Raw genomic sequence first — 106,199 nt, 5'->3', positions numbered from 1 at the left:
GCACCCGCGGCCGCCCAGGCCCGAGGGCATGCCGGCAACCAACGCCTGCACGACCGCTGGACCCGGCTCGCCGCGCACCACAAGAAGCACACCGTTGCCTGCGTGGCCATCGCCCGCGAACTGGCCGGCTGGTGCTGGTCCCTGGCCACCCTGCCCGACACCTGACCACCGGAGGCACCGGAGCTTGCTCCCGCCCCGCCAGATGCCTGGCGCCGTCCTCGCCGAAGTCAAGGCCAAGCCCTTCGGGTGGCCTGCGGCCAGCCTTGACCCCGGCTGCGGGCGACGCCGCAGGGCAGCGGAGCGGAAGCAACCCGACCGAACACCATCCACCACAGACCTGGCTCGAGTAGGCCACCGACGGGCAGCAGCGCGAGGGGCCTGACCGGCGATTCGGCTGTGAGCCACGCCGTCGACCCACCACACGGATCGACGACGTGACGCTCGACCTCAGACACGCCGAAGCGCCCCTGCCGAACGCCGTCCTGCGGTGACCAACCCGCGCATATCAGCATCGACCGCGCGTCGCACCGACACGCCCACCCCGTCACCACGCCGACTCAAGCCAGCACAAAAACGAGGCGCCGCCAGAGCACCCAGCCCCGGCGGCGCCCCGCCACGCCCTCTTGACAGGCGACCTCACATATCAGCCGAAGCGGACGGCGATCAGCGCGACGTCGTCCCGGTGGTCCAGGGCCCCGCTCACGGCGGCTTCGCACAGCTCCCGGGGCCCTGCCTCGACGGGCGCTGCGGCGACCCGCGCGCACAACTCGTTGATGCCCTGGTCCATGTCCGCGCCGGGCCGCTCGATCAGCCCGTCGGTGTAGGCGATGAGCGTCGAGCCCGGTGGCACCTCGAGGACGACGGTGTCGCGCTGCGTCCCGGCGTCCACGCCGACGAGCATGCCGGTGATCCCCTCCAGGACCCGCACCGCGCCGTCGGGGGAACGGAGCAGCATCGGCGGATGACCGGCGTTGGCCACGTGGAGGCGCCACGGCAGCCCCGGTGCCGTGGGACGCAGCCCCCGCGCGTAGACCATCGTGGCCAGCGAGGCGACCCGCAGGCCCTGGACCGTCCGGTCGACGCGGGCCAGCACGTGCCCCGGCCCGGCGTCCTCGGCGTCCCAGATGCAGGCGCGCAGGACGCCGCGCAGGTGTCCCATCGTGGCGGCGGCGGCGACGTCGTGGCCGACGACGTCACCCACGACGATGCCCACCGAGCCGTCCGGCAGCTCCAGCAGGTCGTAGAAGTCGCCGCCGACGTCGGCCGCCGACGAGGCGCTGACGTAGTGGGCGGCCGACTCGATGCCCGGCACCTCCGGGAGGACCGGCAGCAGTGAGCGCTGGAGCGTGTCGGCGACCGCGTGCTCACGCTGGTAGAGCCGCACGTTGTCCACCGCCAGAGCGGCCCGCCCGGCGAGATCCTCGATGAGCTCGACGTCGTCGCGGGTGAAGGCCCGCTCGCCGGGGCCGCGGACCAGTGCGATGGCGCCCAGGGTGCGCCGGCGGGCGACCATCGGGACCGTCAGCACCGAGCTGCCGCCCAGCCGGTGGAAGGCCTCCCGGGCGCCCGTGGACGTGATCGCCTCGGCGATGATCTCCGGCGTCAGCTCGGCCAGGAGCACCGGCTGTGACGTCGTGATGCTCCGCCGGCTCGGGGAATGCGGCGGCAGGTGCATGACGTGCAGAGCGGTGAACTCCCGCAGGTCGGCCTCCCGCCCATCCCTGTGGCGCGCGACGGCGTCACGGATCCCGCCGTACTCGTCGAGGAGGGTGAGGTAGACCCAGTCTGCCAGCAGGGGGACGCACAGCCCGGCGAGCCGTTCCAGCAGCTCCGACATGTCCAGGGTCGCGATGAGCGTGCTGGTCGCCTCGGCCATGAGGGCCAGCCGTTCCTGGGCGCGCTCGGCCTGGACCTGCGCCTGCTCGGCGTCCCGGCGCGCCTGCTCCGCCACCGAGCGGGCCAGCTCGGCCTCCTGCCGGGCGGAGTGCTCGGCCGCGAACGCCGCCTCACGTTCGTGCTCCACCCGCACCCGCTCGGTGACGTCGGTCTGCACGCCCACGAAGCTGACCAGCTCGCCGTCACCGTCGAAGACCGGGCTCACCGACAGCTGGTTCCAGAAGGCGGTGCCGTCCTTGCGGTAGTTCAGCAGCGTCGTCGTGACGGTCTCCCTGGTCTCCAGCGCGCTGCGGATCGTCGCCACGGAGCCGGCGTCGGTCGCCGGGCCCTGCAGGAAGCGGCAGTTGCGGCCGATCGCCTCCTCGGCCGCGTACCCGGTGAGCCGCGTGAACGAGGGGTTCACCCAGATCAGCGGGTTGTCCGGCCGGCGTGGGTCGGTGATGGTGAACGTGATGTCGGTGGCGGTGACCGCCCGCTCGCGCAGCGCCTGGAGGTAGGCCTCGGGGTCGGCGACCTCCTCCGGCGGGTCCAGGTGCAGGAAGACGACCAGGGCGAGCTGCTGGTGGCTGTCGACCTGCGACAAGGGGAAGCCCGTCACCCAGAGCAGCTGGTCGGCCGACCCGTCGGCGGTGTCGGCGCGCTCCGGCACGCTGCTCGTGCGGGGAGCCAGCCGCACCGCCTCGCCGGCGACCGGGCGGCCCTGGGCCACCGTGGAGAGGGGGCCGCTGCTGCTGGCCAGGGGTGCACCGGAGAGATCGGTCAACCCGACCGCCGCACCCCAGGTGTCGACGTCCACCGGCAGGCCCACGTTGCCGGCCAGTTGCACGGCCGCGCTGTTGGCGTATACGACCGAACTGGCCTTCTGGTCGATCACCAGGACGGCGACGGGCACGTCGGCCAGCACGCCGGGCAGGCTGGCCTGGGCACCCGCGGTCCCGGCATGGTCCGACACCGCGGCGCTGGCGGCGGTGACGATGCCCGCCTGCTGACCGAAGCCGGGAGTGGCGTCGGGCGGCGCCCCGGATCCGAGCGCGCCCACGGCCTGCTCGGCCGCCGTCCCGGGCACGGGGGTGGGCGCGGTCGACGTCCCGGGACGATCGCGCTCGGAGGGCACGGAGTCATCTAACCGTGTCCCAGCCACGTGCTCGATGACGGCGTCCGTGTCCACCTGTCCAGGGGACAGGCGGCCGGGTGTGGGCCGGCCGCACCGGGGGAACCGCTGGACCGGCCCCTTCGTCACCGCGGTCACCCCGTCCGCGGCCACCCCGAGAGGAACCACCATGGGACTGCTCGACCAACTCCTCGGCCGTCGGACGCGTGCGTCGGAGTACGGCCACCAGCAGTACGGCCCCTCACCCGAGCATCGGGCGCCCGCGCAGGCCGGCCGTCAGGAGCAGCTGCCCGGCGACCAGGCGATCGCCCGCTACCGGTACCTCCTGCGCACCGCTCCGCCCGAGCAGATCGAGCAGGCCCACGCGGAGGCCTTCGCCCAGCTCACGGTTGACCAGCGGCAGCAGGTCCTGGCCCAGCTCGCCGCCGCCGTCCCCGCGGGGGAGCGCCCGCGCACCGACGACCCCGAGACGCTGGCCCGGGTGGCCACCCGGGCGGAGATGCGCCAGCCGGGCACCCTGGAACGGGCGCTGGGCGGGTACGGGCCGGGTCATGGCGGCGGGTACGGCGGTGGGTACGGCCGCGGCGGTTACGGGCCGGGTTACGGGCCGGGTTACGGCGGCGGGTACGGCGGTGGCTACGGCGGCCCCGGCATGGGCGGCATGATCGGCGGGAGCCTGCTGGGCACCATCGGTGGGCTCGTCATCGGCACGGCGGTCGCGGACGCGCTGTTCGACACCGGGCTGGGGGACGGCGGGCTGTTCGGCGGCGGGGACGAGGAGGCCTACGCGCAGGGCTACGGGGACGGCTACGGCGACCAGGGCGGTGACTACGGGGGCGACCCGAACGCGGACTTCGCCGGGGGCGCCGACAACGGCGGGGACTACGGCGGTGGTGACTTCGGCGGTGGTGACTTCGGGGGCGGTGACTTCTGAGCCGGTTCCCGGCCTGACCTGCGCAGGAGGAGGAGTCCGAGCACCGGAAGGACCAGCGGCACGAAGTAGTAGCCGCGGCCGTAGGCCGACCAGACCGTCTCGTCCGGGAACGCGGCCGGATCGACCAGGGAGAGCGTCCCGATGACGAGGACCCCGACCAGTTCCACGGTGATGGCGGCCAGCGCGGTCCGGCGTCCGCGTCGACCGCGCGCGAGGCCGACGGTGGCGACGACGTACACCGCGGCGGCCAGGGCAGACAGCAGGTAGGCGACCGGCGCCTCGCTGAACCGGGTGGCGATCTGCACGGCGGCCCGCGCGCCGGCGGCCAGGGCGAAGGTGCCGTACACGGCCACGAGAACCCGCCCCGGCCCCGACGTCCCGGATCCAGCGCTCTCGGCGGGCCCACCCAGCGCACGCTCCTCACGCACCGGTGGTTCCCCAGAGCTGCAGCAGCCGCCAGACCATGACCCCGACGACCGCACCCGACACGGCCAGGACGGTGCCCGCCCAGCGCGTCCGCTCGGCCCGCGCCCACAGCACGCCGGCCACCGGGACGAGGAGAATTCCCAGCAGGTAGCCGACGAACGTCGGGGTGTCCTCGGGCCGGTCGCCACCGGCCATCGCCGCCGCCGCCAGGCCCGCCTGCAGGACCAGGAGGCCTTCCAGGAGCGCGGCCACCGCCAGGTGGACCAGACCGATCCGCCGGCCGGCGACGGTGGAGAGCACCCCGAGGAGCACCACCAGCACCGCGACCACCGTGACCGTGCCGACGAGGAACGGCGTCACCGGCGTCGATCCGCGGGGAGGGGGCCGGTCAGCACCCCGCCATCCTCTCGCGGGGGCGGCCCCTCGGTCGCCGTGGGGTCGGCGGTGGACGTGACCGGATGCTGGTCGACGGCATGGACGTCGGGGACACACCCGGCCCTGTCCCGGCCCGCCGGCCGGCGTGCACGCCTGGCGGTGCGCCGGCTCTCCCTTCGGGCGTGGACCGGCGTTCAATGGCGGGCGTGCCGAGGGCAGCCGTGGCGGATCACGAGTCGGCCGCCCCCGGTGGGCACCGACCCCGGCTTCGGGACCGGCTCGTCGTCAGCCTGCTCGCGGGCCTGCTCGCCGCTCTCGCGGTCACCGCGGCCACCGGCCTCCTCTCGGGGCGGCCGATCGGCGCGGCGGACAACGGCGACGGCGTGCGCCTCTACTGCGGTGCGGGACTGGTGCCCGCCACGCCGACCGGCAGCGCCAACTGGGTCGGCGGCGTGGTGCTGGATTTCGTCGCCGGAGGCGCTCCCTGCCCGCTGGCGGCGCCGTCGTCGGCGCGCGCGGCACTCGAGCTCGCTCTCGGGGGTGCTACCGGACCCTGGTCGCTCACCGAGCTGGGCTGGCTCTATGCGGTCGCCGTCGCGCTGGTGTCCGCGCTCGCAGCCTGGGCGGCGACCGCGGGCCAGTTGGTCCGGGTGCTGGTGCTCGTCCCTGCCGTGCTGCCTCTGGCGAACGCCGACTTCGCCCGTTTCTTCCTGTCCACGTACGGAGAGCCGGCGGGCCTCGTCGGCGCCTTCGCGGTGTGCGCAGGGACGGCCGCGGTGGCGGTCACCCGGCCGCGGCACCGCAGCGCCCGCTGGGCGGCGCTGCTGCTGACCGCGGGAGGCGGCCTCGTGGCAGGGACGGCCAAGCCCGGTTACCTGCCGCTGCTCCTCCTCGCCGTGGCGGTCTGCGCGGTGACCGCCGTGGCGATGCCCGGGCGCCGGAGATGGTTGGCGCGGGTACCGGGGCCCGTGGTCGCGGGGGCCCTCGTGGCGGCATCAGTGGTGCCGATCTCGGCCGCACTCCAGTGGCAGGACCGGGCCTATCCCGGGGTGAACGCCCACAACCTCGTCTTCACCCTCGTGCTCCCGGAGGTCGGTCGCGCCGCGGTGGACGATCTCGGACTGCCGGAGGACGCCACGTCCTTCGCGGGCCGGTCCTACTACCCAGACGGTCCCAGCGGAGTTCCCGGGGCAGACCGGATCGCCGCGGACCCCGACGGCATCCGCGCCGCGGCGTGGCAGCAACTGGTGAGCCACCCCGCCGCGCTGGCCCTGGCCGTGGGAATCGCTCTGCAGGCCACCCACGGGCGAGGGCTGGCCTACCTGACCGCGCGGCCGTGGTCGCCGGACCGCCCGCTCCCCGAACCCGAGTCGCCGGTCGGCGAGCAGGGCGCCACGGCGGACGCGTTGCACCGGTGGCTCGACGGGATGGGCCTGCCGTGGCTCCCCAGCGTCCTGGCCACGATCGGCATCGCCGTCGGTGCCGCGGCCGGGCTGCTCCGCCCGCCGCTCGCCCGCGGACTGGCCCGGATGTCGGGGGTGACGGCGGCCGGCGCCCTGGGGCTGGCCGTCGTGGCGGTGCTCGGCGACGGCTACTTCGAGATCGCCAAGCACGTCTGGCTCAGCGCGTACCTGCTCGACGTGGTGACCGGGGCGCTGACCATGTGCGTCGTCTCGCTCGTCGGTGTGGTCGCGCGGCGGCCGGCCGGTGCGCGGAGGGCGCTCGCGCGTGTCGCTGAGCGGGCGGGGAGCGCCGGGTAACCAGACGGCCGGTCCGTCGTTGAGGCAGCGCACAGTCGCCGTCACCCAGCGAGGAGTCACATGAACCGGTCACTGCGTCGAGTCCTTGCGGTGGGGGGCCTGTCCGTCGTCACGGCAGGCCTGCTCGCGGCGCCCGCCCAGGCGGCCCCGTCCGCCGCCCCGGTGCAGGACTTCCTGGCCGACCAGCTGAGCACGCTGACCGGTGACACCACGGTCCTGGTCCACGGCACCGACATCGCCGCCGCGCGGGCCGCGGTCGACGCCACGGGGATGCGGGTGGTCACCGAGTTCGAGCGCATCGGTGTCGTCGTCGCCTCCGGCACGGCCGCCCAGATCGAGGCCGCCGGCGCCGAGCCCGGCGTCACCTACCTCGAGGGCAACACCCCGATCGAGTTCACGCAGGAGACCTCCAACACCGCCACCCGCGGTGCCGAGGCTGCGGCCACGCTCACCGGCGCGAACGGGCAGGCGCTGGACGGCAGTGGGGTCTCGGTGGCGGTCATCGACTCCGGCATCGACCCGACGCACCCCTACTTCCGAAACCCCGACGGCAGCAGCGCGGTCGTGGCGAACCTCAAGAGCGTCTGCCTGATCGAGTCCGGTGCGGGCCCCGACTGCGTGCTCCGCGTGCCGGGCTCCCTGGACACCGACACGACCTCCGCGGGAGGGCACGGCACGCACGTGAGCGGCATCGTCGGCGGCCGGCCGACGACGCTCACCGACGGCGGCGAGCTCACCGGTGCGGCGCCCGGCGCCAGCATCGTCTCGATCTCCACCGGGGCGGTGCTGCTGATCGTCGGCGCGGACTCCGCGCTCAACTGGGTGCTGGAAAACCACGATGCGCCGTGCGGCGCCGGGGTCTCCGCGGCGGTCTGCCCGCCGATCAAGGTCACGAACAACTCGTACGGTCCGTCCGGCGGCGGCGAGTTCGATCCGAAGTCCGCCACCGTCAAGCTGCAGCGGGCGCTGGCTGCCGAAGGAATCGTCACCGTGTGGGCGGCCGGGAACGACGGGGGCGACGGGTCGGAGTCGCTGACCAACTCGCCCGGGCAGGACCCCACCGGCGGCATCCTCTCCGTCGCCTCGTACTACGACCAGGACACCGGCACCCGGGACGGCGTGGTCAGCGACTACTCCTCGCGCGGCGCCGAGTCCGACCCCTCCACCTGGCCGGACCTCTCCGCACCCGGCGAGAACATCACCTCGTCCTGCCGACTGACCATGCCGATCTGCTCCACCGGCCTGGACCCCCGCAACGGTCCGGGGCTCACCGACCTCGGCACCTTCAACACCATCAGCGGGACGTCGATGGCCGCACCGCACATCGCCGGCATCGTCGCTCAGCTCTTCCAGGCCGACCCGACGGCCACCCCGGCCGAGATCGAGGCGGCCCTGAAGGGCACGACGCACCGGTACACCGACGGAGCGGCGTACACGACCGTCGGTGGGTACGCGACGTCCTTCGACAAGGGCACCGGTCTGGTGGACGTCGTGGCCGCGGTGGAGAAGCTCCGCGGCGGCACGACTGCCAAGCTCACGCGACCCAAGCCGGGGAAGGACAAGCCCAGGGGCTGACCCGGGTACGGGCACGACGGCGAGGGCGGTCCCGGCAGGGGCCGCCCTCGCTGCTGTTCCACGTGGAACCTCTGCAACGCGGGCGTGAACTGACTCACGCTGCGCCGCTCTCGCGTCGCGGGGCTCGGACCCCAGGGGTTGGATTGAGCGCATGTGCGGCCTCTGCGGCGAGATCACGTTCGACGGGTCACTGGCCGACACGACCGCGGTCGCCCGCATGGTCGAGTCGCTCGTCCCGCGCGGCCCCGACGGCCAGGGTTCCTGGAGCAACGGCCGGGTGGCCTTCGGTCACCGCCGGCTCTCGGTCATCGACCTCTCCACCTGCGGTTCGCAACCGATGGTGGACAACGAGCTCGGTCTGACCGCGGTCTTCAACGGCTGCATCTACGACTACCGGGAACTCCGGGCCGAACTCGAGGGCCACGGCTACCGCTTCTTCTCCCACAGTGACACCGAGGTGATCCTCAAGGGCTACCACCACTGGGGCACCGACGTCGTCTCGCACCTGCACGGGATGTTCGCGTTCGTCATCCACGAGCGGGACACCGGCCGGGTGGTCATGGCCCGCGACCGGCTCGGCATCAAGCCGCTCTACCTGGCCGAGACCCCGAAGCGGCTCCGCTTCGCCTCGACCCTGCCGGCACTGTTGACGGCGGGCGAGGTCGACACCTCCATCGACCCGGTCGCGCTGCACCACTACCTGACCTGGCACGCCGTCGTCCCGGCGCCGCGGACGATCCTGAACGGCGTCCGCAAGCTGCCGCCCGCGACCGTACGGGTGATCGAGGCCGACGGCTCGAGCACCGAGCACCGCTATTGGGAACCGCGGTACGAGCGCCGTCCCGAGCACGCGAACTGGTCGACCCGGGACTGGGAGGACGCCGTCGAGGAGGCCCTGCGGGTCGCCGTCCGCCGGCGGCTCGTGGCGGACATCCCGGTCGGGGTGCTGCTGTCCGGCGGGCTGGACTCCAGCCTGATCGTCGGCCTGCTGGCCCAGGAGGGGCAGCAGGACCTGGCCACGTACAGCATCGGCTTCGAGGCCGTGGGTGGGCGTGTGGGGGACGAGTTCGCGTACTCCGACGTCATCGCGGAGCACTTCGCCACCGATCATCACCGGATCCGGGTGACCTCCGACGAGCTGTCGGCTGCCCTCGGCCACGCGATCGGGGCGATGGCCGAGCCGATGGTCAGCCACGACGTCGTCGCCTTCGACCTGCTCAGCGAGCGGGTGAGCGAGACGATCCGCGTCGTCCAGTCCGGACAGGGCGCTGATGAGGTCTTCGCGGGCTACCACTGGTACCCGCCGCTGGCCGGGGTCGGCCGCGAGGAGGCCGTCGAGAGGTACGCGCGAGCGTTCTTCGACCGCGACCACGCGCAGCTGCGTTCGGTCGTCTCCGACCGGTACGCCCTCGACGAGGATCCGAGCCTGGCCTTCGTCCGGACGCACATGTCGCGGCCCGGCGCCGAGACCGCCGTCGACGCCGCCCTGCGCCTGGACAGCGAGGTCATGCTGGTCGACGACCCGGTCAAGCGGGTGGACAACATGTCCATGGCGTGGGGCCTGGAGGCCCGCGTGCCGTTCCTGGACCACGACCTGGTCGAGCTGGCCGCGCTCTGCCCGCCCGATCTGAAGCTGGCCGACGGCGGCAAGGGAATCCTCAAGGCGATCGGCCGGCGGATCATCCCCCCGGAGGTCATCGACCGGCCCAAGGGCTACTTCCCGGTGCCCGCGATCACCCACCTCGAGGGCAAGGTGCTCGGGATGGTGCGGGACGCCCTGACCGGTGACGCCGCCCGCGACCGCGGTCTCTTCCGTCCCGAGTACGTCGACGAGCTCCTCGCCGACCCCAACGGCGAGCTCACGCCGCTCCGGGGGAACAAGCTGTGGCAGCTCGGGCTGCTGGAGCTCTGGCTCCAGGGGCACGGGGTCTGACGCGGTGACCGGAAGACCCCGGCTCGCCGGCCACCGCCGCCGGACGCCCGTGGCCGCCACCCCCGACCTCACCAGCCGGTCGTGGAAGGAGCCCTCGGAGCACCAGCTGCAGGGCATGGAGACCGACGTCGTCCTCGACCTCGGGTGGGGCCGCCTGGTGTTCGGCCAGACGTTCTCCGACCTGGGCGGCATCGTGGACGCGCTGCGGGCGGAGGAGACCGGCCGGCGCGACATCTGCATCTACCCGCGTGACCCGCACGTGCTCGTGGGTCTGGCGCCGGACGAGCTGTTCATCGATCCCAGCTACACCTACCGGCTCGACCTCTACCGGTACCGGCCGCGAGCCGAGCTGATCCGGGACGTCTTCGTGCGGACGGTGACGTCCGAGGCCGAGATGGACCGGATCAACGAGATCTACGCGATCAACGGGATGGTGGTCGGCGACACCGCCACCATGTGGCGCAACCACCGCACGCGCTCCTTCACCTACCTCGTGGCGGAGGACCAGCGCACCGGAGCGATCATCGGCACTGTCACGGGCGTGGACCACCAGCTGGCTTTCGGTGACCCGGAGGGCGGCACCAGCCTGTGGTGCCTGGCCGTCCACGCCCAGGACGCCCCGCCCGGCACCGGCGAGGCGCTGGTCCGGGTGCTCGCCGAGCGCTACGTGGGTCGCGGCCGCGCCTACCTCGACCTCTCGGTTCTGCACGACAACTCCGGCGCGATCCAGCTGTACCGGAAGCTCGGCTTCACGCGCGTCGCGGCGGTCTGCGTGAAGCGCAAGAACCCGATCAACACCCCGCTGTTCGCCGCCCGTCCGGCCGGTCTCGCGGACCTCAATCCGTACGCCCGGATCATCGCGGACGAGGCGGTGCGCCGCGGGGTCCGCGTCGAGGTGACCGATGCCGAGTGGGGCGAGATGCGACTGACGGTCGGCGGCCGGACGGTGCTCACCCGGGAGTCGCTCTCGGAGTTCACCAGCGCGGTGGCGATGAGCCGGTGCGACGACAAGCGCGTCACCCGCCGGATCATGGAGCGGGCGGGGGTTCGCGTCGCCCGGGGAGCGCTCGCCGGTGAGGGTGAGCTCCAGGAGGCGGCCGCCCTGCTGCGGGAGGTCGGCGCGGTCGTCGTGAAGCCCGCCCGCGGCGAGCAGGGGCGCGGGATCACCGTGGGCGTGAAGGACACCGCCGGGTTGGAGCGGGCGGTCGCGCACGCCCTCCATTTCTGCCCCGACGTGCTCGTCGAGGAGCTCGTCGAGGGTGACGACCTGCGGGTGATCGTGATCGACCGAGAGGTGGTGGCCGCCGCCGTCCGCCGTCCGGCCGAGGTGGTGGGAGACGGTCGTCGTCCGGTCACCGAGCTGATCCGCTCGACCAGCCGCCGCCGCGAGAGGGCCACGGGCGGTGAGTCGCGGATCCCGCTGGACGACACCACGACCGACGTCGTCGCGGAGGCCGGCTGGTCGATGGACGACGTCCCGCCCAGCGGCGAGCGCATCCAGGTCCGGAAGACGGCGAACCTGCACACCGGCGGAACCATCGTGGACGTCACCGACCGGCTGCATCCCGAGATCGCCGAGGCGTCGGTCCGGGCGGCGGCGGCGCTGGGCATCCCGGTCACCGGGCTGGACTTCCTGGTGCCCGCCGTCGACGGGCCCGACTACGTGTTCATCGAGGCCAACGAGCGGCCGGGGCTGGCCAACCACGAGCCGCAGCCTGTCGTCGAGCGGTTCGTCGACCTGCTCTTCCCGGAGACCCGCCGCCCCTGACCCCAGTTCTCGGTACAGAAGGCGGGTCTCCGCCGGAGCTCTCGGTACAGGAAGCTGCGGGTCACTGCGGCCGCAGCAGCGCCAGGAGGCCGTCGATCTCGTACTGCGCGGAAGTGCTGGTGCGGCCGGATGTCGTAGTGGTTGCGGCGCCCGCGGCGCGTGCGCGTCAGGTACCCCGCCTCCTCGAGGTCGCGGAGGATGCCGAGCGCGGCCCGTTCGGTGATGCCCACACCGCGGGCGCTGCGGCTCTTCCGCCGGTACGTCCCGATGACCGACGCGTACTACGGCCAGCGGTTTCGTCGTCCGCCGCGCCGGGGTGCTCCTGGCCACCCCGCTGCTGGCCGTCCTCGTGCTCGTCGAGGTCACCGACATCGTGTTCGCGGTGGACTCCATCCCGGCGATCTTCGCGGTCACCGACGAGCCGGTCCTCGTGTTCACCGCGAACGCCTTCGCCATCCTGGGCCTGCGGGCGATGTACTTCCTGCTCGCCGACCTGATCCACCGGTTCGTCCACCTCACGACCGGCCTGGCGCTGGTCCTCGTGTGGGTGGGCATCAAGATGCTGCTGAAGGTCGACATCTTCTACGTGCCCACGACCGTGAGTCTGGCGGTGATCACGGTTCTCATCGGCGGCTCGATCGCCCTCAGTCTCCGTGCCACGCGCGGGCAGGGCCGCTCGGCCCTCCAGCCGCCGGCCGACCCGCCGTTCCGGGTGGCCACGGCCGAGGAGGAGGCCGACCTCGAGCCGGTCCGGTCCTCCCGCCGCCCCGCACCTGTCGACGCCGCTGCCGCGCCCGCCGACGAGGAGGCGCGCCGGTGACCGACGACCTGCCTGCCGATCGACGCCGCGTCAGGCCAGGCCGAGCTCGGCGCGGATCTCCGCGTCGTGCTGGCCCGGCGCGGGGACGGAGCCGACGGCGCCGGGGGTGACCGAGAAGCGGGGCGCGACGTCGGGTTGCACCACGCCGTCCACCTCGACGAACACGCCCCGCTCGCGGTTGTGCTCGTCGCGGGTCGCCTCCAGCAGCGACCACACCGGCGCGACGCACGCGTCGGTGCCCGCGAACACCGCCCACCACTCGTCGCGGGTCCGGGAGGCGAACAGCTCGGTGAAGCGGTCGCGCAGGGCCGGCCACTGCCGCGGGTCGTTGCGGTCGGGCAGCGACTCGTCGCCCGCCAGGCCCAGGCCGTCCAGCAGTGCCGCGTAGAACTGTTCCTCCAGCGCGCCGACGGCGAGGAACTGCCCATCGCGGCAGCGGTAGACGTCGTAGAACGGCGCACCGGTGTCGAGCAGGTTGACCCCCCGCCGATCGCGCCAGGCGCCGGCGTCCAGCATGCCGTGGATCATCGTGGTGAGGACGGCGGTGCCGTCGACGATCGCGGCGTCCACGACCTGGCCCTCCCCCGTCGCACGGGCGTGCACCAGGGCCGCCACGACGCCCAGCGCGAGGAACACTCCCCCGCCGCCGAAATCGCCGAGCAGGTTCATCGGTGGCGCGGGCCGATCGTCGGGCCGGCCGGTGGCGCCTAGTGCCCCGGTCAGCGCGATGTAGCCGATGTCGTGGCCCGCGGTGGTCGCCAGCGGCCCGGTCTGACCCCATCCGGTCATCCGGCCGTAGACCAGCGGCGGGTGCGAGGCCAGCAGCTCGTCGGGCCCGAGGCCCAGGCGCTCCATGACGCCGGGCCGGAAGCCCTCCAGCAGGACGTCGGACCGCGCCACCAGCGCCCGGACGACGGCGAGGTCGGCATCGTCCTTGAGGTCGAGCGCGATGGAGCGCTTCCCACGGTCCAGCAGGGACGTCGCGCCCAGAGTGCCGATCAGACCGCCCCGGCCCCCACGGCGGTCGATCCGCACGACATCGGCCCCGAGGTCGGCCAGGAGCATGCCACAGAAGGGACCCGGTCCGAGCCCGGCGAACTCGACGACCCGTACGCCCTGCAGCGGTCCCACGGCCACACCCTCCCCGGCACGGGGCCGCCGTCGTGCGACCCTCCTCGGGCATGCTGCCCGACGCGGCCCGAGAGCGGAGAGGGAGGTCCGGCGCCGATGGCGTACGTGCTGGCGGCTCTCGGCGGAGCGCTCGGAGCCCTCGCCCGATGGGGTCTGACAGAGGTGCTCCCCTCCCCCGGCGGCTGGCCCGTGGCCACCCTGCTGGTCAACCTCACCGGCTGCTTCCTGCTCGGTGCTCTGCTCGCCGGTCTCGCCACCCGCTCGTCCGAGCCGTCCTGGGCCCGACCCTTCCTCGGTGTCGGCGTCCTCGGTGGCTACACGACGTACTCCGCCTTTGCCGTCGAGGTGGTGCGCCTGGCCGACGGCGGAGCACTCACCCTGGCGGTCGGCTACATGCTGCTGTCTCTCGTCGGCGGGATCGCGGCGGTCGGGCTGGGCGCGGTGGCGGTGCGGCGGGCGGTTCGGTGACGCCGCTGCTGGTGGCGGTCGGTGCGCTGGTCGGTGCGCCCGTGCGGTTGCTCGTCACTCGCCTGGCGGCCCGCGGGGGCCGGGACCCGGCCCTCGGCACTCTTGCCGTCAACGTGGCCGGCAGCGCGCTCCTCGGCGTCCTGCTCGGGCGGGCGGACGTGCCGGCCTGGGCGGTGGTCCTGGTCGGCACCGGGTTCTGCGGCACACTCACGACGTTCTCGACGTTCGGCGCCGACGTCGTCCGCATGCTGGAAGAACGCGTCCTGGGCCATGCCCTGGCCTACCTTGTCGCCACGGTGGCGCTCTGTATCGGTGCTGGGGCAGCCGGGTTCGCGCTGTCCGGATAGGGTCATGAGCGGTATGACGAACAACACGGGGCAGGACGTGGGGGCGGACAGCCCGGTGGTCGTGGTGGCCAACCGGCTGCCGGTCGATCAGGTCACCGATCCAGACGGCAGCACGCGCTGGCAGCGCAGCCCGGGCGGGCTGGTCACCGCGCTCGAGCCGTTCGTCGCCGGCCGGGGCGGCGCCTGGGTGGGCTGGTCGGGGTCGGCCGGGGAGGCGCCGGAGCCTTTCGAGTCCGGGGGCATGTCGCTGATCCCGGTGTCACTCACCGAGGACGAGGTGGACCGCTACTACGAGGGCATGTCCAACGCCTCGTTGTGGCCGCTCTACCACGACGTCGTGGAGAAGCCGGAGTACCACCGTGCCTGGTGGGACACCTACGTCCAGGTCAACAAGCGCTTCGCCGACCGCACCGCGGCCGTCGCCGCGGAGAACGCGATCGTGTGGGTCCACGACTACCAGCTCCAGCTGGTCCCCGCCCTGCTGCGGCAGCAGCGGCCCGACCTGACGATCGGCTTCTTCCTGCACATCCCGTTCCCGCCCTACGAGCTGTTCACCCAGCTCCCCTGGCGCTCGGCGATCGTCGAGGGGCTGCTGGGCGCGGACCTGGTGGGCTTCCAGCGGCCTGCCGCGGCGCAGAACTTCGTCCAGCTGGCCCGACGACTGCACGACCTGCCGGCCCGGGGGCCGGTCGTCGAGTACGACGGCCGCACCGTGGCCGCCCGCGCGTTCCCGATCTCCATCGACGTCGCCGCCTTCGACGAGCTGGCCCGCTCCCCCGAGGTGCTGGCCCGAGCCAAGGAGATCCGCGCCGAGCTGGGTGACCCGTCGAAGATCATCCTGGGTGTCGATCGGCTGGACTACACCAAGGGCATCGGCGTCCGGCTCGAGGCGTTCGAGGAGCTGCTGGAGGACGGCGCTGTGGAGACGCCCGACACCGTGCTGGTCCAGGTCGCCACGCCGAGCCGCGAACGCGTGGAGCACTACGTGCACATGCGCGAGACGATCGAGCAGAAGGTCGGCCACATCAACGGCGTCTTCGGCTCCATCGCCGGCCCCGCCGTGCACTACTTCAACCAGTCCATGCGGCGCGAGGAGCTCGCGGCGCTCTACCGGGCTGCCGACGTCATGCTGGTCACTCCGTACCGCGACGGGATGAACCTCGTGGCCAAGGAGTACGTCGCGGCCCGCGGTGACCTCGGGGGCGCCCTCGTGCTCTCGGAGTTCGCCGGGGCGGCCGCTGAACTGAAGCAGGCGTTCCTGGTCAACCCGCACGACATCGCCGGCGTGAAGAACCAGCTCCTGCGGGCGCTGCGCATGGAGCCGGCGGAGGCCGCCAAGCGCATGCGTGCCATGCGCCGCCATCTGGCCAAGAACGACCTGGACCACTGGGCCGGCTCCTTCTTCGAGGCGCTGCGCGGTCAGGCGGTCGGACAGCCGACCGGCAGGGAGGTCGGCCGTTCCTCGGCACCGCTGTCGATGAACCGGGGCGGCGCTCAGGGATGATCGACCTCCCTGCCGATCTGGACGCCGCGCTCGCCGACCTGGCGCGGCGGCGGCCGGTGCTGGTCGCCAGCGACTACGACGGCGTGCTGGCGCCGCTGGTGGGCGACCCGTCGGCTGCGGTGCTGCTGCCGGGCATGGCCGACGTGCTGGCCCGGCTCGCACGGTGCGACGGGGTGACGGTGGCCCTGGTCAGCGGCCGGGGGATGGCCGACCTGCAGACCGTCAGCGGGCTCTCGGGCGACTACCGCTGGGTCGGCAGCCACGGTGCAGAGTTCGACGGTCCGCTGTCCGACGAGCTCGCCGGGCGGCGCGACGCCCTGGCGGACGTGCTCGCTCCGGTGGTCGAGGGCACCCCGGGCGCCCTGCTGGAGATCAAGCCCGCCAGCGTGGCGGTACACGTCCGCAAGGTCGCCGACCGCGCCCTGGCGTCCGCGCTGCTGGACCAGGCCCGCACGCTCGTCGATTCGTCACTGACGCTGAAGCCCGGCAAGGAAGTGCTCGAGGTGGCGGTGACCGACGCCGACAAGGGCACCGCCCTGCGCCGGCTCATCGCGGAGGTCGCGCCCGCCTCGACCATCTACCTCGGGGACGACGTCACGGACGAGGACGGGTTCCGTGCCCTGGGCCCGTCGGATGTGACGGTCAAGGTCGGGGACGGCGAGACCGACGCCCGGCACCGGGTCCCCGATCCCGCGGGCGCCCTCGCGGTGCTGGAGCGCCTCGCCGACCTGCTGGCCTGAGACACAGCACTCCCGGTTTCGTGTCGGGAGCGGCCGGAACGTGACCGTGGTCGCCGATGACGCTCGTCGCCCCTCCCGTGTCACACCCGTGCGAGCGAGCTGAAGATCGCCAGCAACATCACCGGGGTGTCCACCGCGGCGGACTCCACCACCCAGGCGCTGACCCAGACCCGGACCGCCGTCGACGAGCTGTTCTGGATGGCGGCGGACCTGCGCACCACCGTCGGGCGGTTCACCTACTGAGCCGGCATCGACCGCACCGGCGCTGGCCGGATGACGAGGAGCGCATGACCGACCCGGTCATGCGCTCCTCTGCATACGGTGGGCTGCCATTCGCGCTCAGCCGGGAGCGAATGCCTCGGGCGGCCCGTAGCGCCAAGTAGACGATTCCGGAGCGGTTACCAAAAAATCTTGCGGCTCGTTTTTCGACACGTCCGCCACGGGCCCATTCATGAGAAGCGATCGCCTAGTTTTCGGTTCTGCAACGCCCGCGACTCTCGAGACTCGTCTCCTGCAGACCACGGTGGCCTCACGCCTCCACGCCGGCGTCGTTCGCCCCGAATCCCGACCCGCTACGGCAGAAGAAGAGAGACCACCGGTCACATGACTACGAGCATCACCCCCAGTCGCAGGAGTCGGCGTCTCGGCGTCCGCGGCCAGATCCTCGCCGTCGGCGCCGCCGGCATGACAGCCGCCATCGCAGTGGGCGCGTTCGCCATCGACGGGCTCGGCAGCGCCGGCGCGAGCTTGGACGAGGTGTCGGCGCTCGAGGCGGCCGCGAGCTCCGTGCAGAGCATCCAGACCTACAACGCCGACGTCAGTGGCTGGCAGGTCGCCTACGCGTGGGACGCGCGCAGGATCGGTCCCGCCGCGGCGGTGCAGCCGACCCCGGGTGGCAACCGCGCCGGCTTCCTCGACATCAGCGAGCGGCTGCGCGCCGAGCTGACGAAGGCGCCCACCGAGGTGTACACCGAGGACGAGGTCGCGCTCGCGGACGAGATCGACGCGAAGTGGGACACCTTCTTCACGCTGGACGAGCAGGCCGCTGCGCTCTATGCCCAGAACACCGCCGCGACCACGGATGCGGCTGACACGCTCATCCTGAACGAGGGCTTCGGTGTCTACTACGAGCTCATCGACCTCACGAACGCCCTCCATGAGTCGCTCGAGAACCGGGTCGAGGTGGCCCGCCTGGCGGCGGAGGACCGGCAGGCGCAGACCACGCAGATCATGATCGCGGTCATCGTCCTGGGAGTCTTCGTCGTCCTCGGGGTCGCCTTCGCCGTGGCGCGGCGCATCACGCGGCCGCTCGGTGCGGTGATGGACGTGGCCACCGCCCTGGCGGCCGGTGACCTGACGCGGACGAGTGGCGTCACCCAGTCCGACGAGGTCGGCCGAACCGCGGCCGCCCTTGACGAGGCCATCGGCAGCCTGCGCGGCGTGATGTCGTCGGTCGTGTCGTCCGCGGATGCGGTGGCGGCGTCGTCGGAGGAGCTGAGCGCGTCGTCGGCGCAGATCTCGGCGTCGGCGGAGGAGACCTCCGCGCAGTCGGGGGTGGTGTCCTCGGCGGCGGAGGAGGTGTCTCGCAGCGTGCAGACCGTGGCCGCGGGTGCCGAGGAGATGGGCGCGTCGATCCGGGAGATCGCGTCCAACGCCGCGGAGGCCAGTGAGGTCGCGGCTCGGGCGGTGACCGCGGCGGAGACGACGACGGCGACGGTGGCCAAGCTGGGGGAGTCCTCGGCCGAGATCGGCAACGTGGTGAAGGTGATCACCAGCATCGCCGAGCAGACCAACCTGCTGGCACTGAACGCGACGATCGAGGCGGCGCGGGCCGGCGAGGCCGGCAAGGGCTTCGCCGTCGTCGCCAACGAGGTCAAGGAGCTGGCCCAGGAGACGGCGAAGGCGACCGAGGACATCGCGCGGCGGGTGCAGTCGATCCAGGGCGACACCACCGCCGCGGTGGCCGCGATCGAGGAGATCTCCTCGATCGTCGCGCAGATCTCCGACCGGCAGACCACGATCGCCAGCGCGGTGGAGGAGCAGACCGCGACCACGAACGAGATGTCGCGGTCGGTGCAGGAGGCCGCGGACGGCACGACCGAGATCGCCAGCAACATCACCGGGGTTTCCACCGCCGCGGAGTCCACCACGCAGGCCCTGGGCCAGACCCGCACCGCCGTCGACGAGCTGTCCCGGATGGCGGCGGACCTGCGCACCACCGTCGGGCGGTTCACCTACTGAGCCGGCACCGACCGCGCCGGCCCTGACCGGAATGCATCAGGAGAAGCGCACGGCCCTCGGGCCGTGCGCTTCTCGTTCTTCATTCCCCTGCACCTCGGTGCATCAGCTTCGCGCCATTCCGAGTCGACAACTGGTCGGCGAAAGAACGGTCACCGGACAATCTTCGGCCGACTCGCGACGCACATGTCTCAGCGCTAAGCAATCTCCGTCCGTAGCCGCACCATTCATGCGGACGTAGCACGCGCCACAGCGGCCGCAGCGGCCGCGGTCTCCCGGCACACACTCGAGCGAACGGGGAAAGAGCACATGTCAAAGGCACGAGGGTCACAGTTCCGGGAGGGCGGCCCCGGCCGTCACTGGTACCGCGACCGTGGCATCGCCACCCGGATCTTCGCCGTCAGCACCGCCCTTCTCCTGGGCACCGTGGCCGCCACCGTGTCGGGGGTCGTCGGCACGCAGCGGGTCGGCGACCTGCACGTCGAGGCGAGCGAGGCGGTGGCCGCGCAGCGGACCGTGGAGACCGCCCGGTACGACCTGCTGTGGGCGGCCAACTGGCAGAACATCACCGCCTGGAACGCCCGCGTGATCGGGGGCCAGACGGCGGCCGCGCCCGACGGCGACAACCTGGCCAACTACCGCGACGGCGCCGAGGGCTTCGAGCGGCTGTTCGAGATCGACCGCAGCCAGCTCGACGCCGAGGCGGAAGCAAGCCTCGCGGTCATCCAGGAGAACTGGACGGCCATGAGCGATTACAACGACCAGATCTTCGCCCTGTGGGCGCAGGGCCGCCTCGACGAGGGCGACGCGCTGTCCAACGGGGACAAGTGGGACGTCTTCTACGTCCTCGACCAGGCGATGGTCGAGCTGGTCGAGTCCGTCGACGCCCGAGTCGCGCAGACCGAGGCCGACGTCGCCGACGCGAAGACCGACACCGTCATCACCTCGCTGATCGTGTCGGCGCTGGCCTTCCTGCTCGGCGGCTCGCTGGCGTGGGTTGTCTCCCGCGGCATCGTCCGCGGCGTGCGACAGGTCCAGGCCGGCCTGGAGCGGCTGGCCGCCCGTGACCTCACCGTCCGGATGCCGGTGCGCGGGCGGGACGAGCTGGGCCAGATGGCCGAGGCGCTGAACACCGCCGCCGAGGCCATGACGACGACGATCGGCGAGATCGTCTCCTCGGCCGCCGCGGTCGCCTCCTCCTCGGAGGAGCTGTCGGCCACGTCGGCGCAGATCTCGGCGTCGGCGGAGGAGACCGCTGCGCAGTCCGGCGTGGTCGCCGGTGCCGCCGAGGAGGTGTCCCGGAGCGTGGAGACCGTGGCGGCCGGCGCGGAGCAGATGGGTGCCTCCATCCGGGAGATCTCGCAGAGCGCCGCCGAGGCGAGCGAGGTGGCGTCCCGGGCGGTGAGCGCCGCGGAGTCGACGACGGCGACGATCGCGAAGCTCGGCGAGTCGTCGACGGAGATCGGCAACGTGGTCAAGGTGATCACCAGCATCGCCGAGCAGACCAACCTGCTGGCGCTCAACGCCACCATCGAGGCGGCGCGCGCGGGGGAGGCGGGCAAGGGCTTCGCGGTGGTGGCCAACGAGGTCAAGGAGCTGGCCCAGGAGACGGCGAAGGCCACCGAGGACATCGCCAAGCGCGTCCTGGCGATCCAGGGCGACACCACCGCCGCGGTGGCCGCGATCGAGGAGATCAGCTCGATAGTCGCGCAGATCTCCGACCGGCAGACCACCATCGCCAGCGCGGTGGAGGAGCAGACCGCCACCACCAGCGAGATGTCACGGTCGGTGCAGGAGGCGGCCAGCAGCACCGGCGAGATCGCCACGAACATCACCGGCGTCTCCACTGCGGCGGAGTCGACGACCCAGGCGCTCACCCAGACCCGTACCGCGGTCGACGAGCTCTCCCGCATGGCCGCGGACCTGCGCACCAGCGTCGGACGCTTCATCTACTAATCCATCCCCGCGAACGGGCGGCAATCGGGCGACCGGTTGCCGCCCCGTTCTGATTCCGCGGGCGAGAGAGTGGCGTCATGTCGACACGCGGAATGCGGTCGCCGATCAATCTTCGCGAATGTATCGGGACACGTTTGAAAACTGAAAGGATGCGGCCGGATGTCTCCTACATTCCCATTCGTCACCTCCGCACCACTCGATGGACCGACTCGTTCGATCCGTCCCGGCGCGACGAAGCCCCGCCCGCCTCGCACGGCCTTCCCACAGGAGTTCCACCATGACCGCCGTTCCCCCTGCCCAGACGTCTCGCGGCGCACGGCTCGCTCCGACCGGCAGGTCCGCCGGGTCACCCCTCTCGTGGTGGGGGGATCGCGGCGTCAGTACGAAGGTCGTGACCGCCGTCGGCCTCGCCGGCGTCGTGGCCACCGGAATCGGCGTCATGGGTATCTCGGCCCTCGGCGCGTCGGCGGACCGCACGCAGGTGATGTACGAGAGCAACATCGCGGGGCTCACGGCGGCCGCCGACATGAAGGACGCCATCTCGCAGGTGCGCATCGCCACCCGCAATGCTCTCCTGACGCCGGAGGACGCCGACAGCCAGCGGATCACGAGCACCACCATCCCGGCGCTGGCCGACCAGTTCCACGCTGCCGCCGATGCCTACGCGCGGTCGTTCCCGACCCCGGAGAAGCAGGCCCTGGTGGACGGGGCGGTCGAGGACTTCGACGCGTACGTGAGCGCAGGGACGACCGTCCTCGGCCCGCTGGCCCTGACTCTGGACTACGCCGGCTGGTGGGCGCAGAACGAGGCCCAGGTGGCGCCCCTGGCCAGCGACGTGGACAAGGTCCTCGACGAGGTCCGGGAGATAGAGGCCGCCGAGGCGAAGGACGCCGCCGCGGCAGCACAGGACGCCTACGAACGCCAGCGGACCCTGTCCATCGTGGTGCTGATCGTGGGGATCGCAGCGGCGCTCGCCGTCGGTTTCCTGATCGCGCGGGGCATCCGGCTCGCGGTCGGCAAGGTCCAGCGAGTGTCGGATGCGCTCGCGGCGGGAGACCTCACGCGGTCTGCCGGCCTCACCACGCGGGACGAGCTGGGTCGGATGGGCGAGGCGCTGGATACCGCCGTCGGAAACCTCCGGTCGGTGCTGGGTGGTGTCGCGGCGTCGGCCGACGCCGTCGCGGCGTCGTCGGAGGAGCTGTCGGCGTCCTCGGCGCAGATCTCCGCCTCGGCGGAGGAGACCGCCGCGCAGTCCGGCGTCGTCTCCAGCGCTGCCGAGGAGGTCAGCCGGAGCGTGCAGACCGTCGCCGCCGGTGCCGAGCAGATGGGCGCGTCGATCCGGGAGATCGCATCCAACGCCGCCGAGGCCAGCGAGGTGGCCGCCCGCGCCGTTACCGCGGCCGAGACCACCACGGCCACCGTGGCCAAGCTGGGCGAGTCGTCGGCCGAGATCGGCAACGTCGTCAAGGTCATCACGAGTATCGCCGAGCAGACCAACCTGCTGGCGCTGAACGCCACCATCGAGGCCGCCCGCGCCGGCGAGGCCGGCAAGGGCTTCGCCGTCGTGGCCAACGAGGTCAAGGAGCTGGCGCAGGAGACCGCCAAGGCCACCGAGGACATCGCCCGCCGGGTGCAGTCGATCCAGGGCGACACCACCGCGGCGGTCGCGGCGATCGAGGAGATCAGCGCGATCGTGGCGCAGATCTCCGACCGGCAGACCACCATCGCCAGCGCGGTGGAGGAGCAGACCGCGACCACGAACGAGATGTCGCGGTCGGTGCAGGAGGCCGCGGACGGGACGACGGAGATCGCCGGCAACATCACCGGGGTGTCCACCGCGGCGGACTCCACCACCCAGGCGCTGACCCAGACCCGCACCGCCGTCGACGAGCTGTCCCGGATGGCCGCCGACCTGCGCGCCACCGTCGGCACGTTCACCTACTGAGGCACCACCCCGCGGAAGCGGGTGCCGGACCCGCACCGCGGGTGCCGATAACACGCAGGACGGCCGGGTCCGCCGACGGATTCACCGTGACTCCGCCGGCGGCCCGCCGATGACCCAGCCGGGCGGGCCCCCCCGAGCCCGTTCGCGACGCGAGAGAGAAGGCACACACGGTGGACGGTCTGGACGACATCGTCGAAGAGTTCCTGGTGGAGAGCCACGAGAACCTCGACCAGCTGGACACCGACCTGGTCGCCCTCGAGCAGGAGCCCGGTTCCCGCGAGCGGCTCTCCAGCATCTTCCGGACGATCCACACCATCAAGGGCACCAGCGGCTTCCTGGCCTTCAACCGCCTGGAGGAGGTGACCCACGTCGGGGAGAACATGCTCTCCCGGCTGCGTGACGGCGAGCTGGACCTGACCCCGGCGCGCACCAGCGTGCTGCTCCAGATGGTCGACACCGTCCGAGCGCTGCTCGCCTCGATCGAGGCCGGTGGTGGTGAGGGTTCCGTCGAGGTCACCGGAGTGGTCGCCGCGATCACCGCGGCCATGGACGACACCACGGCCGCACCCGCACCGGTCGTCCCGGCCCCGCGGGCTGCGACGCCGGCAGAGAAGGCGCCGGCGAAGGCGGCGACCGCCAAGGCCCCGACCGCCAAGGCGCCCGCGAAGGCCCCGACCGCCAAGGCGCCCGCCAAGGCCGCCGCTACCAAGAAGACGACCGCGCGCAAGGCACCGGCCTCGCGCGCGACGACGACCCCGGTGGCGCCCGCCGCCCGGTCCGTGGAGGAGACCCCGGTCGCCGTCCGCACCGATGAGCTGCGCGAGGGAGCACACGCAGTCATGCCCGAGCGCACTGTGGAGGAGCCGGCCGCGCCGGCCCCCGCCGCCGAGCAGGCCGATACCGAGGCCGCGTCGGCCGGTGGCGACGGTCAGGCCCGGCGCGGCGTCGCCGACAGCACCATCCGCGTGGACGTCGACCTGCTCGACGAGCTCATGCTGCTCGTGGGCGAGCTGGTCCTCACCCGCAACCAGATCGTGCAGAACGTCGCCCGGCAGACCGACACCGACCTGATCCGCGCCTCCCAGCGGCTCAACCTGATCGCCAGTGAGCTGCAGGAGGGCGTCATGAAGACGCGCATGCAGCCCATCGACCACATCTGGTCCAAGCTCCCCCGCGTCGTCCGGGACCTCGGTCTGCAGTTGGAGAAGTCTATCCGCCTGGAGATGGAGGGCCGGGAGACCGAGCTCGACAAGACACTGCTCGAGGCCGTGAAGGACCCGTTGACCCACCTGGTGCGCAACTCGGTGGACCACGGCATCGAGGCCCCCGAGGACCGCAAGAAGGCCGGCAAGCCGGCGGAGGGCGTCCTGACCCTGCGTGCGCGGCACGAGAGCGGGCAGGTCGTCGTCGAGGTCGCCGACGACGGCGCCGGCATCGACCCGGCGAAGCTCGGCGCCAAGGCCGTGCAGCGCGGGCTGCTGACCGCCGACGCCCTGTCGCGGATGAGCCCGGCCGACATCCTGCAGCTGATCTTCCTGCCCGGCTTCTCCACGGCCTCCGCGGTCACGAACGTCTCGGGCCGGGGCGTCGGCATGGACGTCGTCAAGACCAACATCGAGTCCATCGGCGGCACCATCGAGGTCGAGTCCGAGACCGGCCGCGGCACCGTCTGCCGGCTGCGGATCCCACTGACCCTCGCCATCGTCCCGGCGCTGACCGTCGAATGCGCCGGCGATCGCTACGCCATCCCGCAGATCAGCCTCCAGGAGCTGGTCAGCCTGGACGCCGAGAAGGCCGCCAACGCGGTCGAGGAGGTCGGGGGCGCGCAGGTCTACCGGCTCCGCGGCGAGCTGCTGCCGCTCGTACGGCTCACCGACGTGCTGGGCCTGACCTCCGAGCGGCACGACGGCCACGTGGTCATCGCCGTGCTGCGCTCGGAAGGACGGCGCTTCGGCCTCGTCGTCGACCGGGTCATCAACACCGAGGAGATCGTCGTCAAGGCGGTGGGCGGTCAGATGAAGGCGATCGGCCTCTACTCCGGTGCGACCGTCCTCGGCGACGGCACGGTGGCCCTCATCCTCGACGTGCAGGCGCTGGCCCGCCGCGCCCTGCGCACCGAGACCACCGAGCGCCAGGATTCACAGAAGGCCGCCTTGAAGGCTGCCGCCGCCAGCGAGACCGAGCGACAGCGGATGCTGCTGGCGGCCATCGGCGGCGGCCGGCGGGTGGCCATCCCGCTGGACACCGTGACGCGCCTCGAGCAGGTCCGTGCCGACGCGGTGGAGAAGGTCGGCAACCGCGAGGTCGTCCAGTACCGGGGGGCGATCCTGCCGATCGTCCGCCTCGACCGGCACCTGGGTGCCTACGGCGAGACCGACCGCGAGGTCCTCGAGGTCATCGTCTACGCCGACCACGGGCGCAGCGTCGCCATCGTCGTGGAGGAGATCCTCGACATCGTGGACGGCGAGGCCGCCGTGCGCAGCGACATCGACGACCTGGGCCTGCTCGGCTCCGCCGTCCTCGGCGACAAGGTGACCGAGCTGCTCGACGTCCGGGCCGCGATCCTGGCCGCCGACCCGGCCTTCTACTCCGCTTCCCCCGCCACGACGCCGGCCGGCGTCCCCGCCTCTCTGCTGGAGGTCTGACGTGACCGCCCCCATCCGTACCACCGCTCCCGCCACCAGCGGGCAGCTGGCCACCTTCTGGCTGGACGGCGACCTCTACGGCATCGAGGTCGAGCACGTGCAGGAGGTGCTGCGCAGCCAGCAGCTCACCCGCGTGCCGCTCGCCCCGACCGCCGTCGCCGGGCTGATCAACCTGCGCGGCCAGGTGGTGACCGCGATCGAGCTGCGCGAGCGCCTCGGCCGGCCGCCGCGCCCCGAGGGCACCGACGCCGTCATCATCGTCGTCCGGCTGCACGGCGAGGCCGTCAGCCTGCTGGTGGACTCCATCGCCGACGTCGTCGACGTCGATGCCGCGGACTTCGAGGCCCCGCCGGACACCCTCGAGGGACAGGCCCGTGACCTGATCCGCGGCGCCTACAAGCTGCACGGCCAGCTGCTGCTGGCCCTGGACGTGCAGAGGGCCGTCTCCGCCTGACGACGGCCGGGGGAGCATCGCAGCGAGGAACGAGCGAGGAGAGATCGCCACCAACATCGGGGCGTCTCGCTTCAGCTACTGAGAGCAACCTTCACTACACGGACAAGTACCGAACACGCGACCGTCACCCCGTCGTCCTCCCGCGAAGGGGTGACGGTCGCATGGCGCTACCGGAGGTTCACCGTCAGCATGGTCTGACCCACTCTGGAGATCGCCGGTTGGAGGCGCTGCCGTGCCCTACTCACTGGTCAGTGCCGCGACGCTCGGCTTCGACCTGGTGCGGCTGCCTGCCGGCCGGGCGGTCGCCGGGGTGCTCCTGACCGGCCTGGGCGCCGACGGCCCGACGCTCTCCCGCGCGGCCGCGACGCATCCCGGCCGGGGCCTCACCCGCGAGGAGCGAGGCGTGCGCGCCGTCCGGGGCCGCCGCGCCCGCGAGATGGCCGCGTCCGTTCCGCACGTGCGCGACGCCGCCGCGGCGGGGGGCCGTGCGGCCGTGCTGGTCACCCAGCTGGAGCAGGGCACGATCGGCGACGCCCCCACGCTGGAGCGGCTGCTCCGTGACGACGTCCTGGGACCCGAGCACGCGGCCGCCGCCGGGCTGCCGGAGGAGGAGCGGGGCGAGGCCGTCGACGTCCTGGCCGACGCCGCCCTCGGGTACTGGGCCGCCGGAGTGCTCCCGCCCCTGGTCCGCCGCGAGCTCACCGGGCCCTACGACAGCGCCGTGGAGCGTGGTGACCTGGCCGTTCCGGTGATCGGCTCGGACCTCGGCCCCGCCGCCGGTGAGCTGGCCGGCCTCCTGCAGGCGGTCCGCGGTCTCGACGAGGCCGGCCGGGGTGCCTGGCGTGCTGCCGTCGACGAGGGGCGCGCCGGGCACCGCCCCTGGGCCGCGGCCATGCACGAGGCGTCCTGGGCGGCGCACGTCTCCGGGCGGACCCGGGCGCTGGCGACGGCGCAGCTGCACGCCGTCCAGGCGTTCCTGGACGGCGGCTTCGACCTGCACGACGGCGCCGCCGGTGTCTGGAACGCCGTCGCGGGCTGCGTCCAGGGGACGGCCATGGCCGACCTGCTCGACGAGGGCTCCCTCGCCGTGCTGCGCGCACCATCGGAGCGGGTCGCTCGCGGCTGAGGGGCGCCGATCGCGTCCGCGCGCGCTCGGCCCGCCCGGGCGTGGATCGGGCGACCCGAGCACTGTCGTCGTCACCGCAGTCGTAGAGCGCTGGGGGCGCGGGGACGACGCGGGGGTCGGTCGACGCGCGTTCGTCGATGACCGACCCGAGGCGGGGCCCCACTGCTCCGGCCATGTCGACAAATGGCTGAAATGCTAATTCGACGACGCCGTAACGGTCACCGATGAATTGTGTAACGAGTTCGGCCGGGAGCTTTCTTTTTGTTCGCCCGCACCTGAAGCTCTTGGTGACGGCAATGTCAGCGGCGCTCCCCCGGCCGCCGCGAATGGGATGTCCGGCCCCGCTCAAGGGTTGCGATCCGGTGCCGATACAGAAATGAACAGCCTGTCGGGCTGAGCCCGACAGGGAAGCAGGAGGACACGCGTGAACCCGATCCGGGTGATGGTCGTCGACGATTCCGTCGTCGTCCGGAAGATCGTGACCGACGTGCTCTCCGCCGATCCGGACATCGAGGTCGTCGGCACCGCCGTCAACGGCCGGATCGCCCTGGGCAAGCTCGAGCAGCTCGAACCCGACCTGGTCACGATGGACATCGAGATGCCGGAGATGAACGGCATCGAGGCGGTGCGTGCCATCCGCGCCACCCGCAACCGGGTGCCGATCGTCATGTTCAGCACCCTCACCGAGCGCGGCGCCTCGGCCACCTTGGACGCCCTCTCGGCCGGGGCCAACGAGTACGTCACCAAGCCGGCCAACGTCGGCAGTGTCGGGCAGTCGATGGAGAGCGTCCGCGAACAGCTGATCCCGAAGATCAAGGCGCTCACCGGCCGCCCGGTCGGCCCCGCCCGTGTGGCGGCTCCGGTGCCGCCGCCTCCCCCGCCGGCACCCCGCACCGGCCCCGGCAAGAAGCCGGCCGTCCTGGTGATCGGCTCGTCCACGGGCGGACCGGAGGCACTGGCCCGGGTGCTCCCCCAGCTGCCCGCGTCCCTCCCGGTGCCCGTCCTGCTCGTGCAGCACATGCCGCCGGTCTTCACCCGCCAGTTCGCCCAGCGCCTCGACCGGCTCTGCCCGCTCCGCGTCGTCGAGGCCTCGGACGGGACGCCGCTCGTCCCGGGCACCGTCCACCTGGCGCCGGGCGATCACCACCTCGTCGTCCGCCCCGCCGGATCCCGCAGCGGGCGGCAGGGACTGCACACCGGCCTGAACCAGGGCCCGTCCGAGAACTTCTGCCGTCCGGCGGTCGACCCGCTCTTCCGCTCGGCGGTGGCCGCGTTCGACGGCGCCGTGCTGGCCGTCGTCCTGACCGGCATGGGAGCCGACGGTCGCAACGGCGCGGGCGAGATCCGCGCCGCTGGAGGCACCGTGCTCGTCCAGGACCAGGGCACGTCTGTCGTGTGGGGCATGCCCGGCGCCGTCTGCCAGGCCGGCTACGCCGACGAGGTGCTACCGCTGGACCGCATCCCGGAGGCAATCAACCGCCACCTCGCCGGTGTCGCCGCCCCGCGTCCCACCGCGGCCGTGGCGGGCGGTGCCCGATGACCCTGACCGCGACCAGCTTCGACTGGGTCCGCGCGCTCGTGCACAAGGAGAGCGCGATCGTCCTCCAGCCGGGGAAGGAGTACCTCGTCGAGGCCCGGCTCCTGCCCATGGCGCGGGAGAGGGGGCTGCCCGACGTCTCCCACTTCGTGGAGACCGTCCGCCACCGGCCTGACCCCGACAGCACCCGCCGCATCGTCGAGGCGCTCACGACCAACGAGACGTCGTGGTTCCGTGACGGTGACCCGTTCACCGCGCTCACCTCCACGGTGATGCCGGCCCTGCTGGCAGCCCGGGGACCGAACGAGCGACTGCAGATCTGGTCGGCCGCCTGCTCCAGCGGGCAGGAGCCGTACACGATCGCGATGCTGCTCCAGGACTCGCTGCCCAACGCCACCAGCCGCGTCTCCATCACCGCGACCGACCTCTCCCGCGAGATGGTGGCCCGGACCCGCGCCGGCCGGTTCAGCCAGCTCGAGATCAACCGGGGTCTGCCCGCGCCGATGCTCGTGCGGCACTTCACGCGGGCCGGCAACGAGTGGGAGGTGGCCGCGCCGTTGCGCCGGATGGTGACCGCCAGCGAGTGCAATCTCGCCGCGCCGCTGCCGCGGATGGGCCCGTTCGACGTGGTCTACCTCCGCAACGTCCTCATCTACTTCGACCTGCCGACGAAGCAGACGATCCTTCGCCGCGTGCGCGAGCTGATGCGCCCCGACTCATGGCTCTTCCTCGGCGCGGCGGAGACGACGCTCGGAGTGGACGACTCCTGGGAGCGGGTCGTCGTCGGCCGCAGCTCCGCCTACCGCCCGCTGAAGGGAAAGTGAACGTGCGCGCTCTGGTGATCGACGACTCCAAGGTCATGCGGCGCATCGTGGCCGGGATCCTCGAAGGGCTCGGGTACGAGGTGCAACAGGCCGGTCACGGCCGGGAGGGGCTCGACGTCCTCGCCGGTGGCTGGGTTCCCGAACTCGTCTGTGTCGACTGGAACATGCCGGTGATGGACGGCCTGCAGTTCGTCTCCGCCGTCCGGTCGAACCCGACCTGGCGGCACGTGACGATCATGATGGTCACCTCGGAGAGCGAGCACGGCCAGATCGTGCGGGCCCTGGCGGCCGGCGCCCACGAGTACGTCATCAAGCCGTTCACCGCCGATGCCATCCGCGACAAGCTCGCGCTGCTCGGCCTGCTTCCCCAGGACGTGGTCCGGTGAGCCGGCCGGCGAGCTCACGCACGACACGGCGACCGCGGACGCGGGGGACCAGCGCCGGCGAGGAGACCACGTGAACGAGTTCCACGACACCGGTGAGCGCCGCCGCAGCAGCGACACGCCTCTGCTGATCACCGACCTGATCGACGAGGAGACGGTCCGGAGCATCGCCCAGGAGGCATGGTCCGCCCTGATCGGCGATGACGAGTTCCTCGTCCCGCTGCCCGGTGGCCCGCCCGACGACGCCGTCAGCTCCTGGGTGGACGTCGTGGGGCCCTGGACGGGCACGGTCGTCCTGACCTGCTCCCGCGCGACCGCCGAGGAGCTGGCCCGCTGCCTCCTGGCCGAGCACGCGCCGCCGGTGCTCGACGCCGAGGACGTCCACGACGCCCTCGGCGAGCTCGCCAACGTCGTGGGCGGCAACGTCAAGGCCGTCCTCCCCGGTCCGTCCGCTCTCGGCCTGCCCGAGCTGGGGTCCATCCCCGCCGCAGGGCCGCCGGCCGACACCTGCCGCGTCGATCTCCTGTGGCGCGGCCGGTCACTGACCATCACCGTGCAGGGCTCCGCCGGAGCCGTGCACATCACGCCCGAGAACAACCCGCAGAAGAACGAGGTGCCACTGTGAAGATCCTGGTCGCCGACGACAGCCGCGTCATGCGGCAGATCGTCATCCGCACCCTGCGCCAGGCCGGTTACGACGACCACGACATCGTCGAGGCGGAGGACGGCGCCGACGCGCTGGCCAAGGTGTCCTCGGACCAGCCGGACCTGGTCCTGTCGGACTGGAACATGCCCAACATGACGGGCATCGAGTGCCTCCAGGCCCTGCGTTCCTCCGGCTCGGCCGTGCCGTTCGGCTTTGTCACCTCGGAAGGCTCCCCGGAGATGCGCGAGAAGGCGGCCAACGCGGGCGCGCTCTTCCTCATCGCCAAGCCCTTCACCGAGGAGACCTTCAAGGAGCACCTGGACGGGGTCCTCTCGTGAGCACCGTCGTGCTGCCGGCGCCGAAGGACGTCCGGGACATGCTCGCGGCCCTGATCGGCCGCAACGTCACCGTCTCCCCGGGTGCCCCGGTCACCCCAGCACCTGACCGGCCGGTGTCGGTCGCCGTCTACGTGTCCCCCGAGATGTCGGTCAACGCCCTGTGCCTGATGGACCTCGGCGCTTCCGCGTACACCGGCGGTGCCCTGGCCCTGCTGCCCCCCGGCGGCTGCCAGGACGCCGTCGAGGAGGACGGCGAACTCAGCGGCGTGCAGATCGAGGCTCTCCACGAGGTGGTGAACGTGCTGTCCGCCCTGTTCAACACCCCGGGAGCGCCGCACTCGAAGCTGCACAAGCTGTACGCCGCCGGCGGTGACCTTCCCGGCGACATCGAGGGCATGCTGGCCGCCTTCAACCGCATCGACCTCGACATCGACGTGCAGGGCTACGGCAAGGGATCGCTCTCCCTCGTCATCCCGTGACGTCGTCGTCCTACCGGACGACACCGCGGCCGATCGCCGTCCCCGACGGCGTCGTCGGTCCGGCTCGGTTGCACGTGGAACAGTGCTCAGGTCAGGGCGGGCTGACGGTTCTCGATGCTGCTGGGCAGGCAGGCCCAGACGTGCTTCCAGCCGTCGTCGACGTACCAGCCGTGGGCCACCGACAGCCGGGCGACCAGGTGCAGACCCAGGCCTCCCTTGGCCGGATCGCGGTCGACGGCCGGCGCCGGCATCATCTCCGGGGCGCGGTCGCTGACGTTCAGCAGCCATCCCCCGCTACCGGCGATGACGGTCGCCACCACGGGGGACGCACCGTGCCGGAGCGCGTTCGAGGCGAGTTCGTCGAAGGCCAGCACCAGTCGCTCGCCCGCGGTGTCCTGGTCCTGGACGGGGAAACCCACCGCTCCGAGCCGGCTCCGCAGTGCCGCGCGCGCCGCCGGGAGCTCGGCCAGGTTGCTCAGGTCCCAGCGCCACACCTCCCCACGCCCGTCCGGTAACGGGCGCAGTGGCCACGCGAGTCGACCCATAGCCCTCTCCCCCGGTTGCCGGCATCCTGCCCACGTCCGGGGTGCCCACGACGCTGCGCCGTCAATCGTGCGCCGGGGTGGTTCCTGCCCCGCCGGGGTGGCTTCCCGCCAGTCGCACTGCCACGAGGGCGACGTCGTCTTGCGGGGTGCCGCGGAGCATGCGGCGCAGCAGGCCGTCGCACAGCTCGTCCAGGGGCCTGCCGGTGAGATCCCGGAGATACCGCGTCACGGCGGCCGTCCCCTCGTCGAGGGTGCTGCCCCGTCGCTCCACCAGCCCGTCGGTGTGCAGCAGGACGGTCGCCCCGGGAGGCAGCGGCACCACCGACTCGGTGCGGATGGAGCCCGCGTCCACGCCGGGCATGAGATCGCCGAGCTCCCCGCCCAGCACCGTCACCCTGCCGTCGGCGGCCAGCAGCAGGAGCGGGGGATGACCGGCGTTGGCCCAGCGGAGGGCGCGCCCTCTGTCTCCGTCGGACTCGACCCGGGCGATCGCCGCCGTCGCCAGCGTCTGATGGTGCATCTGGACGATCGCCTCGTCGAGGCCGCGCAGCACCTCGGCAGGCCCGGCGCTGCTGTAGTGGGCGATCCCGCGCAACAACCCGCGCAGCTGGCCCATCGCCGCCGCGGCCGCCGTGTCGTGCTCGACGACGTCCCCGATCACCACGACCAGGGAGCCGTCCCGCTGGAGGAAGGCGTCGTACCAGTCCCCGCCCACCCGCGCGGCCTCGGCCGTCGGGACGTAGCGGACGACGACGGCGCCCCCAGTCAGCGCGGGGGGATCGGTGAGCAGGCTCCGCTGCAGGGCCTCGGCGAGCTGGGCCTGCTGGCTCTGCCGGTGCACGCGCGCGATCGCCCGGCCGGCCTCCGCCGCGACCTGCCGGGCGATCTCCATGTCCTCTTCGGTCATGATCCGGCCGGCGTCCTGGTAGAGCGTCAGGACTCCGACGGTCCGGGCCTCGGCCGTCAGGGGGAGCACCACGGCCGTCGCGGGCGCCAGCGCCGTCAGCAGGTCGCGGGCCGGGCCGTCCGCCATCAGAGCGAGGACGGCGTCGACGGACTCGGTGACCGGCGTCCCGGTGGTCAGAGCCTGTCCCACCGGCGAATCGCCGGGGAGCGTGTCGAGCCGGATCTGGGCGTACCGGTCCACGACCTCCCGCCGGGCCGGGTCGCCGTACCACGAGCCCACGTCGCGGGCCCGGCCCTCCCGGTCGACGAGAGTGACGATGCACCCGTCGGTGAGGACGGGGACGACCAGCTCGGCCAGCCGGCCGATTCTGTCCACGCGTTCAGTCGCTGCCAAGGTGGCACGGAACGGCGGTGGGGGGTCCTGCCCCGTGGGATCGGGCGAGCCCGCCGCGGTCAGTCGGGGTGCCGGAGCAGGTAACGGCCGAAGTGCGGAACCGTGAACGCGATCTGTCCGCGTTCGGCCGAGTAGACCAGCCCCTTCTTGATCAGCGAGTCACGCGCGGGGGACAGCGACGCGGGCTTGCGACCCAGCGCGACGGCGACCTCCGACGTCGCCACCGCCGCGCCGCCCGGCCCGCCCAGCTCGGCCATCGCGTGCATGTACTCGCGCTCGGCCGGGGTGGCCCGGTCGTAGCGGGAGCCGAAGAAACCGACGGCCAGCTCGGCCTCGGCGACCGGCGCGGCCATGGACACGTCGTCGGCGGTGATGGGGGAGGAGGCCGCGAGGTCCCAGGTGACCTTGCCGTAGGCCTGCACGAAGTAGGGATAGCCGTCGGCGGTCTCGTACAGGGCGTCGAGGGCGGCGGGCTCGAACTCGACGTCCTCACGGGCGGCGGGCGCCAGGAGTGCCCGGTCGGCGGCCTCCCGGTCGAGCCGGTCGATGCGCAGGTAGCGGAACAACCGCTCGGAGTAGCTCTTGGACGCGCTGAGAACCGCGGGCAGGTGCGGCAGGCCGGCGCCGACGACGATCAGCGGCGCCCCCTGCTGGGACAGCTCGTGGCAGGCCGCGCAGATCGCCGAGACGTCGTCGGGTTGCACGTCCTGCATCTCGTCGATGAACAGGGCGATACCGCTGCCGATGTCGGCGGCCACCCCGGCGGCGTCGCTGAGCAGCTCCACCAGGTCGATCTCCATGTCACCGGAGTCGGCCCGCCCCGTCGCCGCGGGGACGTCGATGCCCGGCTGCCACCGGTCCCGGACCTTGGCGTTCTCCGGTGCCTGGCGCTGGGCGAAGGCCTTGAGGACGCCGAGGACCTCCTCCATCGACTCCTGGTCGCGGTGCCGGGGGCCGAGTTCCCGCAGCGCCATGTGCAGCGCGGAGGAGACCGGCCGGCGCAACGACTGCTCGGGCCGGGCCTCGATCTTGCCGGTGCCCCACCCCCGCGAGATCGCCGCCGAGCGCAGCTGGTTGAGCAGCACCGTCTTGCCGACGCCGCGCAGCCCGGTCAGCACGAGGGAGCGCTCCGGGCGGCCGTGGGCGATCCGCTCCAGGACCACGTCGAACGCCGACAGCTCGGTGTCGCGACCGGCCAGCTCGGGTGGGCGCTGGCCCGCGCCCGGGGCGTAGGGGTTCCGCACGGGATCCATGTCGAGCACCGTATGGCCTTGTCTAGCCACAACCGTAGAGATCCGTAGAAGCGCCTAGCGCGTGTCGTCGTCGGTCCCGGCACCCGGGCTCCGGGCGCGCGGCCGCCGTCTCGCGCGGACGTGCGGCGGTCGTCGAGGCCGATCTGCCGCTCTCTAGCGTTCACGCTAGAGAGCGCTAGCTGGGCCGAGATCCCCCACTCGGCGATTCCGCACGGCTAGCGTCGGTGCTGTGATCAAGTTCGCGCTCAAGGTGGTCGTCCTCGCGGCGGTGTTCTACGGCCTCACCCGGTACGACGTGCTGCCGGGGCTCGACGTCGTCGAGAACCCCGAGGGACCTCTGGGCGAGTTGGGCACCTACCTCTGGATCGGCCTGCTCTTCGGCGTCCTCAATGCGCTCGTGGGTCCCATCCTGCGGCTGCTGTCGCTGCCCTTCGTGCTGCTGACCCTCGGCCTGTTCCTCCTGGTCGTCAACGCGGCCCTGCTCGGGCTCACCGCGGCGCTGACCGACCGCCTCACCGTCGACGGCTTCGGCACCGCCGTCCTCGGCGGGCTCATCCTGGCCGTCGCCGGGTGGGTCGCCGACCAGCTGCTGGACCGTTGAACGGCCCAGGTGGCGGCGATGCGGCGCGGGTGGATGACGACCGCTGCGCCGCCGTGACGTGCACCTCACCACGCAGTAGCGTGGCCTGACATGGCCAGCACCACCGTCGTACCCGAGACCCCGGTGCACGGGCCGGACGGCGCCTCCTCCACCGGCTCCCTCACCGAGCTCGCCGCGCTCGAGGCCGCCCGCGACGAGAAGCGTCGGCTCCTGGCCCGTGCCGCCGAAGCGGCGCGGTCGGGGCAGCGCCCCCTTCCCACCGGCTGCACCGAGGACGACCTGCCCGTCCTGCTGCAGCGGTACTACTGGAGCGAGCCGGCGGCCGAGGTCCTCGGCCACGAGCCGGCCGAACTCGCCGACCTCGCCCTCGGCCACCTGCGGCTCGCCGAGGTGCGCCCGCCCGGCTCCGCCACCGTCGACGCACAGCGGCTGCCCGACGGGCGTGCGGTCATCCGGCTGGTCACCGACGACATGCCCTACCTGGTGGACTCGGTCACCGCCGAGGTGATCCGTCAGGGCTTCGCGCTCGCCCACATCGTCCATCCGGTGGTCGTGGTGCAGCGGGACCTCCGCGGGAAGATCAAGGCATTCTGCGACAGCGGCCTCGCGGTCGGCTGCGGCGCCGACGCGCTCACCGAGTCGTGGATGGCCGTCGTCCTGGACGGCCCGCTCGACGCGGAGGCCTCCGCCGACCTCGTCGCCGGGCTGCGCACGGTCCTCGACGACGTCCGAGCCGTCGACGAGGACGCCGAGCGCCTGCGGGCGCGGGTCCTGGAGCTGGCCGGACGCCTGGACGAACTGGCGACGACCGGCACCGGACCCGACCCGGACGGCGATCCCGCCGACGATCCGGCCGAGGCCGCCGCCCTGCTCCGCTGGCTGGCCGACGGCAACTTCGTCTTCCTGGGTGCGCGCGACGTGGAGCTGGCGGTGGCCAAGGGCAAGGCGACGGCCCGAGCCGTGCACGGCAGCGGGCTCGGCGTCCTCCGCAGCGACACCGACATGAACGAATCGGTGACCGCGACACCGGAGGCCACGCGCTCCCCGGTGCCGCACCTGCTGGCCGTCACGAAGGCCGACGTGCGCTCCCCGGTCCATCGCCGGGCCTGGCTGGACCTGATCGCGGTCAGCCTCCCGGAGGAGGACGGCCGGGCGCGGCAGTTCCGCTTCGTCGGGCTGTTCCCGTCCGCCGCGTACACCAGCAGCGTCCTCGACGTCCCGCTGGTGCGCCGGCGGGTGGCCGAGGTGGTGGCCCGCTCCGGTGTCCCGGCCGACAGCCACACCGGCAAGGAGCTGCTGGAGATCCTGGAGACCTACCCCCGCGACGAGCTGCTCCAGGTGGGGGCCGACGAGCTCCTGCCGGTCGCGACGGCGGTGCTGCACCTGCAGGAGCGGCGGCAGACGCGGTTGTTCCTGCGTCGCGACCCGACGGGACGGTTCTGGTCGGCGCTGGTCTACCTCCCCCGCGACCGGTACACGACCGAGGTGCGGCTGGCGATGCAGGAACTCCTGCTGTCCCGGCTCGGCGGCACGAGCATCGAGTACACGGCGCGGTCCACGGAATCGGTGCTGGCGCGGCTGCACTTCGTCGTCCGCGTGCCGGTGGGGCGGCGCGGTGGCCCCAGACCGGTGGCCGTCGACGTGGAGTCGCTGCAGGCCGAGCTGGCCGCGGCGGCCCGGAGCTGGGCCGACGAGCTCTCCGACGCCCTGCACGAGCGATACGGCGCCGAGGCGGAGCAGGTGTTCGCCCGCGTCGCCGACGCGTTCCCCGCGGCCTACCAGCAGGACTTCTCCGCCGAGCAGGCCGTCGACGACCTGGCCCGGCTGGACGGGCTGACCGAGGGTCAGCTGTCCATGCGCCTGTGGACCCCGCCCGGGGCGGCGGCCGGCGAGCGTCGGCTGAGCATCTACCGGGTCGGGCAGCGGCTGCTGCTGTCGGAGGTCCTGCCGGTCCTGCAGAACATGGGCGTCGACGTCGTCGACGAGCGGCCCTACGAGATCGACCGCATCGGCGCGCCACCCACGTGGATCTACGACTTCGGCGTCGCGGTCCCACCGGTCGAGCTGCCGCTGCTCCGCTCGCTGCCCGAGCGGTTCACCGAGGCGGTCGGCGCGGTGTGGCGCGGCGACGCGGAGGACGACGGGCTCGGAGCGCTGGTCATGCTCGCCGGCCTCAACTGGCGGCAGGTGACCGTCATCCGCGCCTACGTGCAGTGGCTGCGACAGGCCGGGCTCCCGTTCGGGCAGGACTACGTCGAGCGGACGCTGGCCGCCCACCCCGACGTCGTCGCTCGGCTGGTGCTGCTGTTCGAGACCCGGTTCTCCCCCGGCCGCGTGAACGGGAGGGCGAAGCGCCAGGAGGAGCTGGTCGAGGCGCTGCGCGGCTCGATCGGCGAGGTGGCATCCCTCGACGCCGACCGGGTGCTCAGCTCGCTGCTCGCCGCGGTCACCGCCACGCAGCGGACCACCTACTACGCGGGCGGCCCGCTGGCGCTCAAGCTCGACCCCGCGGCCGTTCCCGATCTGCCCGAGCCCCGGCCCGCACGCGAGGTCTGGGTGAGCTCGCCGCGGGTCATGGGCATCCACCTGCGCTTCGGCGCCGTCGCCCGCGGCGGTCTGCGCTGGTCCGACCGGCGCGAGGACCTGCGCACCGAGGTGCTGGGGCTGGTCAAGGCGCAGATGGTGAAGAACACCGTCATCGTGCCGACCGGCGCCAAGGGTGGCTTCGTCGTCAAGAACCCGCCGGCGGTGTCCGACCCCGCCCACCCGGCCTCCCGCGACGCCGTCCTGGCCGAGGGGCAGGCCTGCTACAAGCTGTTCATCGGCGCCCTGCTGGCGCTCACCGACAACCTGGTGGACGGCAAGGTCATCCCCCCGGAGAAGGTGGTCCGGCACGACGGCGACGACCCCTACCTCGTCGTGGCGGCCGACAAGGGGACGGCGACGTTCTCCGACCTCGCCAACGGCGTGGCGATCGAGCGCGGGTTCTGGCTCGGCGACGCCTTCGCCTCCGGTGGGTCGGTCGGCTACGACCACAAGGCCATGGGCATCACCGCCCGGGGCGCCTGGGAGTCGGTGACCCGGCACTTCCGCGAGCTCGGCATCGACGTCCAGGAACAGGACTTCACCGTCGTCGGCATCGGTGACATGTCCGGGGACGTCTTCGGCAACGGCATGCTGCTGTCGGAGCACATCCGGCTGGTGGCCGCCTTCGACCACCGGCACGTGTTCGTCGACCCGACACCGGACGCGGCGGCGTCCTTCACCGAGCGCAAGCGCCTCTTCGGGCTGCAGCGCTCCTCGTGGGCGGACTACAACCGTTCGCTGATCAGCGCCGGCGGAGGCGTGTGGCCGCGGACGGCGAAGGCCATCCCGGTCTCGGAGCCGATGCGTGCGGCGCTCGGCCTCGCCGACGGCGTCGCGACGCTCACCCCGGTCGAGCTGATCCGGGCGATCCTGATGGCGCCGGTCGACCTGCTGTTCAACGGCGGCATCGGCACGTACGTGAAGGCGTCGACCGAGAGCGCGCTGGACGCGGGGGACAAGGCCAACGACGCGGTCCGCGTGGACGGCGAGCAGCTGCGCGTCCGGGTGGTCGGCGAGGGCGGCAACCTGGGGCTGACCCAGCGCGGCCGTGTCGAGTACGCGCTGACCGGCGGCCGGGTGAACACCGACGCCATCGACAACTCCGCAGGCGTCGACACCTCCGACCACGAGGTCAACATCAAGATCGCCCTGAACCGGGTGGTCGACGACGGCGAGCTGGACGCCGCCGGCCGGGCGGCGCTGCTGGGGGAGATGGCCGACGAGGTCGCCGCCGCGGTGCTGACCGACAACCACGACCAGAACGCCACCCTGGCCGTCGAGGCCACCTCGGCGCGCAGCCTGCTGGACGCCCACGAGCGCTTCCTCCGCTCACTGGAGCGCTCGGGACGACTCATCCGCAGTGTCGAGGCGCTGCCCGACGACCGGGCGCTGGCCGAGCGCCGCCGCGACGGACAGGCGCTGACCAGCCCGGAACTGTCGGTGCTGCTCGCCTACGCCAAGCTCGAGACCGGCGACGTCATCCTGCACAGCGACCTCCCCGACGACCCCGCGCTCGAGGACCTGCTGACCGGTTACTTCCCGAGCCGGCTGCGCGAGCGCTTCCCCGCCGCGATCACCTCGCACCCGCTGCGGCGGGAGATCATCGCGACGGCGCTGACCAATCGGGCGGTCAACATCGCCGGGGTCACCGGGCTGTTCCGGCTCTGGCAGGAGACCGGCGTCCCGCTGGACCGGGTGGTCCGGGCACACGCCGTGGCCCGGGCGGTCTTCGACGTCGACCGGCAGTGGGACGCCGTGGGCGCGCTCGACAACCGGGTGACGGCGGCGACCCAGGTCGAGCTGCGCACCGAGGCCACCCGCCTGGCCGAGCGGACGGCGCGCTGGCTGCTGCGCCAGCCCGACCTCGTCGCCGACCCGGCTCCCCCGGTCGCGGCTGTGCGGGACCGGTTCGCCGCGCCCGTCGCCGCCGTCCGGGCGGCCCTGCCCAAGTGGCTGCTCGGGCTCGAGGCGGAGGCGTACGCCGCCCGCGTCACCCGGCTGCACGGGTCCGGTGTGCCGACGGAGCTGGCGGCCGAGGTCGCGGCCGCGCCGCTGCTGCCGGCGGCGCTGGACCTCGCGGTCGTCGCCGAGCGGACCGGGGCACCCGTGGCGCTGGCCGGGCAGGTCATGCAGTGCGTGGCCGAGCGGCTGGGGCTGGTGCCGCTGCGTGAGCTCGTCGTCGCACTCCCGCGCGACCGGCGCTGGCCCTCGATGGCCCGAGCCTCGCTGCGCGACGACCTGGCGGCGGAGACCACGTCGCTGACCGAGGACGTCCTGAGCGCCCGCAGCTCGGACGCCGACCACCCGCACGAGCTGGTGGCGGCGTGGGTCGAGGCCTGGGACGCCACGCAGTCGCGCTCGGCCGCGCAGCTCGCCGACATCGTGGCCGGTGAGCGCCACGAGCTGGCTGAGCTGCTGGTCGCCGTCCGCACGCTGCGCGGGCTCCGCAAGCGCCGCCAGGCCCGTCGCCTCCCCCGCCCTGCGGAGAAGTAGCCCCTTCCGCCATGACGGCCGAGTGGTTATGGGTGAGTATGGGGCTCTCTAGCTGTGGCGCTAGAGAGCCGTAGAACCCCTCAGACGGGCGGACGGCGCTCGCCGAAGCGGGTGGCCTGCTCGAATGCGTGGCCGACCTCGAGGACGCGACGGTCGGCCCTCGGGGCGCCGATGACCTGGAGACCGACCGGCAGCCCGTCGTCGGTGAACCCACCGGGTACCGAGAGAGCGGGGCAGCCGGTCGCGGAGATGACCGTGCAGGAGCGCATCCACTCCAGGTAGTTGTCCTGGTGGACGCCGGCGATCTCGGTCGGGTACTCGATCTCCACCGGGAAGGGCAGCACCTGCGTCGTGGGCGCCAGCAGGACGTCGTAGCGCTCGAAGAACGCCACCATCCGCTCGTAGAGCGTGGTGTGCAGCTGCTCCGCGCGGGCGAGGTCGGGCCCGGTGAGCTTCGCGCCCATCTCGGCGTTCCAGCGGATGGACTCCTTGACCTTCTCGGGGGAGCGCCGGGAGATCTCGCCGAAGGAGGACTCGAACAGCCAGGCCCGCAGCGTCCCGAACACCTCGTCGGCGCCGGACAGGTCCGGGCAGTCCTCCTCCACGGCGGCGCCGAGCGACTCGAAGACCGCCACGGACGGCGCCAGCACCGCGGTGATCGCCGGATCCACCGTCACCTGCCCCCCGAGGTCGGGCGCCCACGCCACCCGCAGACCGTCCAGGCGCTCGGGCAGGGGAGCGGCGAAGCGAGCAGGGTCGTCCGAGAGGGAGATCGGCACCCGCGGGTCGGGTCCGGCCAGCACCGACAGCTGCAGTGCCACGTCGGCGACCGTCCGCCCCATCGGCCCCTGCACCGACAGCTGCGACCAGCCCATCGCCGCCGGCCAGGTCGGCACCCGCCCCGGCGTCGGCCGCAGACCCACCACGTTGCAGAACGCGGCCGGGTTGCGCAGCGAGCCACCCATGTCGCTGCCCTCGGCCAGGGGCACCAGACCGGCGGCCAGCGCGGCCGCGGCCCCGCCCGACGAGCCGCCCGCGGACAGCCCGTGCCGGTAGGGGTTGTGGGTGGCCCCGAACAGCGGGTTGAAGGTGTGCGATCCGGCGGCGAACTCCGGCACGTTGGTCTTGCCGACCCGGATCGCACCGGCCGCGGCCAACCGGGCCACCACGAGCTCGTCGCGCAACGGCACCGTCTCGGCGTGCAGCGGCGAGCCCCACGTCGTCCGCATGCCGCCGGTGGCGTGGGTGTCCTTGTGCGCGACCGGCAGCCCGTGCAGCGGGCCGACGTCCTCGCCCGCGGCGAGGGCTGCGTCGGCGGCGTCTGCCGCGGCACGCGCCCCGTCGGCGTCGAGGGTCACGACGGCGTTCACCGTCGGGTTCAGCCGGTCGATCCGTTCCAGGTGCGCGTCGAGCAGCTCGCGCGCGGAGATCTCGCGGCCGCGCACCATCGCGGCGAGCTCGGTAGCGGGCCGGGTGCAGAGGTCGTCGTCGAGGGTCACCCGCCGAGCCTGCCATGCTCGGCTCCGCTCCGCCGCTGCCCCCGCTCGCGCGCGGGAACGACGCCGAGGAACGATGAGGGGCGATGGACGACGAACGAGACACGAGCACGGACGGCACCACCTTCGACGACCTCGGCCTGCGGCCGGAGCTGCTGCGGGCGCTGTCGGCCCTCGGGTACGAGGAGCCCACGCCCATCCAGCAGGAGGCGATCCCGCCCCTGGTCGAGGGCCGCGACCTGCTCGGCCAGGCGGCCACCGGCACCGGCAAGACCGCCGCGTTCGCCCTGCCGGTGCTCCAGCGGCTGACCGCCCACCGGACCGACCGCGCGCCGGTGGGCCTGGTCCTGGTGCCCACCCGTGAGCTGGCCGTCCAGGTCTCCGAGGCCCTGCACCGCTACGGCCGGGAGCTCGGCGCCCGGGTCCTCCCCGTCTACGGCGGCGCTCCGATCGTCCGGCAGTTGCGCAGCCTGGAGTCCGGCGTCGACGTCGTCGTCGCGACGCCGGGCCGGGCGCTCGACCTGCTCAACCGCGGCAGCCTGGAGCTGGGGGAGATCGCCACCGTCGTCCTGGACGAGGCGGACGAGATGCTGGACATGGGCTTCGCCGAGGACCTCGAGGCGATCCTCGACGAGACGCCGGAGAGCCGGCAGACCGTGCTGTTCTCCGCGACCATGCCCCGCCGGTTGGACGCCCTCGCCCGGCGCCACCTCAGCGACCCGGTCCGGATCACCATCGCCCGGGAGAAGGCGCAGGCGGGGGAGGCCCCGCGGGTCCGCCAGACCGCCTACGTCGTCCCGCGGGCGGCCAAGCCCGCCGCGCTCGGCCGGGTCCTCGACATCGAGGCGCCGACAGCGGCGATCGTCTTCTGCCGGACGCGTGAGGAGGTGGACGCCCTCACCGAGACCCTCAACGGTCGGGGCTACCGCGCCGAGGCGCTGCACGGCGGGATGAGCCAGGAGCAGCGCGACCGGGTGATGGGCCGGCTCCGCGGCGGGACGGCCGACCTGCTGGTGGCCACGGACGTCGCCGCCCGCGGTCTGGACATCGAGCAACTGACCCACGTCGTCAACTACGACGTCCCCTCGGCGCCCGAGTCCTACGTGCACCGCATCGGGCGGGTGGGCCGGGCCGGCCGCGAGGGCGTGGCGATCACGCTGGCCGAGCCCCGGGAGCACCGGATGCTCAAGACCATCGAGCGGGTCGCCGGGTCGCCCATCTCGGTGCAGACGGTCCCGACCGTGGCCGATCTGCGCGCCCGGCGCCTGGATCTCACGCGGGGTGCGCTGCGCGAGAGCCTCCTCGGCGACGACCTCGACCGGTTCCGCGTGGTCGTGGAGACGCTGGCCGACGAGTTCGATCTGATGGAGGTCGCGCTGGCGGCGGTCAAGCTCGCGCACGAGGCCGGGGGAGCGGCCGACGACGACGAGGAGATCCCGCAGGTCACCTTCCGCCCCGACGCGGGGAAGCGGCCGGGCGGGCGGGAGAGCGGGCAGGGTGCCGCTCGCGGTGACGGGCCGAGGGGACGGCGTTCCTCCGGTGGCCCGGCGGCCCGCCTCTTCGTCGGCGCCGGCCGGGAGGCCGGGATCCGGCCCGGTGACCTCGTCGGGGCGATCACCGGGGAGACGGGGCTGACCGGCCGGGACATCGGCGCGATCGAGATCCATCAGCGGTTCGCGCTGGTGGAGGTGCCGGAGTCCGCCGCCGACGAGGTCATCGGCGCCCTCAAGGCCACGATGATCAAGGGCCGGAAGGCGACCGTCCGCCGCGACAAGAGCTGAGCGAAGGACCCCGTCCTCCCCACCCCCTCGCACGCTCGGGGGCGAGCCTCGGGACGGGGCCTTCTCGCCCCCACCGCCGTAGAAGGACCCTCCGCCGCTCGCGGGCTCGCGACGGGGCCCTGCAGGGGGCCGCTTCAGGCGGTTCCGCGCTCCCGGGGCACTGTGGGGGGCACCCGGTTCGGCCCCGCCTGGGCCGGCCGCGGCTCGTCCTGCGGGTGCAACCGGACGGCCACGAGCGCGACGTCGTCCTCCGGGTGGCCGTCCACGAGCCGTTCGAGGACCTCGTCGAGCAGCTGCTCCAGCGGCAGGTGCGCCACGTCCATGACGGCATCGCGCAGCCGGACCATGCCCGCGTCGAGGTCGGCGTCCCGGCGTTCGACGAGGCCGTCGGTGTAGAGGAGCACGGTCGCCCCGCGGTCCAGCACCACGACCGACTCCCGCCGCCGGGCCTCCGGGTCGACCCCCAGGAGGAGGTCACCGGTCCAGGTGGCCAGCTCCGCGACGCTGCCGTCGGGGTTGATCACCAGCGGCGGCAGGTGGCCGGCGTTGGCCCAGCGCATCCGGGTGACCCCACGCGCCCGCTCGTCCGGGGTCTGCTCGAAGCGGGCCACCGCGGCCGTGGCCAGTGTCCTGGCCTGCAGCGTGGCCATCGAGGCGTCCAGCCCCCGCAGCACCTCGACCGGGCCGGCGTCGCTGTAGGTCGCGATGCCGCGGAGCAGGCCACGGAGCTGGCCCATGGCCGCGGCCGCAGCGGTGTCGTGGCCCACGACGTCGCCGATGACCAGCATGGTGCTGCCGCCGGGCTGCAGGAACGCGTCGTACCAGTCACCTCCGACGCGCGCGGCCTCGGCGGCCGGCACGTACCGCACCGCGATCTCGGCGTGGTCGGGCTCGGGGGGCTGGGTGAGCAGGCTGCGCTGCAGGCCCTCGGCGAGCTGCTGCTGCGTGCTGTAGAGGCGGGCGTTGTCCAGCGCGAGCCCGGCCCGGTCCGCCACGTCCTGCGCGGTCGAGAGGTCCTCGTTCTCGATGGCGGTACCGGGGCGGAAGTAGAGCGTGATCAGGCCCAGGATCCGGCCGCGACCGCGCAGCGGCAGGACGACCGCCGTCCCGGGACGCAGGAGCTCCAGCAGGTCGCGTGCCTCGCCCGGCGGCAGCAGGTCCACGATCGCCGCCCCGGCGTCCCGCGTCGGCTCGCCACCGATCAGGGCGCGGGCCAGGGGGGACGTCGCCGGCATGGCCTCCAGCCGCACCGCGGCGTACCTCTCGAGCAGGGCGCGGGAGGACGGGTCGGCATGCCAGGAGCCGACGTCCCGGGGGCGGCCGTCGGGGTCGACGACGGTGACGATGCAGAAGTCGGCCAGCGACGGGACGACGACCCGCGGCAGGTGCGCCGTTGCGGCTGCGGCGTCCAGGGTGCCGGCGAGCTCGGCGCTGACCTGGGCCAGGATCGCCAGCCGCTGCGCCGACCGCGCGGCCTGGTCCTGGACCAGCCGGCGTTCGGTCACCTCGAGGAAGTAGACCGACAGCCCGTCCGGGGTCGGCCACGCCCGCAGCTCGTACCAGCCGTCGAGGGGGGCGGGGTAGTAGGCGTCGAAGGAGATCGGCAGACCCGTCCGGACGGCGCTGCGGTAGCTCTCCTCGAAGATGCTGTTGACGGCTGCCGGGAAGGCGTCCCAGAGGACCTGCCCGATCAGGTCCTCCCGGCTGCGGCCGAGCAGCCGCTCCCCCTCGGCGTTGACGTGCGTGAACCGCCACTCCCGGTCCAGGCTGTAGAAACCGGCGGGCATCGCCTCGAGCACGCGCGTGACGAGGGCGGCGCCCTCGCGTTCGCCCGTGGTGTCGTAGGCGGCACCCAGCACCCGCACGGCCGATCCGGCTGGACCGGGAAGGGCGCGACCGCGGGCGTGCACCCAGCGGGTCTCGCCGTCAGGGCGGACCACCCGGTACTCGGCGTCGTACTCCCCGCACGTGTCGATGCACTGCTGGAGCGCCTCGCTCACGCGCTCGACGTCGTCAGGGTGCAGCCGGTCGTTGAACGCATCGATGGTCTCGGCGAAGCCGTCGACGTCGTAGCCGAACATGCGGACGAGCTGGTCGTCCCACCACAGTCGGCCGGTCACGAGGTCCCAGTCGAACGTGCCGATGCCGGCGGCATCGATGGCCAGCGCCCAGCGCACCCGGTCGCCCTCGTACTGCCGGACGAGGGCGGAGAGCTCGAGCTCGGTCACGCTCGACTCGGCCAGTTGGCGCAGGGTGGCGATGTCGTCGTCGGACCACTCGCGTGGCGTGGGGCCGAACACGCAGAGGGCGCCGACGGTCCGGCCACCGGTCGTGGTCAGCGGCATGCCCAGATAGGCGCGCACCTCGCCCGAGGTGACGGGAGGCAGCCCGCGGACCCGCTCGTCCGCCCGGGCGTCAGGGACGACGAGGGCGTCGGCCGCTGTGGCGGTCACCGTGCAGAGCGAGTCCTCGAGCGGGCTCTCGCTGCCGACCGTGCCCGGCGCGAGGCCGTCGCCGGCGGCGACGAGCTGGACGTCGCTGAGCAGCGAGATCTGGCCGCGCGGAGCGCCGAGCAGTCGGGCGGCGAGCGCGGCCAGGCGGTCCAGGGCAGGGTTGCCATCAGCCGGGGGCCGCAGCCGGCGGGACTCGTCCAGACGGCCGACATCGCGCAGCAGTTCGGTGGCCGAGCGTTCGCCGGGGTGCCGGGGCCCGGGGAGCGTTCGGTCTGCGGTTCGATCCACGATGCCCTTCCGCCCGGCGGGCCGGGGACCTACGGGGCCGCCGACTACGTTGTTCGCGTCGCGGCCACGGGACAGTTATGCCATGGGTCGTCCGTTGCGCGCAACCGATCCGTGAGCTAGTCACCCCGTCAGGAGGCCGGCACGACGAGGATCAGTGCCGTTCCCCCGTCATGTTCCACGTGCAACCCCGCCCGCCTCAACAGGCTCCTGAGGCGCACGACGTCCGTGGGTTCCGCGGTCGTGAGGGCGAGCAGCCGCGCCACCCGTCCCTTGTGTGCCTTGTTGAAGTGGCTGACCACCGACCGGCTGCCGTCCGGCCGTTCGCTGACGACGTCCACCGTCACGGCGCCGGGCACGGGCGCGAGGGCGGCGTAGGAGCCGCTGCGCAGGTCGACGACGAGTTCGTCGACGTCGGCCAGGACGGGGGAGAGGACCGGCCTCCACAGCGCCCGCAGGGAGGGCAGGCCGGGCAGCGCCGAGCCGGCGGACAGCCGGTAGGCCGGGATCCGGTCGTGACCGCGGACCAGACCGAACAAGGCGGAGCCGACCGCGAGTCGGCGGTCGGCCCGCCCACGCTGCGCCCGTGTCATCGAGCCGACGTCCAGGGCGTCGTAGAGGACCCCGGTGTAGCGCTCCAGGGCCGGCCGCGTGGGGCTGGTCCACAGCTGCGCGTTGCGGGTGATCTCGGCGTCCTGCTTCGGCGAGAGGCCGAGGGCCGCGCGGGACGCGGGCACGTCGTCGGCGAGCTTGACCAGCGCCTCGGCGATCTCCGTACGAACCCCGGTCAGCTCCGGGGCGGTGAGCGCGGTGAGGTCCAGCGGGGCGCCGTCGCCACCCGGGGCCTTGGTCTCCGACGGCGGCAGCAGGACGAGCACGGGAGGCCACGCTACGTCCTCGAGCACAGACGGGGCCGAGCCCGACCCCCACGGCATGGTGCCCGCCGCCTGAGTGAGCTCGTCCCGATCCTGGGACCGGGACCGTCACCAGCCGTTGCGCAGTAGTCACAGCCCAGGACGGAGCCCACTGCCTCAGTCGGCGAGGTCGACTATCACGGGGGCGTGGTCGCTGGCACCCTTGCCCTTGCGCTCCTCCCGGTCGATGAGCGCGCCGGTCACCCGCCCGGCCAGCGCGGGGGAGCCGAGCACGAAGTCGATCCGCATGCCCTCGCGGCGGGGGAAGCGCAGCTGGGTGTAGTCCCAGTACGTGTAGACGCCCGGACCGGGCGTGTGGGGTCGCACGACGTCGGCGTACCCGGCCTCCAGGATCGCCCGGAAGGCGGCCCGCTCGGGCGGGGAGACGTGCGTGGAGTGGGCGAAGACGGCCATGTCCCACACGTCGTCGTTCTCCAGTGCGATGTTCCAGTCGCCGACCAGGGCCACGGCGGCGGTGGGGTCCTCCGTCAGCCAGCCGGCGGCCGTGGTGCGCAGGGCCGCCAGCCACTCGAGCTTGTACTGGTAGTGGGGGTCGGCGAGCGTGCGGCCGTTGGGAACGTAGAGGCTCCACACCCGCACCCCGCCGCAGGTGGCGCCGAGCGCGCGGGCCTCCGTGCTCGGGTCCTCACCCCAGCACGGCTGGCCCGGGAAGCCGATCTCCACGTCGTCGATCCCGATGCGGGACAGGATCGCCACGCCGTTCCACTGCGAGTAGCCCACGTGGGCGACCTGATAGCCGAGGTCGGCGAAGCGCTCCTCCGGGAACTGGTCGTCCCGGCACTTGGTCTCCTGCAGGGCGACGACGTCGACGTCGCTGCGTTGCAGCCAGGCCGCCACGCGGTCGGCGCGGCTGCGGATGGAGTTGACGTTCCACGTGGCGAGGCGCATCGAGTCATTGTCGGCCTACCGGCCGACACCGCCGCCAGGCGCCCCGCCGCGCCGCGCCGCGCCCGGGAGCCTGGGTGCCTCCGCTCAGACCTGGACGGGGATCTCGCCCTTGGCCGCCATGCGGGCACGCAGCCGCTCCCGGCTCTCCACGAACCTCGTCGCCTGGGCGTCCAGGCCGGTGAGGAACTGGGCCAGTTCCTCCCGGGCCCGCTCGCCCTCGGGACCGAAGTCGCTGCGCTCGAAGACCTTCCACGTGCGCAGGATGGGGCTGACCACCTCGTCGTGGTGCAGGCGCAGGTCGTAGATGCCGGCCTTGGCGATGATCGTCGAGTTCTTGCGGAAGTTGGCCATGTTCGCGCCGGGCATCTCGAAGGTCATGACCTCCTTGGCCACGGCCTTCATCATCTCGTCGGGGTTGATGTCGAACGCCGCGGTCACCAGGTTGCGGTAGAAGACCATGTGCAGGTTCTCGTCGGTCGCGATGCGGGCCAGGAGCTTGTCGGCGATCGGGTCGCCGGTGGCTCGGCCGGTGTTGCGATGCGAGACCCGGGTGGCCAGCTCCTGGAAGGACACGTAGGCGACCGCCTCGAGGGGACTCTTGTCACCGGAGTCGTAGCCGGTGGTCATGTAGTCCATCCGGGCCCGCTCGAGCTCGACCGGGTCGACGCCGCGGGTGACCACGAGATAGTCGCGGATCGCGATGCCGTGCCGGCCCTCCTCCGCCGTCCAGCGGCCCACCCACTCGCCCCACGCTCCGTCCCGGCCGAAGCGGGTGGCGATCTCACGGTGGTAACTGGGCAGGTTGTCCTCGGTGAGCAGGTTGACGAACATCGCGGCCTTCGCCGTCTCGTCCAGCCGGGACTGCTCGGGACTCCAGTCCTCCCCGCCCAGGAAGGCGAAGTTCCGGCCCTCGTCCCACGGCACGTAGTCGTGGGGGTGCCATTCCTTGGCCAGCTTGATGTGGCGGTCCAGATTCTGCGCGACCACCGGCTCGAGCTCGGTCAGCACTGCTGCGTGCGGGGGTGTCTGTGGCATGGGGACCTCCCGGATGGACCTGACCTACGCTGACGTAACTTACGCCACCGTAACCAACGGTCGTGGTCACCCCTTGGGTTCCCCGATCCGCCCCGGCTCACCCCTCGGCACCACGTGCGGAGGCCGTCAGGCCCGGTGCGGGGGCTCGTCGGGTCCCGGGTCGGCCGTTCCGGGGACGCCGCGCGCCCGTCGGTGCGATCATGAAGGCATGGTCCGGCAGCGCGTGGCGACGGCCGGCGCGTGAGCGCCGGCAACGATTCCCGTGCCGAGGCTTCCCCGGACGGGGTCACTCCGGTCGGGTCGCCCCGTTCCCGTCACCACCGGGAACGGACCTTCGGCGCCGCCCTGGGCCTCACCGCGCTCGGCGCCATCCTCCCGGGGACGGCGTTCCTCGCCGCGGGGCGCCGGCGGCTCGGCGTCCTCACCCTTCTGGTCTTCCTGCTCCTCCTGGGCGGCGGCGCATGGCTGGCGACCGGTGGACGGCGGGTCGCCGTCCGGGCCACCGTCGACACCGACTCGCTGCTCTGGATCGTCGGCGGGATCACCCTCGTCGCCCTGCTCTGGGCGATCGTGGTGGTCGCCGGCTACCGCATGCTGCTCCCGGGCGGTACCCCCCGCGGCCGGCGCGTCCTCGGTGCGCTCGTCGTGACCCTGCTGGTCGCCGTGGTGGCGGTGCCCGCGGTGCTGGCGAGCAGGCTGGCCTTCACGCAGCGGGACCTGATCGCCGGGGTGTTCGACGACGGGAAGTCGGCGACGGTCGTCGACACCCCTGACCCGTTCGGCGACAAGGAGCGGGTCAATGTCCTGCTCCTCGGCGGGGACGGGGGCGAGGGCCGCGAAGGGGTGCGCACCGACACGGTGGTCGTGGCCAGCATCGCCACCGAGACCGGTGAGACCACGCTGTTCAGCCTGCCGCGCAACCTCGAGAACCTGCCGTTCCCGGCCGGCAGCCCGCTGGCCGAGGTCTACCCTGAGGGATTCGAGGCGGGCGCGGAGAGCGAGAGCCTGCTCAACGCCGTCTACCGGAACGGCCCGGCGGCGTACCCGGACATCCTCGGCCCGAGCGACGACCCGGGAGCGGACTTCCTGAAGCTCGGCGTCGGCGAGGCGCTCGGACTGAGCATCGACTACTACGTGCTGGTCAACCTCGACGGGTTCAGCCGGCTCGTCGACGCGCTCGGCGGCATCACGGTGAACGTGAACTACTACGTGCCGATCGGCGGCAATCCCGGTACCGGCGCGCTGCCGGACGACTACATCGAGCCGGGGCCGGACCAGCACATGGACGGCGCCCGGGCGCTGGACTTCGCCCGCGGCCGCTTCGGGCTCACCGACTACGACCGCATGGACCGGCAGCGCTGCACGATCGACGCGATCATCGACGCCGCGGACCCGGTCACCCTGCTGCAGCGGTACCAGGAACTGGCGGCCACCACCCAGGACATCGTCAGCACCGACATCCCCCGATCCGCTCTCGACGACTTCGTCGACCTGGGATTCCTGGTGAAGGACTCGGGGGTCCGCAGCGTCGTGTTCGACGCCACCGTGATCGACCCGGCGTACCCGGACTACGCGCGGATGCGACAGATCGTCCAGGACGCGATCGCGCTGCCCGCCACGCCCACGGAGGAGCCGCCCGCCCCGCCCGCCGACGTCCCCGCCTCCGCGACGCCGTCGGCGCCGGCACCGGCGACGCCGAGCCCGGCGCAGGCGCCGGCCGCCGACGTGGTCGACGCCTGCGCCTACGACCCGGCCCGCGCGGCGGAGGCACGGGCGGCCGGTGAGCCGCCGACCCGCGGCGGCTGACCTCAGAGACGGTCGAACGGGGACGCGTACCGGAAGGCGCCGCCCACCGGCGGTCCGGTGAGGTGCCGGGCCGGGAAGTGCGCGCCCCAGGCCGGGTCCGGCGCGGTGATGCCGAGCTCCACGGCCGGCCGGAAGTCGAACCGGCGGTAGTCGGCGGGGGCTCCCAGCACGGCGACGACCCGCTCGTCGTACGCTTCGGCCACCGCGAGCAGGGCGTGCACCAGGGCAGTGCCCACCTCCTGGCGCTGCGCCTCGGGTCGGACGCCGAGCGGCCCCAGTCCCAGGGCCGGAACGCCGAGGGGGTCCAGCCGGCCGCGGGTCGCCAGCACATGGCCGGCGACGTCGTCGCGGACGGCGACCAGGGACAGGCGGGGCAGGAAGCCGACGTCCGTGCGCAGCGCGTCGGTCAGCCGGGCCTCGGCGACGTCGCCGGGCCGGGTTGCCGCCGGGCCCTCAGGCGCCGGCGATCATGATGAGGTTGCCGCAGGTGTCGTCGAGGACCGCGGTCGTCACCGGCCCCATCTCCGTCGGCTCCTGGGTGAAGGTGACCCCGAGCCCCTTCAGCCGCTCGTACTCCTTGCGGACGTCGTCCACGGCGAAGGAGGTGGACGGGATGCCGTCGGCCGTGAGCGCCGCCTTGAACGGCTTGGCCGCCGGGTGCTCGTCGGGCTCGAGCACCAGTTCCACGCCGTGGGGGTCCTCCGGGGACACGACGGTGAGCCACCGGTGCTCGCCCATCGGGACCTCGGTCTTCTTCACGAAGCCCAGGACGTCGGTGTAGAAGGGCAGCGCCTTCTCCTGGTCGTCGACCAGGACGCTGGCCAGGTTGATCCGCATGGTCGTTCTCCTCAGGAGTCGATCCGCCACCGGTCGGTGATGGTGCGCAGCGGCGAGGTGTCCAGGTCGTGGAACTTGTAGCGACCCTCGCGGCGGGTCCGCACCAGGCCCGCGGCCTCGAGGACGTCCAGGTGCTGGGAGACCGCCTGCCGGGACGAGCTGACCCCGTGCTTGCTGATCAACCGCGCGCAGAGCTCGAACAGGGTCTGGCCGGTCCGCTCCTGGAGCTCATCGAGGATGGCGCGCCGGGTGGGGTCCGCGAGGGCCTTGAACACGTCGCCCACGACGGAACAATAGGCAAGTAGAAGCTTGCCTGACAGGCCCTCGTGCGCGAGGCGCGGGACTGGTCGCGCAAGGATGGACCCGTGGGTGCCGAGGTCCGTGCCGTGTCCGATGTCGACGATTCCCTGCGGCAGGAGCTGCTGTCCTGCTGGACGGACGTGACCAATGCCGGGGGCGCCGTCGGCTTCGTGCCCCCGGTGACCGAGGACGACGTGGCGCCGGTCCTCGACCGGCTGCTCGAGGGTGTCCGGTCGCAGCGCGACGTGCTGGCGCTGCTCACCGTGGACGGCGCGACGGCGGGGTTCGCCACCCTCGTCGGCTCGTCCAGTCCGCTGCGCCGGCACTGGGCGACGGTGCTCCGGGTCCAGGTCCACCCCTCCCGCCAGGGTCAGGGGCTCGGCCGGGTGCTCATGGCCGGGGTGCACGACATCGCCCGCAGCCGGGACCTCGAGTTCCTCTACCTCGGCGCGCGGAGCGGCACGGGCGTGGACGCGTTCTACCGCGGCCTGGGCTACACCGAGGTCGGTCGCGTGCCCGGCGCCATCCGGGTGGCCCCCGGCGACGACCGCGAGGAGATCCTGCTGGTCCACCGCCTCTGAGCGGCTGGCAGGCTGGGAGCCATGTCAGCCCCCGTTCCCTCCGGCTCCCGCAACGCCCGCCGCGAGCGCCTGGTCGGACTGCTCGTTCTCGGCGTGGCACTGGTCCTGCTGGTCTCCTCGGTGACCTGGTTCGCCAGTGACCAGGCAGCGGTCGGCATCGGGCAGCTGGTGCTCGGCGTCGTCCTGGCCGGGGTCGGTGGCTTCCTGGTCCGGCGCTCCGCGCGGAACTGAACGGCGGACCGGCCCTCGGCCACCTCACCTGCGCAGTCGGGCCATCTCCACCAGCTGCCGCATGGCGGTCATCGACGCCGGCTCGGTCCTCCGTTGACCCCGCCCGTCAGCGGCGTCTCGCCAGGAGCGACCCCTGGCCGTCGAAGAGGCGCACCGTGGCATCGCCGTCGTTTCGCGCCATCACTGGGCCTCCCCTCGTCACCCTCTATGACGTCCGAGGGGTGCCGGGATGAACGCGGCCGTGACCGGATCGCGATCCGGCCGGTTCCGGAGTTCCGCCGTTGCGGAGCTGTGTGATGCCCACCACACTCGCGAGGACGCCCGAGGGGCGACGGACGGAGGACCCGTGAAGCTCGACAAGCAGGAACTGGTCAGGCTGTTGCGCACCCAGGGCGACAACGACACCGCGGCCCAGGTGGAGAGCCGCCTACCCGACGAGATCGACACCGACCGGGACGGCGGCGCGCTCGACGCGATCGGTCTGGACGGGACCCAGCTCATGGCGAAGCTGGCCGGCGGCGGGTTCGGGGGAACCCTCGCCCCCTGAGGCGGCCCCGCAGCCGGTCACCGCGCGCGCAACCCGATGCCCAGCTCGACGGCGAGGTCCAGGAACTCCGCGACGACGGCCGCGTCGACGTCCGAGCCCGCCGGGAAGTCCAGGCTCCGCACCTGCCTGCCGGTGCCGGACAGGCGGCCCTCCGGATCGGGCAGCCGGACCCCGTGCTCGAAGACCAGCTGCACGCGCTCGGCGGCCGGGAAGATCGCGCACACGAAGCCCGCGTCGGGGTGGCGGTAGTTGATCGAGTGCCAGCCGGGCCGGGCGCTCGACGAGCTGCGGATGCGCCTCGAGGAGGACTGCGCGCAGCCGCTGCGGTGGCGATCACCGCGGCGGAGTGGTCGTCGAGCAGCTGCTCGACGGTGGCGTCCCGGGGCACGGAGACACCGTGGCACGCGGGTACGACACGATCGGACGGGGCCGCAGGCAGCCGCCTGCGGCCCCGTCCGTCAGCCGCTGTAGGGGCGCTCCCGGGCGAGCTCCTCCTTGGCGACCCCGCGGAGGTGTACCGCGTCGGGGCCGTCCACGATGCGCAGCGTGCGGGCGCTCGCGTAGAAGCGGGCCAGGACCGTGTCGTTGCTGACCCCGGCGCCGCCGTGCAGCTGGATCGCCCGGTCGATGACGTCGAGGGCCACTCTCGGAGCGGCGACCTTGATGGCGGAGATCTCGGTGCGGGCGCCCTTGGCCCCGAACTTGTCGATCAGGTCCGCGGTCTTGAGGACGTAGAGGCGGGCCTGGTCGATCTCCATCCGGGAGAGCGCGATGCTCTCGCGGACGGTGCCCTGCTCGGCGAGCGGCCGGCCGAAGGCCACCCGCTGCTTGGACCGCTCCACCATGAGCGCGAGCGCCCGCTCGGCCATGCCGATGGCGCGCATGCAGTGGTGGATCCGGCCGGGGCCGAGCCGTGCCTGCGCGATCATGAAGCCGTCGCCCTCGCCGGCCAGCAGGTTCGAGGCCGGCACGCGGACGTCGGTGAACCGGAGCTCGGAGTGGCCGTGCTGGTCCTGGTAACCGAACACCGGCAGGTGCCGGATGATCTCCAGCCCCGGGGTGTCACGAGGGACGAGGATCATGGACTGCTGGCGGTGCGGGGCGCCGTCGGGGTCGGTCTTCCCCATGACGATGAAGATCTGGCAGCGCTCGTCGGCCGCGCCGGAGGTCCACCACTTGCGGCCGTTGATCACGTAGTCGTCGCCGTCGCGGACGATCGAGGTCTGGATGTTGCGGGCGTCGGACGACGCGACGTCGGGCTCGGTCATCGCGAAGCCGGAGCGGATCTCGCCCTCGAGGAGCGGGTCGAGCCACCGCTGCTTCTGCTCCGGCGTGCCGAACAACATGAGCGTCTCCATGTTGCCGGTGTCGGGAGCGCCGCAGTTGGTGACCTCCGGGGCGATCGTCGGTGACCAGCCCATGATCTCCGCGGCCGAGGCGTACTCGAGGTTGGACAGTCCGCCGAGCTCGTGATGGAAGAGGTTCCACAGGCCGCGCTTGCGCGCCTCGACCTTCAGGTCCTCGAGAACCGGCGGGTGCTCGTGATTGTCGTGGCCGCGGGCAGCCCGCCACTCGTCGTACACGGGCTCGGCGGGGAAGACCTGCTCACGCATGAAGTCCCAGAGGCGGCCGCAGACTTCCTCGGCGCGGGCGGAGGGGGCGAAGTCCATGTCGGCAAGGTAGCGGCGAACGTGACGGCCGTCGCATTCGGGGTCCCTGCCCGAGGGAGCCGGCGGGTCAGCGGGCGGGGCGGTCGCCGACCGTGCACAACCAGCAGACGGCCAGCGGCGACAGGGTGGCCAGCAGCATCGCCGTCGCACCGAGGGCGACGGTGGGCGACACCAGCAGCGCCACGGTCACCAGGGTGGACGTGAGCAGCACGAGGACGAGCACGCGCGGGGCACCCGACCGACGCGGGGCGGCGTCCACCCCCTCGAGCAGGGCGGCCAGCCGCGGATCGTCCCGGGCGAGGTCCTCGCCCAGGCTGCGCAGGACCGGGTCGTCGTCCATCGCGGTGCCCCTCGGGTCCCGGCGGCCGGGCTCCCTGCTCGACTGTCCGCCGGTGCGGGCCAGTCTGCTCCTGCCAGGCATGCCGCGGAAGACGGCGCGAGCCGGGTCGCGTCCTCCCCCGGAGGGACGACGGGACCCGGCTCGCGGGTGTCCGGCCGGTGGCCCGGCCGGCGTGGGATCAGGCGCGCGCCGAGCGGCCGGACACCGCGTTGCGGACCGGCATCAGGGCGATGACCAGGCCGACGAGGGCCGTGGCGATGTGCAGGATGTTGTCGGCCCAGTTCAGGCTGAGGAAATCCCATTCCTTGTTGATCGCGATGAGGCCGTAGATGAACGCGGCGCCATAGCCCACGGCGAGGAGCCACCCGTAGGTGCGGGCGCCGGCCAGCGTCCGGGCCAGCACCAGGCCGGCCACGCCGATCACGATGTGCACGACGTTGTGCATCCCGTTGATCTCGAAGATGATCAGAGTCCTCCCCGTGTCGTGGGCGAAGAAGTCGCTGAACCCGGTGATGAAGAAGCCGACGATCCCGACCAGCAGGTAGATCGCGCCGAACACGAGCGCGAGCATCTGCGGGACGGTGCGGGCCGTGCCGGTGGTGTTTCCGGATGCGGACATTGGTGCCTCCTGGAGGTGCGTCCGCCTGGTGCGGCGGGCTCGATGCCGGAATACCCCCGTCCTCACCGGCGGTAACAACTGTCGTCCCATCGGGTGGCGCACAATTCATCGGCTGCGGGTGGCGGTCGGGGCCTGCCCGACGTTCGCGAGCAGGACCCCGACCGGTTCAGCGACCGGCGGCGTCCAGCGTCGAGCGGGAACGCCGGACCACGAAGGGGCCGATCGCGAGCAGGTCCACCGGCGCGGAACCGAAGCACTCCAGCGCGTCACGCGGGTCGTCAACCATGGGGCGCCCGGCGGTGTTGAGGCTGGTGTTGACCACCACCGGCAGGCCGGTGCGCCGTTCGAAGCACTCGAGCATGCGGGCCACCAGCGGCTCCTCCGCGCGGTCGACCGTCTGGATCCGTGCCGTTCCGTCGACGTGGGTCACCGTGGGGATCCGGTCGCGCCATTCCGGGGCGACGTCGTGGACGAAGAGCATGTAACGCGAGGGGATCGGCCCGCGACCGAAGATCTCCGGGGCCCGCTCGGCCAGCACCATGGGCGCCACCGGCCGGAACTGCTCGCGGCCCTTCACGTTGTTCATCCGCTCCAGGTTCGCCTCGTGGCCGGGGTGGGCCAGCAGCGAGCGGTGGCCCAGCGCCCGTGGACCGAACTCCGACCGGCCCTGGAACCAGGCGACGATCCCGTTGTTGGCGAGCACCTCGGCGACGGCGTCGGCGACGTCGCGGGGACGCTCGTAGTCGATGGCCGCCGTCGTCAGCCAGGCCTCGATCTCCTCGTCGGTCCAGCCGCGCCCGAGGTCGGCGCCGGGCATCGGTGCCGTCCGGTCCCCGAGCTCGGAGGCCACGGACAGCGCCCCGCCGAGCGCCGTCCCCGCGTCGCCGGCGGCAGGCTGCACCCAGACCTGGTCGAACGGTCCCTCGGCGTGGATGCGGCTGTTGGCCACGCAGTTGAGCGCCACGCCGCCGGCCAGGGTGAGCGCGCTGTCGCCGGTGCGCCCGTGCAACCAGCGCGCCAGGTCCAGCATCGTCTCCTCCAGCCGCAGCTGGACGCTCGCGGCGAGGTCGGCGTGCGCCTCGGTCCACTCGTCGCCCTTGCCCAGGCGGGGAGCGAACTCGGAGAAGTCGATCTTCTCGGTGCGGAAGCCGCCGTCGCCGGTGGCGTGGATGAACTGTTCCAGCTCCGCGGCGAAGCGGGGCTTCCCGTACGACGCCATCGCCATGACCTTGTACTCGTCACTGCTGCGCAGGAAGCCCAGGTGATCGGTCAGGTCCTCGTAGAGCAGGCCGAGGGAGTGGGGGAGGGCCTGGCTGGCCAGCACCTCGAGCTCGCCGTCGGTGTAGCGGCCGGCGAGGTGGCTGACCGCCTCCCCGCGGCCGTCGAGGACCAGCACCGAGTTGGTCGGGTACGGCGCGGCCAGCCCGGCGGAGGCGGCGTGCGCGACATGGTGGGGGACGTAGCGGACGCGGTCCTCGGTGAGCCCCGGGAGGTAGTGGGCGAGGAACGACGGCGCCTTCTCGGCGTACATCTTCCGCATGACGTCGCCCTCGTCGTGGAGCCCGGTCTCCTCGGGGGAGGGCATGAGCCGCGGGTCGAACGAGTAGGCCACCGCGTCCAGGTCGGCCGGCGTCAGCCCGGCCTCGGCGAGGACCCAGGCGGCCGACAGTTCCGGCAGTTCCCAGGCGCTCCACGGCAACGGGCGCTTGCCGTGCTTGCGCCGGCTGAAGCGTTCCTCCTCGGCGGCGGCCACGACGGTCCCGTCGACGACGAGCGCCGCCGCCGGGTCGTGGTAGAGAGCGTTGATGCCGAGGACCTTCACGCGTGCACTCCTTGTCCTGGGCCATGGCCCGGTCGTTCCGGGCGCCGGCCCGTCGTCTCGATGATCACGGGAGCTGCGCGGACCCGCAGCTCGAAGAGGTGGGCTCAGGCCCGAGCGCGCAGCAGGTCGTTCTCGGTCACCGCGGCGAGACCGAGGGTCTTGTAACCGACCTCCTCGAAGAGGACGACGAGCCGGTCGTCCTCGACGCGCATGACCACCCCGGGCCCCCACTCGCTGTGCTCCACCGCCGTCTCGACGGGGAAGGGGGTGTGCGCGCGGGCCTCCGCGGCGGCGGCGCGCTCCTCCGCGGTGCCGGTGCCGGTGCAGGTGTCGCTGTCGCAGTTCCCGCACGGCTCGTCGAGCTGCTCGCCGAAGTAGCCCAGCAGGAACTGGCGCCGGCACTCGGTCGTCTCCGCGTAGCCGCGCATCATCTCCACGCGGCTCTGGTCCACCTTCTCGTGCTGCTCGGCCAGGTCGCGGGCGGCTGCCGCGGCCTCCATCGGTCCGGGCCCGTCCTGGACAGGGTGTGCGGAGCCGTCCTCGTCGAGGACGACAGCAGAGACGTGCTCGAGCAGGTTGAGGTCGCGGGCGAGGGGTGTGGCCCCCCGGCCGGTCTCCTCGCGGAGGTCCTTCACGTCGACGCCGTCCTCGATGCCGGCCGCCGCCGCCGCGGCGATCAGGCCCGCGACCTGCTGCAGCTCCTCCTCGCCCGGGGCGCCGGCGGCGAAGAAGCGGCGCAGGCCGAGGTCCTCCTGGCGGTAGACGAGGACGGCGAGGGCGGGCTCCCCGTCCCGCCCCGCCCGGCCGATCTCCTGGTAGTAGCTGTCGAGCGAGTCGGCGGGCTCGGCATGGATGACGAAGCGGGTGTCGGGCTTGTCGATGCCCATGCCGAACGCGGTGGTCGCGACGACGACGTCGAGCTCGTCGTCCATCCAGGCCCGCTGGGTGTCCTCCCGCTCCGCCTTCCGCAGCCCCGCGTGGTAGGCCCGGACGAGCAGGCCGCGGTCGGTGAGGTGCTCGGCGATCTCCTCGGTGCCCTTGCGGGTGGCGCTGTAGACGATGCCCGGCCCGCGGCCCTCGCCGATCTCGCCCAGTACGCGGTCGAGCACGCCCTGGTCCTTGCCATGGGCATCGGCGTAGTGGTCGACCTCCAGCCGGATCTCCGGACGGTCGAAGCCGGCGACGACGACCTGCGGGTCCCGCATCTCCAGCCGCTCGAGGATCTCGGCACGCACCGGTGGTGCCGCGGTGGCCGTGAGGGCGAGCACGGTCGGATGGCCGAGCTGCTCGATCACGGCGCCGAGGCGCAGGTACTCGGGGCGGAAGTCGTGGCCCCACGCGGAGACGCAGTGCGCCTCGTCGACGACGAACAGGGCCGGCTTCGCCTCGGCGATGGCGTCGACGACCTCGGGCTTGGCCAGCTGCTCGGGAGCCAGGAAGACGAAGCGGACCGTTCCGTCCTGCAGGGACTCCAGGACCTCGCGCTGCTCGGCTGCCGAGAGGGTGGAGTTCAGCTGGGCGGCGCGGCCGGCGCGGTCCTCGATCTCGGCCAGCCGCTCGACCTGGTCGTGCTGCAGAGCGATCAGCGGCGAGACGACGACGACCGGGCCGTCGAGCAGTTGCCCGGCCACCTGGTACACCGCCGTCTTCCCGGCACCCGACGGGAGGACGGCGAGAGTGTCGCGCCCGGCGACGACCGCCTGCATCGCCGCCTCCTGGCCGGGGCGGAACTCGTCGTAGCCGAGGACGTCGCGGGCGAATTCCCGGATGCGGCGCGTCCGGACCGACGCCGAGTTGCCGGCAGGGTTGTCCTTGGGGGATGCAGTCGGCACCGGCTCCCGCTGCCCGGTGGCCATGATCGACAAACTGGCCCCGGGCGCGGCACGGCAGACGTCCTTCCGTACCGAAAGGCTCACCGAGTCGCGCCTGCGGGGGTGTGCGGGCTTGTCGTGTCCGCATCTGCGGATCTAGGGTCCGTCCGTGCCGCCCGCCTACCGGATCGCCGAAGCAGCCGCGCTGCTCGGCGTGAGCGACGACACCGTCCGCCGCTGGATCGACGGTGGTCGCCTCGCCGCCCGGCGCCAGGGCGCCGGTCCCAGGGTCATCGACGGCGCGGACCTGGCGCGGTTCGCCACGCAGCTGCGCGAGGCGCCGGAGCCCGGGACGACGCCGTCGTCGGCGCGCAACCGGCTCACCGGCATCGTCACCCGGGTCGTCCGGGACACGGTCATGGCGCAGGTGGAGCTCCAGGCCGGCCCGTTCCGGCTGGTCTCGCTGATGTCGCGGGAGGCCGCCGACGAACTGGGCCTGGAGATCGGCGTCCGGGCGGTCGCGACGGTGAAGGCCACACAGGTCAGCGTGGACGTGCCGTGACGGCCCGCCTCGCGCTCCTCGCGGCCGCGGTCCTGGTCGGAGCGGCGGCCTGCGGAGGGCCGGACGGCGCGGATCAGCCGGTCCGGAGCGGTGCCCCTGCAGGGGACGCCGCGCCGACCGGAACGCTCACGATCTTCGCGGCGGCGTCCCTCAGCGACGTCTTCGCCCGGCTCGGGGCGGAACTGGAGGAGCAGAACCCGGAGCTCGACGTGCGGTTCAACTTCGCCGGCAGCTCGGCGCTGGCCGCTCAGCTCGAGCAGGGCGCGCCCACCGACGTCTTCGCCTCGGCCGACGAGGACCAGATGACCCGGGTGGTCGACGCCGGTCTGGCGCCGGAGGCGGAGCTCTTCGCCTCCAACCGGCTCGTGCTGGCGTTCCCCCCGGACGACCCCGCGGGCATCGACCGGTCCGACTCGGCCGGCATCCCGAGCCTCGCCGACCTGCTGGACCGCGACGTCACCCTCGCGGTCTGTGCGCCCGAGGTGCCCTGCGGAGCTGCCGCCGCCGAGGTGCTGGACCGGACCGGCCTGAGCGACGTCCCGGACACCTACGAGGACGACGTCCGGGCGGTGCTCACCAAGGTGCAGCTCGGCGAGGTCGACGCGGGGCTCGTCTACCGCACCGACGTCTCGTCCGCTGGCGATGCCGTCGGCGCCCGGGCGTTCCGGGAGGCCGAGGCGGCGCGGAACCGCTATCCGGTCGCCGTGCTCGACGACGCACCGAACCCCGACGCCGCACGGGCCTTCGTCGACCTGCTGCTCTCCGACGAGGGGCGGCAGGTGCTCACGGAGGCCGGGTTCTTCGAACCGTGAGCCGCTCCCGGGAGGGCGCCGGCATCCCCCCGCCGCTCCTCGTCCCCGCGGCCCTCGGCGTCGCCTTCCTCGTCCTGCCCCTCGTGGGCCTGCTGGTGCGGACGCCGTGGTCCTCGCTGGGCCGGCAGCTCACCGCCCCCGGCGTCGGTGAGGCGCTGCGGCTGTCGATCGTCTCGGCCAGCCTGGCGACGCTGCTGTCCCTGCTGCTGGGGGTGCCGCTGGCGTGGGTGCTGGCGCGCTCCCGCATTCGTGGCCGGTCGGTGCTCCGCGCGCTGGTCACCGTGCCGTTGGTGCTGCCGCCGGTCGTGGGCGGCGTCGCGCTCTTCCTCGTCCTCGGCCGGCAGGGCATCGTCGGCAGCTGGCTGGACGAGGCCTTCGGCGTCACCATCCCGTTCACCACGACGGCCGTCGTCCTGGCCGAGACGTTCGTGGCCATGCCGTTCCTCGTGGTGAGCGTCGAGGGCGCGCTGCGGGCCGCCGACGCCCGGTTCGAGGACGTCGCGGCCACCCTGGGCGCCGACCGCTGGACGACGTTCCGCCGGGTCACCCTGCCGCTGGTCGCGCCGGGGGTGGCCGCCGGGGCGGTGCTGTGCTGGGCGCGGGCGCTGGGCGAGTTCGGCGCGACGATCACCTTCGCCGGGAACTTCCCCGGGACGACGCAGACCATGCCGCTCGCGGTCTACCTGGCGCTGCAGCGTGATCCGGAGGCGGCGATCGTCCTCTCGCTCGTCCTCCTGGCCGTCTCCCTCGCCACCCTGCTGCTGCTGCGCGACCGCTGGCTGGGGAGGGCGCAGGGGTGACCCTCGATGCGCGGGTCGTCGTGCAGCGCGGGTCGTTGTCCCTCGACGTCGAGCTGGCGGTGCAGGACGGCGAGGTGCTCGCCGTCCTCGGACCGAACGGGGCGGGGAAGTCCACGTTGCTGCGGGTGCTCGCCGGGCTGCTGCCCCCGGACGGCGGCCGGGTCTCGGTCGACGACGCGGTCTGGGACGACGTCCCGGTGCGGACCCACCTGCCGGCGCACCGGCGCTCCGTGGGCGTCGTCTTCCAGGACGCGCTGCTGTTCCCGCACCTGACGGTGGCGGAGAACGTGGCGTTCGGGCTGCGCACCCGCGGCGTGCGGACTGCCGAGCGCCGGGCGGCGGCGGGGGAGTGGCTGACGAGGGTGGGCCTGGACGGCCTCGGGGACCGGCGACCCGGGCACCTCTCCGGCGGCCAGGCCCAGCGGGCGGCGCTGGCCCGGGCGCTGGTGGGCGAGCCGGCGCTGCTGCTGCTGGACGAGCCGTTGTCGGCGCTGGACGCGCGTACCCGGCTCGTCGTCCGGGCCGAGGTGCGCCGGCACCTGGCGGCGTTCGCGGGCAGCACGGTGCTGGTCACCCACGACCCGGTGGACGCCATGGCGCTGGCCGACCGGGTCGTCGTCGTCGAGGAGGGGCGCGTCGTCCAGGCCGGCACCCCGGAGGAGGTGAACCGGCGGCCGCGCACCGACTACGTCGCCCGCCTGGCCGGCCTGTCCCTGCTGCCGGGGACCGGGGAGGGGCGCGCCGTCCGGCTCGACGCCGGGGGAGTGGTCGCGGTGGCGGAGGAGACCTCCGGGCCGGTGTTCGCGGCCGTCCGCCCCGAGTCGGTGGCCCTCTACCTGGCCCGGCCCGAGGGAAGCCCGCGCAACGTCTGGCCGGTCCGGCTGGTGGGGGCCACTCCGCACGGTGCCACGGTGCGCTGCGAGCTGGCCGGCGAGGTGCCGCTGGTCGCCGACGTCACGGCCGGCGCGTTCGCCGAACTGGGTCTCGTGCCCGGCGCCGAGGTGTGGGCGACGGTGAAGGCCGCCGAGGTCGCCGTCTACCAGCGCTGAGCGGGGGCCGGCGCTGAGCAGGGGCCATAGTGGCCACAACGGCCCCTGAGAGGGTGGAGGCATGAGTGCTCCGACCGTCGCCGCCGTGGTCCTCGCTGCCGGGGGCGGCCGCCGCTACGGCATGCCCAAGGCCCTGGTCGAGTACGGCGGCAGCCTGCTCGTCGAGCGCGCGCTGCGGACGGCGCGGGAGGTCTGCGACCCGGTCCTCGTGGTGCTCGGCGCGCAGGCGGTCGACGTCTGGCGGCGAGCCGACCTCGGCGGTGCCGTCGTCCTGGCCAACAAGGACTGGGAGAGCGGGATGGCTTCCTCCCTGCGCACCGGCCTGGAGGGGCTGCGCGGCTGGCCCGATCGGATCGACGCCGCACTGGTCCTGCTGGTCGACATGCCGGGGATGACGATCGACGCGCTGCAGCGGATGGCGGCGCCCGCGGCACCGGACGCGCTGGCCGTCGCGACCTACGACGGCGTCCGCGCCCACCCGGTGCTGCTGGGCCGTGAGCACTGGACCGGCGTGATCGAGACGGCCACCGGTGACGAGGGCGCCCGCCGGTACCTCGCCGACCACGAGGTGACCGAGGTCGACTGCACGGGCCTCGCTGACCCGACCGACCTCGACGTCCCACCGTCGGGAGTACCTTCGGCGCCGTGATCGCCCGGGTGGTCGACGAACCGCTGTCCGTCGCCGAGCACGAGAACGCCGTCGCCGACAAGGCCGCTGGTGCGGTCGTCTCGTTCGCCGGCGTGGTCCGCGACCACGACGGCGGCCGGTCGGTCACCGAGCTCGAGTACGTGGGTCACCCCACGGCCGCCGCGGTGATCACGGAGCTGGCCGAGGAGTTCGCCGCCCGCCCCGACGTGCAGGCCGTCGCCGTGTCCCACCGGATCGGCCTGCTGGGCATCGGCGACATCGCGCTGGCCTGCGCGGTCAGTGCCGCCCACCGCGGGCAGGCCTTCGCCGCCTGTGCCGAGCTGGTCGACGAGGTGAAGAAGCGGCTGCCGATCTGGAAGCGGCAGGTCTTCACCGACGGCGAGGAGGAATGGGTCGCCTGTCCCTAGGACGGCAGTGATCCGTCCCGGCGGTCCAGTCGGGCCGCGACGATCTTGGTCGCCCCGGCGGCGCGGGCCTCGACGTCGTCACACCGCTCACGGACCCGGTCGAGCATCTCGGTGTCGCCGAGCGGCATCGTGGCCAGGAGGCGGTCGGCCTCGTCGACCTGCGGGTGCTCGAGGACCGCGTCCACCAGCCGGCTCCGCGTGCCGCCGGGCAACTGCCCGGACTCGACGTGCAGCTCGGAGTGGACGACGCCCGGTTCGCCGGTGAGCCGGACCTCGGCGCTGGCCACGGTGCGCCCGGCCTCCTCGATGAGGACGGTCTGGTCGTCGTCGGATCGGGTCATGGATGGATCTCCGCATGGTCGTCGGATGGCCGAGGGCTCGGTGCAGGCCCCGGAGGGAGAGGTCTCACGGATGCGTGACGGTGCGACGCTGCACGGTCGGGGACCAGCTTCGCCCACCGACGACCGGCTCCGCCGTGTCGGCGGTGGGACCGGTCACGATTCGGCCGCCACGCCGGAGGCGTGCGCGCTACGCGCCGGTCAGGTAGCGACTCGCCACCGCCGGCCGGGGGTCAGCCGGCGAACTCCCGTACCGGCAGGCCCCGCACGCCGGGGACCGCCCGGAACAGGGAGCCGGCCAGCGGGTCCTCGTCCGGCTCCAGGCCCTGGCGGGACGTGGTGACGAACAACTGGTCCAGTTCCGCCCCACCGAAGGTGCAGGCGGTGACCTGCCCCGTCGGGATCTCGATCACCGCGTCCAGCCGCCCGTCGCTGTCGTACCGGTGCACCGCGCCGCCGCCGTACAGCGCCACCCAGACCCCGCCGTCGGCGTCCACGGTCAGTCCATCGGGGTTGCCGTCGTCCGGCAGGGTCACGAACGGACGGCGCGCCGTCAGTCCGGCGTCGCGGTCGTAGTCGAAGACGTCGACGCGGTGCGTGGGCGTGTCGTTGTAGTAGGCCAGTGATCCGTCCGGGCTCCACTCCAGGCCGTTGGAGACGGTGACGCCGTCGAAGGCCATTCGCACGCTGCCGTCAGGGTCCAGCCGGTACATCGCGGCGGCACCCGGTGTCTGGTCGTACGCCATCGAGCCGCACCAGAAGCGGCCGTCGGGGTCGCAGCCGCCCTCGTTCATGCGGATGCGGTCGTCGGTCCAGACCGGGTCGAGGGCGGTGAGCGTGCCGTCGGGGTGCTCCAGGGCGAAACCGCGCTCCACGGCGAGCACCGCGCCGCCGTCGCGGCGCGGGCGGACGGCTGCCGCGACGGTTCCGACGTGCCGGCGGCTGACGGCTCCATCGCCGGCCAGAGTGAGCACGTCGCCGGCCAGCATGTCGACCCAGCGCAGCCCGCCCCACCGCGACGACCAGACGGGGCCCTCGCCGTGATGGGTCACCGGTCCGGTCACCTGTTCGGCCTGCACGCTCGTCCCCCTCCGAAGGTTGCCGGAATCATCGCCGAGCCGACGGCGAGCGGCGCGGTCAGCCGAGGTCGGTGACCGCTCCGGTGTGGTTGCGGGTGGCGGGCCCCGGCAGGTCGCTGGCCATCAGGGTGTTGAGCATGCGGGCGGTGATCTCCACCAGGGGCAGCTCGCGGGCGGCGCTGCGCGGCTTCGCGCGGAAGGAGATGCCGCACAACGTGCCGAACAGCTCCAGGTCGGCGGTCACCAGGGGGACGCCCACGTACGCGGCGATGTCCCGGATCGACCCGGAGACGCGAGAGGCGTACTGGGGGACGGCGGCGGTCACGGTGGCGACCCGCGGCGCGTTGCCCTCGATCATCTGGCGGCAGAAGCTCTGGGCCCACGGCAGCTCGGTGCCCCGGCGCACCGCCCCCTCCGGGAACGCTCGCAGGACGATCTGCCGATCGCCCTCGACGTGGGTCACTACCCACAGGTCCCACCCGGCGTACCCGTGCAGGAACCGCAGCGCCCCCTCGGCCGCGGACAGCCAGTCCGTCCACGGCGAGACGTCGGCGACGCCACTCGGAACCATACCGTCCGTTATTACCGCGGCACGCCCGCGGCAATCACGGGCCGGTCAGCGGGCTCCGGCGAGCCCGTCGTCGTCGCGGCGGATCTCCTGGCGTGCGGCGGCTTCCTCCTCCGCCTCGGCCTCCAGCACGTGCGCCTCGCCGGCGACCGCGGCGGCGGCGTCCCCGTGCGACTCCCCGTACACCTGCTCCGCCCGGCCCAGCAGCTCTTCCGCCTTGGCCTTCGCTCTGTCGAAGATGCTCATGGCTCCTCCTCCGCCCGGTCGCCGTCCGACCGGGTGCCTACTGGAACGGCCATCCTCCAGGGTCCCCCGAGCCTGCGAGGTGTGGGGGGAAGGATGGTCCTCCTTCAGCCGCCCGCGAACGGCGGGAGCACGTCCACGACGGCTCCGGGTGACAGCGCCAACGCGCGGTCCCGGGTGGTGGTTCCGTCGACGAGGAACGAGCAGGCGGTGAGCACCCGTTCCAGACGCTCCCCGTGCGCGTCGACGATCTGCCCCACCAGCTGGTCGAGCGTGGCGGCCTCCCAGGTCTCGGTGTCCACACCGGATGCCGCCCGGGCGCCGGCGAAATAGCGCACGGTGACACTCATGGGCTAGCCCCCGATCGCCGACATCGGGCGGGTCGGCTGCAGGAAGCTCGGGTCGTCGATGCCGTGACCGGGAAGCTTGCCCAGGGTCGCGATCCGCCACCGGTCAGCGATCTCGGCGTCGGTCGCCCCCTCGCGCATCGGCGTCCGGAGGTCGGACTCCTCGCGGGCGAACAGGCAGTTGCGGATCTGCCCGTCGGCGGTGAGCCGGGTGCGGTCGCAGCTGCCGCAGAAGGACCGGGTGACCGACGCGATGACGCCGACGGTGGCCGGGCCGCCGTCGACCAGCCAGCGTTCGGCAGGGGCCGAGCCGCGGGCCTCGGTGTCGGGGGTGAGCGCGTGCGCCGCCGACAGCCGCTCGAGGATGTCCTCGGCGGTCACCATCTCGCCGCGGGTCCAGGCGTGGTGGGCGTCCAGCGGCATCTGCTCGATGAAGCGCAGCTGGTAACCGCGCTCCAGGCAGAAGTCCAGGAGGGGGACGGCGTCCTCCTCGTTGATGCCGCGGAGCAGCACGGCGTTGACCTTCACCGGGGTGAGCCCGGCCGCCTGTGCCGCCGCCAGGCCGGCGATGACGTCGTCGAGGCGGTCGCGGTGGGTGAGCAGCTTGAACCGGTTCCGATCGATCGTGTCGAGGCTGACGTTGATCCGGTCCAGCCCCGAGGCGGCCAGTGCGGGCGCGACCCGGGCCAGCCCGATCGCGTTGGTGGTCAGGCTGACCTCGGGCCGGGGGCGCAGCGCCGTGGCGGCGGCGACGATCCCGACCAGACCCGGCCGGAGCAGCGGCTCGCCGCCGGTGAACCGGACCTCCGTGATCCCGAGCTGCTCGACCCCGATGCGCACCAGTCGGACGATCTCGTCGTCGGTGAGCACCTCGACCTTGGGCAGCCAGTCCAGGCCCTCGGGCGGCATGCAGTAGGTGCACCGGAGGTTGCAGCGGTCGGTCAACGAGACCCGCAGGTCGGTCGCGACACGGCCGTGGCGGTCGACCAGCCCGCCGCTCCCGGGGGCGGCCGCAGCCGAGGGGCGCACCCGGGGATCGGGCAGCGGGCTGCTGGTCATGTGCTGAATGTAGTGGCGCGGGCCGACACATGCGGACGGGAAGTCCGCCCGTCGCGGTTAGGCTCGGTGCGCCACCCGAGAGACCGGCGGAGGACGTCCCGCACTCGCCCGTGGCCAGAGAGCGCGAGAACGCCGTGTCAACCCGCACCGTCTTCGGCCCCTACGCCCGCCTGTTCGCCGTCCCCGGCTCGACGGCTTTCTCCTTCGCAGGCTGGGTGGCCCGGCTGCCCATCCCGATGTTGGGGCTCGGCGCCCTGCTGCTGGTCGAGGGGCAGACCGGCAGTTACGGGCTGGCCGGCGCCATCTCCGGCACCCTCGCGCTGAGCTTCTCGGTGGCCAGCCCTCAATGGGCCCGCGCGATGGACCGCCGAGGGCAGGGGACCGTGCTCCGCTGGGCGATGGCGGCCTACTTCCTGGCGGGGTTCGGCTTCGTCGGCGTCGTCGTCGCCGACGGACCGCGCTGGAGCTGGTTCCTCCTCGCTGCGCTGACCGGGGCGGCCGGACCCAACATCGGATCGCTGGTCCGCGCCCGCTGGGCCGCGGCCCTGGAGGACGCGCACCGCCGGCAGACCGCGTTCGCGCTCGAGGCGGTCGTCGACGAGGTGGTGTTCGTCGTCGGCCCGCCGCTGGTCACGCTGCTGGCCACACTCGTCGTCCCGCCGGCGGGCTTCCTGACCGGCATCGTGCTGGGGACCGTCGGCGGTCTCTGGCTGGCCGGGCAGCGCGAGACCGAGCCGGCGGTCCAGCCGGTCGATCCCGACGTCCCGGTGCGCCGGTTCGCCGCGCTGACCTCGGCGGTCCTGGTCGTCGCCGCCACGTACACCGCCGTCGGGGCGGTGTTCGGCGCCGTCGACGTCGTCGTCGTCGGGTTCGCCGACGCCGAGGGTGCGCCGGCGTTCGCCGGGCTGGCGCTGGCGGTCTACGCAGGAGGCAGCCTGGTGGCCGGCCTCGCCTACGGCGTGCTGAGACTGCCGGGGACGCTGAGCAGCCGGTTCCTGGCGACCGCCGTCCTCTTCGGTGCCGCCGCGCAACTGCTGTGGGGTGTGGGCTCCCTCGCCGTGCTCGTCGGTGCCGGCTTCCTGGCCGGGCTCACCATCGCCCCGGTGCTGGTGTCAGGGACGTCGCTGGTGGAGTCCCGCGTCCCGCGGTCGGCCCTCACCGAGGCCCTGTCCTGGACGACGACCGGCCTGACCCTGGGTGTCACGGCCGGCTCGGCGCTGGCCGGTGTCGCGGTCGACAGCTGGGGCGCCGAGGCCGCGTTCGCCGTCCCGGCCCTGGCGGCGGCGCTGGCGGCGGTGGTGGCCCTGGCCGGTGCGCCGCTGCTCCGTGTGCGCGCTGCTCCGCGGGCGTTCCCGCAGGACGGAAGGGAGTGGGTTGACCGCCCGGCGGCCGGGTAGCGGGACGTGCCGGTAGGCCGCGCATCCGCAGAGCGCGGCGGCACCCCCGATGGAAGGAACTCCCGGTGACATCCGTGCCCACGATCGCCCTGAACAACGGCGTGGGGATCCCGCAGCTCGGCTTCGGCGTCTTCCAGATCCCGCCGGACGAGACGGTCAAGGCCACGACGACCGCCCTGGAGATCGGTTACCGGCACATCGACACCGCGCAGATGTACGGCAACGAGCGGGAGGTCGGCCTGGCCGTGCGGGAGTCCGGCATCCCCCGCGACGAGGTCTTCGTCACCAGCAAGCTCAACAACAACCGGCTCGAGCGCGACGACATCCTCCGCTCCTTCGACACCAGCCTCTCCGAGATGGGCTTCGACTACCTGGATCTGTTCCTGATCCACTGGCCGCTGCCCGGGGTGAGCGACTTCGTGGCGCGCTGGAAGGTGCTGGAGGAGCTCTACGCCGGCGGCCAGGTGAAGGCGATCGGCGTCTCCAACTTCCAGCAGCACCACCTGCGCGCGCTCTTCGCCGCCGCCGAGGTGCGACCAGCCGTCAACCAGATCGAGGTGCACCCGTACCTGACGCAGGAGGAGCTGCGCGCGTTCGGTGGCGACCACGAGATCGTCACCGAGGCCTGGGCGCCGATCGCCAAGGGCAAGGTCGCCGACGACGCGGTGATCCGGGGCATCGCGGAGCAGGTCGGCCGGACGCCGGCGCAGGTCACCCTCCGCTGGCACATCCAGCGCGGCGACGTCGTGTTCCCGAAGTCGGTGACCCGCTCCCGCATCGAGGAGAACTTCGCAGTCTTCGACTTCGAGCTCGACCAGTCCGCGATGTCGGCCATCTCCGCCCTGGACCACGGTGAGCGCACCGGCCCCAACCCGGACGACTTCAATTGGATCCCGTGACGCTCCGCGTCACACCGCGGGCGGGAAGCGTCCCCCTGCCGCGTTGAGCCGTTGCGCGCCTGGCGTCGGGAGGCCTCCGGCCCCCGGCGCGAGGCACACTGCTAATCCGTCGTGACGAAGTCGATGAGCTCCTCGACCCGGCCGAGCAGGGCCGGCTCCAGGTCGGTGAAGCTCTTCACCCGGGCCAGGATGCGCTGCGCCCAGACGTAGCCGGTGTCGTCCTCCCAGCCGAGAGCGGCGCACACCCCTTCCTTCCACGGCTGCCCCTTGGGGACGACCGGCCACGCCTTGATGCCGACGACCTGGGGCTTGACGGCCTGCCAGATGTCGATGAAGGGGTGGCCGACGACGAGGGAGTGCTCCCCGGTGATCTGCTCGGCGATGCGGGACTCCTTCGACCCCTTCACCAGGTGGTCGACCAGGACGCCGAGCCGTCGTCCCCGGGTGGGGCGGAACTCCTTGACGATGGCGGGCAGGTCGTCGACGCCGTGCAGCGGCTCGACGACCACCCCCTCGATGCGCAGGTCGTGGCCCCAGACCTTCTCCACCAGCTCGGCGTCGTGCTTGCCCTCGACGTAGATCCGGCCCGCCCGGGCGACCCGGGCCCGTGCGTTGTCCACGTAGAGCGACCCCGAGGCGCTGCGCAGTGGTCCCGAGGGCGCCGCCTGCTTGGGCCGCACGAGCACCACGGGCCGGCCGTCGACCCAGAAGCCCGGTCCGAGCGGATAGCCCCGCACCTTCCCGAAGCGGTCCTCGAGGTGGACGACGTCCTTCTCGCACCGCACCACCGCACCGACGAATCCGGAGCTCGGATCCTCGACGACGAGATCCTTCTCCGCCTCCACCTGAGGGACCGGCTTCCTCACGGTGCGCGGGTGGACGAGGTTGTCGTACGGCGAGCGGGGAGGCACCCCTACATGCTGAGCACGGCATCGGGACGGACGGCGCAGGACGCGCCGGATGCCCACTGTGCGACACGCCCGACTGATCACGTTTCGCGCAGCGTGACAAGGCGTTCAGTTTCGTTGGTTTTCGCAACGGAGCCTAGGTTGTGGTCCATCCTCTGGGCCGTGACCTGCACGGACGCCCGCGGGGATCGGCTTGCCGTGTCCGTGCCTCACGGGAAGCCTCCGGCGCCGAACGCTCGGCCGGATGTGTCGCCGGCGCCGATCTCGTTTCGCCTTCCTGATCGAGGTCACCCATTGGAGTGACCGCACCAGCCCCGTGCAATGGATAGGAGCGATACGACGATGATCGGCACCGACACCATCAGCCGCGTGATCGGCCAGGACGTCTACGACGAGTCCGGCGAGAAGATCGGCTCGGCCGCGGAGGTCTATCTCGACGACGAGACCGGTCAGCCCGAGTGGGTCACGGTGCGCACCGGCTTGTTCGGCACCAAGGAGTCCTTCGTCCCGATCCGGAACGCCGACCTCACCGACGACGGCCTGCGCGTACCCGTGAGCAAGGACCAGGTGAAGGACGCCCCCAAGATCGACACCGAGGGCCACCTCTCCCCGCAGGAGGAGGAGGAGCTGTACCGCTACTACGGCATGGGCGGCGGCACGGACACCGCGCAGACCATGACCACCACCGAGACGACGACGGGCATGGCCGGCACCGGGACGACGACGGGCATGGCCGACACCGGGACGACCGACACCGACACCCGCGGCACCGTCGGCCACGACACCTCCGGCCCCACCACGGACGACGCGATGACGCGGTCCGAGGAGCGCCTCAACGTGGGCACCCGCTCGCAGGAGGCCGGCCGGGCGCGGCTGCGGAAGTACGTCGTGACCGAGAACGTGACCGAGACCGTCCCCGTGTCCCGCGAGGAGGTCCGCGTCGAGCGTGAGCCCATCACCGACGCGAACGTCGGCAACGCGATGGACGGGCCGGCCATCTCCGAGGAAGAGCATGAGGTCGTCCTGCACGAGGAGACCCCGGTCGTGGAGAAGGAGGCCGTGCCGGTCGAGCGCGTCCGCCTCGACAAGGAGACCGTCACCGAGCAGGTCCAGGTGAACGAGGGGCTCCGCAAGGAGGAGATCGAGGTCGACGGCGTCGACGAGACGCGCGACCGGCGGATCTGAGCAAGGACCCCCTTCCTCTCCGCCCTCCGCAGGCTCAGGGCGGGACCCGGGAAGGGGGCCATCGACGGCGGCAGCCGGTCGAGGACCAGACTCGACCGGCCGCCGTTCCCGCATGTGGCCCCGCTGTACGCAGATGGGATGCTCGCGCATGTGAGCGAGCCCACCGTGCAGCCCGTCGCCGCCGTCCCCGACCCAGCGGCCCCTGGATTCGCCGGGCCGGGCGATCTGGCGTCCGCGCTCGAGGCCACCGGCTACCTCCCCGACGAGGGCCTGGCCACCGCCGCCTATCTGGCGCTGGTGATGCACCGCCCGCTGTTCCTGGAGGGCGAGGCGGGGGTCGGCAAGACCGCCCTAGCGCACGCCCTCGCCCGCATCACCGGGCGCCCGATCTACCGGCTGCAGTGCTACGAGGGCCTGGAGGCCAGCCAGGCCCTCTACGACTGGGACTTCGGCCGGCAACTGCTGCACCTGCGCGCCGCGGAGGCCGCGCACGCCACCACGGACACCGAGACGCTCGAGGCCTCCCTCTACGACCGGCGGTTCCTGCTCGCCCGGCCGCTGCTGCAGGCCCTGGAGGACTCGCCCAGCGTGCTGCTGGTCGACGAGGTCGACAGGGCCGACGACGAGTTCGAGGCCTTCCTCCTCGAGGTCCTCTCCGACTTCACCATCTCCATCCCGGAGCTCGGCACCGTCCGGGCGCGGACGCCTCCGCTCGTCGTCCTCACCTCGAACCGCACGCGCGAGGTGCACGACGCGCTGAAGCGGCGCTGCCTCTACCACTGGCTGCAGCACCCGGAGTTCGACCGGGAGGTGGCCATCCTCCGCCGGCGGCTCCCCCAGGTGACCGAGCAGCTGGCCCGCGAGGTCGCCCGCGCCACGGCGAAGCTGCGCACGCTGGATCTGCTGAAGCCGCCGGGCATCGCCGAGACGATGGACTGGGCCACGGCGCTGCACACCCTCGGCGCCCGCGACCTCGACCCCGACCTCGCGGCTCGGACCCTCGGCGCGGTGCTCAAGTACCGCGAGGACACCGAGCGGGTGCAGAGCCTGGCCCGGGGGGCTCTCTTCGGTGGCTGATGAAGGACCCCGTCCATCTCACCCTTCGCAGGCTCAGCAGAAGGACCCTCCTGCCCCCCACCGCTCGCAGGCTCGCGGCGGGACCCTGCAGGAGGGCCGGGACGGGGCCGTACGGGACGTCGTCGACACCGTGCTCGGGTTCGCGCGCACCCTGCGCCATGCCGGGGTCGCCGCATCACCCGACCGCGTCGAAGCGATGCTCGCGGCGCTCGGGTCGCTCGACGTCCTCGATCCTGGCGCGGTCTACTGGGCCGGCCGGCTCACGCTGTGCGGCGGACCCGACGACCTCGACCGCTACGACGCCGCCTTCGCCGCCTACTTCGCCGGTGAGCGTCCCCGGGGCGCGCGACCGTCCGGCCGGCCGGACGTGCAGCTGGCGGCCTCGGCGCCGCTCGACTCCGGCAGGGGGGACGGCAACGACGATCCCGAGGCCCCCCAACTCGCCGTGCAGGCCGGCGGGGACGAGGTGCTGCGCCACCGCGACGTGGCTCAGCTGTCCCCGGCCGAGCGGGAGCACCTGCGCCGGCTGTTCGCCCTGCTCGTGCCCGCCGCTCCGATGCGGCCGGCGCGGCGCCGGCAGGCCAGCCCCCTGGGCGCCGTCCACCCGGCTCGGACGGTGCGCCGGGCGCTGCGCAGCGGCGGGGAGGTCACCCGCCTGCTGCGCCACCGCCGGCAGGCGCGGCCGCGGCGCGTCGTCCTGCTGATCGACGTCTCGGGCTCGATGGCGCCCTACGCGGACGCGCTGCTCCGCTTCGCGCACGCCGCCGTCCGCGCGCGGCCGGTGACGACCGAGGTGTTCACGATCGGCACCCGGCTGACGCGGGTGACCCGGGAGATGCGGCTGCGCGACCCGGACCGCGCTCTGGCCGCCAGTGGCTCGGCGATCCCCGACTGGTCCGGGGGCACCCGCCTCGGCGAGGTGCTCAAGGCGTTCCTGGACCGGTGGGGACAGCGCGGCACGGCCCGCGGCGCGGTGATCGTCCTGTGCAGCGACGGCTGGGAGCGGGGCGGGACCGAGCTGCTCGCCGAGCAGATGGTGCGGCTGCGGCGGCTGGCCCACGCCGTCGTCTGGGTGAACCCGCACAAGGGCCGGGCCGGGTACGAGCCGCTCACCGGTGGGATGCAGGCGGCCCTGCCCTCCGTCGACCATTTCGTGTCCGGGCACAGCCTGGCCGCGTTCGAGGAGCTGACGGGAGTGATCCAGCGTGTATGAGGATCCCCTGCAGGGCGCCGTCGGTACGGGAGGAGCGGTCTGATGCGTGAAGAAGGACCCCTGGAAGGACCCCGTCCTCCCCACCACTCGCAAGCTCGCGGCGGTGCCCGGGACGCGGCCGCTGGTCCCTCGCAAGCTCGGGACAAGCCTCGGGACGAGGCCGGAGAGGGGCATTCGAATGCGCGATGTTCTTGACGACCTGATCGGCTGGTGGCAGGCGGGGGAGACCGTGGGGATGGGCACCGTGGTGGCCACCTGGCGGTCGGCGCCCCGGCCCGCCGGCGCCTCGATGCTCGTCGGGCCGGACGGGACCGCGGTCGGGAGCGTGTCCGGCGGCTGCGTCGAGGGGGCGGTCTACGAGGAGGCGCGGGACGCCGTCGAGACCGGCGTGCCGACGCTGGAGCGCTACGGGGTGAGCGACGACGACGCCTTCGCCGTCGGCCTGACCTGCGGCGGCATCCTCGACGTCTTCGTCGAGCCGATCTCGCGCGAGTCGTTCCCGGAGCTGGGCGAGATCGCCGAATCGGTGGATCGGCACGAACCGGTCGCCGTCGTCACCGTGGTGAAGGGGCCCGACGACCGGCTGGGTCGCCGGCTGGTCCTCTGGCCGGACCGGGAGTCCGGGACGCTGGGCCTGCAGCGCCTGGACGACGCGGTGGCCGCCGACGCCCGCGGGATGCTCGCCGCCGGGCGCACGGGGCTGCTGCACGTCGGCCACGACGGCGAGCGCCGGGGCGACGACCTCACCCTGTTCGTGAACTCCTTCGCGCCACCGGCCCGGATGGTGGTCTTCGGCGCGATCGACTTCGCCGCCGCCGTCGCCCGCGTGGGCGCCTTCCTCGGGTACCGCGTCACCGTGTGCGACGCGCGGCCGGTGTTCGCGACGCCCAAGCGGTTCCCCGACGCGCACGAGGTGATCGTCGAGTGGCCGCACCGGTACCTGCAGCGCGAGGTGGACGCCGGCCGGATCGACGAGCGGACGGTGCTGTGCGTGCTCACCCACGACCCGAAGTTCGACGTCCCGCTGCTGGAGGTGGCCCTCCGGCTGCCGGTCGCCTACGTGGGCGCGATGGGCTCGCGGCGCACGCACGAGGAGCGCCAGGCGCGGCTGTCCGAAGCCGGGTTGTCCAAGGAGGAGCTCGGGCGGCTGTCCTCGCCGATCGGGCTGGACCTGGGCGCCCGGACGCCGGAGGAGACGGCCGTCTCGATCGCGGCGGAGATCATCGCGAGGCGCTGGGGCGGCACGGGGGAGCGGCTGGCCGGCACCGACGGCCCCATCCACCGGACCGCCTACCGCTGAAACAGGACCCCCTGCCCACCCCCTGCCCCCACCGCTCGCAGGCTCACGGCGGGCCCCTGCAGGGGCCACGGGTGGGAAGGACGGGGTCCTTCCACGGTGGGGGCAGGGGTCCCTTCTATAGCGGATCAGGTATATCGTTTCCGCTATGCCGTCGTCGGGACGCCGGTCCTCGTTCCCGGGCCTGGAGGGCCTGTCGGGACGCCGCCGTGAGCTGATCGACGAGCTCGTCCGGGCCCGCCAGGAGAGCGAGCTCAGCCAGACCGAGATCGCCGCGCGCATGGGCACGTCCCAGTCGGCCGTGGCCCGCTTGGAGAGTGGCGGCCTCGACGCGCGGCTGTCGACGCTGGAGCGGTACGCCGCCGCGCTGGGGCGGACCGTGGACTGGCAGATCCGACCGTCCGAGGAGTCCTCATGAGCGCATCCATGGGCACTGATGCGACTGGCACATGGCCACCCCTTCCGCCCTCGCCGCCCGATCCGCCCTTCCCACGGCACACTCCGTGGCTGCCCGAGCCGCGACCGGTCGGGCCCGGCCCGGTGTCGGCGAGCGCGGCGTTGCTGGTGGGCGCCCCCGACTGGTTGGGCGAGCGCCTCCTCGATCAGCGGGTGGTGGCGCTGGCCGGGGAACTGGACGCCGATACGGCGAACCACACCGTGGCCGCGCTCGCCCTGCTCGACGCGGAGGGGGACGACCCCGTCCGGCTCCGCTTGTCCGGCGTGAGCGCGGATCTCGACACCGCGCTGCCGATCCTGGATGCCCTCGATCTCATGACCGTGCCGGTGCACGCCACCTGCGTGGGCACCCTCACCGGAGCGGCCGTCGCGCTCCTCGCGGTGGCCGACCACCGCACCGCCGGGCCGCACGCGCTCCTGCAGCTCACGGAGCCCCGGGCTTCTGGCGGCATCGCGAGCTGGGAGGTGGAGGCCCGCGCTGCCGAGCACGCCGGCCGGCTGCGTCGCTTCCAGGAGCGACTGGCGGAGGCCTGCGGTCGTCCGGTCGAGCAGGTCGCGTCCGACATGCGGTCGGGGCGGCTGTTCTCCGCGACGGAGGCCCGGGACTACGGACTCGTGGACCTCACCGCGCCGCCCCGGCGGCGACCCGCGGGCCCGGACCGCTGACCGGCGCACGTCGCCACCGCCGCCGCCGACGCTCTCGAGAAGGCCGGCGCCGTGCACGTGGCGGGCACGATGGAGCAGGACGGCGAGAAGGCCGAGATCGACCTGCACCTGCAGGGCGAGGACGCGATCGGCTCCCTGACGATGGGCGGCGTCGACATCGAGCTGCTCAGCGTCGACGGGGCGGTGTACCTCCAGGCGCCGCCGGAGTTCTGGGCCTCCTTCGGGATGCCGGAGGACGCCGCGGCGATGTTCGACGGCCAGTGGGTGATCGTCCCCGGGGATGCGGCGGCCGAGTTCGCGACTTCTCCCTCGACGGGCTCGTCGACGATCTGCGCGACCCGGGCAGCCCGGTCAAGGACGACGTCCGCTCCGACGAGGTCGACGGCCCGGACGTCGTGGTGATCGAGCAGGAGGACGGCAGCACGCTGTCCGTCGCCGACGCCGAGAAGGCCTATCCCTGAAGATGAACAACGAGGGCGATTCCCCCGGCACGATGTCCTTCAGCCGTTGCGGCGAGGGGGAGGACATCACCGCTCCCGCCGATGCCCTCGACCTCATGGCGATGATGGGCACCGCCTGATCGATCCTGCTCGGCGAACGGCCGGCCGGAGCCTCGCGGGGCTCCGGCCGGCCGCTGTCGTTCAGCGGTCGGCGTCGCCGTAGACGATCATCCGCGGATGTTCTCGCCGTCCCGCATGTCCTGGTAACCCTTGTTGATCTCCTCGAGGCTGTACCGGTTGGTGACCAGTTCGTCGAGCTTGAGCTGACCGTGCTGGTAGAGCGCCAGCAGCTCGGGGATCGCCGCCCGGGGGCTCAGGCCGCCGAAGATGGCGCCCTGCAGGTCCTTCTGCAGCAGGGTCAGCTCGAACAGGTTGAGCTTGACGTCGACGTTGGCGTAGTTCCCCATGCCGGTGACGACGGCTCGGCCACCCTTGCCGGTGAGGCCGAGCGCGGCATGGATGTCCTCGCCCTGGATGTCACCGACCGTGATGATCGTCTTGTCCGCCATCCGGCCCCAGGTCAGCTCGTTGACCGCCGCCGTGGCCTCCTCGGCCGTCGCGAAGGAGTGGGTGGCGCCGTAGGTCCTGGCCCAGTCGCGCTTGTGGGCGACCGGCTCGACGACCACGACGTGGCGGGCGCCCGCTGCTGCCGCGCCCTGCACGGCGTTCATGCCCACACCGCCGGCCCCCATGACCACGACGGTCTCGCCCGGTCGGACCGCGGCCACCTTGCTCGCCGAGCCCCATCCGGTGGTCACGCCGCAGCCGACGAGCGCGGCCACCTCGAGCGGGATGTCGGGCTCGATCCGCACCACCGAGGCCTGGTGAACGGTGATGTAGGGGAGAAGGTGCCGAGCAGGCACATCGGCGAGACGCCCTGGCCCCTGGCGGTGACGCGGTGCGTGCCGTCGGAGATGGCGACCCCGCCGAGCAGGTGGGCGCCGAGGTCGCAGAGGTTCTGCATGCCCTTCGCACAGGGCGGGCACTGGCCGCACGCCGGGATGAAGGCGGTGACGACGTGGTCGCCCTCCTCGAGGTTGGTCACGCCCGCTCCGACCTTCGTGACCACGCCGGAGCCTTCGTGGCCACCGATGACGGGGAAGGATGCGACCGGCGTCCCGCCGGTGACCAGGTGCTCGTCCGAGTGACACAGACCGGAGGCCGCGAGTTCGACGGTGATCTCACCCGGGGCGGGATCGCCGACCTCGATCTCCTCCACCGACCATTCCTCGCCCACGCCCCAGAGAATCGCGCCCTTGGTCTTCACAGAGGTCCCTTCGGTCGACCGTCATCGATTGCACAGAAGCGGCGCGGTACCCGCCCGTACCGTGCCGTGGGTCACACTCTGCTGACGAGCCGCGCACCCCGTCAATTCGGACTGTCGAGAAGCCGTGCGAGATGCAACGCCGTGCGGCGGTCGGCGAGACTGGCGCGGTGCCCGGGGACCCCGTCGTCGTCGTCGGCGCCGGGCCGGTGGGGCTGACGGCGGCGCTGCTGCTCGCCCGGCGGGGACTCGACGTGCTGGTGCTGGAGCGGCACCCCGGGCCCTATCCGCTGCCCCGGGCCGTCCACCTGGACGACGAGGTGTTCCGGGTGCTCCAGGACACCGGGGTGGCCGACCGGGTCCTCGCCCGCACCCGCCCGCTGGCGGGCCTCCGGCTGCTGGACCGCCGTCACCGCACGCTGGCCGAGTTCCGTCGCGACCCCGCCGCCGGTGTGCACGGCTGGCCGCAGGGCTCGCTGGTGCACCAGCCCGATCTGGAGGAGGTGCTCGCCGACGCCGCCTCCGACCACCCGTCGCTCCGTGTCGAGCGCGGGGTCGAGGTCACCGGGTTGCTGCAGGACGGCGGGTCGGTGGTGCTGTCGGTCCGCGACGGCGGTGCGGACCGGTCCGTCCGCGCGGCGGCGGTGCTCGGCTGCGACGGCGCCAACAGCACCGTGCGGCGGCTCATCGGCGCCTCGATGCGCGAGGTGGGTCCCGCGGACCGCTGGCTCGTCCTCGACGTCCGCTCGCCGGTGCCGCTGCCCCTCTGGCCGGGTGTGCACCAGGTGTGCGACGCCGCCCGGCCGGCGACCTTCATGCCCGTCACCGGTGACCGGTACCGGTGGGAGTTCCGGATGGCCCCGGGGGAGACGGCCGCCGAGCTGACGGCGGGCGGCCGGCTGGCGGCGCTGGTGGCCCCGGTCGACGCGGAGGGTCTCGCGGTCGTCCGGGCCGCCGAGTACACGTTCCGGGCGCAGGTGGCCGACCGCTGGCGCGACGGGCGGGTGCTGCTGGCCGGGGACGCCGCCCACCTCACCCCGCCGTTCGTCGGGCAGGGGCTCGGGCTCGGGCTGCGGGACGTGCACCAGCTGGCGTGGAAGCTCGCCGCCGTCCTCGCGGGGGACGCGAGGGAGGACCTGCTCGACACCTACCAGGCCGAGCGGGAGCCGCACGCGCGGGCACTCATCCGGATCGCCCTGCTGCTGGGCCGGTTGATGACCGGGGGCGGCCGGGGCGGGGACGTCGGCCGCCGGGGCGTGCTGGCCGCCGTCCGTCACGTCCCCGCCGTGGCCCGGCTGGCGACCGACAGCCGGACGCCCCCGCTGAGGCCGGGGCCGCTGGTCGAGCGGCGTGGCGGGGCCGGCCGACGGCTGGCGGGGGCGCTCGTACCGCAGCCCGAGGTGCTCGTCGACGGACGGCGCTGCCGCCTGGACGACGTCCTCGGCGCCGGTGCCGCCGAGATCACCTCCGACCTCCGGGTGCGCCGGGAGGACGGGACGGAGATCGGCGTGGACGATCCGGCCGGCACGCTGCGGCGCTGGATGGGACGAGCCTCGGTGGTGCGGATCCGCCCCGACCGCATCGTCCGCTCCGCCGCGGGCGCCGGGGGTCGCGCCGGCCGTCGAGGGGTACTCCGGCGGACATGAACATCGACAAGGACCAGATCCTGCAGCTGCTCCGTTCGCAGGGCGACCACGACAAGGCCCAGCAGGCCGACCAGGAGCTACCCGGGCAGGTCGACACCGATCGCGACGCCGGGCTGCTCTCGAAGTTCGGTCTGGACCCGATGGACCTGGTCAAGAAGCTGGGCGGTGGTGGCTTGGGCGGCCTGCTCGGCCGGTGACGGTGGCGCGGGGTCTCAGGCCTCGCGGCGGCGGTGCGAGGGGGAGGTCGCCCGCAGGGCGCTGTCCACCGCCACGTTCCCGAGCTGCCGCTCGAAACCCGGCGGGACGACGAGGTCGTCGGGGCTCAGATCGGAGACCTTGGGGCGGCCGAGGCCGACCATCGCCGATCCCAGGCCGTCCCGGAGCAGGTCGAGCACGTTCTCCACGCCCGCCTGCCCGTTGGCCGCGAGACCCCACAGGTAGGCCCGGCCGATCATGACGGCCTTGGCGCCCAGCGCCAGGGCCTTGGCGACATCGCCGCCGCGCCGGATGCCGCCGTCCAGGAGCACCTCGATCTGGTCGCCCACCGCGTCGGCGACCGCGGGCAGCGCCCGGATCGAGGCCGGCGTGCCGTCGAGGTTGTTGCCGCCGTGGTTGGAGACCGAGATGGCGGTGACGCCGGCGTCCACGGCCCGCTTGGCGTCGTCGACCCGCATGACGCCCTTGAGCATGAACGGACCGTCCCACTGCTCGCGCAGCCAGGCGACGTCCTCCCAGGTCGGCATGGGGGAGGCGTTCCACATGCCGTAGGCGCCGAAGAACGTCGGCGCCGGGTCGCCGGGGGTGGCCACCATGTTCGGCACCGTGAGGTCGGGGAGCTTCTTCGTCTTCGCGAAGTCCCAGAGCCAGCGCGGCTTCAGTGCGACCTGCGGCGCGTAGCGGCGGACGGCCTCGACGTCGATCTTCTCCGGGATGAACGGGCTGCCCCAGTCCCGGCCGTAGGCGAACGACCAGTCCAGCGTGGCGATCAACCCGGCGGCGCCGGCCCGGCGGGCCCGTTCCATGCGGGCGAGCATCTCCTCGCGGGTGCCGATCCAGTACATCTGGAAGAACGTCTGCCGATTGGCGGCGACGACCTCCTCGATCGGCTTGCTGGCGAACGAGGACAGTCCCATCGCCACGCCACGGGCGGCTGCGGCGCGCGCGACGGCGACCTCGCCGTCGGGATGGACCGCCTGCACACCCGTCGGGCTGAGGAGGACCGGCATCGACAGGGCCTGGCCCATGACGGTGACGCCCATCTGCCGCTCGTTGGCCAGACCGGCCACGTGTGGGGCGAAGCCGAGCTCCGCGAAGGCAGCGAGGTTGTCCTCGAGGGTCAGCCCACGCTCTGATCCGGCCACCAGCGCGCCGTACACCCCCTTGGGCAGCCGCTTCTTGGCGCGTCGCTGCGCCTCGGCGACCGACTCGAACCACGGATCCGCCATCGTCGACCTCCTGCTGGGCCCGGCTGCTGGGACGACCTCGGGGGTCGCTGGCACCGGGTGTCAGGCTAGCGGGGGGAGACCGGCGCCACAGTCCCGGGCACGGTCCTCGCCGGCAGCGGTTCAGCGGCGGAGGCTCGGGAAACCGGCGCCCATCTCGGCGAAGGCCCGGTGCAGGTGGGGGGCGAGGGTCGACCGGTCGTCGGCCAGCCACGCCTCGAACGCCGTGGTCGCGGCAGCCCGGGTGCTCGCTGCGACGAGCCGGGGCACGAGGTCGGTGGGCGAGGCGGCGGTCCGCGTCGCGACGTACCGGGCCACGACGCGGTCCACCTCGGTGAAGCGCAGCTGCGAGTGCGCCAGGAGGGCCGGTTCGCCGAGGATCAGCCGCATCCGCTCGCGCAGCAGGGGCAGCTCGGTGTCGGGGTAGTCGTTCACCTCGACGTAGGCCGCGCACACCGACGCGAGCACCGGCTGGGCCGGATCGGTGGCCGCCAGGAGTGCCTCGAGCCGGGCGACGTGGCCGGCGAAGTCGCCCCAGACCGCGTCGGCCTTCGTCGCGTAGTAACGGAAGAACGTCCGCCGGCTGATGCCCGCGGAGTCGGCGACCTCGTCGCTGGTCACGTTCTCGAAGCCACGCAGGGTGAACAGGTCGAGTGCCACCCGCTCGACGCGCGCACGCGTCCGCTCGGCCGGGAGCCCGGCCGGCAGCGTCGTCGGGGTCACGAGCGCCATCTTGCCGCTCCGTCGGGGCCGACGGGCTCACCATCGGCCCTGCCTTGCCAGTGGCACCCGGTGTCACTAACGTCCGCCGCACCACCCGTGCAGACCGCCCCGGAGGCCCCCGTGCCCGAGACGCCCCAGACCGACGCCCCTGTCACCGAGGCCCCCGTAGCCGTGGCCTCCGTAGCGGCCGAGGACGCCCTCGTCGAGGAGTCGCTGGTCGAGGAGGTCTCGATCGACGGCATGTGCGGCGTCTACTGAGCCGCCCCGTCGACGAGCCCGCGCCCGTGCCGACCACAGCGGTCGCGTTCGACCCCTCGCTGCCGTGGCAGAAGGCCCGGTCGGTGGCGCTGCGGCCGGAGCCGTTCGGCGCGCTGGTCTACCACTTCGGGAACCGGAAGCTGTCCTTCCTGAAGTCGAGGACCCTGGTCGCCGTCGTCGAGGCGCTCGCCGAGCACCCGACCGCCGACGCCACCCTCACCGCCTGCGGGGTGCCGGAGGCGCAGCGCGGCACGTACGTGAAGGCGCTGGCCGACCTGGCCCGCTCGAACATGATCGAGGCAAGGACCTCCCTGCCCCCCGCGACTCGCAGGCTCGCAGCGGACGCCTGCAGGCAGGCCGACCAGCCGGAGGATTCATGACCGCCGTCCTGCCCGAGCGCCCGGCCCGTCCGATCGGCGGCCGGCTGGTCGACCAGTTCGAGTACGGCCTGGACGCACCGATCTGCCTCACGTGGGAGCTCACCTACGCCTGCAACCTGGCGTGCGTGCACTGCCTGTCCTCGTCGGGACGGCGGGATCCGCGCGAGCTGTCCACCGCGGAGGCCGAGGCGGTCATCGACGAGCTGCAACGGATGCAGGTCTTCTACGTCAACGTCGGCGGCGGCGAACCGACTGTGCGGCCGGACTTCTGGCACCTGCTCGACTACGCGATCGGCCACGACGTCGGCGTCAAGTTCTCCACCAACGGGATCAAGCTCGACAAGGACCGCGCCGAGCAGTTGGCCCGCACCGACTACGTCGACGTCCAGATCTCCCTGGACGGCGCCACCGCCGAGGTCAACGACCGCGTGCGCGGCACCGGCTCGTTCGCCACCGCGGTCCGGGCGCTGGAGAACCTGGCCGAGGCCGGGATGCGCGACGTCAAGGTCTCCGTCGTCGTCACCCGGGAGAACGCCGGACAGCTCGACGAGTTCAAGGCGCTGACCGACCGCTACGGCGCCCAGCTGCGGATCACCCGCTTCCGGCCGTCCGGTCGGGGCGCCGACGTCTGGGACCGCCTGCACCCCACGCAGGCGCAGCAGCGTGAGCTCTACGCCTGGCTGCTCGCCAACGGCGAGCAGGTGCTCACCGGCGACTCGTTCTTCCACCTCTCCGCCCTCGGCGAGGCCCTCCCCGGGCTCAACCTCTGCGGCGCCGGCCGGGTGGTCTGCCTGATCGACCCGGTCGGTGACGTCTACGCCTGCCCGTTCGCCATCCACGAGAACTTCCTCGCCGGCAACGTCCGGGACGAGGGAGGGTTCCAGCGGGTGTGGCAGTCCTCGGAGCTGTTCGCCGACCTGCGCAGCCCGCAGACCGGCGGCGCCTGCACGAAGTGCGCCCACTTCGACGCCTGCCGCGGCGGCTGCATGGCGGCCAAGTTCTTCACCGGCCTGCCGCTGGACGGCCCCGACCCCGAGTGCGTGCAGGGCTACGGCGAGACGGCGCTGGCCGCCCGCGACAAGGAGCTGGCCACCCCGCGCAGCTCCGTCGACCACTCGCACACCGGCCCGGTCCGCGGCCGGCCGACACTGCTCGGCATCCCCGCGATCCCGGCGAAGCTCTGCGACGAGTCCCCACTGGCGGGCGCCGACCTGGGCTGAGGCGCCCCTGGCCGGGGATCAGAGCGCCTCAGGTGAGCGCGGTCTGCGCGCTGGCGCCGCCTATGCCGCGCCCTCGCCTACGCTGCGCCGGTGATCTCTCTGGCCGGCGCCGTGTGGCCGGAGATCCCGGAGGCGCCGCTGCTCGTCGTGCCCCTGGGGTCGGTGGAGCAGCACGGCCACCACCTGCCGCTCGGCACCGACACGTCGGTGGCCTGCGCCGTCGCCGAGGCAGCCATGGCGGCGCTGGACGGTGCGCTCCTGGCACCCGCGCTCGCGTACGGCGCCAGCGGGGAGCACGAGGGATTCCCGGGGACGATCTCCATCGGCACCGAGGCCCTGACCGGACTGCTCGTCGAGTACGGCCGCTCCGCCGGTCGCTGGGCCGGCCGGGTCCTCGTCGTCAACGGGCATGGCGGCAACCTGGACGCCGTGCGGGCCGCGGTGCCGCTGCTGCGCTCGGAGGGCCGGGACGTCGCCTGGTTCCCCTGCGGCGTCCCCGGCGGTGACGCCCACGCCGGCCGTACCGAGACGTCACTGATGTTGCACGTGGAACCTGCCGGGGTGCGGGAGGACCGCGCCGTCCCGGGAGAGACGGCACCGCTCGGCGCGCTCCTCCCCCGGCTGCGCGCCGAGGGCGTGCGCGGGGTGAGTCCGACCGGTGTGCTCGGCGATCCGGCCGGCGCCTCCCGCGCCGAGGGCGCGGCGTTGCTGCGCCGGATGACCGAGGGGCTGGTCGCCGCCGTCCGCGCCTGGGACGTGGACGACGCCGGCCGACTGGTGGGCGAGAGCGCGGAGGCGAAGAGCGGCACCGTGGTCTCCAGTGCGTGCAGCAGTCCGGGGGCCGAGGCGCTGGAGAACGCGTTGAGCATCGTCGGGTCGTCGAGGACGACGGCGTGCCCGTCCTGCACCGAGGGCAGGGCCTGCCACAGCGGGTTCGAGGTGAACTCCGAGGACTCGACGAAGAGCGGGAACACGACGGTCAGCTCCGCGTCGAGCAGGGAGACCTGCTCCTCGCTCACCGGCACGAAGAAGCTCCCGGTCGCGAGGTCGTCGATGGCCGCCTTGTTCTCGAAGCCCAGCTGCTCCATGAACGCCACCCGGGCGTCGCCGCTGACGTAGGCGCCGAAACCCTCGGAGGTGTAGGCGCCCACGGCGACCTCGGTGCCCTGGAACTCCGGGTGCGCCGCGGCGGCGTCGGCGAAGGCCTGATCGACCTCGGCCTCCAGGTCCTTCGCCTCATCGGTCTTGCCCAGCGCCCGGCCGACCATGTCCAGCTGCTGCTGCCAGGTGGTCTGGTACGGGCCGACGCCCTCGGGCTGGCCGATCGTGGGGGCGATGGCGCTGAGGAGCTCGTGGCGCTCCGCGGTCGCCGGGGACCGGGTGTCGAGGATGAGGTCGGGCTCGAGCGCGGCGATCGCCTCGTAGCTCGGCTCCATCGTGCCGATGATCTCCGGCGCCTCGTCGTAGCCGCCCTCGACCCACTCGCCGAGACCGTCCTCACCACCGACGGCCAGCCAGTCGCTGGCGCCGACCGGCTGGACGCCCAGGGCGAGGGTCGTCTCGGCGTCGGACCAGCCGAGCGCGACGACGCGGGCCGGCTCCTCCTCGACCGTCACGTCGCCGAAAGCCGTGCTGACGGTGACCGGGAAGGCCCCCGAGGAGCCGGCGGTCGAGCTCGCGGTGTCCGCGTCGGAGTCGTCGCCGGCACCGCAGCCGGTGACGACGAGAGCGACAGCGAGCAGTGCGGCGCCGTGGAGGGCGGATCGGGACGACATGCGCGCTCCTTCAGATAGGTAAGGCTGACCTAGCCAGACGAGGAGTGGGGCCCGGTCCCCTGCCCTGCCTGCGGCCGGGGAGGAGCCTCGAGGCCGCGGCTACTGTGCCGCTGCGACAGCGGGTCGGGCCGGTCGGCGGCCACCGCGGACGGCTCCCCGCACGAGGACGGACAGCGATGGCACAGCAGTCGGCGCACGACCTGACGGGCCCCGTCCCCGACGCGCTGACCCCGGCCGCCGCCCCGGCCGCCCCGCAGCGGAGGCTGCCCGACGGGTTCGCCGTCCGGCTCGATCCGCGGACGCGCTCCCGGGACGACGGCGCGGCCCTCCTCGGTGGCTCGCCGCTGCGGCTGCTGCGGCTGTCTCCTCGGGCCCGGCAGCTGCTGGCGCCGGGCCGGCTGGTCGTCCGCGACGCGACGACGGCGGCGCTCGCGGCGCGGCTGCTCGATGCCGGACTGGGTCACCCCGATCTGCCGGCGGCCGCGGCGCCGCACGACGTCACCGTCGTCATCCCGGTCAAGGACCGCCCGGCCGGCCTCGGCCGGCTGCTGAGCGCCCTGCGCGCCGACCCTGCGACGAGGCACCTGCCGGTGATCGTGGTCGACGACGGCTCCACGGTCCCGGTGCCCACCGCGCACGGCGTGCGAGTGCTGCGGTTCGACCGCTCCCGCGGTCCGGCGGCCGCGCGGAATGCGGGCCTGCGGGCGGCGCCCACGCCGTTCGTCGCCTTCCTCGACTCCGATTGCGTGCCCCGACCGGGCTGGCTGCAGCGGCTGCGCCCCCATCTCGACGATCCGCGGCTGGCCGTCGTCGCCCCGCGGATCGTGGCGCTCCCCGACGCCGGGCGCGGCTGGTTCACCCCGTACGAGGCCGCGGTCAGCGCGCTCGACATGGGGGCCCACCCCGCCGCGGTCCGTCCCGGCTCCGCGGTTTCCTACGTGCCCAGCGCTGCGCTGCTGGCCCGCAGGGCGGCACTCGGGGCCCCTTTCGACGAGGACATGCCTGTCGCGGAGGACGTCGATCTCATCTGGCGGCTCACCGCGGCCGGGTGGCGGGTGCGCTACGAGCCCGGCGCCGCGGTGGCGCACGAGCACCCTGGGACGACCCGGGAGTGGCTGCGCCGCCGCGCGTTCTACGGCACGGGGGCCGCGCTCCTGGCCGCCCGGCACGGCGGCGCCGTCGCGCCCCTGGTGATGGCACCGGAGACGGCGCTCGCCTGGGGCTTGGCCCTGTCGGGGCGCCGTGCGGGACGGGTGGCGGCCGCCGGCGTCCTGGCCGTCACCGTCGCCCGCCTCGCATCCCGGTTGGCGGCACCGGGGGAGCGGCCGCCGGCCGGCTTCGCCGCGCTCCTCGTCACGCGCGGCGTGGGCGCCTCCGGCCGCGCGCTGGCCCGGTCGGTCACGCGCCACCACTGGCCGCTGGCGCTGTCGGCCGCGCTGACGTCTCGCCGTGCCCGGCGGTGGGTGCTCGGCGTCGCGACCGCCGACGCGGTGCTCGCCTGGTGGCCCCACCGGTCGCGGGTGGGACCGGTCCGTTTCGCCGTCGCCCGGCGGCTGGAGGACCTCGCCTACGGTGCCGGCCTCTGGAGGGGTGCCTCCCGGGCGCGCGATCCTCGGGCGCTGCTGCCGACCCGACCGCCTCGCTTGACGCCGGCGAGGCCGGTTGGCCCGCAGCCGGATCGCTGGTGGAAACGCCGCTGAGCAGCCACGATGGTCCGGACATGAGCCACCGTTGGCGGAGCGCCCCGTGCCGTCGGCTGTGAACCCCTGGCTGGCGCTCCCTGCGGGGCGGCCCGACCCGGACCACGACCGGCTGCTGCGTGCTGCCCACGAGCGGGTCGTCAGCGGCACCGGTCTGGCCGACGACGCAGTGCGCTCGGTCGTCCGGGACTCGTGGCGGCGCTCGCTCCGCAGCGGCGTCGACCCCGACGGCGGCGAGCCGCCGCTCGACCTGCTGGACGACGACCTGGTCGCGTACCGGGACGGGCATCCCCTGGCCCCGGTGATGCCCGTCATCCGCCGGCTGCTGGTGGAGGACGCCGAGGACGACCGGATGATCGTCGCCGTCACCGACGCGGGCGGCCGGATGCTGTGGGTCGAGGGCGACTCCGCACTGCGCTCGCGCGCTGCCGGCATGCACTTCGTCGAGGGCGCCCGCTGGGCGGAGGAGGTCGTCGGCACGAACGCGCCGGGAACGGCCCTCGCTGTCGACCACGCCGTGCAGATCTACGGCGGCGAGCACTTCCGGCGGCCGGTGCAGCCCTGGAGCTGTTCGGCCGCACCCGTCCACGACCCGGTCACCGGCGTCCTGCTGGGCGCGATCGACGTGACCGGCGGCGACCACGTGGCCAGCCCGCACGTGCTCACGCTGGTGCGGGCGACGGTCGCGGCGGTGGAGTCCGAGCTGCGCTGGCAGCACCGGGAACAACTGCAGCGGGGCATGAGCCGGCGTCCGCCGCCGCAGCGGCCGGCCCCGCGCCTGCAGGTCCTCGGCCGGGACCGTGGCCGGCTGACCCTGCCTGCGGGACCGGTGGAGCTGTCGCTGCGCCACTCCGAACTGCTGCTCCTCCTCGCCGAGGCCGCCGCGGCCGGTGAGGGGCGGACGGCGGTGCGCCTGGCCGCGGAGTGCCATCCCGGCGAGGCCGCGGAGGTGACCGTCCGGGCGGAGCTGTCGCGGCTGCGCCGGCTCGTCGGGGCCGACCTCGTCGGCTCCCGCCCCTACCGCCTGATGGGGCGGCTCGACACCGACGTGGACCAGGTCCGCCGGTTGCTGGCCCGCGGTGCGGTCGGCGAGGCGCTCGGGCGCTATCCCGGGGCGGTGCTGCCGGGCTCGCGCGCGCCCGGGGTCGCCGCCGCCCGCGGGCGGGTGGCTGCGCTGCTCCGGCAGGCGGTCCTGCGCAGCCGCCGTCCCGAGCTGCTGCTGCGCTACGCCGAGCTCCCCGAGGCCCGGGACGACATCGCGGTCTGGCAGACCTGCCTCGAGTGGCTGCCGCCGAGCTCGCCGCGTCGGGCCACCGCGGCGGCGCACCTGCTCCGGCTGAGGCGGGTGCGCCGGTCGCGCTGACCGGGGAATGCGTACCGGACCCGGGCACTTGGCAGGTGGAGTGAGTGCTGCGCCCCCGAATCCCGGGACCCCGTCCCCCGGTCGTCCGACCCCGAGCACGGTGCGCGTCGTCGTCGCCGTGATCGCCCTGGCAGTCGGTGGCTTCGCCATCGGCACCACCGAGTTCGTCACGATGGGCGTGCTTCCCGACATCGCCGACGGCGTCGGCGTCGACATCCCCTCGGCCGGTCACGTCATCTCCTTCTACGCCCTCGGGGTCGTCGTCGGCGCCCCGGTGATCGCGGCGCTGAGTGCCCGCCTGCCGCGCCGGGCGTTGCTGGTCGGCCTGATGACCGCCTTCCTCGTGGGCAACGCGCTGTCCGCCCTCGCCCCGGGATACCGCACCCTGCTGGTCGCCCGGTTCCTGAGCGGCCTGCCGCACGGCGCCTACTTCGGGGCCGCGTCCCTCGTCGCCGCGTCGCTCGTGGCCCCGCGCCTGCGCGGACGGGCGGTCAGCTCGGTGATGCTGGGCCTGGCGGCGGCGATGCTCACCGGTGTCCCTGCGGCCACCTGGCTCGGGCAGCAGTTCGGCTGGCGCTCGGCGTACTGGGCGGTGGTCGTCCTGGCGGCCGCCACCGTCGCCGCCGTGCTCGCGGTCGTCCCGTCGTCGCCCGGACGGCCCGAGGCCACGGTCCGGGGGGAGCTCACTGCGCTCCGGCGGCCGCAGGTCCTCCTGACGCTGGTGGTCGGCATCGTCGGCTTCGGTGGGATGTTCGCCCTCTACAGCTACATCGCCCCGGTCATCACCGACGTCGCCGGGCTCTCGCGCGGCACGGTGCCCCTGGTCCTGCTGGTCTACGGCGCCGGCGGCGTGCTGGGGACGGCGCTCGGCGGGCGGCTGGCCGACCTGGCGCTCTTCCGTTCGCTCGTCGGGGCCCTGATCTCCCTCGGCGTCCTGCTCGCCCTCGTGGCCCTCACCGCATCCTCGCCCGGGGCGCTCGTCGTCGGCGTCTTCCTGGTCTCGGTAGGCGCCTCCGTGCTGGCCGTCTGCCTGCAGATGCGGCTCATGGAGACCGCGGGTGAGGCGCAGATGCTCGGCGCGGCCCTCAACCACTCCGCGCTGAACCTGGCCAATGCGCTGGGTGCTTGGCTCGGCGGCCTGGTGATCGCCGCCGGCCTCGGGTACCGGGCGCCCAGTGTGGTCGGTGCCGGGCTGGCTGTGGCCGGATTGATCCCCCTGGCCTTCTCCGCGGTGCTGCGTCGACGGGAGGACCGGGCCGCCGCCACCGCGGCCGGCGCACCCGCGGCGGCCCGCGTCCCCGTCGGCTGAGCCGCTCCTCTGCAACCACCCTGCAACGTTGCCCCATGCCGCGCGGGTCGGCCGGACGTGCTGGTCAGCCCGGTATTCCGGGACTTTCGGCCCGTCCGGCCGGCTGAGCGGGCCGATAGGGATCACGGAGCCTGGCCTAACCGTGGCCTGGGAGTACAGACTCCGCCCTGGACTCCGGAAGTGACCGGGGCCACACCTCAGAGCGGAGGGCGAATGACCGAGCGTGCGGGGTCATGGAGGAGCAGGGCACCCTGGGCCGCGGGGGCGACGAGCACCGGCGAGGACCTCTCGTGACCCGGATCTCCGTGCGGGTCGACGGCGCGTCCTACAGCGACGACGTCGAACCACGGACACTCCTCGTCCACTACCTGCGTGAGCAGCTCGGCAAGGTGGGCACCGTCGTCGGCTGCGACACCAGCAACTGCGGCGCCTGCACCGTCCACCTCGACGGCGAGGCCGTGAAGAGCTGCACCGTCTTCGCCGTCCAGGCCGACGGCAGCGAGGTGACGACCATCGAGGGCATCTCGGAGAACGGCAGCCTCCACCCGGTGCAGAAGGCCTTCCACGAGATGCACGGACTCCAGTGCGGGTTCTGCACGCCGGGGATGATCATGGCCTCCATCGACCTGCTGAAGGACAACCCGGCGCCCAGCGAGGACGAGGTCCGCGAGGGCATCGAGGGCAATCTCTGCCGGTGTACCGGCTACCAGAACATCGTCCGCGCGGTGCAGCAGGCAGCAGCGGAGATGAGCGGCAGCGCCTCCAGCGACACCACCTCCAGCGACAGCGCCTCCAGCGGTGAGGCGGCCGGCAACGGGCACGTCTCGCCGGCCGTCGTCGACACCGCGGCTGCTCCCCACGTGGTGGTGCAGTCGTGACCCTCGCAGAGGAGCCGACCACGGCCACCCCCGAGAAGGAGATCGGCAAGGCGCGCCGCCGCAAGGAGGACGCCCGGCTGATCACCGGCCGCACGACCTGGACCGACAACATGGTGCTGCCCGGGATGCTGCACCTCGCCGTCGTCCGCAGCCCCGTCGCGCACGCGAAGATCACGAACGTCGACCTCAGTGCGGCCCGGGAGGCGCCGGGCGTCGTCGCCGTCTTCAGCGGACAGGACTTCAAGGAGGAGCAGGGCTCCATCCCCTGCGCCTGGCCGGTCACCCCGGACATGGTCAACCCCGGGCACCCCTCGGTGGCCGTCGACGAGGTCAACCACGTCGGCGAGGCCGTCGCCGTCATCGTGGGGCGCACGAAGAGCGCCGCGCAGGACGCCGTCGAGCTCGTCGACGTCGATTACGACCTGCTGCCGCCGGTGCTGGACATGGAGCAGGCCGTGGCCCAGGGAACCGGCCTCTGCCACGACCACCTGGAGTCGAACGAGAGCTTCACCTTCGTCTTCGACGCCGGGGACGCCGGCACGGGCGTGGACACCGAGCAGGCGTTCGCCGACGCCGACGTCGTCGTCAGCCGCCGGTTCGTCCAGCAGCGGCTCATCCCGGCGTTCATGGAACCGCGCTCGGTCGTGGTCCAGCCGCAGGGCGACAACTACACCCTGTGGTCCTCCACGCAGGTCCCGCACATCCTGCGGGTGATGCTGGCGATGGTGACCGGCGTCCCGGAGCACAAGCTGCGGGTGGTCGCGCCCGACGTGGGCGGCGGCTTCGGGGGCAAGCTGCAGGTCACGCCCGAGGAGGTGCTCAGCCTCCTCGTCGCCCGGCGCCTGGGGAAGCCGGTCAAGTGGACCGAGACGCGCAGCGAGTCGCTGATGTCGGCCCACCACGGCCGCGACCAGATCCAGTACATCGACATCGCCGCCGACCGCGAGGGCAACGTGAAGGGGCTGCGCTGCCGCATCCTCGCCGACATGGGCGCCTATCTGCGCCTGGTCACCCCGGGTGTGCCGGTGCTGGGCGCGTTCATGTTCACCGGCATCTACAAGTTCCCGGCCTACCGCTTCGAGTGCCGCGGAATCTTCACCAACAAGGTGCCCACCGACGCCTACCGCGGCGCCGGTCGGCCCGAGGCGACGTTCGCCGTCGAACGGATCATGGACGAGCTCGCCGTCGAGCTGGGCATGGATCCGCTGGAGCTGCGCCGCAAGAACTGGATCAACGCCGAGGAGTTCCCGTTCACCACCGTGGCCGGGCTGGAGTACGACAGCGGCGACTACGAGACTGCTACCCGGCAGGCCCTCGAGCTGATCGGCTACGCCGAGCTGCGCGAGGAGCAGCGCCGTCGCCGGGAGTCGGGTGACCCGGTGCAGCTCGGCATCGGCTTCTCCACCTTCACCGAGATGTGCGGGCTGGCGCCCTCGCGAGTGCTGGGGTCGCTCTCCTACGGGGCGGGCGGCTGGGAGAACGCGTCCATCCGGATGCTGCCGACCGGCAAGGTCGAGGTGGTCACCGGCTCCACGCCGCACGGTCAGGGGCACGAGACGGCGTGGAGCCAGCTCGTCGCCGACTCCCTCGGTGTGCCGTTCGAGGACGTCGAGGTGCTGCACGGCGACACCTCCGTCTCCCCGCGCGGCCTGGACACCTACGGTTCCCGCTCGCTGGTCGTCGGCGGAGCGGCGGTCATGAAGGCGGCGGACAAGGTGGTCGCGAAGGCCCGCCGGGTCGCCGCCCACATGCTCGAGGCCGACGAGGACGACCTCGAGTTCTCCGGCGGCACCTTCTCGGTGCGGGGCACCCCGGGCACCGGGCTGTCCATCCAGGAGATAGCGCTGGCCACCTTCGCGGCGCACAACTTCCCCGAGGGCATGGAACCGTCGATCGACGCCGAGGCGACCTTCGACCCGGTGAACTTCTCCTTCCCCCACGGCACGCACATCTGCGCCATGGAGGTCGACACCGAGACGGGCATGGTGAAGATCCGCAAGTACGCGTCGGTGGACGACGTCGGGGTGGTCGTGAACCCGCTGATCGTCGAGGGACAGGTGCACGGCGGCCTCGCCCAGGGCATCGCGCAGGCGCTGTACGAGGAGGCGGTGTACGACGCCGACGGCAACCTCACGACCGGCACGTTCGTCGACTACCTGGTGCCCTCGGCCGCGGACCTGCCGCACTTCGACACCGGCAACACCGTCCATGCCGCACCGGGGAACCCGATCGGCGCCAAGGGGGTCGGCGAGGCCGGCTGCATCGCCAGCACCCCCGCCGTGGTGAACGCGGCACTCGACGCCGTCCGGCACCTGGGCGTGTCGGACATCCTCATGCCGCTCACGCCGGAACGGGTCTGGCGGGCCATCCACCAGGGCGGGGACGGCGGGGGTCGCGCCACCGCGGGCACCGTCGCGTGGGGCGGGGCCTCGACCGAGACCACCACGGGCGTGTCCACCGACGAGTCCTCGCTGGGAGGCGACCGATGATTCCCGCACCGTTCGCCTACGCCCGCCCGACGACGGTCGACGAGGCGCTGGAGGCCGTCGCCTCCGGTGGGGAGGACGTGAAGATCCTCGCCGGCGGGCAGTCGCTCATCCCGGTCATGCGGCTGCGGCTGGCCGCCCCCGAGACCGTCGTCGACCTGACCAGGGTCGCCGAGCTGCGGGGGGTCCGCGAGGAGGAGGACGCGATCGTCATCGGCGCGATGACGACGCACTCCGACGTCCTCTCCGACCCGCTGATCGCCCGGTACGCGCCGCTCATCGCCGAGGCGACGGGGACGGTCGCCGACCGGCAGGTGCGGCACCGGGGCACCTTCGGCGGCGCCCTGGCGCACGCCGACCCGGCCGGTGACCTGCCGGCGGTGGCACTGGCCCTGGACGCGGAGTTCGTGATCGCCGGGCTCCAGGGTCGGCGGACCGTCCCCGCGACGGAGTTCTTCGTCGACTACCTGACCACCGCGCTCGAGGAGGGGGAGCTGCTCGTCGAGGTCCGCGTCCCGAAGCTCGGGGGCACCTGGGGCATGCGCTACGAGAAGTTCAACCGGGTGGCGCAGGCCTGGTCGATCGTCGCGGTGGCCGCGGTGGTCCGCCGGGAGGAGGGACGGATCGCCGAGGCGCGCATCGGGCTGACCAACATGGGCCCGACGCCGTTGCGCGCGCACGCGGTGGAGGCGGCGCTGGTCGACGTCGAGGCGACCGGCGAGGCGGTCGCCGCGGCTGCCGAGCACGCGGCGGAGGGCACCAGCCCGAGCAGCGATCTCAACGCCCAGGCCGACTACCGGCAGCACCTCGCCACCGTGCTCACGCGCCGTGCGGTGACGGTGGCCGCCGGGCTGTAGTTTCCAGAAGGACCCCGTTCTCCCCACCCCTCGCACGCTCGGGGCGGTGCCCTGAACGGGGCCGCAGGGTCCGTAACCGTCCGTACCGGCCGGCCCCCCCACTCCTGGGCGGGCCGGCCGGTGCGCACCCTCCAGGAGGTCAGCCCGTGCAACTGGAGAACTCGTTCACCGTGCCCGTTCCCGTCGACGAGGCCTGGCGGGTGCTCCTCGACATCGAGCGCATCGCGCCGTGCATGCCCGGGGCGGCGCTCGATTCGGTCGCCGGCGACGACTTCACCGGGCGGGTGAAGGTCAAGCTCGGGCCGATCAACCTGACCTACCAGGGCAAGGCCTCCTTCGTCGAGAAGGACGAGGCCGCACACACCGCCGTCATCGACGCCAAGGGCAAGGACCAGCGCGGCAACGGCACCGCCGCCGCGACGGTGACGGCGAAACTGCAGGCGGAGGGCTCCATCACGCGCGTCGACGTGCTGACCGACCTCAACATCACCGGTCGCCCCGCGCAGTTCGGCCGCGGCGTCATGACCGACGTGGGCAACAAGCTGCTCGGCCAGTTCGCCGACAAGCTGGCGGCCCAGCTCGGCCAGGGTGACGCCCAGGGTGATGCCGCCCGGGCGAAGACCGCGGCGCAGAAGGCAGCGGCGACGGCGACCGGCGCGGTCGAGGAGATCGCCGCCTCTGCGGAGCAGGCCGCCGGCGACGGTGCAGCCGGCAAGGCCGTGAAGAAGGCGGCCGCGGGGACGAAGAAGGCCGCAGCCGCGGCCACGGACAAGGTCAGCGTCACCAGCGCGGTCGAGGCGGACACGAACACCTCGGCCGAGAAGGCCGCGCCCACCGAGGCAGCTCCGCAGAGGACCGCGAAGGCAGCCCCGGCCAAGGCGTCCCCGGCGAAGGGAGCCCCGGCAAAGGCAGCGCCGGCAAAGGCGTCCCCGGCAAAGGCAGCCCCCGCCGAGACCTCTCCCATCACGGCCGTGCCCGCACCGGGAGACCGGATCCCGGCCTCGTCCGAGAGCGCCGCCGCCGCCAACGCTCCGACCGCGAAGGCACCGAGCGGCCCGCCGAGCGGACCCACCGCACCGCCGCGGAAGGCCGCCTCTGGCGGCCCGGTGCGCACCGTGCCCTCCGCCGGTCCCAGCGTGGTGACGCGCCCGCAGGAGGAGCCCGAACCCATCGACCTGCTCGAGGTCGCCGGCGGTGCGGCCATGGCGCGGTACGCGGCTCCGGCCGCGGGGGTGGCCGGTGCCGTTCTGCTGATCGCCCTGCTGGTGCGGCGCCGCCGTCGCCGGCGGGGCTGACCTCCCGCAGGTCGATCAGCGCAGCGGCTCGCAGATCGCTGGCCGGCGCTGCTCGTGTGCGTCCGCACGGGCTTACTCCTCGACCGGGCGGGATGCGCGGTCGTAGAGGTCTGATCTGCCGGTATCGGTGGGTCAGACATCCCGAAGCTGTCAGACCCGGCCCGTGGATCCGCTCATGCGTTCGAGGGTGGTGGTTTCGGCGTCGGGGTGACGGTCACCTCGCTGGACGTCGAGCCGTAGCCCGTCCGTCGCCGAGGTAACCCGGAACCCGTTCTCAGGAAGCGGTGAGCTCGCCGAGCCAGGACATCGCGGCGGCGGCGACGACCGCGACGTTCTTCTTGAGGGAGTGGTCGCCGGGGACGGCGTAGACCGATGCGCCCTTCTGCCCGTCGAGGACAGCGGCCACCTCCTCCGGGCTCCCGAAGGCATCGGTCTCACCCTGCACGACGACCAGCGGGACGGGGACGGCGGTCAGCTCGGCGGCTCGGCTCTTCTCCGGTCTGCCGGGAGGGTGGAGCGGGAACGCCAGCGCCAGTACGCCGTCGGCGCCGTGCTCAGCCGCCGTACGGCAGGCGACCCGCGCCCCCGCGCTGCGGCCTCCGAGCACGAGCGGGCCGCTGAGCACGTCGTCGGCGCGGAGCCGCTCGAGCACCGCGCGCCAGCCCTCGTCGAGCTTGGGCGGTGCCGCCGCGATCCGCTTGCCGGCCACCCGCCACGGCTGCTCCACGCGTACGACGCGCCAACCGGCCCCCGCGGCCTCCGACGTGACCCCGACCAGGTCCACCGACTCGACCCCGCCCCCGGCGCCGTGGCCCAGGACGAGGGTGCCGCTGCTCCCCCTGCCGTCCGTGACGTGCGCCCTGGCCGGGCCCAGGGGGGTGTCGATCTCGCGGAGCTCGCTCACGCCGGGAGGGCGAGCAGACCGTCGACGGCACCGGCAAGGTCGGGCGCGAGGACGTGCGGCGCCTCGAAGGCCGCGGGATAGGCCTGTTCCACGCGGGGGAACCAGGCCCCGGTCAGCCCCGCTCGCTGCGCGCCGAGCACGTCCCAGCCGTGCGCGGCCACCAGGGCCATCCGGTCCGGGGCGACGCCGCACCGCCCGGCAGCCCAGAGGTAGACCTCGCGCGCAGGCTTCCACGCCCGGATGGTCTCGCTGGAGAGGGAATACTCCACCAGCGAGGTGATGCCGCCCCGGGTCAGGCCGGCCTCGGCCACGCCGGGGGAGCCGTGCGTCAGGGTGATCACCCGGATCCCGGCCTCGGTCAGCCGGCGCATCGCCGGTTCGACGTCGGGGTGCGGGGTGAGCTCGCCGAAGGCGTCGGCGATGGTCGCGCGGCGGGCCGGATCCAGGTCGGTCTCCTGGGCGAGCGCGTCGTCGAACGCCTCCCGGAACCGGCACCAGCCACCGGTCATGCTCGTGGCGAACCCGATGAGCAGGGTGCGGCCGAAGACGGGGCGCAACAGCTCGCCCGGGCGGCCGGCCTCGATCAGCGCCGCGCGGACGGGTGCCAGGTCGAGCAGCGTCTCGTTGACGTCGAAGGCGACGACCTCGGGGCGGACGCGAGTCATGGCAGTCGGTCGGCCGCGGGCTCGGCGTCGTCGGCACCCCGCCCCGTGGCCCGCGCTCGCCGGTGCCGGCGGACGTCCTTGGCCCGCTTGTAGACCAGGTAGCCGATGCCGAGCGCGACGGCGGCGACGAGCGCGTAGTCCAGGTACTTGAGGTTGTCGCGCACGAAGTCGCCGGCCGCTACCCCCAGGCCGATGAGCAGGGTGTTCCAGATCAGGCTGCCCGCGGCGGTGAAGACCAGGAACTGGCCGAACGGCATCCGCACGACACCGGCCGGCACCGAGATGAAGCTCCGCACGATCGGCACCATGCGACCGAAGAACACCGCGGACCGCCCGTGCCGTTCGAACCACGCGAAGGTCTTGTCGACGTCCGCGGTCTCCACCAGCGGAAGCCGGTCGAGGAATGCGTGCGAGCGACGCGGGCCCAGCGCCAGGCCGACGTAGTAGAAGAAGATCGCGCCGAGGATCGAGCCCAGGGTGGCGAAGAGAACCACCGGGACGACGGACATCCGACCCTCGTTGATGAGCACACCGGCCAGCCCGAGCACCGCCTCGCTGGGGATCGGCGGGATGACGGTCTCGGCCAGGATGCTGAGGCCGACCCCGACCGCGCCGAGCCTGTCGACCAGGTCCAGCAGGAAGCCCGTAATCCCGCCCTCGTCGGATGCAGCGGCGGCGAGGAGTGACATGGGCTCCACGGTATCGGCGGGTCCCGTCAGCCGCTGCGCTGCACAGCGAGGGCGCCACTGGATTCGGAATGCATGCACCGGCTCACCGCCCGCGCCGGCGTCGTGGGGGACCGTGCCGGCACCGTCGTCCCGGACGTCGTGGTCGACGTGGACGGCGGCACGATCCGCTGGGTGGGGCCGGCCGCCGAGGCCCCGCCCGCAGACGACGCCGAGCTCGTCGAGCTGTCCGGCGTCCTGTGCCGGGGCTGGTGAACATCCACTTCCACGCGCCGATGGTGCTGTTCCGGGGGCAGGGTGACGGCCTGCCCGGCGAGCAACGCCAAGCTGGCCAGCGGGGTCGCCCCGCTGCGCGCCATGCTCGGCCGGGGTATGCGGGTGGGGACCGACGGCCCGGCGTCCAACGACGGAGCCGACCTGCGGGTGGACACGTCCCTCGCCCGGCTGGCCGGGCGCTCGGTGACGGCGCTGACCGCCGCCGAAGCGAGCTGACTGGCCACCGGCGCAGCGGCCGAGGCGATCGGCCGGCCGGACCTGGGACAGCTCGAGGCGGGCCGGCGGGCCGACCTGGTGCACGTCGACAGCAGGAGCCTGGTCCTCCAGCCGGTGGGGGACCCCTCCGACGTGCTCGCCCACCTGGTGTGGTCGGGCTCGGGGCAGCACGTCCGGGACGTCCGGGTCGGCGGCCGCCAGGTGGTCCGGGACTCCGCGTCCACCACCGTGGACACCGACGCCCTCCGGCGGGACGTCGCCGCCCGGCTCTCAGCTCGCTGCCCCTTCTTCAACCGAGAGGTTGACCACACGGCGGGCGTCGCTCTAACCTCTTTTTCAACCGAAAGGTTGAGTACGAGGAGGAAGAACGTGGCGGCAGATCCGCTCTCCCGGGTGTTCTCGGCGCTGGCCGACCCCACCCGGCGGGACATCGTGGCGCGGCTCGCGGTCGGTGACGCCACGGTCAACGAGCTCGCCGCGCCCTACGACGTGACGGTTCAGGCCGTCTCGAAGCACCTCAAGGTGCTGGAGGACGCCGGCCTGGTGAGCCGGAGCCGCGAGGCCCAGCGCCGCCCGGTGCACCTCGAGGCGAATGTCTTCGACCTGATGACCAAGTGGATCGAGCGCTACCGGCGTCAGGCCGAGGAGCGCTACCGCCGGCTGGACGACGTCCTGCGCTCCATGCCGGACGCCGCAACGCAGCACCCCGCCCGATCACCTCAGGAAGGAACGCCGTCATGACCGGCACCGGCAACCAGACGCGGCACCACGAGACCCAGATCGTCGCCGACCCCGACGTCCCGCTCGTGCGGATCACCCGCGAGTTCGACGCTCCGCGGAAGTTGGTCTTCCGCGCCCACACCGACCCCGAGCTGGTCGCGCAGTGGATGGGCCCGAACAGCACGCAGAACCGCATCGACCACTGGGACTGCCGCACCGGCGGCTCCTGGCGCCACGTGTCGATCCAGGAGGGCCAGGAGTACGGCTTCTACGGCAGCTTCCACGAGGTGCGGCCCGACGAGCTGATCGTGCAGACCTTCACCTTGGAGGGGATGCCCGACGGCGTCGCCCTGGAGAAGCTGGTCCTCGAGGACCTCGGCGACGGCCGCACCCGGCTGACCGCGACGTCGCTGGTCGACTCCTTCGCCGACCGGGACGCCTTCGTGGCCAGCGGCATGGAGGTCGGCGTCAACGAGGGCTACGAGAAGCTCGACGAGCTGCTCGCGCGCGGCTGACCCGATCCGCGAGATCTGCGCACCGGTGGTCCGCAGCCCTGACGGCCACCACCGTGCAGATCTCGCGCGTCGCGGTCAGGGGCGGAGCGAGATGGTGTCGCCGCGCTGGACCGGGCGCAGCTCACCGGGCAGTTGTCGCCGGCCGACCTCGACCAGGAAGTCGCCGAGCGGGGACTTGAACCGGTCGTAGTCGTCGTAGTGGACCGGCACGGTGACCGGCGGCTTCAGCAGCTCCACGAGGTCCGCGCCCTGACGCGCGTCCATGGTGACGGTCAAGCCCAGTGCCTTGGTCCCGCCCAGATGCGGGATCACGACGTCCAGTGGCCCGCAGCGCTCCAGGACCTCGCCGAGGAAGGGCCGATAGAGGGTGTCGCCGGAGATGTAGCCACGCCAGGTCACCTCCGACCCCGCGACGCCACCTCGGATCAGCTCCAGCACGCTGCCCATCACCGGCGGGAGGAGTTTGGCGAGCGGGCCAGGGCCGTGGACGCCGGGGACCGAGGTGATCCGCAGGATGTCGGTGCCCCGGGTGAACTCGTGCGTCTGCCACGGCTTCAGATCCGCGGTCGCGGCGAACCCCCGGCGCTTCAGCCGCTTGGCCGCGTCCTCCGTGGTGACGACGGGCGTCGTCTTGTCCAGTCGCGCGGTGGCGATCCGGTCCCAGTGGTCGCCGTGCATGTGCGACAGCAGGATGCCGTCGAGCGCCGGCAGCTGCGTCGGCTGCAGCGCGGGGTCGGTCAGCCGCTTGGTCCACAGTCCGTTGCCGAGGTAGGCGCGCTGCCCCCGGTGCAGGAAGTTGGGATCGGTGAGCAGCGTGAACGCGCCGATGCGCAGCAGCATCGTCGCGGTTCCGCCGAAGGTCATCGTCACGTCGTCCGCAGGCTCGGCCATGCGGCGGCGCATACCCGCGGACGAACCCGTCCGACACCGCGAGATCTGCACACTCGTGGCCATCGGCCCCTGATCGCCACGACCGTGCAGATCTCGTGGGCACGGCTGCGTCGGCTGGTAGACAAGGGCGCGTGTCAGCACGCTCCATCGACGAGTCCTTCCTCGCCCTGCCGCTGTCCGCGCTCACCGACGCCGCGCTCACCCGGGCCGTGGACCTGGGCTGCGAGCACGCCGACATCCGGGTGGAGCGGATCCGCACGCAGCTGATCAGCCTGCGCGACGCCCGCCCGGAGGCCTTCAGCGACGCCGAGGACCTCGGGCTGGCCGTCCGGGTGGTGCACGAGGGCACCTGGGGTTTCGCCGCCGGCGTCGTCCTGACCGCGGCCGAGGCCGTCCGGCTGGCCGAGGAGGCCGTCGCCGTGGCACAGGTCTCCGCGTCGATCAACACCGATCACGTCGAGCTCGCTCCCGAACCGGTGTACCGCGACGCGGTGTGGGTCTCCGACTACGACCTCGACCCGTTCGACGTGCCGGACGCGGAGAAGTCGGGCCTGCTGACCGACCTCTCCGAGCAGCTGCTGGCCGCCGACGGCGTCGAGCACGTCGAGACGCGCTGCATGCACGTGAAGGAGCAGAAGTACTACGCGGACACCGCCGGCACCCGCACCCGCCAGCAGCGGGTCCGCATCCAGCCGGAGTTCACCGCACTGACCGTCGACCGGGCGACCGGCTCGTTCGAGAGCATGCGCACGCTCGCCCCGCCGGTGGGCCGCGGGTGGGAGTACCTGACCGGCACCGGCTGGGACTGGCGCGCCGAGCTGGCCGAGATCCCCGAGCTGCTCCGCGAGAAGACGAAGGCACCGTCGGTCCGGGCCGGCCGGCACGACCTCGTCGTCGACCCCTCCAACCTGTGGCTGACCATCCACGAGTCGATCGGGCACGCCACCGAGCTCGACCGAGCGCTGGGCTACGAGGCGGCCTACGCGGGCACGTCGTTCGCCACCGTCGACAAGCTCGGGACCCTGCGGTACGGCTCCCCGCTGATGAACGTGACCGGCGACCGGACCGCGACGCACGGGCTGTCGACGGTCGGCTGGGACGACGAAGGCGTCGCCGGCCAGGAGTGGGACATCGTGAAGGACGGCGTCCTGGTCGGCTACCAGATCGACCGGAACATGGCCCGGCTGCGCGGCCTGCCACGCTCCAACGGGTGCGCCTTCGCCGACTCGCCGGGCCACGTGCCGGTGCAGCGGATGGCCAACGTCTCCCTGCGCCCCGACCCGGCCGGCCCGTCGACGGAGGAGCTCATCGCGGGCGTCGAGCACGGCATCTACGTCGTCGGCGACAAGAGCTGGTCGATCGACATGCAGCGCTACAACTTCCAGTTCACCGGCCAGCGGTTCTACCGGATCGAGGGTGGCCGGCTCGCCGGGCAGGTGCGCGACGTCGCCTACCAGGCGACGACGACGGACTTCTGGGGATCGATGTCGGTGGTCGGCGGCCCGCAGACCTACGTGCTGGGCGGCGCGATGAACTGCGGCAAGGCCCAGCCCGGCCAGACCGCACCGGTCAGCCACGGCTGCCCCACGGCGCTGTTCGAAGGCGTGAACATCCTCAACACCGTCCAGGAGGCCGGTCGATGACCCCGCAGGACCTGGTCGAGCAGGCGCTGGCGAAGTCGACGGTCGACGACCAGATCACCTTCGTCGTCGAGAGCTCCGAGGCCAACCTCCGCTGGGCGGCCAACAGCCTCACGACCAATGGCGCGATGCGCTCCCGCCGCATGGTCGTCATCTCCTTCGTCGACGGCGGTGCCGGCATGGCCGCCGGGACGGTGACCCGCACCGGGACGCCGGACGTCGCCGAGCTGGTCGCGGCGAGCGAGCAGGCCGCCCGCGACGCGGGCCCCGCGGAGGACGCGGTCCCGCTGATCAGCGACGTGCCGCCCGGGAACGGTGACTGGGACGCCCCCGCGGCCGAGACCTCGATCGGGGTGTTCGCGGAGTTCGCCCCCGACCTCGGGCAGGCCTTCGGCGAGGCCCGCGACCGCGACGAGCTGCTCTTCGGGTTCGCCGAGCACCAGATGGCGACGACGTACCTCGGCAGCACGACCGGCCTGCGGCTGCGGCACGACCAGCCCACCGGCCGGGTGGAGCTCAACGGCAAGAGCCCGGACTTCAGCCGGTCGGTGTGGGCGGGCGTCGGGACGCGCGACTTCCGGGACGTCTCGGTGGCCGACCTCGCCGCCGACGTCCGCCGCAAGATGGAGTGGTCGCGGCGTCGCGTGGAGCTGCCCGCCGGACGGTACGAGACGCTGCTGCCGCCGTCGGCCGTCAGCGACCTGATGATCTACCTCTACTGGACGATGGAGGCGCGGGACGCCGACGAGGGCCGCAACGTCTTCGCCCGGCCCGGCGGCGGCAACCGGGTGGGGGAGCGGCTGGCGGCGCTGCCCTTGACGCTGCGCAGCGACCCGCACGCGCCGGGCCTGGAGACCGCGCCGTTCCAGGTGGTGAGGGCCTCGTCCGGCTCGGCCTCGGTGTTCGACAACGGCATGGCCAGCCCGGCGGTGAACTGGATCGAGGACGGCGTCCTCGCGAACCTGATCCGCCCCCGCGCGTGGGCCCTGCGCACCACGGCGCCGGCGACCGCGTCCCTGGACAACCTGCTTCTCGAGGACCCGAACGCCACCGCCACGCAGGAGGAGATGCTGGCGGCGACCGATCGCGGCCTGCTCCTCACCACGCTGTGGTACATCCGCGAGGTCGATCCGCAGACCCTGCTCCTCACCGGACTGACCCGGGACGGCGTCTTCCTCGTGGAGAACGGCGAGGTGACCGGGGCGGTGAACAACTTCCGGTTCAACGAGTCGCCGGTCGACCTGCTGGGGCGGGCGGTCGAGGCGGGCCGGACCGAGCGCACGCTGCCGCGCGAGTGGAACGACTGGTTCACCCGGTGCGCGATGCCGCCGCTGCGAGTGCCGGACTTCAACATGAGCAGCGTCAGTCCGGCCAGCTGACGGGGCCGGGAAGAGGAAGCGGACCGCCGACGGACCCCTTCCGTCACACCCGTCACCGGAGCGAATCCGACCCCGTGCAGTTGCGACAACCGTCGTGCCTGACCGTGGTGAGTAATGACGGCGACGAGGCGTGCTCGGCTCAATACGCTGAGTTCTGGGAGGAGCGACACGCCTCCTCCCGACGTGGAACGCGATGCCGGCGCCAGGATCCAGGACCGCTCGGATCCTGCCGATATCCCGTTCAGTTCATCCGCTACGTGCACACGGGTCCTGGCTTCGTGCGGGACTGTCGAGGGGAGGACTCCGTGAGCCGGAGTCGCAAGCCGTCCGTCTTCCAGGTGGGCAAGGTCCGGGACGACGGCCGTACGGTCGTCGTCTCCGGCTGGGGTCTGGGGCTCTGCGCCTCCGGCTGTGCCTGCCACCGTCATCCCGTTGCCGGGCACCTCGCCATCGCGGAGGACCAGGCCGGCGGCCGGCTCGGCCTGGCGAGCTTCAGCGAGGACGGCTGCGACTGCTGCGAGCCGTGGACCGCCGAGGAGCTCTCGGCCATCCTGCGCGACCTCGACACCGTTGCCGGCCTGCAGGCGCAGGAGCCGCTCGCCGGCTGACAAGAGGACCCCGTCCTCCCCGCCCTCCGCGGGCTTCGGGCGGGCCCCGGGACGGGGCCGCCTGCCCCCACCGCTCGCACTGGGCCCCTGCGACGGGGCCGATGGCGGACGACCAGGTGCGCCCTGGACGCATTCCGAGAGGAATGCGTCCAGGGCGCATCGTGCGTTTCGGCGCACGGCCCACCGCGTTCCGGAAGGGGCGAGTGGGCTCCGTGGGGTGGATGTGACGGGCGGGGACGCACCGCCGGAGGGGCCAGCGCGCCTTCCACAACCTGCGGACGCAGAGTCCTTACGGTCCGTCATGAGCGCATGGAACGGCCCTCTTCCCGGGTCCGGCGCGAGCACACGGAGGCCGACGGTGCAGTCCACCCGCACGGCGGATCGGCGCCGCAGCCGCGCCGTCCTCGCCCTGACCGGAGCGCTGGTCGCCGCCGCCACGGGCGTCCTCGTGCCCTCCACGGCCGCGGCCGACCCCACCACCTCCGCGCACGCGCAGGCACTCGTCCAGGAGGCCGCCCAGCAGCTGACCGCCATCGACGAGCAGGTGCACGAGGCCGAGCTCATCGTCGCCGCCCAGCAGCAGGCCGCCGCCGACGCCGCCGCCCAGGCCGCAGCCACGCGTGCGGCGCTGGACATCTACGCGCCGCAGATCCGCGCCATCGCCCAGGCCGGCTTCACGGCGGAGAACCAGTCCCGGGTGGCCGCGTTCCTCACGAGCGACTCCGCCGCCGAGCTGGTCCAGCGGATGACGACGCTGGACGTCATCGCGGCGCACACGAACACGGTCATCACCGATGTCGCCGCGGCCCAGGCAGTCGCCCAGCAGGCCCAGGCGGCGGCGGACCAGGCGGCGGCGACGGCACAGGCCGGCCTGGAGCAGCTCCACGCGCAGAAGGCCGAGGTCCAGAAGAAGGTCGCCGCGTACCAGGCCGACTTCGCCCGGCTGTCGGCCGCGGAGCAGGCCGCCGTCACCACCGCCGTGGCCGGCCGCGCGCTGCAGGCGCCGAGGGACCTGCCGATGCCTCCCGGCGCCGCGGGCGCGGCGATCCAGGCCGCCCTCGCGCAGGTCGGGGACCCCTACCAGCACGCGGCCTCCGGACCGGACGCCTTCGACTGCTCGGGCCTGACGTCCTACGCCTACGCCGCCGCCGGCATCGCGCTCCCGCACTCCAGCCGCGCGCAGTCGACGCTGGGGACCCAGGTGTCGCGGTCGGAGTTGCAGGCCGGTGACCTCGTCTTCTTCTACACGCCGATCAGCCACGTGGGCCTCTACATCGGCAACGGGATGATGGTGCACGCCCGCACCTACGGGTCCCCCGTCGCCGTCACCAGCGTCGACCAGCGCGGCTTCCGGTTCGGCGTCCGCCTCGGCTGATATGTGAGGTCGCCTGTCAAGAGGGCGTGGCGGGGCGCCGCCGGGGCTGGCTGCTCTGGCGGCGCCTCGTTTTTGTGCTGGCTTGAGTCGGCGTGGTGACGGGGTGGGCGTGTCGGTGCGACGCGCGGTCGATGCTGATATGCGCGGGTTGGTCACCGCAGGACGGCGTTCGGCAGGGGCGCTTCGGCGTGTCTGAGGTCGAGCGTCACGTCGTCGATCCGTGTGGTGGGTCGACGGCGTGGCTCACAGCCGAATCGCCGGTCAGGCCCCTCGCGCTGCTGCCCGTCGGTGGCCTACTCGAGCCAGGTCTGTGGTGGATGGTGTTCGGTCGGGTTGCTTCCGCTCCGCTGCCCTGCGGCGTCGCCCGCAGCCGGGGTCAAGGCTGGCCGCAGGCCACCCGAAGGGCTTGGCCTTGACTTCGGCGAGGACGGCGCCAGGCATCTGGCGGGGCGGGAGCAAGCTCCGGTGCCTCCGGTGGTCAGGTGTCGGGCAGGGTGGCCAGGGACCAGCACCAGCCGGCCAGTTCGCGGGCGATGGCCACGCAGGCAACGGTGTGCTTCTTGTGGTGCGCGGCGAGCCGGGTCCAGCGGTCGTGCAGGCGTTGGTTGCCGGCATGCCCTCGGGCCTGGGCGGCCGCGGGTGC

Annotated in this window: 99 protein-coding genes and 5 pseudogenes; 67 read left to right on the top strand and 37 right to left on the bottom strand. The window is 73.1% G+C overall.

Annotated features, from left to right (window positions below; all coding sequences use genetic code 11):
• Nucleotides 1-643: 643 nt before the first annotated feature.
• Complete coding sequence (locus CHB94_RS17325; protein ID WP_089337803.1) at nucleotides 644-3,178, bottom strand: GAF domain-containing SpoIIE family protein phosphatase; 2,535 nt, start codon at nucleotides 3,176-3,178, stop codon at nucleotides 644-646.
• Between CHB94_RS17325 and CHB94_RS17320 the strand changes: the two genes are divergently transcribed.
• Complete coding sequence (locus CHB94_RS17320) at nucleotides 3,177-3,941, top strand: hypothetical protein (RefSeq protein ID WP_089337802.1); 765 nt, start codon at nucleotides 3,177-3,179, stop codon at nucleotides 3,939-3,941. The genes CHB94_RS17325 and CHB94_RS17320 overlap by 2 nt on opposite strands.
• Here CHB94_RS17320 and CHB94_RS17315 read toward each other — a convergent pair.
• Nucleotides 3,890-4,369 (bottom strand): hypothetical protein, encoded by a 480-nt coding sequence (locus CHB94_RS17315; RefSeq protein WP_254920720.1) that lies wholly within the window; start codon nucleotides 4,367-4,369, stop codon nucleotides 3,890-3,892. The two genes, CHB94_RS17320 and CHB94_RS17315, sit on opposite strands and share 52 nt — an antisense overlap.
• On the bottom strand, nucleotides 4,362-4,727 hold the full coding sequence (locus CHB94_RS17310) for a hypothetical protein (protein ID WP_089337801.1): 366 nt from the start codon (nucleotides 4,725-4,727) through the stop codon (nucleotides 4,362-4,364). The genes CHB94_RS17315 and CHB94_RS17310 overlap by 8 nt, the downstream gene beginning before the upstream one ends.
• A gap of 221 nt (nucleotides 4,728-4,948) precedes the next feature.
• Here CHB94_RS17310 and wsfD point away from each other — a divergent pair, with 221 nt between their 5' ends.
• The 5 genes from wsfD to CHB94_RS17280 all read left to right on the top strand — a co-directional run bounded on the left by wsfD (nucleotide 4,949) and on the right by CHB94_RS17280 (nucleotide 12,598).
• The gene (gene wsfD, locus CHB94_RS17305; RefSeq protein WP_141137537.1) at nucleotides 4,949-6,502 is read left to right on the top strand and encodes a glycan biosynthesis hexose transferase WsfD; all 1,554 of its coding nucleotides are present in this window, start codon (nucleotides 4,949-4,951) and stop codon (nucleotides 6,500-6,502) included.
• Between the two features lie 60 nt (nucleotides 6,503-6,562).
• Nucleotides 6,563-8,077, top strand: coding sequence for a S8 family peptidase (locus tag CHB94_RS17300; RefSeq protein WP_089337799.1), 1,515 nt, complete (start codon nucleotides 6,563-6,565; stop codon nucleotides 8,075-8,077).
• 151 nt (nucleotides 8,078-8,228) lie between these two features.
• The gene (locus tag CHB94_RS17295) at nucleotides 8,229-10,010 is read left to right on the top strand and encodes an N-acetylglutaminylglutamine amidotransferase (RefSeq protein ID WP_089337798.1); all 1,782 of its coding nucleotides are present in this window, start codon (nucleotides 8,229-8,231) and stop codon (nucleotides 10,008-10,010) included.
• A gap of 4 nt (nucleotides 10,011-10,014) precedes the next feature.
• Entirely contained in the window at nucleotides 10,015-11,778 is a 1,764-nt protein-coding gene (gene ngg, locus CHB94_RS17290) for an N-acetylglutaminylglutamine synthetase (RefSeq protein ID WP_089337797.1), read from the top strand.
• Between the two features lie 316 nt (nucleotides 11,779-12,094).
• Nucleotides 12,095-12,598, top strand: a complete 504-nt coding sequence (locus CHB94_RS17280; RefSeq protein ID WP_217899359.1) for a TerC family protein — start codon at nucleotides 12,095-12,097, stop codon at nucleotides 12,596-12,598.
• 30 nt (nucleotides 12,599-12,628) lie between these two features.
• On the opposite strand, the gene CHB94_RS17275 is transcribed toward CHB94_RS17280, so the two are convergent.
• Nucleotides 12,629-13,729: a CaiB/BaiF CoA transferase family protein gene (locus tag CHB94_RS17275; protein ID WP_176445606.1), complete on the bottom strand. Its 1,101-nt coding sequence runs from the start codon at nucleotides 13,727-13,729 to the stop codon at nucleotides 12,629-12,631.
• A 96-nt stretch (nucleotides 13,730-13,825) separates the two neighbouring features.
• Here CHB94_RS17275 and crcB point away from each other — a divergent pair, with 96 nt between their 5' ends.
• From crcB to CHB94_RS17190, 17 genes and pseudogenes are all read left to right on the top strand, one after another.
• Nucleotides 13,826-14,197: a fluoride efflux transporter CrcB gene (gene crcB, locus CHB94_RS17270; RefSeq protein ID WP_089337796.1), complete on the top strand. Its 372-nt coding sequence runs from the start codon at nucleotides 13,826-13,828 to the stop codon at nucleotides 14,195-14,197.
• Nucleotides 14,194-14,544: a fluoride efflux transporter FluC gene (locus CHB94_RS17265; protein WP_089337795.1), complete on the top strand. Its 351-nt coding sequence runs from the start codon at nucleotides 14,194-14,196 to the stop codon at nucleotides 14,542-14,544. The genes crcB and CHB94_RS17265 overlap by 4 nt, the downstream gene beginning before the upstream one ends.
• A gap of 4 nt (nucleotides 14,545-14,548) precedes the next feature.
• Nucleotides 14,549-16,048, top strand: coding sequence for an alpha,alpha-trehalose-phosphate synthase (UDP-forming) (locus CHB94_RS17260; protein ID WP_303395991.1), 1,500 nt, complete (start codon nucleotides 14,549-14,551; stop codon nucleotides 16,046-16,048).
• Nucleotides 16,045-16,788 (top strand): trehalose-phosphatase, encoded by a 744-nt coding sequence (gene otsB, locus CHB94_RS17255; RefSeq protein ID WP_089337794.1) that lies wholly within the window; start codon nucleotides 16,045-16,047, stop codon nucleotides 16,786-16,788. The genes CHB94_RS17260 and otsB overlap by 4 nt, the downstream gene beginning before the upstream one ends.
• 102 nt (nucleotides 16,789-16,890) lie before the next feature.
• A pseudogene (locus CHB94_RS26980) lies at nucleotides 16,891-17,031 on the top strand (methyl-accepting chemotaxis protein); the annotation flags it as partial.
• Between the two features lie 360 nt (nucleotides 17,032-17,391).
• Nucleotides 17,392-19,029 (top strand): methyl-accepting chemotaxis protein, encoded by a 1,638-nt coding sequence (locus tag CHB94_RS17245; protein WP_089337793.1) that lies wholly within the window; start codon nucleotides 17,392-17,394, stop codon nucleotides 19,027-19,029.
• Between the two features lie 306 nt (nucleotides 19,030-19,335).
• Entirely contained in the window at nucleotides 19,336-20,982 is a 1,647-nt protein-coding gene (locus tag CHB94_RS17240; RefSeq protein WP_089337792.1) for a methyl-accepting chemotaxis protein, read from the top strand.
• 355 nt (nucleotides 20,983-21,337) lie between these two features.
• Nucleotides 21,338-22,927, top strand: a pseudogene (locus CHB94_RS17235) (methyl-accepting chemotaxis protein); the annotation flags it as partial.
• 170 nt (nucleotides 22,928-23,097) lie between these two features.
• Nucleotides 23,098-25,572 carry a chemotaxis protein CheA gene (locus CHB94_RS17230; RefSeq protein WP_089337790.1) on the top strand — a complete coding sequence of 825 codons (2,475 nt, stop codon included), beginning with the start codon at nucleotides 23,098-23,100 and terminating at the stop codon, nucleotides 25,570-25,572.
• Between the two features lies 1 nt (nucleotide 25,573).
• Entirely contained in the window at nucleotides 25,574-26,026 is a 453-nt protein-coding gene (locus CHB94_RS17225; protein ID WP_217899358.1) for a chemotaxis protein CheW, read from the top strand.
• Between the two features lie 232 nt (nucleotides 26,027-26,258).
• Complete coding sequence (locus CHB94_RS17220) at nucleotides 26,259-27,152, top strand: hypothetical protein (protein WP_089337789.1); 894 nt, start codon at nucleotides 26,259-26,261, stop codon at nucleotides 27,150-27,152.
• Between the two features lie 424 nt (nucleotides 27,153-27,576).
• A complete protein-coding gene (locus CHB94_RS17215; RefSeq protein ID WP_089337788.1) occupies nucleotides 27,577-28,692 on the top strand; it encodes a protein-glutamate methylesterase/protein-glutamine glutaminase in 1,116 nt (371 codons plus the stop codon).
• Nucleotides 28,689-29,513, top strand: coding sequence for a CheR family methyltransferase (locus tag CHB94_RS17210; protein ID WP_089337787.1), 825 nt, complete (start codon nucleotides 28,689-28,691; stop codon nucleotides 29,511-29,513). Before CHB94_RS17215 ends, CHB94_RS17210 begins: the two co-directional genes overlap by 4 nt.
• Before the next feature lie 2 nt (nucleotides 29,514-29,515).
• Entirely contained in the window at nucleotides 29,516-29,899 is a 384-nt protein-coding gene (locus tag CHB94_RS17205; RefSeq protein ID WP_089337816.1) for a response regulator, read from the top strand.
• Between the two features lie 70 nt (nucleotides 29,900-29,969).
• The gene (locus CHB94_RS17200) at nucleotides 29,970-30,521 is read left to right on the top strand and encodes a chemotaxis protein CheX (RefSeq protein ID WP_141137536.1); all 552 of its coding nucleotides are present in this window, start codon (nucleotides 29,970-29,972) and stop codon (nucleotides 30,519-30,521) included.
• Nucleotides 30,518-30,880, top strand: a complete 363-nt coding sequence (locus tag CHB94_RS17195) for a response regulator (protein WP_089337785.1) — start codon at nucleotides 30,518-30,520, stop codon at nucleotides 30,878-30,880. Before CHB94_RS17200 ends, CHB94_RS17195 begins: the two co-directional genes overlap by 4 nt.
• Complete coding sequence (locus CHB94_RS17190; RefSeq protein ID WP_254920719.1) at nucleotides 30,877-31,359, top strand: hypothetical protein; 483 nt, start codon at nucleotides 30,877-30,879, stop codon at nucleotides 31,357-31,359. The genes CHB94_RS17195 and CHB94_RS17190 overlap by 4 nt, the downstream gene beginning before the upstream one ends.
• An 86-nt stretch (nucleotides 31,360-31,445) precedes the next feature.
• On the opposite strand, the gene CHB94_RS17185 is transcribed toward CHB94_RS17190, so the two are convergent.
• From CHB94_RS17185 to CHB94_RS17175, 3 genes are all read right to left on the bottom strand, one after another.
• Entirely contained in the window at nucleotides 31,446-31,904 is a 459-nt protein-coding gene (locus CHB94_RS17185; RefSeq protein WP_089337784.1) for an ATP-binding protein, read from the bottom strand.
• A gap of 61 nt (nucleotides 31,905-31,965) precedes the next feature.
• Nucleotides 31,966-33,186: a PP2C family protein-serine/threonine phosphatase gene (locus CHB94_RS17180; protein ID WP_141137535.1), complete on the bottom strand. Its 1,221-nt coding sequence runs from the start codon at nucleotides 33,184-33,186 to the stop codon at nucleotides 31,966-31,968.
• Nucleotides 33,187-33,263: 77 nt separating this feature from the next.
• Nucleotides 33,264-34,457, bottom strand: coding sequence for an ATP-binding protein (locus tag CHB94_RS17175; protein ID WP_089337814.1), 1,194 nt, complete (start codon nucleotides 34,455-34,457; stop codon nucleotides 33,264-33,266).
• A gap of 229 nt (nucleotides 34,458-34,686) precedes the next feature.
• Here CHB94_RS17175 and CHB94_RS17170 point away from each other — a divergent pair, with 229 nt between their 5' ends.
• Together CHB94_RS17170 and CHB94_RS17165 are read left to right on the top strand one after the other, a co-directional pair.
• Nucleotides 34,687-35,058 carry a phage holin family protein gene (locus tag CHB94_RS17170; protein ID WP_089337782.1) on the top strand — a complete coding sequence of 124 codons (372 nt, stop codon included), beginning with the start codon at nucleotides 34,687-34,689 and terminating at the stop codon, nucleotides 35,056-35,058.
• Nucleotides 35,059-35,148: 90 nt separating this feature from the next.
• Complete coding sequence (locus CHB94_RS17165; RefSeq protein WP_089337781.1) at nucleotides 35,149-40,137, top strand: NAD-glutamate dehydrogenase; 4,989 nt, start codon at nucleotides 35,149-35,151, stop codon at nucleotides 40,135-40,137.
• Between the two features lie 80 nt (nucleotides 40,138-40,217).
• Here the strand turns inward: CHB94_RS17165 and CHB94_RS17160 are convergent, their stop codons facing one another.
• Nucleotides 40,218-41,636 (bottom strand): amidase, encoded by a 1,419-nt coding sequence (locus CHB94_RS17160; protein ID WP_089337780.1) that lies wholly within the window; start codon nucleotides 41,634-41,636, stop codon nucleotides 40,218-40,220.
• An 83-nt stretch (nucleotides 41,637-41,719) separates the two neighbouring features.
• On the opposite strand from CHB94_RS17160, the gene CHB94_RS17155 reads away from it, so the two are divergent.
• On the top strand, nucleotides 41,720-43,414 hold the full coding sequence (locus CHB94_RS17155) for a DEAD/DEAH box helicase (protein ID WP_089337779.1): 1,695 nt from the start codon (nucleotides 41,720-41,722) through the stop codon (nucleotides 43,412-43,414).
• A 134-nt stretch (nucleotides 43,415-43,548) separates the two neighbouring features.
• On the opposite strand, the gene CHB94_RS17150 is transcribed toward CHB94_RS17155, so the two are convergent.
• The 4 genes from CHB94_RS17150 to CHB94_RS17135 all read right to left on the bottom strand — a co-directional run bounded on the left by CHB94_RS17150 (nucleotide 43,549) and on the right by CHB94_RS17135 (nucleotide 49,010).
• Nucleotides 43,549-46,155, bottom strand: coding sequence for a SpoIIE family protein phosphatase (locus tag CHB94_RS17150; protein WP_089337778.1), 2,607 nt, complete (start codon nucleotides 46,153-46,155; stop codon nucleotides 43,549-43,551).
• Between the two features lie 128 nt (nucleotides 46,156-46,283).
• Nucleotides 46,284-47,030, bottom strand: coding sequence for a peroxide stress protein YaaA (gene yaaA / locus CHB94_RS17145; protein WP_089337777.1), 747 nt, complete (start codon nucleotides 47,028-47,030; stop codon nucleotides 46,284-46,286).
• Nucleotides 47,031-47,183: 153 nt separating this feature from the next.
• Nucleotides 47,184-47,975, bottom strand: a complete 792-nt coding sequence (locus tag CHB94_RS17140; RefSeq protein WP_089337776.1) for an exodeoxyribonuclease III — start codon at nucleotides 47,973-47,975, stop codon at nucleotides 47,184-47,186.
• 84 nt (nucleotides 47,976-48,059) lie between these two features.
• A complete protein-coding gene (locus CHB94_RS17135) occupies nucleotides 48,060-49,010 on the bottom strand; it encodes an acyl-ACP desaturase (protein ID WP_089337775.1) in 951 nt (316 codons plus the stop codon).
• A 240-nt stretch (nucleotides 49,011-49,250) separates the two neighbouring features.
• Here CHB94_RS17135 and CHB94_RS17130 point away from each other — a divergent pair, with 240 nt between their 5' ends.
• Nucleotides 49,251-50,816 (top strand): LCP family protein, encoded by a 1,566-nt coding sequence (locus CHB94_RS17130; protein WP_089337774.1) that lies wholly within the window; start codon nucleotides 49,251-49,253, stop codon nucleotides 50,814-50,816.
• 2 nt (nucleotides 50,817-50,818) lie between these two features.
• Here CHB94_RS17130 and CHB94_RS17125 read toward each other — a convergent pair whose 3' ends face one another.
• The 3 genes from CHB94_RS17125 to CHB94_RS17115 all read right to left on the bottom strand — a co-directional run bounded on the left by CHB94_RS17125 (nucleotide 50,819) and on the right by CHB94_RS17115 (nucleotide 51,937).
• A complete protein-coding gene (locus CHB94_RS17125; protein ID WP_368073870.1) occupies nucleotides 50,819-51,178 on the bottom strand; it encodes a GNAT family N-acetyltransferase in 360 nt (119 codons plus the stop codon).
• A 91-nt stretch (nucleotides 51,179-51,269) separates the two neighbouring features.
• Nucleotides 51,270-51,653: a VOC family protein gene (locus CHB94_RS17120; protein WP_089337772.1), complete on the bottom strand. Its 384-nt coding sequence runs from the start codon at nucleotides 51,651-51,653 to the stop codon at nucleotides 51,270-51,272.
• Between the two features lie 11 nt (nucleotides 51,654-51,664).
• Nucleotides 51,665-51,937: an ArsR/SmtB family transcription factor gene (locus CHB94_RS17115; RefSeq protein WP_089337771.1), complete on the bottom strand. Its 273-nt coding sequence runs from the start codon at nucleotides 51,935-51,937 to the stop codon at nucleotides 51,665-51,667.
• Nucleotides 51,938-52,018: 81 nt separating this feature from the next.
• On the opposite strand from CHB94_RS17115, the gene CHB94_RS17110 reads away from it, so the two are divergent.
• The 3 genes from CHB94_RS17110 to CHB94_RS17100 all read left to right on the top strand — a co-directional run bounded on the left by CHB94_RS17110 (nucleotide 52,019) and on the right by CHB94_RS17100 (nucleotide 53,312).
• On the top strand, nucleotides 52,019-52,534 hold the full coding sequence (locus CHB94_RS17110) for a GNAT family N-acetyltransferase (protein WP_217899357.1): 516 nt from the start codon (nucleotides 52,019-52,021) through the stop codon (nucleotides 52,532-52,534).
• Nucleotides 52,535-52,555: 21 nt separating this feature from the next.
• Nucleotides 52,556-52,765, top strand: a complete 210-nt coding sequence (locus tag CHB94_RS17105; protein WP_089337770.1) for a hypothetical protein — start codon at nucleotides 52,556-52,558, stop codon at nucleotides 52,763-52,765.
• 346 nt (nucleotides 52,766-53,111) lie between these two features.
• Nucleotides 53,112-53,312 carry a hypothetical protein gene (locus CHB94_RS17100; protein ID WP_089337769.1) on the top strand — a complete coding sequence of 67 codons (201 nt, stop codon included), beginning with the start codon at nucleotides 53,112-53,114 and terminating at the stop codon, nucleotides 53,310-53,312.
• A 17-nt stretch (nucleotides 53,313-53,329) separates the two neighbouring features.
• Here CHB94_RS17100 and CHB94_RS26975 read toward each other — a convergent pair whose 3' ends face one another.
• The 6 genes from CHB94_RS26975 to CHB94_RS17070 all read right to left on the bottom strand — a co-directional run bounded on the left by CHB94_RS26975 (nucleotide 53,330) and on the right by CHB94_RS17070 (nucleotide 59,619).
• Nucleotides 53,330-53,716, bottom strand: coding sequence for a DUF1801 domain-containing protein (locus CHB94_RS26975; protein ID WP_141137534.1), 387 nt, complete (start codon nucleotides 53,714-53,716; stop codon nucleotides 53,330-53,332).
• Between the two features lie 54 nt (nucleotides 53,717-53,770).
• Entirely contained in the window at nucleotides 53,771-54,982 is a 1,212-nt protein-coding gene (locus CHB94_RS17090) for an acyl-CoA dehydrogenase family protein (RefSeq protein ID WP_089337767.1), read from the bottom strand.
• A 67-nt stretch (nucleotides 54,983-55,049) separates the two neighbouring features.
• The gene (locus CHB94_RS17085) at nucleotides 55,050-55,322 is read right to left on the bottom strand and encodes a DUF3040 domain-containing protein (protein ID WP_089337766.1); all 273 of its coding nucleotides are present in this window, start codon (nucleotides 55,320-55,322) and stop codon (nucleotides 55,050-55,052) included.
• A 178-nt stretch (nucleotides 55,323-55,500) separates the two neighbouring features.
• Nucleotides 55,501-55,941, bottom strand: coding sequence for a DUF4383 domain-containing protein (locus CHB94_RS17080; RefSeq protein ID WP_089337765.1), 441 nt, complete (start codon nucleotides 55,939-55,941; stop codon nucleotides 55,501-55,503).
• Between the two features lie 166 nt (nucleotides 55,942-56,107).
• Nucleotides 56,108-57,763 carry a carbamoyltransferase family protein gene (locus CHB94_RS17075; protein ID WP_089337764.1) on the bottom strand — a complete coding sequence of 552 codons (1,656 nt, stop codon included), beginning with the start codon at nucleotides 57,761-57,763 and terminating at the stop codon, nucleotides 56,108-56,110.
• 104 nt (nucleotides 57,764-57,867) lie between these two features.
• The gene (locus CHB94_RS17070) at nucleotides 57,868-59,619 is read right to left on the bottom strand and encodes a RecQ family ATP-dependent DNA helicase (protein ID WP_089337812.1); all 1,752 of its coding nucleotides are present in this window, start codon (nucleotides 59,617-59,619) and stop codon (nucleotides 57,868-57,870) included.
• Nucleotides 59,620-59,743: 124 nt separating this feature from the next.
• On the opposite strand from CHB94_RS17070, the gene CHB94_RS17065 reads away from it, so the two are divergent.
• The 7 genes and pseudogenes from CHB94_RS17065 to CHB94_RS17040 all read left to right on the top strand — a co-directional run bounded on the left by CHB94_RS17065 (nucleotide 59,744) and on the right by CHB94_RS17040 (nucleotide 63,853).
• Complete coding sequence (locus tag CHB94_RS17065; RefSeq protein ID WP_089337763.1) at nucleotides 59,744-60,136, top strand: TOBE domain-containing protein; 393 nt, start codon at nucleotides 59,744-59,746, stop codon at nucleotides 60,134-60,136.
• On the top strand, nucleotides 60,133-60,948 hold the full coding sequence (gene modA / locus CHB94_RS17060) for a molybdate ABC transporter substrate-binding protein (RefSeq protein ID WP_089337762.1): 816 nt from the start codon (nucleotides 60,133-60,135) through the stop codon (nucleotides 60,946-60,948). Before CHB94_RS17065 ends, modA begins: the two co-directional genes overlap by 4 nt.
• Nucleotides 60,945-61,748 carry an ABC transporter permease gene (locus CHB94_RS17055; protein WP_089337761.1) on the top strand — a complete coding sequence of 268 codons (804 nt, stop codon included), beginning with the start codon at nucleotides 60,945-60,947 and terminating at the stop codon, nucleotides 61,746-61,748. The genes modA and CHB94_RS17055 overlap by 4 nt, the downstream gene beginning before the upstream one ends.
• 5 nt (nucleotides 61,749-61,753) lie before the next feature.
• Nucleotides 61,754-62,221, top strand: a pseudogene (locus CHB94_RS26970) (ATP-binding cassette domain-containing protein); the annotation flags it as partial.
• A gap of 120 nt (nucleotides 62,222-62,341) precedes the next feature.
• Entirely contained in the window at nucleotides 62,342-62,797 is a 456-nt protein-coding gene (locus CHB94_RS26965) for a TOBE domain-containing protein (protein WP_438264944.1), read from the top strand.
• 61 nt (nucleotides 62,798-62,858) lie between these two features.
• Nucleotides 62,859-63,446, top strand: coding sequence for a nucleotidyltransferase family protein (locus tag CHB94_RS17045; RefSeq protein WP_089337759.1), 588 nt, complete (start codon nucleotides 62,859-62,861; stop codon nucleotides 63,444-63,446).
• Nucleotides 63,443-63,853: a molybdenum cofactor biosynthesis protein MoaE gene (locus CHB94_RS17040; RefSeq protein ID WP_089337758.1), complete on the top strand. Its 411-nt coding sequence runs from the start codon at nucleotides 63,443-63,445 to the stop codon at nucleotides 63,851-63,853. The genes CHB94_RS17045 and CHB94_RS17040 overlap by 4 nt, the downstream gene beginning before the upstream one ends.
• Here the strand turns inward: CHB94_RS17040 and CHB94_RS17035 are convergent.
• The 6 genes from CHB94_RS17035 to moaA all read right to left on the bottom strand — a co-directional run bounded on the left by CHB94_RS17035 (nucleotide 63,850) and on the right by moaA (nucleotide 67,487).
• Complete coding sequence (locus tag CHB94_RS17035) at nucleotides 63,850-64,194, bottom strand: hypothetical protein (protein ID WP_089337757.1); 345 nt, start codon at nucleotides 64,192-64,194, stop codon at nucleotides 63,850-63,852. The genes CHB94_RS17040 and CHB94_RS17035 overlap by 4 nt on opposite strands.
• Before the next feature lie 230 nt (nucleotides 64,195-64,424).
• Nucleotides 64,425-65,270 carry an SMP-30/gluconolactonase/LRE family protein gene (locus tag CHB94_RS17030; RefSeq protein ID WP_089337756.1) on the bottom strand — a complete coding sequence of 282 codons (846 nt, stop codon included), beginning with the start codon at nucleotides 65,268-65,270 and terminating at the stop codon, nucleotides 64,425-64,427.
• Between the two features lie 58 nt (nucleotides 65,271-65,328).
• Nucleotides 65,329-65,841, bottom strand: coding sequence for a histidine kinase (locus tag CHB94_RS17025; RefSeq protein ID WP_089337755.1), 513 nt, complete (start codon nucleotides 65,839-65,841; stop codon nucleotides 65,329-65,331).
• Nucleotides 65,842-65,886: 45 nt separating this feature from the next.
• Entirely contained in the window at nucleotides 65,887-66,084 is a 198-nt protein-coding gene (locus CHB94_RS17020) for a hypothetical protein (RefSeq protein WP_089337754.1), read from the bottom strand.
• A 104-nt stretch (nucleotides 66,085-66,188) separates the two neighbouring features.
• A complete protein-coding gene (locus CHB94_RS17015) occupies nucleotides 66,189-66,431 on the bottom strand; it encodes a MoaD/ThiS family protein (protein ID WP_089337753.1) in 243 nt (80 codons plus the stop codon).
• A gap of 3 nt (nucleotides 66,432-66,434) precedes the next feature.
• The gene (gene moaA / locus CHB94_RS17010) at nucleotides 66,435-67,487 is read right to left on the bottom strand and encodes a GTP 3',8-cyclase MoaA (RefSeq protein WP_089337752.1); all 1,053 of its coding nucleotides are present in this window, start codon (nucleotides 67,485-67,487) and stop codon (nucleotides 66,435-66,437) included.
• 134 nt (nucleotides 67,488-67,621) lie between these two features.
• Between moaA and CHB94_RS17005 the strand changes: the two genes are divergently transcribed.
• Together CHB94_RS17005 and CHB94_RS17000 are read left to right on the top strand one after the other, a co-directional pair.
• Nucleotides 67,622-68,884 (top strand): MFS transporter, encoded by a 1,263-nt coding sequence (locus CHB94_RS17005; protein ID WP_141137532.1) that lies wholly within the window; start codon nucleotides 67,622-67,624, stop codon nucleotides 68,882-68,884.
• A gap of 65 nt (nucleotides 68,885-68,949) precedes the next feature.
• Nucleotides 68,950-69,783: an aldo/keto reductase gene (locus CHB94_RS17000; protein WP_089337751.1), complete on the top strand. Its 834-nt coding sequence runs from the start codon at nucleotides 68,950-68,952 to the stop codon at nucleotides 69,781-69,783.
• 101 nt (nucleotides 69,784-69,884) lie between these two features.
• On the opposite strand, the gene CHB94_RS16995 is transcribed toward CHB94_RS17000, so the two are convergent.
• Nucleotides 69,885-70,694, bottom strand: coding sequence for a DUF3097 domain-containing protein (locus tag CHB94_RS16995; protein WP_089337750.1), 810 nt, complete (start codon nucleotides 70,692-70,694; stop codon nucleotides 69,885-69,887).
• 339 nt (nucleotides 70,695-71,033) lie between these two features.
• On the opposite strand from CHB94_RS16995, the gene CHB94_RS16990 reads away from it, so the two are divergent.
• The 7 genes from CHB94_RS16990 (at nucleotide 71,034) to CHB94_RS16960 (ending at nucleotide 76,987) form a co-directional block, all read left to right on the top strand.
• The gene (locus tag CHB94_RS16990) at nucleotides 71,034-71,876 is read left to right on the top strand and encodes a DUF2382 domain-containing protein (RefSeq protein ID WP_089337749.1); all 843 of its coding nucleotides are present in this window, start codon (nucleotides 71,034-71,036) and stop codon (nucleotides 71,874-71,876) included.
• 150 nt (nucleotides 71,877-72,026) lie between these two features.
• Nucleotides 72,027-72,953 carry an AAA family ATPase gene (locus CHB94_RS16985; protein WP_254920718.1) on the top strand — a complete coding sequence of 309 codons (927 nt, stop codon included), beginning with the start codon at nucleotides 72,027-72,029 and terminating at the stop codon, nucleotides 72,951-72,953.
• Between the two features lie 130 nt (nucleotides 72,954-73,083).
• Nucleotides 73,084-74,166: a vWA domain-containing protein gene (locus CHB94_RS16980; RefSeq protein WP_254920717.1), complete on the top strand. Its 1,083-nt coding sequence runs from the start codon at nucleotides 73,084-73,086 to the stop codon at nucleotides 74,164-74,166.
• Nucleotides 74,167-74,344: 178 nt separating this feature from the next.
• On the top strand, nucleotides 74,345-75,466 hold the full coding sequence (locus CHB94_RS16975; RefSeq protein ID WP_089337747.1) for an XdhC family protein: 1,122 nt from the start codon (nucleotides 74,345-74,347) through the stop codon (nucleotides 75,464-75,466).
• Nucleotides 75,467-75,611: 145 nt separating this feature from the next.
• A complete protein-coding gene (locus CHB94_RS16970) occupies nucleotides 75,612-75,881 on the top strand; it encodes a helix-turn-helix domain-containing protein (protein WP_089337746.1) in 270 nt (89 codons plus the stop codon).
• Entirely contained in the window at nucleotides 75,878-76,585 is a 708-nt protein-coding gene (locus CHB94_RS16965; protein WP_217899356.1) for an ATP-dependent Clp protease proteolytic subunit, read from the top strand. Before CHB94_RS16970 ends, CHB94_RS16965 begins: the two co-directional genes overlap by 4 nt.
• A gap of 51 nt (nucleotides 76,586-76,636) precedes the next feature.
• Nucleotides 76,637-76,987: a hypothetical protein gene (locus CHB94_RS16960; protein ID WP_089337744.1), complete on the top strand. Its 351-nt coding sequence runs from the start codon at nucleotides 76,637-76,639 to the stop codon at nucleotides 76,985-76,987.
• Nucleotides 76,988-77,252: 265 nt separating this feature from the next.
• Here CHB94_RS16960 and CHB94_RS26280 read toward each other — a convergent pair whose 3' ends face one another.
• Nucleotides 77,253-77,900, bottom strand: coding sequence for a zinc-binding dehydrogenase (locus CHB94_RS26280; protein WP_254920716.1), 648 nt, complete (start codon nucleotides 77,898-77,900; stop codon nucleotides 77,253-77,255).
• Nucleotides 77,840-78,352 carry an alcohol dehydrogenase catalytic domain-containing protein gene (locus CHB94_RS26275; protein WP_254920715.1) on the bottom strand — a complete coding sequence of 171 codons (513 nt, stop codon included), beginning with the start codon at nucleotides 78,350-78,352 and terminating at the stop codon, nucleotides 77,840-77,842. Before CHB94_RS26275 ends, CHB94_RS26280 begins: the two co-directional genes overlap by 61 nt.
• Nucleotides 78,353-78,519: 167 nt before the next feature.
• On the opposite strand from CHB94_RS26275, the gene CHB94_RS16950 reads away from it, so the two are divergent.
• Nucleotides 78,520-79,995, top strand: coding sequence for a bifunctional 3-(3-hydroxy-phenyl)propionate/3-hydroxycinnamic acid hydroxylase (locus CHB94_RS16950; RefSeq protein WP_089337810.1), 1,476 nt, complete (start codon nucleotides 78,520-78,522; stop codon nucleotides 79,993-79,995).
• A complete protein-coding gene (locus tag CHB94_RS16945; protein WP_089337743.1) occupies nucleotides 79,992-80,192 on the top strand; it encodes a hypothetical protein in 201 nt (66 codons plus the stop codon). The genes CHB94_RS16950 and CHB94_RS16945 overlap by 4 nt, the downstream gene beginning before the upstream one ends.
• Nucleotides 80,193-80,207: 15 nt before the next feature.
• On the opposite strand, the gene mftD is transcribed toward CHB94_RS16945, so the two are convergent.
• Nucleotides 80,208-81,440, bottom strand: coding sequence for a pre-mycofactocin synthase MftD (gene mftD / locus CHB94_RS16940; protein ID WP_089337742.1), 1,233 nt, complete (start codon nucleotides 81,438-81,440; stop codon nucleotides 80,208-80,210).
• A gap of 120 nt (nucleotides 81,441-81,560) precedes the next feature.
• Complete coding sequence (mftR, locus tag CHB94_RS16935) at nucleotides 81,561-82,169, bottom strand: mycofactocin system transcriptional regulator MftR (RefSeq protein ID WP_089337741.1); 609 nt, start codon at nucleotides 82,167-82,169, stop codon at nucleotides 81,561-81,563.
• A gap of 111 nt (nucleotides 82,170-82,280) precedes the next feature.
• On the opposite strand from mftR, the gene mftA reads away from it, so the two are divergent.
• The 4 genes and pseudogenes from mftA to mftE form a co-directional block, all read left to right on the top strand.
• Complete coding sequence (gene mftA / locus CHB94_RS26270) at nucleotides 82,281-82,418, top strand: mycofactocin precursor MftA (protein WP_141137531.1); 138 nt, start codon at nucleotides 82,281-82,283, stop codon at nucleotides 82,416-82,418.
• A 26-nt stretch (nucleotides 82,419-82,444) separates the two neighbouring features.
• Nucleotides 82,445-82,798, top strand: coding sequence for a mycofactocin biosynthesis chaperone MftB (mftB, locus tag CHB94_RS16925; RefSeq protein WP_089337808.1), 354 nt, complete (start codon nucleotides 82,445-82,447; stop codon nucleotides 82,796-82,798).
• Entirely contained in the window at nucleotides 82,795-84,018 is a 1,224-nt protein-coding gene (gene mftC / locus CHB94_RS16920; protein ID WP_089337740.1) for a mycofactocin radical SAM maturase, read from the top strand. Before mftB ends, mftC begins: the two co-directional genes overlap by 4 nt.
• A 90-nt stretch (nucleotides 84,019-84,108) precedes the next feature.
• Nucleotides 84,109-84,735 (top strand): annotated as a pseudogene (gene mftE / locus CHB94_RS16915) (mycofactocin biosynthesis peptidyl-dipeptidase MftE); the annotation flags it as partial.
• A 170-nt stretch (nucleotides 84,736-84,905) separates the two neighbouring features.
• On the opposite strand, the pseudogene CHB94_RS25775 reads toward mftE, so the two are convergent.
• Nucleotides 84,906-85,793, bottom strand: a pseudogene (locus CHB94_RS25775) (iron-siderophore ABC transporter substrate-binding protein); the annotation flags it as partial.
• Between the two features lie 176 nt (nucleotides 85,794-85,969).
• On the opposite strand from CHB94_RS25775, the gene mftF reads away from it, so the two are divergent.
• From mftF to CHB94_RS16875, 7 genes are all read left to right on the top strand, one after another.
• Nucleotides 85,970-87,493 (top strand): mycofactocin biosynthesis glycosyltransferase MftF, encoded by a 1,524-nt coding sequence (gene mftF, locus CHB94_RS16905; protein ID WP_089337737.1) that lies wholly within the window; start codon nucleotides 85,970-85,972, stop codon nucleotides 87,491-87,493.
• 46 nt (nucleotides 87,494-87,539) lie between these two features.
• A complete protein-coding gene (locus CHB94_RS16900) occupies nucleotides 87,540-88,856 on the top strand; it encodes a sigma-54-dependent transcriptional regulator family protein (RefSeq protein ID WP_176445605.1) in 1,317 nt (438 codons plus the stop codon).
• A 100-nt stretch (nucleotides 88,857-88,956) separates the two neighbouring features.
• Nucleotides 88,957-90,165, top strand: a complete 1,209-nt coding sequence (locus CHB94_RS16895) for an MFS transporter (protein ID WP_254920714.1) — start codon at nucleotides 88,957-88,959, stop codon at nucleotides 90,163-90,165.
• A 290-nt stretch (nucleotides 90,166-90,455) separates the two neighbouring features.
• Nucleotides 90,456-91,043 carry a (2Fe-2S)-binding protein gene (locus CHB94_RS16890; RefSeq protein WP_303395990.1) on the top strand — a complete coding sequence of 196 codons (588 nt, stop codon included), beginning with the start codon at nucleotides 90,456-90,458 and terminating at the stop codon, nucleotides 91,041-91,043.
• The gene (locus tag CHB94_RS16885; protein WP_089337733.1) at nucleotides 91,040-93,532 is read left to right on the top strand and encodes a xanthine dehydrogenase family protein molybdopterin-binding subunit; all 2,493 of its coding nucleotides are present in this window, start codon (nucleotides 91,040-91,042) and stop codon (nucleotides 93,530-93,532) included. Before CHB94_RS16890 ends, CHB94_RS16885 begins: the two co-directional genes overlap by 4 nt.
• On the top strand, nucleotides 93,529-94,386 hold the full coding sequence (locus CHB94_RS16880) for an FAD binding domain-containing protein (RefSeq protein ID WP_089337732.1): 858 nt from the start codon (nucleotides 93,529-93,531) through the stop codon (nucleotides 94,384-94,386). The genes CHB94_RS16885 and CHB94_RS16880 overlap by 4 nt, the downstream gene beginning before the upstream one ends.
• 146 nt (nucleotides 94,387-94,532) lie before the next feature.
• A complete protein-coding gene (locus CHB94_RS16875; RefSeq protein WP_089337731.1) occupies nucleotides 94,533-95,681 on the top strand; it encodes an SRPBCC family protein in 1,149 nt (382 codons plus the stop codon).
• Nucleotides 95,682-95,955: 274 nt separating this feature from the next.
• On the opposite strand, the gene CHB94_RS16870 is transcribed toward CHB94_RS16875, so the two are convergent.
• The 3 genes from CHB94_RS16870 to CHB94_RS16860 are packed head-to-tail and all read right to left on the bottom strand — an operon-like array spanning nucleotide 95,956 to nucleotide 97,939.
• The gene (locus CHB94_RS16870; protein WP_089337730.1) at nucleotides 95,956-96,585 is read right to left on the bottom strand and encodes an alpha/beta hydrolase family protein; all 630 of its coding nucleotides are present in this window, start codon (nucleotides 96,583-96,585) and stop codon (nucleotides 95,956-95,958) included.
• Nucleotides 96,582-97,250 (bottom strand): HAD-IA family hydrolase, encoded by a 669-nt coding sequence (locus CHB94_RS16865; protein WP_089337729.1) that lies wholly within the window; start codon nucleotides 97,248-97,250, stop codon nucleotides 96,582-96,584. Before CHB94_RS16865 ends, CHB94_RS16870 begins: the two co-directional genes overlap by 4 nt.
• Complete coding sequence (locus tag CHB94_RS16860) at nucleotides 97,247-97,939, bottom strand: DedA family protein (protein WP_089337728.1); 693 nt, start codon at nucleotides 97,937-97,939, stop codon at nucleotides 97,247-97,249. Before CHB94_RS16860 ends, CHB94_RS16865 begins: the two co-directional genes overlap by 4 nt.
• Nucleotides 97,940-98,011: 72 nt before the next feature.
• On the opposite strand from CHB94_RS16860, the gene CHB94_RS26265 reads away from it, so the two are divergent.
• The 4 genes from CHB94_RS26265 to CHB94_RS16845 all read left to right on the top strand — a co-directional run bounded on the left by CHB94_RS26265 (nucleotide 98,012) and on the right by CHB94_RS16845 (nucleotide 99,663).
• A complete protein-coding gene (locus CHB94_RS26265) occupies nucleotides 98,012-98,191 on the top strand; it encodes a hypothetical protein (protein ID WP_254920713.1) in 180 nt (59 codons plus the stop codon).
• Nucleotides 98,192-98,233: 42 nt separating this feature from the next.
• Nucleotides 98,234-98,428 (top strand): hypothetical protein, encoded by a 195-nt coding sequence (locus CHB94_RS26260; protein ID WP_254920722.1) that lies wholly within the window; start codon nucleotides 98,234-98,236, stop codon nucleotides 98,426-98,428.
• A 114-nt stretch (nucleotides 98,429-98,542) separates the two neighbouring features.
• The gene (locus CHB94_RS26590) at nucleotides 98,543-99,169 is read left to right on the top strand and encodes an ArsR/SmtB family transcription factor (protein WP_303395989.1); all 627 of its coding nucleotides are present in this window, start codon (nucleotides 98,543-98,545) and stop codon (nucleotides 99,167-99,169) included.
• Nucleotides 99,166-99,663, top strand: coding sequence for an SRPBCC family protein (locus tag CHB94_RS16845; RefSeq protein WP_089337727.1), 498 nt, complete (start codon nucleotides 99,166-99,168; stop codon nucleotides 99,661-99,663). The genes CHB94_RS26590 and CHB94_RS16845 overlap by 4 nt, the downstream gene beginning before the upstream one ends.
• A gap of 75 nt (nucleotides 99,664-99,738) precedes the next feature.
• On the opposite strand, the gene CHB94_RS16840 is transcribed toward CHB94_RS16845, so the two are convergent.
• The gene (locus CHB94_RS16840) at nucleotides 99,739-100,554 is read right to left on the bottom strand and encodes an MBL fold metallo-hydrolase (RefSeq protein WP_089337806.1); all 816 of its coding nucleotides are present in this window, start codon (nucleotides 100,552-100,554) and stop codon (nucleotides 99,739-99,741) included.
• A 131-nt stretch (nucleotides 100,555-100,685) separates the two neighbouring features.
• On the opposite strand from CHB94_RS16840, the gene CHB94_RS16835 reads away from it, so the two are divergent.
• The 4 genes from CHB94_RS16835 (at nucleotide 100,686) to CHB94_RS16820 (ending at nucleotide 105,556) form a co-directional block, all read left to right on the top strand.
• On the top strand, nucleotides 100,686-102,197 hold the full coding sequence (locus CHB94_RS16835; protein WP_176445604.1) for a TldD/PmbA family protein: 1,512 nt from the start codon (nucleotides 100,686-100,688) through the stop codon (nucleotides 102,195-102,197).
• Nucleotides 102,194-103,573, top strand: coding sequence for a metallopeptidase TldD-related protein (locus tag CHB94_RS16830; protein WP_089337726.1), 1,380 nt, complete (start codon nucleotides 102,194-102,196; stop codon nucleotides 103,571-103,573). Before CHB94_RS16835 ends, CHB94_RS16830 begins: the two co-directional genes overlap by 4 nt.
• A gap of 305 nt (nucleotides 103,574-103,878) precedes the next feature.
• Nucleotides 103,879-104,181: a hypothetical protein gene (locus tag CHB94_RS16825; RefSeq protein ID WP_089337725.1), complete on the top strand. Its 303-nt coding sequence runs from the start codon at nucleotides 103,879-103,881 to the stop codon at nucleotides 104,179-104,181.
• 358 nt (nucleotides 104,182-104,539) lie between these two features.
• Nucleotides 104,540-105,556, top strand: coding sequence for a C40 family peptidase (locus CHB94_RS16820; protein ID WP_254920712.1), 1,017 nt, complete (start codon nucleotides 104,540-104,542; stop codon nucleotides 105,554-105,556).
• The last annotated feature ends 643 nt before the right edge of the window (nucleotides 105,557-106,199 follow it).

Source organism: Blastococcus mobilis, from assembly GCF_900188025.1.
Lineage (GTDB): Bacteria > Actinomycetota > Actinomycetes > Mycobacteriales > Geodermatophilaceae > Blastococcus_B > Blastococcus_B mobilis.
Note: the sequence above shows the minus strand (reverse complement) of the source record. Positions and strands in the feature narration are given on the sequence as shown.

Bases quoted from the DNA above. Each gene is read 5' to 3' on its own strand.
- CHB94_RS17035 (WP_089337757.1), bottom strand. From the start codon at position 64,194: ATGACCCGATCCGACGACGACCAGACCGTCCTCATCGAGGAGGCCGGG.
- CHB94_RS17155 (WP_089337779.1), top strand. From the start codon at position 41,720: ATGGACGACGAACGAGACACGAGCACGGACGGCACCACCTTCGACGAC.
- CHB94_RS17045 (WP_089337759.1), top strand. From the start codon at position 62,859: ATGAGTGCTCCGACCGTCGCCGCCGTGGTCCTCGCTGCCGGGGGCGGC.
- CHB94_RS17295 (WP_089337798.1), top strand. From the start codon at position 8,229: ATGTGCGGCCTCTGCGGCGAGATCACGTTCGACGGGTCACTGGCCGAC.
- CHB94_RS17085 (WP_089337766.1), bottom strand. From the start codon at position 55,322: ATGGACGACGACCCGGTCCTGCGCAGCCTGGGCGAGGACCTCGCCCGG.
- mftR (WP_089337741.1), bottom strand. From the start codon at position 82,169: ATGGCGCTCGTGACCCCGACGACGCTGCCGGCCGGGCTCCCGGCCGAG.
- moaA (WP_089337752.1), bottom strand. From the start codon at position 67,487: ATGACCAGCAGCCCGCTGCCCGATCCCCGGGTGCGCCCCTCGGCTGCG.
- CHB94_RS17090 (WP_089337767.1), bottom strand. From the start codon at position 54,982: ATGGACTTCGCCCCCTCCGCCCGCGCCGAGGAAGTCTGCGGCCGCCTC.
- CHB94_RS26965 (WP_438264944.1), top strand. From the start codon at position 62,342: ATGGCGCTGGCCGACCGGGTCGTCGTCGTCGAGGAGGGGCGCGTCGTC.
- CHB94_RS17015 (WP_089337753.1), bottom strand. From the start codon at position 66,431: ATGAGTGTCACCGTGCGCTATTTCGCCGGCGCCCGGGCGGCATCCGGT.
- CHB94_RS16880 (WP_089337732.1), top strand. From the start codon at position 93,529: ATGATTCCCGCACCGTTCGCCTACGCCCGCCCGACGACGGTCGACGAG.
- CHB94_RS17025 (WP_089337755.1), bottom strand. From the start codon at position 65,841: ATGGTTCCGAGTGGCGTCGCCGACGTCTCGCCGTGGACGGACTGGCTG.
- CHB94_RS17300 (WP_089337799.1), top strand. From the start codon at position 6,563: ATGAACCGGTCACTGCGTCGAGTCCTTGCGGTGGGGGGCCTGTCCGTC.
- CHB94_RS17080 (WP_089337765.1), bottom strand. From the start codon at position 55,941: ATGTCCGCATCCGGAAACACCACCGGCACGGCCCGCACCGTCCCGCAG.
- CHB94_RS16970 (WP_089337746.1), top strand. From the start codon at position 75,612: ATGCCGTCGTCGGGACGCCGGTCCTCGTTCCCGGGCCTGGAGGGCCTG.
- CHB94_RS17185 (WP_089337784.1), bottom strand. From the start codon at position 31,904: ATGGGTCGACTCGCGTGGCCACTGCGCCCGTTACCGGACGGGCGTGGG.
- otsB (WP_089337794.1), top strand. From the start codon at position 16,045: ATGATCGACCTCCCTGCCGATCTGGACGCCGCGCTCGCCGACCTGGCG.
- CHB94_RS16845 (WP_089337727.1), top strand. From the start codon at position 99,166: ATGACCGGCACCGGCAACCAGACGCGGCACCACGAGACCCAGATCGTC.
- CHB94_RS26265 (WP_254920713.1), top strand. From the start codon at position 98,012: ATGCACCGGCTCACCGCCCGCGCCGGCGTCGTGGGGGACCGTGCCGGC.
- CHB94_RS16860 (WP_089337728.1), bottom strand. From the start codon at position 97,939: ATGTCACTCCTCGCCGCCGCTGCATCCGACGAGGGCGGGATTACGGGC.
- CHB94_RS17105 (WP_089337770.1), top strand. From the start codon at position 52,556: ATGTCAGCCCCCGTTCCCTCCGGCTCCCGCAACGCCCGCCGCGAGCGC.
- CHB94_RS17135 (WP_089337775.1), bottom strand. From the start codon at position 49,010: ATGCCACAGACACCCCCGCACGCAGCAGTGCTGACCGAGCTCGAGCCG.
- crcB (WP_089337796.1), top strand. From the start codon at position 13,826: ATGGCGTACGTGCTGGCGGCTCTCGGCGGAGCGCTCGGAGCCCTCGCC.
- CHB94_RS17325 (WP_089337803.1), bottom strand. From the start codon at position 3,178: ATGGTGGTTCCTCTCGGGGTGGCCGCGGACGGGGTGACCGCGGTGACG.
- CHB94_RS16965 (WP_217899356.1), top strand. From the start codon at position 75,878: ATGAGCGCATCCATGGGCACTGATGCGACTGGCACATGGCCACCCCTT.
- mftD (WP_089337742.1), bottom strand. From the start codon at position 81,440: ATGGCGGATCCGTGGTTCGAGTCGGTCGCCGAGGCGCAGCGACGCGCC.
- CHB94_RS16830 (WP_089337726.1), top strand. From the start codon at position 102,194: ATGACCCCGCAGGACCTGGTCGAGCAGGCGCTGGCGAAGTCGACGGTC.
- CHB94_RS17175 (WP_089337814.1), bottom strand. From the start codon at position 34,457: ATGGATCCCGTGCGGAACCCCTACGCCCCGGGCGCGGGCCAGCGCCCA.
- CHB94_RS16945 (WP_089337743.1), top strand. From the start codon at position 79,992: ATGAACATCGACAAGGACCAGATCCTGCAGCTGCTCCGTTCGCAGGGC.
- CHB94_RS17320 (WP_089337802.1), top strand. From the start codon at position 3,177: ATGGGACTGCTCGACCAACTCCTCGGCCGTCGGACGCGTGCGTCGGAG.
- CHB94_RS16990 (WP_089337749.1), top strand. From the start codon at position 71,034: ATGATCGGCACCGACACCATCAGCCGCGTGATCGGCCAGGACGTCTAC.
- CHB94_RS16865 (WP_089337729.1), bottom strand. From the start codon at position 97,250: ATGACTCGCGTCCGCCCCGAGGTCGTCGCCTTCGACGTCAACGAGACG.
- CHB94_RS17245 (WP_089337793.1), top strand. From the start codon at position 17,392: ATGACTACGAGCATCACCCCCAGTCGCAGGAGTCGGCGTCTCGGCGTC.
- mftC (WP_089337740.1), top strand. From the start codon at position 82,795: ATGACCGCCGTCCTGCCCGAGCGCCCGGCCCGTCCGATCGGCGGCCGG.
- CHB94_RS17210 (WP_089337787.1), top strand. From the start codon at position 28,689: ATGACCCTGACCGCGACCAGCTTCGACTGGGTCCGCGCGCTCGTGCAC.
- CHB94_RS17070 (WP_089337812.1), bottom strand. From the start codon at position 59,619: ATGGCCACCGGGCAGCGGGAGCCGGTGCCGACTGCATCCCCCAAGGAC.
- CHB94_RS17165 (WP_089337781.1), top strand. From the start codon at position 35,149: ATGGCCAGCACCACCGTCGTACCCGAGACCCCGGTGCACGGGCCGGAC.
- CHB94_RS17240 (WP_089337792.1), top strand. From the start codon at position 19,336: ATGTCAAAGGCACGAGGGTCACAGTTCCGGGAGGGCGGCCCCGGCCGT.
- mftF (WP_089337737.1), top strand. From the start codon at position 85,970: ATGGCACAGCAGTCGGCGCACGACCTGACGGGCCCCGTCCCCGACGCG.
- CHB94_RS17140 (WP_089337776.1), bottom strand. From the start codon at position 47,975: ATGCGCCTCGCCACGTGGAACGTCAACTCCATCCGCAGCCGCGCCGAC.
- CHB94_RS16840 (WP_089337806.1), bottom strand. From the start codon at position 100,554: ATGGCCGAGCCTGCGGACGACGTGACGATGACCTTCGGCGGAACCGCG.
- CHB94_RS17260 (WP_303395991.1), top strand. From the start codon at position 14,549: ATGAGCGGTATGACGAACAACACGGGGCAGGACGTGGGGGCGGACAGC.
- CHB94_RS17020 (WP_089337754.1), bottom strand. From the start codon at position 66,084: ATGAGCATCTTCGACAGAGCGAAGGCCAAGGCGGAAGAGCTGCTGGGC.
- CHB94_RS17120 (WP_089337772.1), bottom strand. From the start codon at position 51,653: ATGCGGATCAACCTGGCCAGCGTCCTGGTCGACGACCAGGAGAAGGCG.
- CHB94_RS16975 (WP_089337747.1), top strand. From the start codon at position 74,345: ATGCGCGATGTTCTTGACGACCTGATCGGCTGGTGGCAGGCGGGGGAG.